The organism is Nocardioides sp. YR527 (assembly GCF_900101045.1).
GTDB lineage: Bacteria > Actinomycetota > Actinomycetes > Propionibacteriales > Nocardioidaceae > Nocardioides.
Window position 1 is genome coordinate 339,423 of sequence record NZ_FNFN01000001.1, and the last position, 114,562, is coordinate 453,984.

Below are 114,562 nucleotides of genomic sequence, written 5' to 3' on the forward strand. Positions count from 1 at the left end.
ATCCATACATATGGGGGCACCGCGTCCCTGTGGAGATGGGGACGAAGTCATGAAGAAGTCGACGAAGGGTGCAGTCGCCGCCGCGGCCGCTGCGGTCCTGCTTCTCGGTGGTGCCGGGACGCTCGCCTACTGGACCGATGAGGGCACCGCCTCGGGCGGAACGCTCACCACCGGCAACATGGCATTGAGTGACGGCACGTGCGAGGCGGGGTGGACCTACCCGGACGGCTCCGCGGTCGCGACGATCGTGCCGGGCGACTCGATCACCAAGTCCTGCTCGTTCGAGGTGACCGGAGCCGGTGATCACCTCACCGCCACCGTGTCGGCCCCTGGCGAGGTCACCTACACCACCGACCGGGCCACGACGACCATGCAGCTCACCGCAACCGCGGACTACGAGCTCGGCGGCGAGCCGGTGGGCGACGGCGACTCGTTCGCTATCGACGGCCCGACCACGCTGGTCGCCCAGGTCGAGGTGGTCTTCCCGTACGGGGACGCGACCACGATCAACGCCAACGACACCCAGGACATCACCGCGACCCTGGACGCGATCACGATCACGCTGACCCAGGACCAGAGCTCGGGCCAGAACCCGAACCCCTGATCCGCGTGTCAGCCACAACCGTGAGCCGGCGTCCATGACGGGCGCAGGCACGGTGTCGACCCGGCGGCCCTCGTCATCGGGTGAGCGACGCCTGCCCGTCCCCGGGCCCCGAGCCCTGCTCGGGTTCGTCGGGCAGTTCGTGGTCTGGTTCGTGATCATCGCCGCCGGAGCCGTGATCGTCCTCGGTGTCGCCGCGCCGCGGATCGTCGGAGGAGAGGCGTTCACGGTGCTCAGCGGCTCGATGCGGCCCGGGATGCCACCAGGGTCCCTGGTGGTCGTACGTCCGGTCGACCCGGCCACCCTCCGGATCGGCGACGTGATCACCTTCCAGCTGAGGTCGGGGGAGCCGGCGGTCGCGACGCACCGCATCACCGGCATCGGCACCGACACCACGGGCGAACGCGTCTTCACCACCCGCGGTGACGCCAACGACGCCGACGACGTGAAGCCGGTGCGGATGGTGCAGGTGCGCGGCGAGCGCTGGTACTGGCTGCCCTACGTCGGCCATCTCAACTCGCTGCTGACCGGTGAGCAGCGAGCCATCACCAGGCTCGTCGGCGCCGGGCTGCTCGGTGGCTACGCGCTGGTGATGTTCGGTGGCTCCATCCGTGACCGCCGCCGGGAGCGGGCCGGGGAAGCGGCGGCGAAGCCATGACGGCCGTACGCCTCCTGCTCGCGCTCCTGGTGATCTCGACCCTTGCCGCGGCCGCGCCGTCGGCGGCCGCGACCGAGCCTGTGCAGCTGAGCAACGACGGCCGCACCTGGGCCGCGGACCTGCCCGAGCCGCTGTTCGATCCGGAGACGCGCTGGGTGCCCGGCGACTCACGGGCGGCGACGTTCTGGGTGCGCGACGCCGGGGAGAGCCGCGGTGCGCTCTCGGTGAGCGCCGACATCCGCGACACCGACCGCCTGGTGGCCGAGGGTGCGATGAACCTGCGGCTGCGCCGCGGATCGGGCGAATGGCAGGAGGTGCGGCCGGGCTCCAGCATCTCGCTGGGCCGGCTGGAGCGGGGCGGTCGGGAACGGATCGGTGTGGTCGCGACGTACGCGCCGGGCTCGGGCAACGACACGATGGACTCCGCGTTCACCTTCAGTCTCGACGTACGTCTGACCGGGGACGACGCCACTGGTGACGACGGGACCGGGCCCGTCGGTGACGTGCCCGAGGCCCAGGCTCCGGCCGGCGGTGGCCTGCTGCCCGACACCGGCAGCCCGGTGAGGTGGTGGCTGATCGCCCTGGCCTCACTCTCGATCGGCGGGGGCACGGCCCTCGTCCTGCGCAGCAAGCGAAAGGGAAGACCATGACCAGTCCGCGACGGCGCCTGGGCGCCGCGTTCAAGAGGGCGGTGAGGTCCGCGCGGGTACGCGCGCTGCTCGCTCTCGGAGCGGTCGTCTCGATCGGTGCGACCGGGACGCTGGCCTATTGGACCGACACGGTCGAGGTCAGCGGCGCGACCCTGACCACGGGCACGCTCGACCTCCAGGTCAACGGTGCCGACCCCTACACCGGTTTCACGGCGCTGAGCCTCACCGGCATGTACCCGGGCACGTCCTCGGCGGGCATCCTGACCGTGCAGAACGTCGGGTCCATCCCGCTGAGCTACACGATGACGAGCGGATCCTCGACCACCACGCTGTCCCCGCTGACCCTCAAGGTCACCGCCGACACGAGCGTGACCAACGACGGCACGCTGAACCAGACCTGTCCGGGCACGGCGCTCGCCGGCACCGGCGGCCCACTGCCGCCCTCCGGCATCGCGACCGCGCGTACGCTCCAGCCCGGCACGTCACAGACCCTCTGCCTGCAGGTGACGCTCGGCACCGACTCTCCCGACACCGCCCAGGGCCGCTCGAGCAACATCACCTTCACGCTCACCGGGACCCAGCTCCCGTGACGGGTCTTCGGCGCCTCGTCACCGTCACTACCCGGCGGGCGGGCGATCTCGCGCTCACCCTGGCCGCGGTGGCCGGTGTGGTGTGCCTGCTGACGCTGCTCGCGGGGGTCGTGTTCGACGTACGGCCGCTCGTCTTCCGGTCCGGATCGATGTCGCCGGCGATCCCCACCGGCTCCCTGGCGCTGGCGGTGCCGGTCGACCACCGCGAGATCGCGGTGGGTGATGTGATCTCGGTGCCGTACGAACGTACGCGGGTCACCCACCGGGTCGTCTCGATCGACCACACCGAGGCGAGCTCCCTGCTGCGGATGCAGGGTGACGCCAACGACGCCGCCGACCTGCGTCCCTACCAGGTGACCGCCGCCGACCGGGTCGTCTACTCGGTACCCCATCTCGGCGCGGTGATCGCCTGGCTCTCGCATCCGCCGGGGATCTTCGTGCTCGCCGGCTACGCAGCGCTGCTGCTCACGATCCTGATGCGCCGCCGGGCGAACCCGTCCGCTCCGAGCGCCCCCGCCGTCCCCGAGCCGCCAGAACCTCCGCGACCCCGCCGGAGAGGGCGGCTCGCGTTCGCTGTCCTCGTGCTCGCGTTCCTGATCGGCACGGCGATGCCGCCGACCTGGGCGGCGTGGGCGGACCCGGTCGTGGTCACGGGCGGCACGCTCGGCACGACCAGCCTGGTCTCGCCGACCGCGACGCCGTCCTCCGGCGGAGGCAACGGCACCGGGACCGGCAACTGCCAGGCGCAGAACCAGGCGCTCGGCAGCACGATCACGCTGCGGTGGGAGGGAGTCGTACCGGCCTCCGCGCCGCCGCTGGCGAGCTACGACTACCAGCTGCAGTTCTTCAACCGGGACACCAACCAGAACCAGGGTGCCGCCCTGACCGTCGCCCATTCCGGGGCCGCCGGTTCGAGGCAGGCCTACCAGCAGAACGCGACGACGCTGGGCAACCTGATCGGCCTCAACCTGCTCTCCAACACCCGGCTGCAGGTGCGGGTGCGCTCCCACCTCACCGGGACCGGCTGGTACGGCGCGACGACCGTCCAGGTGAACTTCTCCAGCAGTGCCGTGCTCGCCTTCGCCTCCTTCGAGTGCAACACCGCCTGAGCCGAGTTCCGCGCGGCGGTCGCCGCGAACTACGCTTCCGAGGTGACTGCACCGACCATCGGCGTACTCGCTCTCCAAGGCGATGTCCGCGAGCACCTGGCCACGTTGACCCGGCTGGGGGTCAAGACCCTTCCCGTACGCCGCCAGGCCGAGCTGGACACCTGTGACGGGCTCGTCCTCCCCGGTGGGGAGTCGACCACGATGTGGCGTCTGGCCAGGACCTTCGAGCTGCTCGAGCCGCTGCGGGCACGGGTCGCGGACAAGATGCCGGTCTTCGGTACGTGTGCCGGGATGGTGCTGCTCGCCGAGCGCCTGCTCGACGGTGCCGAGGGCCAGGAGACGATCGGCGGCCTGGACATCACGGTGCGGCGCAACGCGTTCGGCCGCCAGACGGAGTCCTTCGAGACCGACCTGAGCGTGGCCGGGGTGGAGGACACGGTCCGGGCGGTCTTCATCCGGGCTCCCTGGGTCGAGGCGACCGGCACGGAGGTGGAGGTCCTGGCGAGCGTGTCGGGTCACCCCGTCGCCGTACGCCACGGGCACCTGCTGGCGACCTCCTTCCACCCCGAGGTCAACGGTGAGGACCGGCTGCACCGGCTCTTCCTCGACACCTGCTGGTGACCGTGACCGGGGCCACGTAGTTAGAATGGGTGTCTGCTGCCCTGTGGCGACTCCGGAGGCGGCTCGACAAGCACAGCGACGCGGGGCAAAGGACGGTTTTCAGATGAGCGGCCACTCCAAGTGGGCAACGACCAAGCACAAGAAGGCGGCGATCGACGCCAAGCGCGGCAAGCTCTTCGCCAAGCTCATCAAGACGATCGAGATCGCGGCCAAGACCGGCGGTCCCGATCCCTCGGGCAACCCGACGCTCTACGACGCGATCCAGAAGGCCAAGAAGCAGTCGGTCCCCAACGACAACATCGACCGCGCGGTCAAGCGCGGTGGCGGGCTCGACGGCGGCGGCGTCAGCTACGACACGATCATGTACGAGGTCTACGGCCCCCAGGGCGTCGCGCTCCTCATCGAGTGTCTGACCGACAACCGCAACCGGGCGGCCATGGAGGTCCGCACCGCGGTGACTCGCAACGGCGGCACCATGGCCGACCCGGGCTCGGTCTCGCGCCTCTTCGACCGTAAGGGCGTCGTCGTGGTGGCCAAGGCGCAGGAGGGCAAGGAGGTCTCCGAGGACGACCTGCTCGAGGCCACCCTCGACGCCGGCGCCGAGGACGTCAACGACCTCGGTGAGACCTTCGAGGTCGTCTCCGACCCCTCCGACGTCGTCGCGGTCCGCACCGCGCTGCAGGAGGCCGGCATCGACTACGACTCCGCCGAGGTCCAGTTCGTCGCGAGCATGGACATCCCGGTCGCCGACGCGCCGTCGGCCGAGAAGGTCTTCAGGCTCATCGACGCCGTCGACGACCTCGACGACGTGCAGAACGTCTTCTCCAACGCCGACATCCCCGACGAGGTCATGGAGACCGTCGACGCCTGAGCACCCCGCTGGTCGAGCCGGATTCGTGAGGAACGAGCGAATCCGTGTCGAGACCAACACGGTCCGGTCGAGCGCGACAGGGGACTGTGTTGGTCTCGACACGCCTCCGCCCAGAGGCTCCGGCGGCTCGACCAGCGATGCCGGTACGCTACGAACAGACGTTCGATGGAGGTGCTGATGCGGGTGCTTGGGATCGACCCCGGCCTGACCCGGTGCGGGATGGGCGTGGTCGACGGATCGCTCGGCCGGCCGCTGTCGATGGTGGACGTCGGCGTGATCCGTACGTCCTCCGACCTTCCCGTCTGGGAGCGACTGGTGAGCATCGAGAAGGGTATCGACGCCTGGATCGAGGAGCATCGGCCCGACGCGGTCGCGATCGAGCGGATCTTCGCGCGCTCGAACGTCTCCACGATCATGGGTACGGCCCAGGCCAGCGGCCTCGCCATGGTCTGCGCCGCCCGGCGCGGTCTGCCGGTCGCCCTGCACACGCCCTCGGAGGTCAAGGCGGCAGTCTCCGGCAACGGCCGAGCCGACAAGGCTCAGGTGACCGCGATGGTGACCCGCATCCTTCGGCTCCCGACGCCGCCGAAGCCCGCCGACGCCGCCGACGCGCTCGCGCTGGCCATCACCCACCAGTGGCGCGGAGGCGCCCAGAACCGCATCGAAGCCGCGCTCGCGGCTGCTGGAAGGCACCCAATGAAAGGGCACCAGAAGTGATCGCGTCCGTGCGCGGCAAGGTCGCCGCCGTCAGTCTCTCCACCGCCATCGTCGAGGTCGGCGGCATCGGGATCGAGCTGCTCTGCACGCCCAACACGCTGGCCACGCTGCGCACCGGCGAGGAGGCCCACCTGCCGACCAGCCTGGTCGTGCGCGAGGACTCGCTGACCCTGTTCGGTTTCACCGATACCGACGAGCGCACCCTCTTCGAGCTGCTCCAGACCGCCTCCGGCGTCGGCCCGAAGCTCGCCCAGGCGATGCTCGCCGTCCTCTCGCCCGACGGCATCCGTCTGGCCATCGCGGGCGAGGACGCCAAGACCCTCACCAAGGTCCCCGGCATCGGCCAGAAGGGCGCCCAGCGGATCATCTTGGAGCTCAAGGACAGGATCGGCGCACCGACCGGCACCGCCTCCGCCCCGGCGCCCACCGCCGCAGCGGCCCCGTGGCGCGACCAGGTCACCGAGGCCCTCGTCGGCCTGGGCTACAACGCCCGCGACGCCGACAAGGCGGTCACCGCCATCGAGCCCGAGGCCGGCGACCAGGCCAACATCTCGATGCTGCTCCGGGCGGCTCTGCGGACTCTTTCTAAGGCATAAGGAACCATGCACGAGGACGACCTGGACCGGGCCGAGGAGGACTACTTCTCCTCGCTCACCATCGCCGAGGCCGACGGTGACGACCGTGCCGTCGAGGCAGCGCTGCGCCCCAAGACCCTCGACGAGCTGATCGGCCAGCAGCGCGTCCGCGAGCAGCTCGGCCTCGTCCTGGAGGCGGCGCGGCAGCGTGAGCGGGCCCCCGACCACGTACTCCTGTCCGGGCCGCCCGGGCTCGGCAAGACCACCCTCGCGATGATCATCGCCGCCGAGATGTCGGCGCCCCTGCGGATCACGTCGGGCCCGGCGATCACCCACGCCGGCGACCTCGCCGCGATCCTGAGCGGGCTCAACGAGGGCGAGGTGCTCTTCGTCGACGAGATCCACCGGATGAGCCGACCCGCCGAGGAGATGCTCTACCTCGCGATGGAGGACTTCCGGGTCGACGTGGTCATCGGCAAGGGCCCGGGCGCGACCGCGATCCCGATCGACCTGCCGCCGTTCACGCTGGTCGGCGCGACCACGCGGGCCGGCCTTCTCCCGGGCCCGCTCCGGGACAGGTTCGGCTTCACCGGACACCTCGAGCTCTACGACCCGGCCGACCTCGAGCTGATCGTGCGCCGTTCCGCGGGCCTGCTCGACGTCACCCTCAAGGACGACGGAGCCGCCGAGATCGCCGGCCGCTCCCGAGGCACCCCGCGGATCGCGAACCGGCTGCTGCGCCGCGTACGCGACTATGCCCAGGTCAAGGCCGACGGCACGGTCACCCAGCAGATCGCGGAGAAGGCGCTCGATCTCTACGAGGTCGACCCGCTCGGCCTGGACCGCCTCGACCTGGCCGTCCTCGACGCCCTGTGCCGGAGGTTCGGCGGTGGCCCGGTGGGCATCTCCACCCTCGCCGTGGCGGTGGGGGAGGAGCGCGAGACGGTCGAGGAGGTGGCCGAGCCGTTCCTGGTGCGCACCGGATTCCTGGCACGTACGCCGCGGGGCCGGGTCGCGACTCCGGCCGCGTGGGAGCATCTCGGGCTGCCGGTACCGGCCAACGCCGAGGCTGCGGCCTGGTCCAGGGACACGCTTTGGGATGAGGCCTGATTCACAGTCTCAACCAGGTGCCTGGTTAGACTTGCACGTCGCCGTGCGCCTGCCGGCGACCACTCAGACTGTCGGAGCCGAACCCCCGTGGAATTCCTTCCTTTTATCGTCATCATCGTCCTGTTCTACTTCCTGTTGATCAGGCCGCAGCAGAAGCGCGCGAAGCAGGCGCGTGAGCTCCAGCTCAACCTCCAGCCGGGCGACCGGGTGATGCTGACCGCCGGGCTCTTCGGCACGGTGACGGAGGTCGAGGAGTCCACGACGAACATCAAGGTCGAGATCTCCGACGGCGTCGTCATCCAGGTCGTGCGCCAGGCCGTGGCCCAGAAGGTCACCGAGGCGCCCGCGGAGGAGTCCGACGAAGAGTCCGACGAGGAGACCGGCGAGGAGCGCGAGGTCGAGGCTGCGGCCGAGGAGACCTCCGCCGACGCCGAGAACGTCATCGTGGACCTCGACAAGAAGGACTGACCAACACATGGCACGCAAGACAGCGCGCCCCGGCCGGACACTCGCACTGCTCTTCTTGGCCATTGCGATCATGTTCGGCGGCATCGCGTTCGCCGGCACCTGGAAGCCTGAGCTGGGCCTCGACCTGCGCGGCGGCACCGAGATCTCGATGACCGCGGAGAACTCCGAGGGCGGATCGGTCCCGAGGGAGAGCCTCGACGAGGCCAAGTCGATCATCGACCAGCGGGTCAACGGCTCCGGCATCACCGGCGGCCGAGTGACCACCGAGGGCAACGACGTCATCAAGGTCTCCATCCCCGGCACCGGCAAGGTGCAGCAGGAGACCGCAGAGCGCGTACGCCAGACCGCGAAGCTCCGCTTCCGCCTGGTCGCCTGCAGCCCGCAGAAGCCATGTGGCGCCGCGGACTCGAGCGGCTCGATGGTCGAGGATCCCTCGACGAGCACCGTCCCGGGCACCTCCCCGCGCGCGGCGTTCGGCAGCGAGACCGCCAGCGCATCCGAGACCGCGAGCGCTTCCGAGAAGGCCTCGGAGAAGGCGTCCGAGAGCGCCGACCCGAGCGCCAGCCCCTCGGCCTCGGCGGGCGCCGACGCCGAGAAGCGGAGCAAGAACTCGGTCGTCCCGGTCGACGAAGCGGTCGAGTTCATGCGCAACGTCCCGCAGGAGTGGGCGACCGCCTACAACTCCTTCACCTGCCCGGCCCCGGGCGCCGAACCGGCCGAGGACATCGCAGGTGAGCCGCTGCTGACCTGCGATGAGGACGGCGTCCCCTACCTGCTGACTCCGGCAGTGATCGAGGGCACCGAGATCAGCGAGGCCTCCTACGGCATCCCGCAGCAGCAGGCCAACTACGTGGTGACCCTGGACTTCAAGTCCGACGGCAACAAGGTCTTCGCCGACACCACCGGCGCCATCGCCGGCACCGGCGAGCAGTTCGCGATCGTCCTGGACACCCAGGTGATCTCGGCCCCGACCGCCGACTCCCGGATCAGCGGAGGCGCCCAGATCAGCGGCGACTTCACCCAGGAGTCCGCCGCCGCCCTGGCCAACAACCTGAAGTACGGCTCGCTGCCGCTCGACTTCCCCGAGGACGGCATTCAGACCCGGGTGATCGGCCCGACCCTGGCCGGCAACCAGCTCACCGCCGGACTCTGGGCCGGCCTGATCGGTCTGATCCTGGTGGTGATCTTCTCGATCCTCTACTACCGTGCGATGAGCATCGTGGTGATCGGCTCGCTGCTCGTGGCGGGTGCTCTGACGTACGGGATGATCCTGCTGCTCAGCGAGACCGCCGGCGTCACTCTGGACCTTCCGGGCGTGGCCGGTCTGATCGTCGGTATCGGTATCACCGCCGACTCCTTCATCATCCTCTACGAGAGGATGCGTGACGACATGCGTGATGGTCGCTCGATGCGGGTGGCCGTCGACACCGCCTGGGTCCGGGCTCGCAACACGTGTCTGGCCTCCGACGGCGTCTCGTTCCTGGCCGCGTTCGTGCTCTACGTCTTCGCGACCAACGAGGTCAAGGGCTTCGCGTTCATGCTCGGCCTGACCACGATCATCGACGTGCTGGTGTTCTTCTGGTTCACCCACCCGATGACCAAGCTGATGGCCGGCTGGGGCTTCTTCAACAAGGGCCACGTGCTCTCCGGCATGGACAAGCGCGCTATCGGCACCGTCGACGCCCCCACGGGCACCACTCTGGTCGGAGGCAAGGCCTGATGAGCAAGTTCTCCTTCTCCCGGCTCGGCAAGGAGCTCTACACCGGCGAGAAGTCCTTCGACTTCGTCGGTCGCCGGATGCTCTGGTACTCCGTGTCCGCGGTCGTGCTCGTGGCTGTCGTCCTCGGGGTCTGGCTCCAGGGCATCAACCTCGGCATCGACTTCACCGGCGGCACGCGCTACACCGTGACCGTCGCGCAGGCCGACCAGGAGCTCGCCGACGACCTGCGTACGGCGGTCGGTGACACGGCGGTCGAGGCCGCCGACGGTGCCACGGTGCGCACGGCCGGTGGCAAGTCGATCGTCATCGAGACCAAGGCGATCGCCGACAACTCCGAGGCCGACGACTCGATCATGGCGGCGATCACCAAGACCGCCGACGTGGCCGAGGAAGACATCAGCCGCACTGGCATCGGCCCCAGCTGGGGCCAGCGGGTCGCCACCAAGGCGGCCCTCGCGCTGGGCATCTTCCTCGTCGGCGTGGTCCTGTTCATCTGGATCTACTTCAGGGAATGGAAGATGTCGGTCGCGGCCGTCGTCGCGCTGCTCCATGACGTGGTGATCACGGTCGGCGTCTACGCGATCGTCGGTTTCGAGGTGACTCCGGCAACGGTCACCGGCTTCTTGACGATCCTCGGTTATTCGCTCTACGACACCGTGGTGGTCTTCGACAAGGTCAAGGAGAACACCCGCAACCTGTCGCAGAAGAAGCAGACCTACGCCTACGCGGCCAACCTGGCGATCAACCAGACCCTGGTCCGTTCGGTGAACACCTCGATCATCGGTCTGCTGCCGGTCGTCGCGATCCTCTACGTCAGCACCGTCCAGCTCGGCACCTCTTCGCTGAAGGACATCTCCCTGGTCCTCTTCATCGGTATGGCCGTCGGCACCTACTCCTCGATCTTCATCGCCACCCCGCTGCTGGTGCACCTGAAGTCGAAGGAGAAGGACGTCGTCGACGCCGAGAAGCGTGCCGCCGCGCGGATGAAGGAAGCCGACAAGTACGCCGCGGTCCCGGTCTTCGACGAAGGCATGCCGGTCGCGGAGAGCGACGAGCCGGACGAGCTGCGTGAGTCCGAGGACCTTCACGAGGCCGGCGTGAGCCGGGGCACCAGCCCCAACCGCTCCGCGACCGGTCGGGGCCGCAACGTACCCGACCAGCACCGCGAGGTCTCCGACAGCGGCGCCGCCGGGCGTCCGCAGCCGAAGCGCGAGTCGAGGTCGAAGCGCAAGTGACTGTCTCCGAGACGGCCGCTGGTGGCCGGTCGCTCGAGGAAACCCTCGAGCGGCTGGTCGCCGACGTTCCTGACTTCCCGGAGCCGGGCGTCGGGTTCAAGGACATCACCCCGCTGCTGGCCGACCACGCGGGCTTCAGCCAGGTGGTCGAGGCGCTCGCCGCTCCGGGGCGCGACGCCGACGGCAACGTGAGCGTCACCAAGGTGCTCGGCATGGAGTCGCGAGGCTTCATCCTCGGTGCCCCCGCGGCCCTGCACCTCGGCGTGGGCTTCGTGCCCGTACGCAAGGCCGGCAAGCTGCCCCGCGAGACCCATGCGGTCTCCTACTCGCTGGAGTACGGCGAGGCCACCCTGGAGATCCACACCGACGCGGTCGCGCCGGGGGAACGGGTGCTGGTCATCGACGACGTCCTCGCGACCGGCGGCACCGCGGCGGCCACGATCGAGCTCGTCGAGCGCTGCGGGGGCGTCGTCGTGGGCGTCTCGGTGCTGCTCGAGCTCGGCTTCCTCGACCCGCGCAGCAAGCTGCCCGACACGCCGGTGCACGCGCTGCTGGTCAGTTGACAGGTCCATTCTGCAGGTGCCGTCCTAGCCAACGATCCGGGTGCGGCCGGTAGACTCGGGACATGGCAGAGGATCGCATCGTCGCGCAGCCTCGTGCGCACAACATCGAGGCGCGGGAGAGCAGTGGCCCGGCCCCGTCGGGCCGCAGCGTCCGTGCGCGCCTGGCCCGGATCGGCGGACGCGGCACGCCGGGCAATCCTGTGCTGGAGCCGCTGTTCCGGGCGGTGAGGTCCAACCACCCGAAGGCCGACCTGGCCCTGCTGGAGCGGGCCTACGTCACCGCCGAGCGCCTCCACGGCACGCAGATGCGCAAGAGCGGCGACCCCTACATCACCCACCCGCTCGCGGTGACCACGATCCTCGCCGAGCTCGGCATGACCGAGCCGACCCTGGTGGCGGCGCTGCTCCACGACACCGTCGAGGACACGCCCTACACGCTCAAGGAGCTCACCCGGGACTTCGGTGAGGAGGTCGCCCATCTGGTCGACGGTGTCACCAAGCTCGACAAGGTCACCTACGGCGACTCCGCGCAGGCCGAGACGATCCGCAAGATGGTCGTGGCGATGTCGCGCGACATCAGGGTGCTGGTGATCAAGCTCGCCGACCGGCTGCACAACATGCGTACGCTGCGCTACGTCCCGCAGAAGAGCCAGGAGCGCAGCGCTCGCGAGACCCTCGACATCTATGCGCCGCTAGCCCACCGGCTCGGCATGAACACCATCAAGTTCGAGCTCGAGGACCTCGCCTTCGCGACCCTCTACCCGAAGATGTACGACGAGCTCGTCCGCCTCGTCGCCGACCGCAACCCGTCACGGGAGAAGTTCCTGGCCCAGGTCATCGACCAGGTCGAGCGCGACCTGCACGAGGCCCGGATCAAGGCGACCGTCACCGGCCGACCGAAGCACTACTACTCGATCTACCAGAAGATGATCGTCGGCGGTAAGGACTTCTCCGACATCAACGACCTGGTCGGCATCCGGATCCTGGTCGAGGACGAGCGCGACTGCTACTCCGTCCTCGGCATCCTGCACTCGCGGTGGAACCCAGTCCTGGGGCGCTTCAAGGACTACATCGCGATGCCGAAGTTCAACATGTACCAGTCGCTGCACACCACCGTGATCGGCCCTCAGGGCAAGCCGGTCGAGCTGCAGATCCGCACCTTCGCGATGCACCGCCGCGCCGAGTTCGGCGTCGCCGCCCACTGGAAGTACAAGGAGGACGGCCGCGCCGGTGTCGACACCGACCGGCCGATGGACAACGACATGAGCTGGGTCAAGCAGCTCATGGACTGGCAGTCGGAGGTCAACGACCCCGGCGAGTTCCTGGAGTCGCTGCGCTTCGAGATGAAGCGCACCGAGGTCTACGTCTTCACGCCCAAGGGTGACGTGATCGCGCTGCCCGCCGACGCGACCCCGGTCGACTTCGCGTACGCCGTCCACACCGAGGTCGGCAACAAGACGATCGGCGCCCGGGTCAACGGCCGTCTGGTGCCGTTGGAGTCGACCCTGGAGAGCGGCGACGTCGTGGAGGTCTTCACCTCCAAGTCGCCCAACGCCGGTCCGTCGCGCGACTGGGCCTCCTTCGTCAAGTCCAACCGGGCCAAGGCGAAGATCCGGCAGTGGCACACCCGCGAGCGCCGCGACGAGGCCATCGAGAAGGGCCAGGACGCGATCGCCCGGCTGATGCGCAAGGAGGGCCTGCCCCTCAAGCGGCTGATGTCACGCGAGTCCCTCATGCTCGCCGCCGACCACTTCGACCTCGCCGACGTCGACGCGCTCTACGCCGCGGTCGGGGAGAGCCACCTCTCCGCCCAGGCGGTCGTACGCCGCGTCATCGAGGACCACGGCGGCGACGAAGGTGCCGCCGAGGACCTCGCCGAGGCCATCAACGTGGGCCGTAGGCGCCACGGCAAGGTCTCCACCGCCAACTCCGACGCCGGCGTGATCGTCAAGGGTTCCCCCGACGTCTGGGTCAAGCTCGCCAAGTGCTGCACACCGGTGCCCGGCGACGACATCCTCGGCTTCGTGACCAAGGGTGGGGGAGTCTCCGTCCACCGCACCGACTGCACCAACGCCGCCGAGCTCCGCTCCCACCCCGAGCGCCTGCTCGAGGTCGAGTGGGGCTCCACCTCCAACTCGGTCTTCCTGGTCAACATCCAGGTCGAGGCGCTGGACCGGGCCCGGCTCCTGTCCGACATCACGATGGCGCTCTCCGATGCCCACGTGAACATCCTGAGCGCCCAGCTCACCACCACCCGCGACCGCGTCGCGAAGTCCCGGTTCTCCTTCGAGATGGCCGACTCCAAGCACCTCGACACCGTCTTGAAGCAGGTACGCACCGTCCCCGGCGTCTTCGACGCCTACCGCGTCACCCAATAGAAGTCACCCAGTGAAAGTGAGCATCTCGCGGATCCGTTCACCTGGGTTCTGATCGCTGGAGGCGTCGTCCTCATCGGCGCGATCGTGTGGGTGGTGCTGAGAAGGCCGACAGGAGAGGACAGGCCCTGGGCGAGGCCGAATACCAGGGTCGACCACCCCACAGCGGTTCCGACGGCGGCATCTCCGGCGTCTTGTGACCCCATGCCGAGTCGGCGCAAACTGACGAAGTAGCACGCCGAGTCGGCTCGTTGTAACGAGCCGACTCGGCTGGATTTCTGGTCAGAACGCGCCGACTCGGCACGCCTGAGCGGGACAGACGCGCCGAGTCGAGGGGTGGGTCAGGAGAAGTCGGCGCTGGCGCGCTTGGCCATCTCCAGGAACTGGCGGCGCGACTCGAGGTTCTCCTCGAGGCTCTTGATCTTGCGGGCGTCACCCGAGGCCTGGGCCTTGGCGAGGTCGCTCTCGACCTGGGCGATGGCCTCCTCGAGCTTGGCGATCATGTCGTCGGCTCGGGCGGACTTCTCCGGGTCGGACTTGCGCCACTGGTCGTCCTCGGCGGACTTGATGGCCTGCTCGACCTTGCGCATCGCGCCCTCGAGCTCCTTGATGCGGTCGCGCGGGACCTTGCCGGCCTCGTCCCAGCGGTCGGCGATGTCACGGAAGGAGCGCTTGACGCTGTCGAGGTCGTCGCCCTTCTCCACGAGCGGGAGAAGCTCCTGCGCCTCGACGAGCAGCCCTTCCTTGACCACGGCGTTCTGCGCGAACTCGGCGTCGAGCGCCGCGTTGGCATCGTCACGGGCCCCGAAGAAGACGTCCTGGGCGGCCCGGAACTGCTTCCAGAGCTTGTCGTCGACGTCCTTGGGCGCCGGGCCGGCGGCCTTCCAGTCGCGCATGAGGTCGCGGTAGCGCCCGGCGGTGGGGCCCCAGTCGGTGGAGGCGGAGAGCTGCTCGGCCTCGACGATGATCCGCTCCTTGATCACCTTGGCGTCCTCGCGCCGGGCGTTGAGCTCGGCGAAGTGGGCCTTGCGGCGCCGCGTGTAGGCGGTGCGTGCGGTCGAGAAGCGTCGCCACAGCGCGTCGTCGGACCCGCGGTCGATGCGGGGGAGCGCCTTCCACTGGTCGAGCAGCTCACGCAGCCGGTTGGCACCATTGCGCCAGTCGTTGCTCTGGGCCAGCTTCTCGGCCTCGGCGACGAGAGCCTCCTTGGCGACCTTCGCCTCGGCCGCCTTCGCGGCCCGCTCTGCCTTGCGGGCCTCGCGCTGGGTGGCGATGACCGGAGCGAGAGCCTCCAGCCGGGCCACCAGCGAGGCCAGATCACCGACCGCGTTGGCGTCGGTCACCTTCTCCACGACGGTCTTGACCGCCGCGGTCGCCTCGTCGGGCGACGTCTTCCCCGCATGCACGCGCCGCTCGAGCTGCTCGACCTCGAAGGCGAGCTGGTCGAACCGGTTGGTGAAGAAGGCAAGCGCCTCCTCTGGCGTGCCTTCCGGGTATTGCCCCACGGAACGTTCGCCCTCAGCGGTCTTCACGTAGACCGTTCCGTCTTCCTCGACCCGACCCCACTGCTCGCTGGTCACAATGTCCCTACTCTTCGCATGAGGCGCTAACCTCTTATGAAATCTCCCCCGCCGGACACCGTGCTCGTCACAGTCCCGGTCGGCTCAACTTGCAGGTCCCCGCGGTGTCCCGGCACACCTCGGGATGCCCATCGTAGTCAGACGCCACGATGCGGCGCTGCACTGTACCGCTGGATAGGGTGTTTCTCGTGTTGATCGCAGGCTTTCCCGCCGGTCCGTGGGGCACCAACTGCTACGTCGCCGCCACCGGTCCGGGCACCGAGTGTGTCGTGATCGACCCCGGGAAGGATGCGGCGAAGGGCATCGAGGAGATCGTCCGGGAGCAGCGCCTCAAGCCGGTCGCCGTGCTCCTCACCCACGGCCACGTCGACCACATGTGGTCCGTGACCCCGGTGAGCAGGACGTACGACTCCACGGCCTGGATCCACCCCAGCGACCGTCACCTCCTCGCCGATCCGCTCCAGGGGATCTCGCCGGAGTCGGCGCAGATGCTGCTGGGCATGCCGCAGGGGACCTACGACTTCGTGGAGCCCGACGACGTCCGAGAGCTCACCGACGGTCAGGCCATCGATCTGGCCGGGATGAGCTTCCTGATCGACCATACGCCCGGGCATACCGAGGGGTCGGTCACCTTCCGGACTCCTTACCCCGACCACGCCGAGGTCAGTGACGTGATGTTCTCCGGCGACCTGCTCTTCGCGGGCAGCATCGGGCGTACGGACCTCCCCGGCGGTGACCACGCCACGATGCTGCAGTCCCTGACCACCAAGGTGCTGCCCCTCGCCGACGACATCGTGGTGCTCCCCGGCCATGGCGAACAGACCTCGATCGGGCGCGAGCGCGCCACCAACCCGTTTCTTCAGGACCTGATCACCACACCATGAACAAGCCAACACCGCTCTCCGGGTTCCCGGAGTTCCTGCCGAGCCAGCGCACCGTCGAGCGCGAGGTCATCGCGACCCTGAGCCACACCTTCGAGCTGCACGGCTTCGGCAACATCGAGACCCGCGCCGTCGAGCCGATGGACCAGCTGCTGCGCAAGGGCGACACCAGCAAAGAGGTGTACGTCCTCAAGCGGCTCCAAGAGCAGGACGAGTCTCGTGACAAGGGCATGGGGCTCCACTTCGACCTCACCGTCCCCTTCGCCCGCTACGTGCTCGAGAACGCCGGCAAGCTGGAGTTCCCCTTCCGTCGCTACCAGATCCAGAAGGTCTGGCGAGGTGAGCGCCCGCAGGAGGGCCGCTTCCGCGAGTTCGCGCAGGCCGACATCGACATCGTCGGACGCGACACGCTCCCGTTCCACCACGACGTCGAGGTCGCCCGGGTCATGCTCGAGGCGCTCGGCAGGCTGACCTTCCTGCCCGGGTTCACGCTCCAGGTCAACAACCGCAAGCTGATCCAGGGCTTCTACGCCGGCCTCGGCGCCCCCGACGTCGAGGAGACCATGCGGCTCATCGACAAGCTCGACAAGATGCCGGCCGACGAGGTGGGCAAGCTGCTGGTCTCCGAGGCGGGGCTGAGCGACGAGCAGGCCGCCAAGTGCCTCGAGCTCGCCACGATCACCGCCACCGACGACTCCTTCGTGGAGAAGGTCCGTGCGCTCGGCGTCGAGAGCGAACTGCTCGAGGAGGGCCTGACCGAGCTGGCCACGCTGATCACCGCCACCGCGCCGCTCAACACCGAGTCCGTACGCGTCGTGGCCGACCTGAGCATCGCCAGGGGCCTGGACTACTACACCGGCACCGTCTTCGAGACCCGCCTCGACGGCTATGAGTCCCTGGGCAGCATCTGCTCGGGTGGCCGCTACGACGCGCTCGCCAGCGATGGCAAGACGACCTATCCGGGGGTCGGGATCTCGCTCGGCGTGAGCCGCGTCCTGGTGCCTCTCGTGGCCAAGGGCGTGCTCGACGGGGACCGCAAGGTCCCGAGCACCGTGCTGGTCGCCGTCGCCGACGAGGAGAGCAGGGCGGAGGCCGATTCGGCGGCCCAGCAGCTGCGCGCCCACAATGTTGCCTGCGAGGTCTCGCCCAACGCCGCCAAGTTCGGCAAGCAGATCCGCTTCGCGGAGCGCCGCGGCATCCCGTACGTCCTCTTCGCGACCGAAGGCGGCTACGAGATCAAGGACATCCGCACCGGCGACCAGGTCCCGGCCGACCCGGCCACCTGGACGCCGCAGAACGAGAGCGACCTGAAGCCCCAGGTCGTCGCGAACAACGAGGAGAAGAAGTGATCCGCACCCACGACGCCGGCACCCTGCGTGCCGAGCACGTCGGCCAGACCGTGACCCTCGCCGGCTGGGTAGGCCGTCGACGCGATCACGGCGGGGTCGCGTTCCTCGATCTGCGTGAGTCCAGCGGCGTGGTCCAGGTCGTCGTACGCGACGAGGAGATCGCTCACGCGCTCCGCAACGAATACTGCATCAAGGTCACCGGCGAGGTCGTCGCGCGCACCGAGGAGAACCGCAACCCCAACCTCGCCACCGGCGAGATCGAGATCGTCGCCAAGGACCTCGAGGTCCTCAGCGCGGCCGCGGCCCTCCCGTTCCCGATCGACGACCACGTAGAGGTCGGCGAGGACGTACGTTTCAAGCACCGCTACCTCGACCTGCGCCGCACCGCGCCCGGCAACGCCATCCGCCTGCGCTCGAAGGCCAACAAGGCCGCTCGCGACGTGCTGGCCGGTCACGACTTCGTCGAGATCGAGACCCCGACGCTGACCCGCAGCACGCCCGAGGGTGCCCGTGACTTCCTGGTCCCGGCCCGCCTGCAGCCGGGCTCGTGGTACGCGCTGCCGCAGTCCCCGCAGCTGTTCAAGCAGCTGCTCATGGTCGGTGGCATGGAGCGCTACTACCAGCTGGCTCGCGCCTACCGCGACGAGGACTTCCGCGCCGACCGGCAGCCGGAGTTCACCCAGCTCGACATCGAGATGAGCTTCGTCGAGCAGGACGACGTGATCGCGCTGGGCGAGGAGATCGTCGCGGCGCTGTGGAAGCTGATCGGCTACGACGTACCGCTTCCGCTGCCGCGGATGACCTACGCCGACGCGATGGCCAAGTACGGCTCGGACAAGCCCGACCTGCGCTTCGGCATCGAGATCACCGAGTGCACCGACTACTTCTCCGAGACGACGTTCCGTGTCTTCCAGGCGCCCTACGTCGGCGCCGTGGTGATGCCGGGCGGCGCGAGCCAGCCGCGGCGTCAGCTCGACGGGTGGCAGGACTGGGCCAAGCAGCGTGGCGCCAGGGGCCTGGCGTACGTCCTGGTCCAGGAGGACGGCTCGCTGACCGGTCCGGTCGCCAAGAACCTCTCCGAGACCGAGGCCGCCGGACTGGCTGCTCACGTCGGTGCCAACCCCGGCGACTGCATCTTCTTCGCCGCCGGCGCGCCCAAGTCGAGCCGCTCCCTGCTGGGTGCCGCCCGACTGGAGATCGGCAACCGTCTCGACCTTCGCAAGGACGGCGAGTGGAGCTTCCTGTGGGTCGTCGACGCGCCGCTGCTCGAGCCGGCCTCCGAGGCCGTCGAGTCCGGTGACGTCGCGGTCGGCGCGGGGGAGTGGACCGCGGTCCACCACGCCTTCACCAGCCCGCAGGACGTCGAGAGCTTCGACAAGGACCCCGGCAACGCCATCGCCTGGGCCTACGACATCGTCTGCAACGGCAACGAGATCGGCGGTGGCTCGATCCGTATCCACCGCGAGGACGTGCAGAAGCGGGTCTTCGACCTGATGGGGATCGGCGAGGAGGCGGCCGAGGAGAAGTTCGGCTTCCTGCTCGACGCGTTCAAGTTCGGTGCCCCGCCGCACGGCGGCATCGCCTTCGGCTGGGACCGCGTCGTCGCTCTCCTCGCCGGCACCGACTCGATCCGCGACGTCATCGCCTTCCCGAAGACGGGTGCCGGCTACGACCCGCTCACCGCCGCTCCGGCGCCGATCACCCCCGAGCAGCGCAAGGAGGCGGGCGTCGACGCCAAGCCTGCCGCCGAGGGCGAATCGGCGAACTGAGCCCACCTCGGCTAAATCCAACAGAGTCTCCGGGACCGGTCCGCCGGTCCCGGAGACTCTTGGCATTCTCTAAGGAATTGCGAGAAGGCATCCCGATCTGCCGTATCACTGGTTGAAATCGGATCGTTACCGGTCCGGGCTCCATCCGGGCAAAGGGATCACATAGAGTTCCATCCGTCGACCTCGTGGGTCGGACGCTGCCGTGCGACGGCGGCACCCACAAATACGACTAGACAGAGGAACCATGAGCGAATCGGCCACCGTGTTCGAAGGTGAAGAACTCTCGGGTGGATCGACACCTTCTGCTTCGCCTGAGGAGGCGAAGAAGATCGCCGGCAAGTCCCCGATGAAGCTGGCATGGATGCGGCTTCGTAAGGACAAGCTGTCGATGGTGTCGCTGACGGTGGTCATCCTTGTGGTGCTGGCTGCGGTCCTGGCCCCCTTCCTCGTCAGGATGGGCGTGCTGGACCCGTTCAGCTACAACCAGGACCTGCTCGACGCCAACACCATCCCCGAGGGCAGGTTCAGCGGCGCGAGCGCCGCACACCCGCTCGGTGTGGAGCCCGGCACCGGCCGCGACGCGTTGTCCCGGTTCTGGTACGGCATCACGTTCTCGCTGATCATCGCCCTCACCGCCGCCATCTTGTCGGTGGTCATCGGCGCGATCATCGGCATCATCTCCGGCTTCAGCGGTGGCTGGGTCGACGCAGGCCTGAGCCGCTTCACCGACCTGACGCTCTCGTTCCCCTCGACGATGATGCTGCTGGCGCTCTCGGCGCTCGGCCTCGAGCTCATCCAGATGGTGACGGGACTACCCAACGGCCCACTTGCCCAGGGGATTTACTGCACCGTGGTGCTCGCGATCTTCGGCTGGACCAGTACCGCCCGCGTGGTCCGAGGACAGGTCCTCTCGATCAAGCAACGAGAGTTCGTCGAGGCGGCGATCGTCCTGGGTGCCTCGAAGTCGCGGATCTACTTCAAGGAGATCCTGCCGAACCTGTGGGCCCCGCTGCTGGTCCTGGTCACCCTGATGATGCCGGCCTACATCTCGGCCGAGGCGGCACTGAGCTACCTCCAGGTCGGTGTGAAGCCGCCGACGCCCACGCTCGGCAACGTGCTCACCGACTCGTTGAAGTACGCGCAGGTGGACCCGTTCTACTTCTTCATGCCCGCGATCATCATCGCGACGATCGTGATCTCGTTCAACCTTCTCGGGGACGGGTTGCGAGACGCCCTTGACCCCAAGGGTGACAGGTGAGCCTCGGGGCTCCGTCCACACACAGGTGACCCGCCCGGGACACCGTTACGGCGTCAGTTGTCAGAGGCTGACGGCGACCACACCAAGGAGAAACGAATGCTCAAGAAGCGAGCTAAGTACGTAGCGGTCAGTGCCGCTGGCGTGCTCGGTCTTTCGCTGGGCCTGGCTGCCTGTGGCGGCGGGGACGGCGGCGGCTCGAGCTCGGCAAGCACGCTGACCATCGTCGCTGAGGACCCGATCGACCACCTGGACCCGCAGCGTATCTACGTCGGTGAGACCATCTCGCACACCACGCGTCTGGTCTACCGCAAGCTGCTCTCGAACCCGGCGTCGACCGACCCCAAGGTCTCGAGCAAGCCGATCCCCGACCTGGCGACCGACGAGGGCACCTCGACCGAGGGCGCCAAGACCTGGTCGTTCACGATCAAGGACGGCGTGAAGTGGGAGGACGGCTCCGACATCACGTGTGAGGACTTCGCCTACGGCGCCTCGCGCAACTTCGCCGCCGACGAGCTCACCGGTGGACCGGGCTTCTACCTGACCGCGAAGCTCGCGCTCAAGGGTGAGTACCCCGGCCCCTACACCGCGACGCCGGAGCAGCAGGCCGACTTCGACCAGGCGGTGACTTGCGACGGCAAGACCATCACCTACAAGTTCAAGTCGCCGTGGCCGGACTTCCCGCTGGCGATCTCGTCGCTGCACATGATGGACCCCTACAAGGAGTCCGAGGACAAGGGCGCCAAGAACGACGACGTCATCTTCTCCAACGGCCCCTACAAGGTCGACACCTGGAACGCCCAGAAGGGCGGCACCCTGGTGCGCAACGACGAGTACGACCCGGAGACCGACGACAAGTCGCTCCGTGAGGCGAAGCCGGACAAGGTCGTCTTCAAGTTCGGTGAGAAGGCCACGACCACTTACGAGAAGCTCTTCTCCGACAGCCCCGACTCGCAGGCGACCATCGTCAGCGGCTCGCGCGTCCCGCCGGAGTTCTACCCGCGTCTGACCGAGGCCGGCGTCAAGGACCGCTACACCCAGGTCCAGTCGCCCTACGTCGACTACCTGGTGCCGAACCAGAACCAGATGAAGGACCCGAACGTCCGCAAGGCGCTCGCCCAGGCGACCGACGTCGAGTCCTGGATCGCCGCCGGCGGTGGCGAGAAGGCCTACACCCCGGCCGACTCGATCGTGAACCCGGCCGTTCCGGGCTACGTCGCCAACCCGGCGTACAAGGACCGCAACCTCAAGGGTGACCCGGCCGCGGCGAAGAAGACCCTGGCCGACGCCGGTGTCAAGACGCCGTACCCGATCACCTTCACCTACCCGCAGAGCGACACCGCTGACAAGCAGGCCGCCGCGCTGGTCGAGGGCTGGGAGGCCGCCGGCTTCAAGGTCACCCTGGACCCGCTGGGCGACGTCTACTACTCCAACATCCAGAAGCCTTCCAACAAGGCCGACGTGATGTGGGGCGGTTGGGGTGCCGACTGGGGCTCCGCGATGACCGTTACCGCGGCGCTGTTCGACAGCCGTCAGATCGAGAAGTCGACCAACGGCCAGAACTACGGCAACTACAACAACCCGGCGGTCGACAAGCTGTTCGACCAGGCCGCCAACTCCGCCACCATCGAGGAGCAGAACAAGTTCCTCCAGGAGGCAGACGCGGTCATGGGTGAGGACGTCGCCTACATCCCGCTGGAGATCGCGACCTTTAACTGGGTCAACGGCTCCAAGGTGAAGGACTTCATCACGACCGATGCCTCCTCGTCCTACCCGGACCTGGGGCCCATCGACGTCGAGGACTGATCCTTCAGCTCCGCAACACCGTTCGGACGGCCCTGAGCCGTTCCGACCTTGGAGGCGGGGCTCGCCAGAGCCCCGCCTCCCTCCATGTACCTGGACACGATTCCCCCCGGACGACACCCCACGACGGTGGTCCGGCCGATCCCAACGAAGGTGAGACCCACCGATGGTCGCCTACATCATCCGGCGCGTGATCGTCGGCTTGCTCATGCTGGTGGCGATGAGCTTCATCGTCTTCGCACTGTTCATGAAGAACCCGGTCGACCCGGCACAGTTCTCCTGCGGCAAGAACTGCCCCCCCGAGCGCATCGAGGAGACCCGCCAGGCCCTCGGCTACGACCAGCCCCTGCTGGTCCAGTGGGGCGCCTTCGCCAAGGGCGTCGTCGTCGGCCGCGAGTACCCCGCCGACGAGGCGATGCGCGAGGCCAACCCCGAGCTGGTCACCGAGTGCGCGGCACCCTGCCTGGGCTACTCCCAGCAGCTGCAGATGACGGTCAACGACGAGATCGCCGAGGCAGCCCCGGTCTCGATCTCGATCGCCCTGGTCGCGGTCACCATCTGGGTCGTCTTCGGTGTTCTGTTCGGAGTGCTCGCAGCGGTCTTCAAGGGGACCCTCGTGGACCGCGGAGTCGTCGGAGCCACGCTGTCCCTCTATGCGTTTCCCACCTTCTTCGTGGGTGCCTTGCTGATCAACTTCGTAGCCATCAAATGGGGGATCTTCCCCGCGCCGGGTTACGTGACGATCGCCGAGGGTGGCGTCGGAGAGTGGCTGCTCCAGCTCATGCTCCCCGGGTTCACTCTCGCGGCGGTCTACATGGCGGGCTACGTACGCATGACCCGGGCGTTCGTACTCGAGTCGATGAGCGAGGACTACATCCGCACCGCGAAGTCCAAGGGCCTCAAGGGTGGCAAGGTGCTGTTCAAGCACGCGCTGCGCGCCGCGCTGACCCCGCTGGTGACGATGTTCGGTCTCGACGTCGCTGCCGTCCTCGGCGGCGCGATCATCACCGAGGACGTCTTCAACTACTACGGTCTCGGAAAGCTCGCGGTGACCGCGAACGAGACCTACGACCTTCCCACCATCGTGGGCCTGGTGCTGCTTCTCGGCGCTCTGGTGATCATCGCCAACATCGTCGTCGACGTCCTGTACGCCTTCATCGACCCGCGCGTGCGCGTCGCCTGACCCGGGAGTTGATCCATGACTGACCTCTCCAAGACCCCCGAGACGACGCTGGCCAAGGATGGCGCGTTCCTCTCGGTGCGGGACCTGAAGGTTCACTTCTCCACCTCCGACGGCATCGTCAAGGCGACCGACGGCCTCTCCTTCGACCTCGAGCGTGGCAAGACGCTCGGCATCGTGGGCGAGTCCGGCTCCGGCAAGTCCGTCTCCAGCTCGGCGATCATGGGGCTGCACCGCGGCACCAACGCCATCCTCAGCGGCGAGATCATGCTCGACGGCGTCGACCTGCTCAAGGTGAGCAACGAGGACATGCGCAAGCGTCGCGGCCGCGACGTGGCGATGATCTTCCAGGACCCGCTCTCCGCGATGCACCCGTACTACTCGGTGGGCAACCAGATCATGGAGGCCTACCAGGTCCACAACGACGTGACCAAGAGGGAGGCGCGCAAGCGCGCCATCGAGATGCTCGACCGTGTCGGCATCCCGCAGCCCGACCGTCGCGTGGACGACTACCCGCACCAGTTCTCCGGCGGTATGCGCCAGCGCGCGATGATCGCGATGGGGCTGATCAACAACCCGAGCCTGCTCATCGCCGACGAGCCGACCACGGCTCTCGACGTGACCGTCCAGGCGCAGATCCTCGACCTGCTCCAGGACCTGCAGCGCGACTTCGACGCAGCGGTCATCATCATCACCCACGACCTCGGTGTCGTGGCGGAGATGGCAGATGACGTACTCGTGATGTACGCCGGCCGCGCGGTCGAGTACGGCCCGTGCAAGGAGATCCTCACCAACCCGGAGATGCCCTATACCTGGGGTCTCCTCTCCAGCGTGCCGGATCTGACCGCCTCGACCGAGGCCAAGCTGATCCCGATCCGGGGCAACCCGCCCTCGCTGCTCAACCCGCCGCCGGGATGTGCCTTCGAGCCGCGCTGCGACCACGTGGCGAAGGTGGGTGGCGACCTGTGCAGGACGGTGCTGCCCGAGCTCACCCCTGCCAAGAGCGGTGGCAACCACATCAGGCGCTGCCACATCAAGAATGCCGACGAGGTCTACGAGGCAGAGATCCTGCCCGAGATCGCCCCTGACCTGGTGGAGGACTGATGAGCGACACCACGACTGCCACTGCGGCCTCGGTCGCGCCGGCGAGCACCGAGACGGTGCTCTCGGTCGAGAACCTGAAGATGCACTTCCCGGTCAAGGGCAGCGGCGTGATCCGGCGTACGGTCGGGCACGTCAAGGCCGTCGACGGGGTCTCCTTCGAGGTGGCCAAGGGCACCGCGCTGGGCCTCGTCGGTGAGTCGGGTTGTGGCAAGTCCACCACCGGGCGGATGGTGACGCGGCTCTACAAGCCCACCGAAGGCAAGATCAACTTCGAGGGCATCGACATCGCCGGCTACTCCGGCCGGCAGCTGCACCCGATGCGCCGGGAGATCCAGATGATCTTCCAGGACCCGTCGACCTCGCTGAACCCGCGTCACACCGTCGGCTCGATCATCGGCGCACCGCTCCGGATCCACAACATGGTGCCGAAGAACAAGGTGCTCAGCCGGGTCCAGGAGCTGCTCGAGGTCGTCGGCCTCAACCCGGAGCACTACAACCGATACCCGCACGAGTTCTCCGGCGGTCAGCGCCAGCGCATCGGCATCGCCCGGGCGCTGACCCTGCAGCCGAAGCTGCTCGTCGCCGACGAGCCCGTCTCCGCGCTCGACGTCTCGATCCAGGCCCAGGTGATCAACCTTCTGCAGGACCTGCAGAAGGAGTTCGACATCTCCTTCCTGTTCATCGCGCACGACCTCGCCATCGTCCGCCACTTCTGCCCTGAGGTCGCGGTGATGTACCTCGGCAAGATCGTGGAGATCGGTGACCGCGAGTCGATCTACGAGCGGGCTCACCACCCCTACACCCAGGCGCTGCTCTCGGCCGTGCCCGACGTGAAGCAGGCCGCCGTCGGCGGCCGTCGTGAGCGGATCCGGCTGGAGGGCGACGTACCTTCGCCGATCAACCCGCCATCGGGCTGCCACTTCCGCACCCGCTGCGCCATCGCCAAGGACATCTGCTCCGTGGTCGAGCCGCCGCTGCTGCAGATCGGCAAGAAGCACAAGGTCGCCTGCCACTTCCCGGGTGAGATCCACCAGCACCCGGAGAAGCCGATCACCGCGCCGCTCCTGGGCGTCGACGAGTTCGGTGCACCGGACCCGGGCGCCAGCCCGGCCGAGGTCCCTGGCGACGGTCCCGGTTACGCCGACACCTGGTACGACCTGGCGAACAACTCGCGGGGTCGCGCCTGAGGATCTCCCGCGTCTCGGCGAGATTACGAAAGACGGTCCGCAGCCTATGGCTGCGGGCCGTCTTTGTTTCGTGTGTGTCACACGTCACCGTCGGTATCGAACCGTTACCTGTAGTCCCGCCCGAACCGTTGCAACTTGGCATAACTTGATCAGCGCGCCGGCTCGGGACCGCGCGAAGTGGTCTTTTCTTGGGCGTACCGAGCCTTGGCATCGAACGGAGATCCGAGCGTATGACTGTGTCCGAAGTGTTGATCCAGGGTCCTGACCCCGAGATCGATCCGGAACCGAGGACGGGCGAGGTCGCCGGCCGTTCGCCGATGCGGATCGCCATGGACCGTCTCCTCTCGGACAAGGTCGCGATGATCTGTGCCGGCATCGTGCTGCTCTTCGTCCTGATCGCCATCTTCGCGCCGCTGCTGTGCAAGCTGTTCGGCGTCGAGCTGCGCGCCGGTGACCCGGTGACCGACACCGACTCGTTCAACTACCCCGTCATCGGCCCGCCCAACTACGGGTTCACCTGGGAGGCCCCGCTCGGCCTGGAGCCCAACTCCGGCAACGACCTGCTCGCGGAGTGGTTCTACGGCGCGCGTACGTCCCTGCTGGTGGCCACGATCGCCACGGTCGTCTCGACCGTCGTCGGTGTGGTGCTCGGCCTGATCGCGGGCTACAGCCGCGGCTGGGGTGACCGGGTGATCACGTTCATGATCGACCTCTTCCTCACGCTGCCGTTCCTGCTGGTCGCGATCGCGATCTCGCCGATGCTGGTGGAGCGCTGGCGGGAGAACCCGACGATGCTCGACAACGCCTCGCTGATCGCGCTCATCGTGATCCTCTCGATCTTCGGGTGGATGGGCCTGGCCCGGCTGATCCGCGGTGAGGTGATCTCGCTGCGTGAGCGCGAGTTCATCGAGGCCGCGCACGTCCTCGGGATGCCGACCCACCGGATCCTGTTCAAGGAGCTGCTGCCCAACCTGGTGGCGCCGATCGTCGTCTCGTTCTCGCTGAGCCTGCCGGCCACGATCGCCGCGGAGGCGACGCTGGCCTACCTCGGCGTCGGTGTCACCGGACGCCCGTCTTGGGGGCAGACGATCCTGCGCGCCCAGAGCTGGTTCGACGAATACCCCCTGTACCTCTACGCGCCGATCGTCGGGATCGTGGTCCTGGTCTTCGCGCTCAACCTGCTCGGAGACGCCATCCGCGACGCCTTCGACCCCAAGTCTTTCCGGTGAGCACGTCGTCGGAGAGAGGCATCAACCATGGAAGGTGGAGACCTACGATGCGATTGAAGAGAACAGTGATCGCCGCCAGTGCGATCGCTGCGCTGACGCTCACCGCTGCTTGTGGTGGCGGGGACGGCGGTGGCGAGGACCCGGCCGGCGAGTTCAAGGCCGGCGGCGGTGCCGGCGCCGGCAAGGACGCCACGGCCGAGGGCCCGCTGGAGATCCCGTCCGACGCCAAGATGGGTGGCACCATCTCGGTCGTCACCAACAACGCGCCCGCCACGCTCGACCCGACCCGGACCTACTACACCGACTCGGGAGCGATCATGTCCGGGTTGGTGACCCGGTCGCTGACGCAGTACGTCTACGACGAGAAGAGCGGCGATTCCATCCTGGTCCCCGACCTCGCCACCGACCTCGGCCAGGTCTCCGAGGACGGCCTGACCTGGACCTTCACGCTCAAGGACGGGATCAAGTACGAGGACGGCACCGACGTCACCGCCGAGGACGTCGTCTACGGCATCAAGCGCTCGTTCGCGACCGACACCCTGACCGACGGCCCGACGTACCAGACGACGTTCTTCAAGGACGGCCAGAAGTACAAGGGCCCGTTCGCGGACACCGACGCCGAGCTCCAGAAGCTCCCCGACTACGACGCCAGCGCCGGCTGGTACGGCGGTGAGGACTACGACGGCGTCGAGGCCGACGGCAACAAGGTGATCATCCACCTGGCCCAGGCGTTCCCCGAGCTCGACTACTACGCCTCGTTCCCGGTCTTCTCACCGATCCCGAAGGCCAAGGACAAGGACCCGCTGGCCTACGAGAGCCACCCGATGGCGACCGGCCCCTACAAGTTCGAGTCCTACAAGCCGGGCACCTCGCTGAAGCTGGTCAAGAACGACCAGTGGGCCGCCGACACCGACCCCGGCCGGTTCCAGGCCGTCGACGCCTTCGACTTCAAGTTCGCCCAGGACACCGCGAAGATCGAGAACCAGATCCTCGGCGACAAGGGCGCGGCCCAGTCGATGATCGGATACGACGACGTCACGCCGCCGACGTACAAGTCGATCAAGGAGAAGGCGCCGGAGAACCTCATCGAGGGCACCTCGCCGTGCACCTACATGTACCGTCCGGACCAGACCAAGATCACGGACAAGAAGGTCCGCGAGGCGATCAGCTGGGCCTACCCCTACCAGGCGGCCTGGAAGGCCTCCGGCGAGATCGTCGGCGTCACCATTCAGCCCGGCACCTCGCTGCTTCCCCCGGGCACCGCGGGTCGCGTCGAGTACCAGTACCCGAAGGGTCAGGACGGCCAGACCACCGACCCGGAGAAGGCCAAGGCGCTGCTCAAGGAGGCCGGGGCCGAGGGCTTCGAGATCAAGTGGTACTACGAGCGCGACGATGAGCAGTCGGTCGCCAAGAAGGACCAGATGGTCAAGGGCTTCGAGGCCGCCGGCTTCAAGGCGACCCCGGTGGCCTCGACCGACGAGACCTACCGCGACGACCAGAGCAACCTCGACGCTCCGATCAACCTCCGCTACGGCGGCTGGTGCTCCGACTGGCCCTCCGGCGGCTCGTGGTTCCCGGCTCAGTGGATCGGCTCGAACGCCAACAAGCCGGGCATGCCGAACCCGACCAACTTCAAGGAGGCCGACGCCGACGCGAAGCAGGCCGAGATCCTGAAGATGGACGCCGACAAGGTTCCCGCGGCCTGGGGCGAGTTCGACAAGTGGATGCAGGAGACCTACATGGTCGAGATCAACGCCGGCTACGACGCGAACGCCTTCATCAAGGGCTCGCTGGTCGGCGGGGTCGTCAACGACCCGGTCAAGGGCATGCCGAGCTTCTCCATCATGTACCTCAAGTGAGCTGATCCGGCCGGCGTGGGCGCACCCCACGCCGGCCGGACCCACACATAGGACACCGCAACGCCGGGCAAGCGCCCGTGGACAACTTCTAGGAAGCGAGACCTCCGTCCCATGATCGGTTTTGTCGTACGCCGGTTGATCTCGGCAGTGCTCGTGCTGTTCGTGATCTCGGTGGCGGTCGTCGCGCTCTTCACCTATGGCCCGAGCGACCCGGCGGACGCGATGTGCCCGGAGCCCAAGTGCACCGCCGAGCGTCAGGACGCGATCACGGAGGCGCTCAACCTGGATGCGCCGCTCCATGTTCAGTACACCGAGTACATGACCGGCATCTTCAAGGGTCGCGAGATCGCCTTCGGCTCCGAGTCGTACGACTGTGAGGCCCCGTGCTTCGGGGTCAGCTTCATCTACCGGGTCAACGTCTGGGACGACATCAAGGACCGGATCGGGCCGACGGTCTCGGTCGCGGTCGGGGCCGGCGTCACGATCCTGCTCATCGGCGTGCCCATCGGGATGTTCGCGGCAAGACGCAGGGGGACCTCGGCGGACAAGACCGTGATCGGCGCGACGCTGGTGATCGAGTCGATCCCGTACTACCTGTTCGTCCTGCTCGCGTTCCTCTATCTCGCGGTCAGCGCCGGGATCTTCCCGCAGGAGGGCTATCACCCGCTGACCGACTCACCGCTGAAGTGGGCCTGGGGCCTGCTGCTGCCCTGGCTCGCCCTCGGCCTGGTCAACTCCTCCAAGTACGCCCGGTTCACCCGCGGGTCGATGATCGAGGCGTTCAACCAGGACTACGTCCGCACGGCGCGCGCCAAGGGCCTTCACGAGCGCCGGATCGTCAACAAGCACGCGCTGCGCGCGGCCGTCGTGCCGATCGTGACGATCTTCGGCATCGACTTCGGAGCGCTGCTGACGGGCACCATCTTCACCGAGCTCATCTTCGGCATCCCCGGCCTCGGTCTGCGGGCGCTCAACGCGGTCAGTCAGAGCGACCTGCCGGTCATCGAGGCGACCACGCTGATCTCCGCCCTCATCATCGTGGTCACCAACCTCCTGGTCGACCTCTTCTACAGCGTGCTCGACCCACGCGTACGCCTCACCTGACCCGCCTGCTGTCGGTGCCGGCCACTAGGGTTGGCGTGTGGATGGGTTGTTCGAGATGGGGGCGAGCGCCTCGCGTGGCGGGTCGCTGAGCCACAGTGACCATGCGGCCGCGCCGCTGGCGGTGCGGATGCGGCCGCGTACGCTCGAGGAGCTCGTGGGCCAGAGCTCGCTCAAGGCGTCCGGGTCACCGCTGCACCAGGTGGTCGAGGGCGGACAGTCGCTCTCGCTGCTGCTGTGGGGGCCGCCGGGGACCGGGAAGACCACCATCGCCTCGATCGTCAGCGGCTCCACCGACCGCCGCTTCGTCGAGGTCTCCGCGGTCTCGGCCGGTGTCAAGGAGGTCCGCGCGGCGATCGACGCGGCCCGCGCCGAGCTGGTCGCCACCGGCAAGGAGACCGTCCTCTTCGTCGACGAGGTGCACCGGTTCAGCAAGGCGCAGCAGGACGCGCTGCTTCCGGGCGTGGAGAACCGCTGGGTCACGCTGGTCGCCGCGACCACGGAGAACCCGTTCTTCTCGGTGATCTCGCCGTTGCTGTCCCGATCCCTGCTGCTGCGGTTGGAGTCGCTGACCGACGACGACATCCGTGGTGTGCTCCGCCGTGCCCTGGCGGACGAGCGCGGGCTCGGTGGCTCGGTCTCGATCACCGAGGAGGCGCTCGACCATCTCGTGCGCCTCGCCGGCGGTGACGCGCGCCGGTCGCTGACCTATCTGGAGGCGGCCGCGGGAGCGGCCACCGAGGGCGAGATCGGCCTCGAGGCCGCCGAGCGGGCCGTCGACCAGGCGGCGGTGCGCTACGACCGGCAGGGCGACCAGCACTACGACGTGGTCAGCGCGTTCATCAAGTCGGTGCGCGGGTCGGACGCCGACGCCGCCCTGCACTACCTGGCGCGGATGATCGAGGCGGGGGAGGACCCGCGCTTCATCGCCCGCCGGCTGATGATCCTGGCGTCGGAGGACATCGGCCTGGCCGACTCGACGGCGCTGCAGACCGCGGTCGCCGCCGCGCAGACGGTGCAGCTGATCGGGATGCCGGAGGCGCAGCTCACCCTGGCGCACGCGACGATCGCGCTCGCGGTCGCGCCGAAGTCGAACGCGGTCACCAACGCCATCTTCGCCGCGCGCGCCGACGTCGCGGCCGGGAAGATCGGCAACGTGCCGCCACACCTGCGCGACGCCCACTACGAGGGTGCGAAGAAGATCGGGCACGGGAAGGCGTACAAGTACGCCCACGACGAGCCGTTCGGCATCGCGACGCAGCAGTACGCGCCCGACGCGGTTGCCGAAGCTGAGTACTACCAGCCGACCACCCACGGAGCCGAGGCCGGAGTGAAGGAACGTTGGGAGCGTGTCCGGAAAATCGTGCGCGGCCAGGATGGATAGGGTAGGCGCACCATGACGAACTCGAGCATGCCCGCGTGGGCGCTGGTGGCGACGCTGACGGCGGTGGGGGTCCTGGTCCTCATCTCGCTGGCGGCCGTGCTGCTCGCGCTCGGGGCGCGCCGCCGCGCGCGGCGCCGGCTCGAGGAGGCCGAGGCCAGCGAGGCCGAGCTGCGCGAGCGGCTCGAGGCGCTGGAGAAGCGGCTGACCCCGCCCGAGCCGGTCGGCCGGCGACGGCGCCGGGACCTGGCCGAGAGGGAGTATGTGATCACCTCCCTCGGAGAGGACGGCGAGCCTACCGAGGTGGAGCAGGTGGTGCAGCGTACGTTGACCGCACCCGCCTTCGCGGACGCCGTGTTCCGGGAGACCGTGGTGCACGGTGCCGCGCTGGTCCACGGGGTGCGCCGGGCGCTCTCGCCCGAGGTGCGGTTCAAGATCCGCTACGAGATGCACCGCGAGGTCAAGCGGGCACGCAAGGACCGGAAGAGCGAGATGCGCGAGGCGCTGCGCGAATACCGTGCGCGCCAGCGCGCGGCAGTTGACGAGGACGTACGTATGGAGGACTCCCGATGAGGGGCGCGATCTGGTTCGTGGTCGGCGCGGGCGCCGGCGTGTACGCGATGGTCAAGGGGCGGCGGGCCGCCGAGGCGTTCACCGCCGACGGCCTGCGCGACCGTGCCCAGGCGCTCGGGGTCGGCGCGCGGATCTTCCGCGACGAGCTGGCCACCGGCAAGGCCGAGAAGGAGCTCGAGCTGCGCGAGTGGATCGAAGCCCGCACTGAGGCGATTGCCTCGGGCTCCGCTTCGGCCAGAGGGCCGAAACAGATTGGCGCCGACGGTGCCGGTCAGCAGAGACTTGGATTGAACGGGCCAACCGAGGACCCGAGGCAGAACATGGAAGGCAGTAACCCCTGATGGAGTGGTTGAGCACGGCGGAGATCCGCCGCCGTTTCACGGCGCATTTCGCCGAGAACACGAGTGTCGGCGAGCACACGGTGGTGCCCTCGGCATCGCTCCTGCTCGACGACCCCAACCTGCTCTTCGTCAACGCAGGCATGGTGCCGTTCAAGCCCTACTTCCTCGGCCAGGCGACGCCGCCCTACGACCGGGCGACGTCGGTGCAGAAGTGCATCCGCACGCCCGACATCGAGGAGGTCGGCAAGACCACCCGGCACGGCACGTTCTTCGAGATGTGCGGCAACTTCTCCTTCGGTGACTACTTCAAGGAGGGCGCGATCGCGCTCGCCTGGGAGCTGGTCACCAAGTCGGTCGCCGACGGTGGCTTCGGCTTCGACGAGTCGCTGCTCTACCCCTCCGTGCTCAACGGCGACGATGAGGCGGTCGCGCTCTGGAAGAAGATCTCCGGCCTGCCCGACGACCGCATCGTCCGGCTGCCCCCGAGCGAGAACTACTGGTCCATGGGCGTGCCCGGGCCCGGCGGCCCGTGCTCGGAGATCCTGATCGACCGGGGCCCGGAGTTCGGTGCGGACCGCGACTGGGACGCCGGCGACCGTTACCTGGAGTTCTGGAACCTCGTCTTCATGCAGGACAACGTCGTCGCGGCGCGGTCCAAGTACGACGTCGACATCGACGGCCCGCTCGCCCAGACCGGCATCGACACCGGGCTCGGCCTCGAGCGCGTCGCCTACCTGATGCAGGGCAAGTCGAACATGTACGAGACCGACGTGGTCTTCCCGGTCATCGAGAAGGCGATGGAGCTGACCGGGAAGAAGTACGGCGCCTCCTATGAGGACGACGTGCGCTTCCGCGTCGTCGCCGACCATGTGCGCTCCTCGCTGATGCTGATCAGCGACGGGGTGACCCCCGGCAACGAGGGCCGCGGCTACGTCCTGCGGCGGCTGATGCGCCGCGCGATCCGCAACATGCGCCTGCTGGGCTACGAGGACCCGGCGATGCCCGAGCTGCTGCCGATCTCCCGCGACAAGATGGGGGAGACCTACACCGACCTGCACACCGGCTGGGAGCGGATCAAGCGGGTCGCGGACTCCGAGGAGGAGGCCTTCCGCAAGACCCTCGCGGCCGGCACCCAGATCTTCGACCTGGCCGCGACCGAGGTGAAGTCGAGCGGATCGACCACGTTCACGGGCGCCAAGGCGTTCCAGCTCCACGACACGTACGGCTTCCCGATCGACCTGACCCTCGAGATGGCCGCCGAGGCGGGCCTCGAGGTCGACGAGCCGGGCTTCCGCGGTCTGATGACCGAGCAGCGGGAGCGGGCCAAGGCCGACGCGCGCGCCAAGAAGGGTCAGCACGCCGATGTGTCGGTCTACCGAGGCATCCTCGACAGCAACGGGCCGACCGACTGGCAGGCCTACACGACCCTCGACACCGAGTCGAAGCCGATCGCTCTCCTCAAGGAGGGCAAGCGGGTCGACGTGCTCGGCCCCGACGAGATCGGTGAGATCGTCCTCGACCGCACCCCGTTCTACGCCGAGTCCGGCGGCCAGTCCGCCGACGCGGGCATCATCGAGTTCGACGGCGGCCGGCTCGAGGTCGTCGACGTGCAGCGGCCGGTCAAGGGTCTCGTCGTGCACCAGGTCCGTGTCGTCGACGGCGAGTTCTCTGCACGTGGACCGGCTGGCGGCCTCGTGCACGCCCAGGTCGACCCCGAGTGGCGTCTCGGCGCTCGTCAGGCCCACTCCGGCACCCACGTGGTGCACGCGGCGCTGCGCGAGGTGCTCGGTCCGACCGCGCTGCAGTCGGGTTCGTACAACCGCCCCGGCTACCTGCGTCTCGACTACGGCTGGACCAAGGGCCTGACGCCCGAGCAGATGCACGAGATCGAAGAGGTCTCGAACCACGCGCTGCGGGCCGACCTGCCGGTCGCGTGGGATTACATGACCCTTCCGCAGGCCAAGGAGTGGGGCGCGATCGCGCTCTTCGGCGAGACCTACGACGACTCCAAGGTGCGGGTCGTCGAGATCGGCGGTCCCTGGTCGCGTGAGCTGTGCGGCGGCACCCACGTGGACCACTCCGCCCAGATCGGCACCGTCGTGATCACCTCGGAGGCCTCGGTCGGCTCCGGCAACCGGCGCATCGAGGCCTACACGGGCGTCGAGGGCTTCAACTACCTCGCCCGTGAGCGCGACGTGGTCTCCGAGCTCAACCTGCTGCTGAAGACGAAGTCCGACGACGTCGTCGGCCGGGTCTCCGACCTGATGGAGCGGCTCAAGGCCGCCGAGAAGGAGATCGCCCGGGCGCGTACGGCGCAGCTGCTCGCCTCCGGTGGCTCGATCGCGGCCTCCGCGGTCGACGTCAACGGCATCCAGCTCGTCGCCCAGCGGGTCCCGGGGGTGGGCGGCGGCGACGCGCGCACGCTCGCCCAGGACGTACGCTCCCGGCTCGGTGAGGCTCCGGCGGCTGTCGTGCTCGTCGGCGACGCTGAGGACAAGGTGGCGATCGTGGCCGCGGTCAACCCGGCCGGCATCGCCAAGGGCGTCAAGGCGGGTGACCTGATCAAGGAGCTCGCGCCGGTCGTCGGCGGACGTGGCGGTGGCAAGCCGGACTTCGCCCAGGGCGGTGGCAGCGACGTATCCAAGATCGACACCGCGCTCGGAATGGTCGCGACGCTGGTCGCGCAAGCCTGATGCGCCACGGCGTGCGCCTCGGTCTCGATCCTGGCGACGCCCGGATCGGCGTCGCCAGGAGTGACCCCACGGGGTTCCTGGCGACGCCGCTCGAGACGGTCAAGAAGGGTCGCGGAGACCTCGCGCGTCTGCAGGAGATCGTCGCCGAGATCGCCGAGGAGTCGACGATGCTCGAGGTGGTCGTCGGGCTGCCCCGGTCCCTCAAGGGAGGGGAGAACCCGGCGACTGCTAAGGTCCGGGACTTCGCCGCGTCCTTGGCGCGACGAGTGGCTCCGGTCCCGGTACGCCTCGTCGACGAACGACTTACAACCGTTTCCGCGGAGGCTATGCTCCGAGACCGAGGTCGCAAGGGCCAGGACCGCCGAGCCGTGGTGGACATGGCCGCGGCGGTTGTGATCCTGCAACACGCATTGGACAGTGAGCGCGCTTCGGGGACCGCGCCTGGAGAGATCGTTGAGGTCGGTCATTGAGTGAGCGCTACTACCCCCCGGACCCGCGCGACCCGCGTCGCCCTGGCCAGGGGTCATATGGTCGCGATCCGCGCGGTGGCCCCCCGCCGCGGCAGCAGCCGCCGCAGGATCCCCGAGACCCACGCCGGATGCCGCCGCAGATGCCGGGTCAGATGCCCGGCCAGGGGCAGGGTCGGATGCCCGGTCAGCTGCCTCCGCAGCAGCAGGGCCAGCCGGGTCGACGCCCGGGGCCGCGTCCGGTGCCCGGTGCCGGGACACCCCCGCCGGGCTACGGCCGGCAGGAGCCGCCGCAGCGTCCGGGTGGCTACGGCGGGCCGACCTACCAGCAGCAGCCGGCGTTCTTCGAGGATGGCCCCGCAGATCACGATCCCTACTTCGACGAGAAGCCGCCCAAGCGCAAGCGGCGCTTCGGTGGCTGTCTGGCCGTCCTGGTGGCCATGGCGGTGGTCCTCGGCGGGTTCTACTTCGTGGGGGACCGGGCGATCGACTACGTCAAGGACATGGTCGCCCCTCCGGCCGACTACGCCGGGCCCGGCACCGACCCCGTCTCCTTCGAGGTGCACGAGGGTGACTCGGTCTCGGCGGTCGGCCGCAGCCTGAAGGAGGTCGGCGTGGTGAAGTCCGTCGACGCCTTCATCGAGGCGGCCAACGCCGAGGGGCTGACCGTCCAGGTCGGCTTCTACCCGCTGAAGAAGCAGATGAAGGCCGCCGACGCCGTCGAGATCCTCGCCAACCCGGAGAACATCGACACGGTCAACGTCACCATCACCGAGGGGTCGCGTGCCAAGGCGATCTACAAGGTGCTCGCCGAGAAGACCGGGAAGAAGCCGGCCGACTTCAAGAAGGCCGCCCAGGACACCGAGGCGATCGGTCTGCCCGACTACGCCGAGGGCAACGTCGAGGGATACCTGTTCCCGGCGACGTACGCCTTCCCACCCGACGCGACGCCGACCGAGATGCTGGCGATGATGGTCGACCGGTGGGAGCAGGCGCTCGGCGACAACGACATCGAGGCCCGCGCCAAGCAGCTCAAGTGCGGTGGCGGCAAGGCATGTACACCCGAGCAGATCATGACCGTGGCCTCGCTCGTCGAGGCCGAGGGGCGCGGCGACGACATGGCCAAGATCGCCCGGGTGATCTACAACCGTGTCGAGAACCCCGGCACGGCCGGCCAGGCGGGCTTCCTGCAGATCGACGCGACGGTCAACTACGCGCTCGGGAAGTCTGGAAGCACCGAGCTCGGTGGCGTCGACGTGCAGTCCGTCGACTCGCCCTACAACACCTACACCAACAAGGGCTTGCCTCCGGGGCCGATCGGCGCGCCGGGTGACGACGCGATCCAGGCCGCGCTCAATCCGGCGGACGGTGACTGGTACTACTACGTGACCGTCAACCTGAAGACCGGTGAGACGAAGTTCGCCAAGAACTACGACCAGTTCCTGAAGTTCAAGGCCGAGTACAAGGACTACTGCGCAACCGAGTCCAAGAGCTGCTGAGGGGAAACCTGAGTGAAGTGTGCTGTCCTGGGTGATCCGATCGATCACTCGCTCTCGCCGACCCTCCACCAGGCCGCGTACGCCGAGCTGGAGATGTCCGACTGGTCCTACACCTCCACGCGGGTGGCTGCGGGCGGTCTGGCTACCTATGTTGCCGACCTCGGCGGCGACTGGCCGCCCAGCCGGTGGCGTGGGCTGTCGGTGACGATGCCGCTCAAGCGGGAGGCGTACGAGCTGGCGCGGTCGATCTCGCCGCGGGCGCGGCTCGTGGGGGCGGTCAACACCCTGGTGCGCTCCTCGCACGGCTGGGTGGGGGACAACACCGACCTGCCCGGCGCGGTCGCGGCGATCCGGGAGCGGGCCGGTGACGGGTTCTCCTGCTCGCACGGTGTCGTTCTGGGCGCTGGTGCCACGGCGGCCTCGACCGGGCTCGCGCTCGCCGAGCTGGGTGCCTCGCGGATCACGCTGCTGGCCCGGAACCCGGGTGCGGCGGGGGAGACGATCGAGATGATCTCGCGTCACCGCAGCAAGCCGGTCGTCTCGGTGCTGCCGCTGGAGGCAGCTGGCCCGGAATCGGTGACCAGTGGCGCGGACGTGGTCGTCTCCACCGTTCCCGCGAAGGCGCAGACCCCGCAGCTCGTCGACCGCTGGGCGTCGACGCCGGTCGTCTTCGACGTCGTCTACGACCCGTGGCCATCGCCGCTGCTCTCGGTCACGCCCGGCGTGGCCGTCAGCGGCCTGGACCTGCTCGTGCACCAGGCGGTGCTGCAGTTCGAGATCTTCACCGGCCGTCCGGCGCCGCTGGCTGCCATGCGGGCAGCGGGGGAGAAGGCGCTCGCCAGTAGAGAGTCCAGCGCGGAGCCCATCCCGGTATGAGCTCCGGGGCGGTCGTGCTGGTGAGTGCGGCCGTTGCCGGTCTGCTCGCTCTCGGGGTGCCGGGACTGCTTCGCCGTCTCCCCGAGCCGGTCGACGACCCACCGGCGGTCCCCTATGCCACCGTGGCCGGGTGGGCGCCGCTCCTGCCGCTGGCGGTAGCCGTCTCCGCGGCGCTCGCCGGGCTGCTCGCCTGGAGGGTGGAGCCCTCACGGCTGATGGTGGCGCTGGTGCCGCTGCTACCGCTGTGCGTGCTGCTCGCCTATGTCGACTGGCGCGTCCAACGGCTGCCGAAGGTGCCGATCCTGGTGGCCATCGCGGTCGGGCTCGGCCTGCTCGCCGCCGAGTGGCTCTGGACGCATGACACCGCGGCGGCCCTCAGCGCTCTTGCCGGGCTGGTGATCGCGCGCTCGGCGTTCTGGCTGCTGTGGCGGGTGCTGCCGCACGCGATGGGCTTCGGTGACGTACGTCTCGCGGCGCTCGTCGGCCTTGTCCTCGGTCGCCTCGGCTGGGAGCAGCTGGCGCTCGGGCTGTGGGCCGGGCTGGCGATCTTCGGCGTCTGGGGCATCGGACGCGCCGTCGCGCAGCGCTCGCGCACGGCGATGCGCGAGCCCCTGGCGTACGGGCCGTTCATGATTCTGGGCATGCTCGTCGGTGTGCTCGCCGTCTCGCTTTGAGGCCGGGTGCACGAGGTTGCGTGACGGGGATGAAACACTGGCCCCATGTTGCGTTGGCTCACTGCGGGCGAGTCCCATGGTCCGTCCTTGACGGCCGTGATGGAGGGTCTGCCCGCCCACGTCCGGATCACCTCTGACGACATCGCTGATGCCCTGGCCAGGCGGCGCCTGGGCTATGGCCGCGGTGCCCGGATGAAGTTCGAGAAGGACCAGGTGCGGATCACCGGGGGCGTACGCCACGGGGAGTCGCAGGGTGGTCCGGTCGCGATCGAGGTCGGCAACACCGAGTGGCCCAAGTGGGAGACTGTGATGGCCTCTGACCCGGTCGAACCCGAGGTGCTCGAGAAGCAGGCGCGCAACGCCCCGCTGACCCGCCCTCGGCCCGGTCACGCCGACCTGGTCGGGATGCAGAAGTACGACTTCGATGACGCCCGCCCGATCCTGGAGCGTGCCTCGGCCCGCGAGACCGCGGCCCGGGTCGCGCTCGGCGCGGTCGCCTCGGCCTTCCTCGAGCAGGCGCTCGGCGTCCGGCTGGTCTCGCACGTCCTGGAGATCGGCGGAGTCCGTACGCCGAGCCACGACGTCCCCTCGCCTGAGGATGTCTCCCGGCTCGATGAGGACCCGGTGCGCGTCCTCGACCCCGACGGCTCCAAGCAGATGGTCGCCCGAATCGACGAGGCCCACAAGGAGGGCGACACCCTCGGTGGCGTCGTCGAGGTCGTCGTCCACGGCCTGCCGCCGGGCCTGGGCTCGCATGTGCACTGGGACCGGCGCCTCGACGCGCGCCTGGCCGGTGCGCTGATGGGCATCCAGGCGATCAAGGGTGTCGAGGTCGGCGACGGCTTCGAGCTCGCCGCGACCCCGGGTTCCAAGGCCCACGACGAGATCGTTCCCTCCGCCGACGGGATCCGCCGCGCCTCCGGTCGCTCCGGCGGCACCGAGGGCGGCATGTCGACCGGCGAGATCCTGCGCGTACGCGCCGCGATGAAGCCGATCGCGACCGTGCCGCGGGCGCTGCGCACCGTCGACGTAGCCACCGGCGAGGAGGCGGTCGCGCACCACCAGCGCTCCGACGTCTGCGCCGTGCCCGCCGCCGGTGTCGTCGCCGAGGCGATGGTCGCGCTCGTGCTGGCCGAGGCGGCGCTGGAGAAGTTCGGTGGCGACTCGGTCGCCGAGACCGCGCGCAACGCCAAGGCCTACCTCGAGAACCTGAGGTACTCCTGATGCCGGCTGTCGTGCTCGTCGGCCCGATGGGTGCGGGCAAGTCGACCGTCGGGGCGCTGCTCGCCTCCCGTCTGGGCGTTGCGCTGCGTGACACCGACGAGGACATCGCCGCGGCCGCGGGCAAGAGCGTGCAGGACATCTTCGTCGACGAGGGCGAGGCTCACTTCCGCGCGGTCGAGGCCGACGCCGTCGCCGCCGCGCTCGCCGAGCACGACGGGGTCGTCTCCCTCGGTGGCGGCTCCGTCCTGGCTGAGCAGACCCAGATCCTGCTCAAGGAGCACACCGTCGTCTACCTGCGGGTCGGGGTCGCGGATGCGGTCAAGCGGGTCGGCCTCGGCTCGGGCCGTCCGATGCTGCTCGGCAACGTACGCGGCCGCATCAAGACGCTCTTGGAGGAGCGCGCACCGATCTATGAGTCGGTCGCGACCCTGGTCGTCGACACCGACGGCCGCTCGGCCGACGACGTCGCCGCCGAGCTCGCCACCGCCCTCACCGCGCTGAACACCACGGAGTAGAAGTGACTGAGCCCGCAAGCACCGTCATCAGGGTCGAGAGCGCCGCGGCGTACGACGTCGTCATCGGCTCCGGCCTCGCCGGCCGGCTCCAGGGACTCCTGGGCACCAGCGTCCAGCGGGTGGCGTTCCTCTACGCCGCCGAGCTGGCCGAGTACGCCGAGCCGGTGCTCGAGGAGCTGCTGAAGCACTACGACGTACTCGGCCTCGGGCTGCCCAGCGGCGAGGACCAGAAGACGGTCGCGGTCGCCAACGACTGCTGGGAGGCGCTGGGGGAGAGGGGCTTCACCCGCTCCGACGCCGTCGTCACCTTCGGCGGCGGTGCGACCACCGACCTCGGCGGGTTCGTCGCGGCCGGCTGGCTGCGCGGCGTACGCGTGGTGCATGTGCCCACCACCGTGCTCGCCATGGTCGACGCCGCGGTCGGCGGCAAGACCGGCGTGAACACAGGTGCCGGGAAGAATCTCGTCGGTGCGTTCCACGAGCCCGCAGGTGTGCTGTGCGACCTCGCGCTGCTCCAGACCCTGCCGGAGGCCGACCTGATCGCCGGGCTCGGCGAGGTCGTCAAGTGCGGCTTCATCGCCGACCCCGAGATCCTGCGTCTGGTCGACGAGACCGACAAGATCACCGCCGACTCGCCGGTTCTCGCCGAGCTGGTCGAGCGCGCGATCCGGGTCAAGGCCGAGGTCGTCGCCGCCGACCTGAAGGAGACCGGCGGCGCCGACGGCCACCCCGGCCGCGAGACGCTCAACTACGGCCACACGCTCGCGCACGCGCTCGAGAAGCACTCCGGCTTCTCGATCCGCCACGGTGACGCGGTCGCCGTCGGCTGCGTGTACGCCGCCGAGCTCGCCCGTCTCGCCGGCGTCCTCTCCGACGACGTCGCCGCTCGGCACGCGCCGGCCTTCGCGAAGGTCGGCCTCCCGACCACGGTCAAGGAGCTCGGTGTCGACGCCGGCTTCGACGATCTCATCGGCGCGATGCGCGTCGACAAGAAGGCCCGCGGCTCCGTCCTCCGCTTCCTCGTCCTCCACGACGTCGCCGTCCCTCGGATCCTCACCGGGCCGACCGAGGAGCAGCTGCGCGAGGCGTACGCGGTCGTCGGCGGCTGATAGCGGCTCGGCGCGGTCGGACCTGAGGAGCCGATCGGTGATCTGGCGTCATGACCGGCTCCATGCCGATAGGTTGCGGCGGTGCGGACGTTTGAGGAGCTGAGATGGCGCTGGGTGATCAACACCTACGTCCGTCCGTTCTATCTGCGGGCCGAGTGGCTCCCGCACGACTGGACTATGGCTCGCCGGGTTGCGCGTGCGGGCAAGCGAGTCAAGCTCGGTGATGTGCAACGAATGCTCCACGGCACGTGGCGGGAAAGCTCCGTCGCTGCCTGGTACTGCCTGCGACTCCCTCCCGAATCGGTGACGAGCGATCTCGAGTTCGCGCTGGGGCATGCGTACTCATCGAAGAACGCGCACACCCTTGCCGCAGCCGCCGTGGCACTCCTGGGCCCGCGGGCGTTGCCGATGCTGGAGTCGGCGCCGTGCCTGATCGACGCGGAGCCGGGGGATGACGGAGCGGGAGTGGTTGCCGCCGCGATCGAAGAGATCGGCGGCACCCCTCCCATTCGCCCCGATGACGGTTACCGTGCCTGGTTCCAAGGGCTGCTGAGGGCGGCGAGAGACCTGCAGGTGGCGTACCGAGATGTTCAGCTCACTTCCCGGACCAGCGGGCGATGTCCTCGTCGGTGACCTCGATGGGGCCGGGGACGCGCTGGGTGGCGCGGATGTGGTTGCCGAAGGGGTCGCGGAAGGCGCAGTCGATGCCGTAGGGCTGCTTGGTCGGCTTGTCGGTGAACTCGACGCCCTGGGCGGAGAGGTCGTCGTAGAGCTTCTGGCAGTCGTCGGTGTTGAAGATGACCACGGCACCCATGGCGCCCTTGGTGACCAGGTCGCGCAGCTGGGCGGCAGTCGCGTCGCTGTGCGCAGGAGAGCCGCCGGGGACCTCGAGCAGCAGCTGGTGGTCGGGGTCGCCGGGAAGGTGGATGGTGAGCCAGCGCATGAAGCCCATGTCGACGTCGCTCCCGACCTCGAGCCCGAGCTTGCCGACGTAGAAGTCGAGCGCCTCGTCCTGGTCGAGCACGTAGATTCCGGTGATGTTGATGTTGGTCAGCACGCGACCAGTCTGCGCGCGAGGAACGCCACGCGCTTCTCCGAAACTGCTCAGCTCGCCGGCCGCATCCAGGCGCGGGCCACGCACCCGGGCACTGCCGGACTGTCGGCACGCGCGCGGTAGTCGCTCGGCGAGGTGCCGACGATGTCGCGGAACGTACGGCTGAAGGTGCCGGGGCTGGAGAAGCCGACCGTGAGCGCGACGTCGGTGACCGGGGTCGCGGTGTCGCGAAGCAGCGCCATCGACCGCTCGATCCGGCGGCGTTGCAGGTACCGATGCGGCGTCTCGCCGAAGACAGCCTTGAACCGGCGGCTGAAGTGCGCGGGGGAGACGTACGCGACCCGGGCTATCGCGGCGACGTCGAGCGGCTCGGCGTAGTGCCGGTCCATGGCATCACGCGCCCGCAGCAGGCGACGGTTCTCGTCCTCGCGCGGCGTCATGTGCCCGAGCCTATGCCCGCTGGTCGAGCCGCGAGGCCGCTTGCGGTCGAGCGTGTCGAGACCAACACAGTCCTATCGAGCGCGACATCTGACCGTGTTGGTCTCGACACGCCTTCGCCTAGCGGCTCCGAGGTCTGAACGAAGTGGCCTTCGACCAGCGGGGAGCTGTCACAGACCCATGTCCTTGGCGATGATCAGCTTCATGACCTCGGAGGTGCCGCCGTAGATGCGGTTGACGCGGTTGTCGGCGTAGAGGCGGGCGATCGGGTACTCGTTCATGTAGCCGTAGCCGCCGTGGAGCTGGAGGCAGCGGTCGATGACCCGGTGGGCGACCTCGGTGCAGAACAGCTTGGCCGAAGCGGCCTCCGCAGCGGTGAGGGTGCCGGCATCCTCGGCCTCGATCGCGCGGTCGACCACGGCCTCGGCGGCGTCGACCTCGGCCTTGCACGCGGCCAGCTCGAACTTGGTGTTCTGGAAGGAGGCGACGGTGGTGCCGAAGACCTTGCGGTCGTGGACGTAGGCCTTGGCGAACTCGACGGCGGCCGCGGCCTGGGCGTAGGCGCCGACAGCGATGCCGAGCCGCTCGACGGGGAGGTTCTGGCCGAGGTAGGAGAAGCCCTTGCCGACCTCGCCGAGGACGTCCTCGACCGGTACGTGCACGTCGGTGAAGGAGAGCTCGGCGGTGTCGGAGACCTTGAGCCCGAGCTTGTCGAGCTTGCGGCCGACCTCATAGCCCGGCAGCGAGGTGTCGACGGCGAGCAGGGTGATCCCGCCACGCCGGTCGTCGGCGGAGGCCGGCGCGGTGCGGGCACAGACGATCACCCGGTCGGCGTTGACGCCGCCGGTGATGAAGGTCTTGGCGCCGTTGAGGACGTAGTGCTTGCCGTCCTCGGTGAGCTTCGCCGAGGTGAGCATGCCGGCGAGGTCGGAGCCGGTGCCCGGCTCGGTCATCGCGATCGCCCACATCTCCTCGCCGGCGACGAAGCCGGGCATCCAACGCTCCATCTGCTCCTTCGTGCCGAGCTTGAGCAGGTAGGGCAGGCAGAGGCCGACGTGGGTGCTCGAGCCGCCGAAGGAGACACCGGCGCGGGCGAGCTCCTCGGTGATGACGGCGGAGTACTTGAACGACTCGATCCCGGCGCCGCCGTACTCCTCGGGCACCTGGATGCCCCACACCCCGAGCTCGCCGAGCTTCAGGTAGAAGTCGTGGGGGACGATCCCGGCCGAGTACCACTCCTCGTAGACGGGGGTGACCTCCTTCTCGATGAACGAGCGGATGGTCTCGCGGAAGGACTGGTGGTCCTCGGTGTAGATGGTGCGGCGCATGTCAGTGCTATCTCCTCGAGTGCAACTTGTAGGGGTCAGGGGCGGACGCCGACGACGCGGAGCGCCAGGTCGGCATAGAAGTCGGCGAGGGCATCGGGGGTCCAGGAGCCGTCGTCGCGGTACCACCGGGCCAGGTCGATGCCGAGGGAGAGCAGGGCGGTCGCGGCCTTGGCGGGGTCGGGGGTGTCGAAGTCGCCGCTGCGTACGCCTTCCTCGACGACCTCACGCATGACGGTGTCGATGGCGCGGCGCAGTCCGGCGATCTCGCGGAAGTGCTCCTCGGTCAACGCGGCGAGCTCGTAGTTGATGACCCGGGCCGTCGTGTGGGAGCGCGCGTGGAAGAGGACATAGGTCCGTACGGCGGCCGCGACCCGTTCGGCGGGCGTGGCGTCGGTGCAGGTCGCTTCGGTGACCGCCTCGAGGATCACCTCGTGGCCGCGCACCGCGATCGCGTGCAGGAGCTCCTCCTTGGAGCGGTGGTGGACGTAGACCGCGGCCGGGCTCAGCCCGGCCGCCGTGGCGATGTCGCGGGTGCTGGTGCCGTGGAACCCCTTGGCGGAGAAGGCCTGGACCGCCGCATCGAGCAGACGGGCACGGCTACGGTCGCCGCGCGCCTGGGTGCTGGTGCGGAGCTCGTTCATCAGGCATCCTCGTGTCGGAGTCGTGGCTGTCGGATCCAGTGTCGCACAATATAAGTGACCGCTTAGATTTGGTTCGTGACAGGATGACCCGGTGAGCAAGAAGCTGCAGCCGGTCCTGGTCCTCAACGGCCCCAACCTCGGACGACTCGGGAAGCGTCAGCCCGAGATCTACGGGCACACCACCCACGACGAGCTCGCCGCGATGTGCGTCGGCTGGGGTCATGCGCTCGGCTTCGCCGTGGACGTACGTCAGACCAACCACGAGGGCGACATGGTCGACTGGCTCAACGCCGCGGCCGACAAGGGCGTCCCGGTCGTGCTCAACGCGGCCGCCTGGACCCACTACTCCTACGCCATCTACGACGCCTGCGCGCAGCTGACCGCCCCGCTCGTCGAGGTGCACATCTCCGAGCCGCTCGAGCGGCCCGAGGTCTTCCGGCACACCAGCGTCATCACCCCGCACGCGGTCGCGGTCGTCGCGGGCAAGGGCATCGACGGCTACCACGAGGCGCTCTCGGTGATCGCCGAGAAGCTCGTCGACGCCTGACCTGACCCATATTGGCGATCGCCGCCGCCTGACTCCTGGCCGGCCGACTTCCGGGGCCACGGTGAGCACATGGGTCGGCTGCTGGCAGGTCTCGCGCGGGTCCTCGCCGTGCTGCTCGCCGGCGGGGTGCTCGGCGCGCTGATCGGTGGCGTCGGCGGGCGGGTCGTGATGTACCTGCTGATCCGGCTCAGTCCGGAGGCCGACGGCGTCACCAGCGACGACGGGTTCGAGATGGGCCGGTTCACTCTGGACGGCTCGCTGAACCTCGTCGTGGTCGGCACGGTGCTCGGCGTCGTCGGCGCGGTGGTCTACCTGGCCATCCGGTGGCTGCTGTTCGGGCCGTGGTGGTTCCGCGTCCTCAGCGTCACCCTCGCCGCCGGCGTCGGCGTGGGCAACATCATCGTCCACACCGACGGCGTCGACTTCAGCCTGCTCCAGCCCGCCTTGGTCTCGGTGATGGCGTGCGTGGCGATCCCGGCGGCGTACGGTGCCGCCCTGACCGTCGTCGCGGAGCGATGGATCCTGGCTGCCTGGCCCGTTCCGCCGGAGACCGGGGCAGTGGGGCGCGCCACGCTGTGGGTGTTGCGCGCGGTGGCGCTGGCCGTCGGCGTACTGTCGCTGGTGGATCTCGCCGGGAAGACCGCGGTCGTTGCTTGATTCGGCCCTGTGCGGACTCGCGGATAGGATTCTCCGAGGCCCTTCGGGGCCCTACGAACCTTGACGGACATTGACAATTGAAGCCTGCATCGGTGCAGGTCAAAGAGACGAAGGCTGACGGACGGTTATGGCGACGACGAACGACCTCAAGAACGGCATGGTGCTGAAGATCGAGGGCCAGCTCTGGCAGGTGGTCGAGTTCCAGCACGTGAAGCCCGGCAAGGGTCCGGCTTTCGTCCGCACCAAGCTGAAGAACGTCGAGTCGGGCAAGAACGTCGACAAGACCTTCAACGCCGGCACCAAGGTCGAGACCGCCACGGTCGACCGCCGCTCGTTCCAGTACCTCTACAACGACGGCTCGAACTTCGTCTTCATGGACGTCGCCGACTTCGACCAGGTCGAGGTCGACCCGGAGATCATCGGCGACAGCGCCGGCTTCCTCCTGGAGAACCAGGAGGTCATCCTGGCCACCAACGAGGGCCGGGTGCTCTTCGTCGAGCTTCCGCCGTCGGTCGAGCTCGTCATCTCCTACACCGAGCCCGGTGTCATGGGCGACTCGGCCACCGGCCGCACCAAGCCCGCCACCCTGGAGACCGGCGCCGAGATCCAGGTGCCGCTCTTCATCGAGCAGGGCGAGAAGATCAAGGTCGACACCCGCGAGGGCGGTTCCTACCTCTCCCGCGTCAAGGGCTGACCTGTGGCTCACGTCGCCACCGCCCGCACCAAGGCCCGTAAGCGCGCGCTCGACCTGCTCTTCGCCGCTGAGGCCCGTGGACTCTCCGCCGGTGATCTGCTCGACCAGCAGATCCGCGAGGGTGAGGTGCCCAACAACCCGTTCACGGTCAAGCTCGTCCGTGGTGTGGTCGCCGAGTCCGAGCGCATCGACGTCCTGATCGCGGCCTTCGCCAAGGACTGGTCGCTGGCCCGGATGCCCGCGGTCGACCGTAACGTGCTGCGCCTCGGCGTCTGGGAGCTCATCGACGGCGACGTAGCCGCCGAGGTCGCGATCAGCGAGGCCACCGCCTTGGTGACCGAGCTGTCGACCGACGACTCGCCGTCCTTCGTCAACGGTGTGCTCGCCGCGGTCGCGAAGGACCTCGCCAAGGCCTGATCGGCATGAGACGTACGCCTGTCCGGGAGCGTTCCGGGCAGGCGTAGCGTCATTTCAGGGTGCGGCGCGACGCGTGTGTTTTCCGGTTATCGACGATTGCTTCGGTCGGGACCGTATGTTTGGACCCAAGGCTGAGATGGAGGCCGTAACCCAGCACCCGTATTCGGAGAGCGCATGACGCAGGAGAACAACCCCTACGACGAGCCGGACTCGCGCACCCGGCCGACCGGAGCACCCTCGCACTGGGTGACGCCGCCTCCGCCGCAGACGGCGGGACGGCCGCCGACGCCCCCGGCACAGCCCCGTCCCGACCCGAGTCAGGAGGCGACTCGCATCACCAACCCACAGGTCACCACGACACCCGCTCCGCCCCCTCCGGTGGCGGTGACGCCGCCGCCTCCGGGCGTCCACGGCCTCGAGGTCCCCAGCGCGACCGACTTCCTCGACCGGCGCGCTGAGTCGGCCGGATTCGGTCCCGCGACCTGGGGCTGGCGAGGCGCGATCCGCAAGATGTCCGGCGGGCTGATCAGCCCCAAGATGGGCCAGGCCGAGGTCGCCTACGAGCAGGACCGGGCGATGATCCAACGCGACTTCGACGGGCCGCGCACCATCGTCTTCATCAACCCCAAGGGCGGCGCCGCCAAGACCACCGGCGTGCTGGCGGCCGGCTACACCTTCGGCACCGTACGTGGTGGCGGGATCGTGGCCTGGGACAACAACGAGACCCGCGGCACCCTCGGCATCCGTGGCATGCGGAGCACCCACCGCAACACCACCCGCGAGCTGCTCGACAACCTGGCCGCGTTCAACAACGTGCACCAGTCCCGCATCGGCGACCTCGGTGCCTTCGTACGTTCCCAGGGTGACGCCCACTTCGACGTGCTCGCCTCCGACGAGCGCCCCGACGTCACCGGCCAGATCCACGCCGACGACTTCGGGCAGGTGCACCAGCTCCTGGAGCGTTTCTACAAGGTGATCCTGGTCGACACCGGCAACAACATGCGCGCCGAGAACTGGCTGGCCGCCGCCGACACCGCCGACCTGCTGGTGGTGACCTCGACGGTGCGCGAGGACACCGGCTACAGCGGCCTGTGGATGCTCGACGCGCTCCAGGAGTCGGGCTACGCCGACCTCAAGCTGAAGACGATCACCGTGCTCTCCGACCCGTCCCCGAAGGTCGACACCAACCTGGCTCGTGACCTCACCGAGGTCTACCAGCAGCGCACCCGAGGGGTCTACCGGGTCCCGTTCGACCCGGTGCTCGTCGCCGGGTCCACGGTCCAGTACTCCCAGCTCTCGGAGGACACCAAGATGTCGTGGCTGAAGGCCTGCGCTGGGATGGCGCACGCTCTCTAGCCATGGGCCGCTAACGTCGGAGTCATGCGCGCAGTCGTCTACTCCGAGAACGGTCCCTCCTCCGCCATGCGTCTGACCGATCGCCCGGTGCCGAAGCCCGGCCCGGGCGAGGTCCTGGTCAGGCTGGTGCGGGCCGGCGTCAACCCCACCGACTGGAAGGTACGCGCCGGCCTGAGCGCCACCCTCACGACTCCCGAGGCGACCCCGGGTCAGGACGGTGCCGGCGTGGTCGAGGAGATCGGCGCGGGCGTCACCACCCACATCGTCGGTCAGCCGGTGTGGCTCTTCATGGTCCAGCACGGGCAGGCCTGGGGCACCGCGGCGGAGTACGTCACCGTCCCGGCCCACAAGGCGGTCGAGCTGGCCGAGGGCGCCTCCTACGACCTCGGCGCCTCGCTCGGCGTCCCGGCGATGACGGCCCACCGGGCGCTCACCTCCGGCGCGGTGGAGCGGGTCGCCCCAGGGTCGTTCGACGGCCTCACCGTCCTCGTCCACGGCGGTGCCGGGGCGGTCGGCAACGCGGCGATCCAGCTCGCCGTGTGGGCAGGGGCGAGGGTGATCACCACGGTCAGCTCGGCGGAGAAGGCCGCGCTGGCGAAGACCGCCGGCGCGCACCACATCGTCAACTACCGCGAGGGCGACGCGGCCGCGGCGATCCGCGAGATCGCGCCCGACGGCGTCGATCTGATCGTCGAGGTCGCCCCGGCGGTCAACAACGACCTGGACCGCGCGGTCATCGCCAAGCGCGGCACGATCGCGATCTACGCCAACAACGGTGGCGACGAGCTCACCATGCCGCTGCGGGCGACCTTCTCGCTCAACCTGCGCTACCAGTTCATCCAGCTCTACGGCATCGAGCCGGAGCAGATCCAGGCCGCGGCCGACGACGTCGCCGCCGCCGTGGCGGCAGGGGCGCTGCGCGTGGGGCCGGAGGGCGGCGTACCTCTTCACCACTACCGACTCGAGGAGACCGCCGCCGCCCACGACGCGGTCGAGGCTGGTGCGGTCGGGAAAGTGCTGATCGACCTGGAGTGAGGATAGGGTTGGCCCGATCCTTTAACGAGCCGTCCCGTGAGGCGGAGAAGGAGACCACAACCTTGTCTGATGCTGTCCCAGCTGTTGTCTCAGAGCCGTCGACCGATGGTCGCGTCGTGCTCGATGCCCGTGACATCTCCCGGGCGCTGACCCGGATCTCCCACGAGATCCTGGAGCGCAACCGCGATGCCGAAGACCTGGTGCTGCTGGGTCTGCACACCCGTGGGGTGCCGCTGGCCAAGCGGATCGCCGCGCGGATCGAGGCCGCCGAAGGCCATCCGGTCGCGCACGGCGCGCTCGACGTGACGATGTACCGCGACGACCTGCGCACCCATCCCACCCGCGCCCCGCACCACACCGAGATCCCGCCCGGCGGCATCGACGGCAAGACCGTGGTACTGGTCGACGACGTGCTCTTCTCGGGCCGCACCGTCCGTGCCGCGCTCGACGCCCTCGCCGACTACGGCCGCCCTGCCGTCGTACGCCTGGCCGTTCTCGTCGACCGCGGCCACCGGCAGCTGCCGATCCGGGCCGACCACGTCGGCAAGAACCTCCCCACCGCCCGCTCCGAGCGGGTCGGGCTGCGCCTGGAGGAGATCGACGGCATCGACGAGGTACGCATCGTCGAGCTCGAGGGGGTGCCCGCATGACGAGGCATCTGCTGTCCATCGACGACGTGAGTGCCGAGGAGATCCAGCGGCTCTTCGCCACCGCGGCCGAGATGCACGACGTCCAGAAGCGTGAGGTCAAGAAGCTGCCGGCGCTGCGCGGGCGTACGGTGATCAACCTCTTCTTCGAGGACTCGACCCGCACCCGGTCCTCCTTCGAGATCGCGGGCAAGTGGCTCTCGGCCGACGTGATCAACCTGTCCGCGAAGGGCTCCTCGACCTCGAAGGGCGAGTCGCTGCGCGACACCGTGCTGACCGTGACCGCGATGGGAGTCGACGGCCTGGTGATGCGTCACTCGGCCTCCGGCGCGGCTCATCAGGTCGCGGGCTGGCTCGACATCCCGGTGATCAACGCCGGCGACGGGATGCACGAGCACCCGACCCAGGCCCTGCTCGACGGCTACACGCTCCAGCGCCAGCTCGGCGGACCCGGCTCCCTGGAGGGCAAGCGGATCGCGATCGTCGGCGACCTGACCCACTCGCGGGTGTTCCGGTCCAACGTGAAGTCGCTGATCAAGCTCGGCGCTTCGGTGACCGCCGTCGCCCCGCCCACGCTGATGCCCTCGGGCATCACCGAGTGGGCCAAGGCCGACGGCTTCGCCACCTCCTACTCGCTCGACGACGTGCTGCCGGAGGTCGACGCGGTGATGATGCTGCGCGTCCAGCGGGAGCGGATGAGCGGTGGCTACTTCCCGACATCGCGGGAGTACACCGTCGGCTACGGGCTCACCCGTCAGCGGCTCGGCATGCTGCGCGAGGGCGCGCCGATCCTGCACCCCGGGCCGATGAACCGCGGCCTGGAGATCTCTCCCGAGGCCGCCGACGCCGCCTCCTCGCGGATTCTCGACCAGGTCTCGGCCGGGGTCGCGATCCGGATGTCCGTCCTCTACCACCTGCTTGCCGGCGAGGAGTCCGCATGAGCCTGCTGATCAAGGGAGTCTCGGTCCTCGGGGCCGAGCCGACCGATGTCCACGTCGAGGGGGGAGTGATCCGAGAGATCGGCACGCTCTCCGCGAACGTCGACGAGGTGGTCGACGCCTCCGGCCTCGTCCTCCTCCCGGGTCTGGTCGACCTGCACACCCACCTGCGTCAGCCGGGTCGCGAGGACGCCGAGACGGTCGCCTCGGGCGCGGCGGCGGCCGCTGCCGGCGGCTACACCGCTGTGCTGGCGATGGCCAACACCTCGCCGGTCACCGACACGGCCGAGGCCGCGGTCTCGGTGTGGGACCTCGGCCGCGAGGCGGGGCTGGCCGACGTGTTCCCGGTCGGCGCGGTGACCAAGGGTCTGGCCGGCGAGGAGCTCGCCGAGCTGTCCCTGATGAACCGTTCCCGGGCAGGCGTCAAGGTCTTCTCCGACGACGGCCGCTGCGTCTCGGACCCGCGGGTGATGCGGCGGGCGCTGGAGTACGTCAAGGCGTTCGGCGGCGTGATCTCCCAGCACTCCCAGGACCCCTCGCTGGCACCTTACGGTTCGGCCTGCTGCCACGAGGGTGAGCTCTCCGGTCGGCTCGGTCTGCCCGGGTGGCCGGGAGTCGCGGAGGAGGTCATCGTCGCTCGCGACGTGATGCTCGCCCGCCACACCGGCTCGCGCGTCCACGTCGCCCACGCCTCCACCGCAGGCACCGTCGAGGTGCTGCGCTGGGCGAAGGCGCAGGCGGAGAAGGACGGCAGCTGGGCGGTCACCGCGGAGGTCACCCCGCACCACCTGCTGCTCACCACCGACCTGCTCGCCGGCTACGACCCGACCTTCAAGGTCAACCCGCCCCTGCGCCCCGCCGAGGACGTCGAGGCCCTACGGGCGGCCTTGGCCGACGGCACCATCGACGCGGTCGCCACCGACCACGCCCCGCACGCGCGCCAGGACAAGGAGCATGCCTTCGTCGACGCGGCCTTCGGGATGCTCGGGCTCGAGGAGGCGCTCTCGGTCGTCTCGACCGTCATGGTCTCCTCGGGGCTGCTGGACTGGGCCGGCGTCGCCCGGGTCATGTCCACGACCCCGGCCCGGATCGCCGGGCTCGAGGAGCACGGGCGCCCGATCGCGGTCGGTGAGCCGGCCAACCTGGCGCTGATCGACCCGGCCGCGACCTACGTCGTGGATCGTGACCGTTCGCTCTCGCTCTCCCGTAACAACCCCTGGCACGACCGCAAGCTCACCGGCCGCGTCGTCGCGACGTTCCTGCGGGGGAAGCAGACCTACGCCGGTTAGGCTCCACCGCCGTGACCGACGTCTTCTCCGAGAAGCTGGCGCAGTGGCGCGCCTACACCGCGACCCCGTGGGGCCGGATCCGCTACACCGTGGTCGAAGAGATCCTCCGACGCCAGTGCGCCGAGCTGGGTGAGGGGCTCCGGATCCTCGACGTCGGCGGCGGGGACGGAATGGACGCGTTGCCGCTGGCACTGGCCGGGCACGACGTCACGATCCTCGACCCGTCGGAGTCCTGGCTGGCCGAGGCGGAGCGGCGGGCGGTGGAGGCGGGCACGACGCTGACCACGCTCGTCGGCGGTCTCGACGACCTGCCCGAGGGGGAGTGGGATCTGGTGCTGTGCCACTTCGTGCTGCGTTATCGGCATGCTGATGCCGGGGACGTACGCCGGTTGGCGGCCGCCGTCCGCCCCGGCGGCCGGCTGTCGGTGATGGAGCCCAACCCGGCGAGCATGGTGCTGCGCCAGCTGGTCACGGGCGGTCCCGAGGCCGCGCTCACCGAGCTGCGCGCGGACACCAAGCGCACCGTGACCTTCGACCATGACGTACGCAAGGTCGCGATGGGTGACCTCGAGGCCGAGCTCGCGTCGGCGGGGCTGCGGCTCACCGGCCGCTTCGGCGCCAGGATCGCCAACGACCTGCTCACCGACGACACCGCGAAGGCTGATCCAGCCTACTTCGACCGCCTCCTCGAGCTCGAGCGCGAGCTGTGCGACCAGGAGCCGTTCGTACGCATCGCCGGGATGTACCAGCTCGTCGCGGAGCGGCCGGGCTAGGCTCGGGAGCGTGGATAACCTCGAGCGCGTCTACAAGATGCCCTTCGGCTCCGTCTACCCGCACTACGTGACGAAGGTGGAGAAGAAGGGCCGCACCACGGCCGAGCTGCACCAGGTGATCACCTGGCTGACCGGCTTCGACGACGACGCGATCGCCAAGCACATCGAGGCGGGAACGAGCTTCGAGGAGTTCTTCGCCGCCGCCGACCTCAACCCGAGCTCGGAGCTGATCACCGGCGTGGTGTGCGGCGTGCGGGTCCAGGAGATCGAAGACCCGGTGATGCGCCAGGTGCGCTACCTCGACAAGCTCGTCGACGAGCTGGCCAAGGGCAAGGCGATGGAGAAGATCCTGCGCGGTTAGCGGTTAATCGGTTGGACGGCGCAGCGGTCGCCCGCGTACTCTTTACTCATCATGAAGTTCCTGCGCTGACCTCCGACCCGCACCCGAGGCACATGCCCGGCGGGTCGTCATCGAACCCGAAGGCCAGCGCTCTGATGTCATCTTCCATCGTCTCCGGACCGATCGTCGTCCGCGACCTCTCCGTCTCCTTCCGCAGCGGCTCCGTCCTCGTCGGGATGGACCTCACCGTCTCCCCGGGCGAGCGGATCGCGCTCGTGGGGGAGAACGGTGCCGGCAAGTCCACGTTGCTCCGCGCTATCGCAGACCGGCTTCCGCGCACCGCCCAACGCACCGGCACGCTCGAGGCTCCCGCCGACCTCGTCTGGCTGCCGCAGGAGCCGCCGTTCCGCGACGCGGCGAGCATCGAGGACGTACTCGCCACCACTCTGCGCCCGCTCCGCGAGGCCGTAGCCACGGTCGAGACGCTTGCCGACCGTCTCGACGACCCCGAGGTCGCCGAGACGTACGCGAGCGCGCTCGACTTCGCGGTGGCCCACGACGCCTGGGACGCCGACCGGCGGGCCATCCTGGCCGCCGAGCGTCTCGGCCTCAGCGGCCTGGACCGGGAGCGCCCGATCAGCACGCTTTCGGGCGGGCAGCGGACCAGGCTGGCGCTGGCGACCGCGATCACCCGCCGTCCCGACGCGCTGCTGCTCGACGAGCCGACCAACCACCTCGACGACGAGGCGGTCGCGGTCCTGGGGGAGTTCCTGCGCGACCTCCCCGGCGTCGTGCTGATGGCCTCCCACGATCGCGTCTTCCTCGACGAGGTCGCCACCGGCCTCTTCGACCTCGACCCCACAGCCTTCGGCACCGACGGCGCCGGCGGCCGGCTCTTCGGTGGCGGCTGGAGCGCCTACGAGGAGGCTCGGCAGGCCGCTCGCGAACGGTGGGAGCAGACGTACGCCGAACAGCAGGACGAGCTCAAGCGTCTCCGCACCGCGACCAAGATCGGCAACGAGGCGATCGCCCACAACCGCGGCCCGACCGACAACGACAAGTTCATCTACAAGTTCAAGGGCAGCAACGTCGAGCGCACCGTCGCCCGCCGCAAGAAGGACGCGAACCGGCGCCTGGAGGAAGCCGAGGAAGCCCAGGTACGCAAGCCGCCACCGCCCCTGCGGCTCAACGCCGCGCTGTCGGCTGCGGGCACGAGCGGGAGGATGGTCGTCGTACGCGACCTGGTGGTCGAGGAGCGGGTCAGCCTGCCGGTCCTGGACATCACGGCGGGCGAGCACCTGCTGATCACCGGGCCCAACGGCAGCGGCAAGTCCACGCTGCTCGGCGTGATCTCCGGGCGGGTGAAGCCGACCTCGGGGGAGGTCCAGGTCAGCGCCCGTCACGTCGAGGAGCTCACCCAGGACCCTCAGTTCGGGGACCTGCGCCGCAGGGTCGCCGACGTCTACCTGGAGTCGGTGGGGGAGGTGCTGGCGACCCGGGTGCCGCTACGTGACCTCGGCCTGGTCCACCCGCGCGACCTCAACCGGCCCGTCGGCGCGCTGAGCGTCGGACAGCGTCGCCGGCTCGACCTGGCGATCGCCATCGCCACCGGCCCCGACCTACTGCTCCTCGACGAGCCCACCAACCACATCTCGCTCACCCTGGCCGGCGAGCTGGAGGAGGCGATCGGGGTCACCCCGGGCACCATCGTCGTCGCCTCCCATGACCGTTGGCTGCGGCGGCGCTGGTCGGGTCCAGAGCACCGTCTGGTGCCCTGAGGCGTCGTCGGCGGGCCACTTGCGGGCGAAACCCTGTGGATGAGCAGAGTTGTCCACAGGCGCCGAGATCGTCGTTGTCCTCCTCGACGGGCCATGGTGCCGTTGACCCATGACCGACAAGATTCCGTACGCTCCAGTCCTTCGCACCCAGGCCGACGTCGAGGCGGCCTGGCGACACCTGATCAACCCGCTCGGCTGGCCCGAGCCACGGCTGTGGTTCATGCTCGTCGGTGCGGACGGCGTCCCGCTCCCACAGCTGTGCCAGATCGAGGAGGTACCCGTCGAGATCGGCGACGACGGCGCTGCCCAGGTCGCCGCGATGCTCCATGACCTGGTCGATGATCTGGGCCTCGACCGGGTCGAGCTGCTGCTGTGCCGGCCGGGCGGTGGCCCACCGAGCCGGTCCGACCGGAAGAACGCCGCACATCTCTACGGAGCGTGTGCCGTGGCCGCGGTGCCGCTCGATGTCATCCACCTGGCGACCGACCACGACTTCTGGCCCGTCCCATTGGACGCGCTCGGCGAGCTCAGAACTCCAGCGTGACCTTCGTGTCGCCGAGCTCGCGCGAGACGATGCTGTCGAACTCTGCCGCGGCGGCCTCACGCTCGACGAGGTCACGCAGCGCGTGGTCGATCGCAGCCTGGTTGGTCGTCGTCCCGGCGATCTTCCTCGCTTCGGCCAACAGCTCTTCGTCGATGCTGATCGACGTCTCGGTCATGGCGTACCCCCGCACGGAAATCTGGATGAAACATCGAAACGCTAGCGGTGCACAACCATGCAACGCAACGACCTGCGACAACCGTCACATCGTGTCGCACTCACCCGGCTATGGTGCACGACCATGAGCACGGAGGACCGACTGCTGACCGACATCTCGATCATGGTGGACTCGATCGAGCCGATGGACACCGAGGAGAGCGGCCACATCGCCGATGCGTCGGCCTGGCTGTGCGTGACCGACGACGTCTTCCGACGCACCACCGATCCGACCGAACCGGCCAAGCACCTGGTCTCCTACTTCCTGCTCCTCGACCCGGTCAGTGGCCACATCCTGCTCGGCGACCACCGCAAGTCGGGCCTCTGGCTGCCCTCGGGCGGTCACGTCGAGCCGGGGGAGAGTCCCGCTGACACCGTCCGTCGGGAGTGCGTCGAGGAGCTCGGCGTCGAGGCTCGCTTCCATCCCTCCCTCGGGCCACGCCCGCTGTTCGTCACCGTCACCAGGACCCGGCCCGACCGCCCCGACGTGCACACGGACGTCAGCCTCTGGTTCGTCCTCACGCACGACCGCCACCGGCCCTTGCAGCCCGACGAACGGGAGTACGCCGGCGTGCGCTGGTGGACGCCCAGCGAGATCCGCGCCACCGATCCGCGTTCGTTCGACCCGCACATGGGCCGGATGCTCGACAAGCTGAAGACCCTCTGAGCCGGAGCGTCACTCAGGCCCGCTCAGCTCCTGCTGCAGTCGCTCGACACTCGGCAGGCTGGCCCGCAACTGGTACTCGGCGACTCCGAGCGGTTGTGTCGAACCGCGAAGGGAGTACTCGGCGACGACCTGGTTGCGGCTCTGGCACAGCAGGATCCCGATCGTCGGCGCATCCTCGGGATGAGCCATCTCTCCATCGACCGCCGCCAGATAGAAGTTGAGCTGCCCCAGATGCTCGGGCTTGAACTTCCCGGCCTTGAGCTCGATGACGACGTAACAGCGCAGCTTCAGGTGATAGAAGAGCAGGTCGATGAAGAAGTCCTCCCCGCCGACCTCGAGGGACACCTGACGCCCGACGTATGCGAACCCGACTCCGAGTTCGACCAAGAACTCGGTGACGTGGTCGACCAGGGCCTTCTCGATATCGCGCTCGATGGCTTCGCCCCCGACGCCGAGGAACTCGAAGTTGTAGGGGTCTTTGACGATCTCTCGAGCGAGATCCGAGGTCTCCGGCGGAAGCGTGCGTTCGAAGTTGCTGATCGCTCGTCCGGATCGCTCGAGGGTCTGGAGGCTGATGTGATGGACGAGCACTTGCCCTGGACCAGCCGTGTTCGACTGCCGCGGCGGCGTAGGCCAGACGTTCGTCGGTGTTCTTCAGTTTGCTGAGCAGTTCGATGTTGTGGCCCCAGGACAGATTGTCCAACGGCCGTTGGACAATTGCCTCCCGCGGCCAGGCCACCGCGAATGAGCGCATATACATCAGGTTTGCGCGCGAGAGCCCCGTCATCCCGGGAAAGGCCCGTCGCAGATCGCCTGCGAGTCGTTCGACGATCTTGCTACCCCAGCCTTCGGCTTCCTGCTTGACGATGATCTCGTGGCCGAGGTCCCAGTAGAGCAGGGTCCTGGCTGCGTTGAGTGCGACTGATGCCTGTTGCTGCGCGCTGCGGATATGAGTCTTGAGGTCGCTGAGCCAGGTGGCATAGCCGTCGGGCAGCGAGACGGAGTCGGTCACGGTCGATCTCCTTAGCGGCGTACGAATCACCGCCTGCGATTGCAGGCGGGATGTTCGCCGCTCCTGGAGGCGCCTGAGGCGCTATTACTTACCCTCGCGACTGGCGGCCCCTTCTCACAGACCTGGCTGGCCCGGTACTTCGGAGTGATCGCCTAGATTGTTCTCATTCGACCACGCGTCCTCGACTGCGCAGCCGTGCGACACGCGAGCGGGCACAACCGCCCAAGTGGGCGAACACCACGTCGCGCTCGATCGGCCACATGCCAGGATGGAGGCGAGAAGGGCCGATGTGGGTCCATAGACGTAGGGGTTAGAGATGACGGACGCGAACTGGTACCCGGACCCGACGGGTCAGGCCGAGCTTCGCTACTACGACGGGAGCCAGTGGACCGAGCACGTGTCCACGGGCGGGCAGCAGTCGACGGCACCCCTGACGCCGCCTCAGGCCACTGTGGAGCAGGAGGCGCCGACGCAGGTCGGGTCGGCGCAGGCGGTGCAGGCCGCGTACGGCGAGAGTGCTCAGGCGCAGCCGGCACAGGCTGCGTCGGCTCAGTACGCCCAGCAGGCCGCGCACGCGCAGGCCCAGCCCCAGCCCACCGGAGACCCGTTCGCCGGGATCTCGGGTGACCTGATCGACGGCCGCTTCGCCGAGATCGAGGGCAGCGGCGCGGTGCTGCAGAACAAGAAGCTCCTGCGCGTACGCGTCGGGGAGCCGTTCCAGGCGCGCCAGGGCTCGATGGTGGCGTACCAGGGCAACGTGCAGTTCAAGTACCAGGGCGGAGGCGTGGGGAAGTTCCTCAAGAAGGCCGTCACCGGTGAGGGCCTCAGCCTGATGGGAGTCGAGGGTCAGGGTGACGTCTTCCTGGCCGACGCGGCCAAGGAGGTCCACATCCTCCAGCTGAACAACTCCGGCATCTCGATCAACGGTGACCACGTGCTCGCCTTCTCCGGGAGCCTGCAGTGGAACATCGAGCGGGTCCAGGGCGCTGGGATGCTGACCGGCGGTCTCTTCAACACGACCCTGCGCGGCACCGGCTGGATCGCGGTCACCACTGAGGGCGACCCGGTGGTCCTCAACGCAGGCGAGTCGCCGACCTTCGCCGACACCAACGCGGTCGTCGGCTGGTCGCTCGGTCTGCAGACCAGTCTGCAGAAGTCGTTCACCGCCGGTGCGCTCATCGGCCGGGGTAGCGGCGAGGCGTTCCAGGTCGCCTTCCACGGCGCCGGCTTCGTCATCGTGCAGCCGTCCGAGGGCGCGGTCGTGCCGCCCCACTCGCACAGCTGACGCGTCCCGACTGGCTGAATGCCGCGTACGTCACATGGTGGCGTACGCGGCGGACGCCAACTGCCGTCAACCGGCATCGGCTTGATACTGTCACCAGCAAGTTGACCGACATCCTTTAAGCACCGTCCTGTGAGGCGGAGAAGGAGGTACGGCGTGCCGCTGCATGCCCACAAAGAAGCACTCCTCGTACTCGAGGATGGTCGATCGTTCCGGGGGGAGTCGTTCGGCGCCGAGGGTGAGACCTTCGGCGAGGCGGTCTTCTCCACCGGTATGACGGGCTATCAGGAGACGCTGACCGACCCGAGCTACCACCAGCAGGTGGTCGTGATGACCGCGCCGCACGTCGGCAACACCGGCGTGAACGACGAGGACCCCGAGTCCCGCCGGATCTGGGTCGCCGGGTACGTCGTCCGCGACCCTGCCCGGGTCTCCTCCAACTGGCGTGCCCAGCGCACCCTCGACGACGACCTGCGTGACCAGTCCGTGGTCGGCATCAGCGGGATCGACACCCGCGCCCTGACCCGCCACCTGCGCGAGCGTGGCGCGATGCGCGTCGGGATCTCGACGATCGAGACCGACCCCGAGGCCCTGCTGAAGAAGGTGCTCGCCTCCGCCGAGATGAGCGGTGCGAACCTCTCCGACGCGGTCAGCACCGCCGAGGCGTACGTCGTCCCCGCCAAGGGCGAGAAGCGGTTCACCGTCGCGGCCCTCGACCTGGGCATCAAGGAGATGACTCCGGAGCGGATGGCCGAGCGCGGCATCGAGGTCCACGTCCTCCCGGCGACCGCCTCCCTCGAGGACGTCCTCGCGACGAACCCCGACGGGCTCTTCTACTCCAACGGCCCCGGCGACCCGGCGGCGACCACCGGCCAGGTGGAGCTGCTCAAGGCGGCGCTGGCCGAGAACATCCCCTACTTCGGCATCTGCTTCGGCAACCAGCTCTTCGGCCGTGCGCTCGGCTTCGGGACGTACAAGTTGAAGTACGGCCACCGCGGGATCAACCAGCCGGTCATGGACCTCACCACCCGCAAGGTCGAGGTGACCGCCCACAACCACGGCTTCGCGGTCGATGCCCCGATCGGCGAGGAGACGACGACCGACTACGGCATCGCGACCGTCTCCCACGTCAACCTCAACGACGACTGCGTCGAAGGCCTCGAGCTCAAGGACGCCGAGACGGGGAAGCTCAAGGGCTTCTCGGTCCAGTACCACCCGGAGGCAGCGGCAGGCCCGCACGATGCCGCCTACCTCTTCGACCGGTTCATCTCTCTCATGGCGAAGGAGGTCTGAGCGATGCCCAAGCGCGAAGACATCAAGTCCGTGCTCGTGATCGGCTCCGGCCCGATCGTCATCGGCCAGGCCTGCGAGTTCGACTACTCCGGCACCCAGGCCTGTCGCGTGCTGCGCGAGGAGGGGATCCGGGTCGTCCTGGTCAACTCCAACCCGGCCACGATCATGACCGACCCGGAGTTCGCCGACGCGACCTACGTCGAGCCGATCACGCCGGAGTTCGTGGAGAAGGTCATCGCCAAGGAGCGCCCCGACGCGCTCCTGGCCACCCTCGGCGGTCAGACCGCGCTCAACTGCGCGGTGGCGCTCGACGAGCGCGGGATCCTGGAGAAGTACGACGTCGAGCTGATCGGCGCGAGCATCGAGGCGATCCAGCGCGGTGAGAACCGCGAGCAGTTCAAGGAGATCGTCGCCGAGCTGGGTGGCGAGTCGGCCAAGAGCGTGATCTGTCACTCCGTCGAGGACCTGATCGCCGGTGCCGAGGTGCTTGGCTACCCGCTGGTCATCCGACCGAGCTTCACGATGGGCGGATCGGGCTCGGGCTTCGCGTACGACGAGACCGAGCTGCGACGCCTGGGCGGGGCCGGTCTCGCGGCCAGCCCGACCACCGAGGTGCTCCTGGAGGAGTCGATCCTCGGCTGGAAGGAGTACGAGCTCGAGGTCATGCGGGACCGCAAGGACAACTCGGTCATCGTCTGCTCCATCGAGAACCTCGACCCGATGGGCGTGCACACCGGTGACTCGATCACCGTCGCCCCGGCGATGACGCTGACCGACCGTGAGTACCAGAAGCTGCGCGACCTGGCGATCGGCATCATCCGCGCCGTCGGCGTGGACACCGGCGGCTGCAACATCCAGTACGCCGTCAACCCGGCCGACGGCCGGATCATCGTCATCGAGATGAACCCGCGCGTCTCGCGCTCCTCCGCGCTGGCCTCCAAGGCGACCGGCTACCCGATCGCCAAGATCGCCGCCAAGGTCGCCATCGGCTACACCCTCGACGAGATCGAGAACGACATCACCGCCGGGCCCAACGGCTCGACCGCCGCTTCCTTCGAGCCGACGCTCGACTACGTCGTGGTCAAGGTCCCGCGCTTCGCCTTCGAGAAGTTCCCGGGCGCCGACACCAAGCTGACCACGCACATGAAGAGCGTCGGCGAGGCGATGGCGATCGGCCGCAACTTCACCGAGTCGCTCCAGAAGGCCCTGCGCTCCCTGGAGAAGCCCGAGGCGGTCTTCGACTGGACCCAGGAGGTCGTCGAGCTCGACAAGCCGGCGCTGCTCGAGGAGATCAAGACCCCGACCGACGGCCGGCTCAAGCGGGTCATGGACGCGATCCGCGCGGGTGCGACCCCGGCCGAGATCTTCGAGTCGACCAAGATCGACCCCTGGTTCGTCGACCAGCTCTATCTCATCAACGAGATCGCCCAGGAGATCATCGCGGCGCCCGAGCTGACCGCCGACGTGCTCCGCTACGCCAAGCGGCACGGCTTCTCCGACTTCCAGCTCGGCAAGATGCGCGGCATGACCGCGGACGTGGTCCGAGGCGTACGCCACGCGCTGAACATCCGCCCGGTCTACAAGACCGTCGACACCTGCGCGGCCGAGTTCGAGGCACGTACGCCGTACCACTACTCCTCCTACGACGAGGAGACCGAGGTCGCGCCCCGGGAGAAGGAGGCCGTGATCATCCTCGGCTCCGGACCCAACCGGATCGGGCAGGGGATCGAGTTCGACTACTCCTGCGTGCACGCCTCCCTCGCGCTGAGCGAGGCCGGGTACGAGACCGTCATGGTCAACTGCAACCCCGAGACGGTGAGCACCGACTACGACACCTCCGACCGGCTCTACTTCGAGCCGCTCACCCTGGAGGACGTGCTCGAGATCGTCCACGCCGAGCAGCAGGCCGGACCGGTCGTCGGGGTCATCTGCCAGCTCGGTGGCCAGACCCCGCTGGGTCTCGCCCAGGCGCTCAAGGACAACGGGGTGCCGATCGTCGGCACCAGCCCCGAGGCCATCCACCTCGCCGAGGAGCGCGGCGCGTTCGGGCGAGTGCTCCACAAGGCCGGTCTGGTCGCGCCGAAGCACGGCATGGCCACCACGTTCAACGAGGCCCGAGAGATCGCAGCCGAGATCGGCTACCCGGTCCTGGTGCGCCCGTCCTACGTGCTCGGCGGCCGCGGCATGCAGATCGTCTACGACGACGAGGCGCTGCGCTCCTACATCGAGGCTGCGACCGAGGTCACCCCGGACAAGCCGGTGATGGTCGACAAGTTCGTCGACGACGCCGTCGAGATCGACGTCGACGCCCTCTACGACGGCACCGAGCTGTTCCTGGGCGGCGTCATGGAGCACATCGAGGAGGCCGGGATCCACTCCGGCGACTCCTCCTGCGCCCTGCCGCCGATCACCCTCGGCGCCGCCGAGGTCGAGCGCATCCGCGTGGCCACCCTCGCGATTGCCGAGGGTGTGGGCGTACGCGGCCTGCTCAACATCCAGTACGCCCTCGGCTCCGACGTTCTCTACGTCATCGAGGCCAACCCGCGCGCCTCCCGCACCGTCCCGTTCGTCTCCAAGGCGACCGCGACCCCGCTGGCCAAGGCCGCGGCGCGGGTGATGCTCGGGGAGTCGATCGCGGAGCTGCGTACCGCTGGGGTCCTCCCGGCCACGGGCGACGGGGGAGCGCTGCCGCCCAACCAGCCGATCGCGGTCAAGGAAGCGGTCATGCCGTTCAACCGGTTCCGCACCCCGGAGGGCCAGCAGGTCGACACGGTGCTCGGCCCGGAGATGAAGTCGACCGGCGAGGTCATGGGGCTCGACTCCGACTTCGGCCGCGCCTTCGCCAAGAGCCAGGCCGGCGCGTTCGGCCCGCTGCCGACCTCCGGCCGGATCTTCGTGAGCATGGCCAACCGCGACAAGCGCACCATGATCTTCCCGATCAAGGTGCTCGCCGACCACGGCTTCGAGATCTTCGCCACCGAGGGCACCGCCGAGGTGCTGCGCCGCAACGGCGTCGCCTCCCGGGTGATGCGCAAGCACTCCGCGGGCACCGGTCCCGACGGTGAGAAGACCACCGTCGAGCGGATCCTCGACGGCGAGGTCGACCTGGTCATCAACACGCCCAACGGCACCTCCAACGCGAAGTCGGCCCGGATGGACGGCTACGAGATCCGCACGGCGGCGATCGTCTCCAACATCGCCTGCATCACCACGGTCCAGGGTCTGGGGGCCGCGGTGCAGGGCATCGAGGCGCTGAGCCGCGGTGAGATCGACGTACGCAGCCTGCAGGAGTGGCGCGACGTCGTCGGCCACCACGACGGTGGGGTGTCCGCCACATGAGGCCCTACCGGACCCTGTTCGACAAGGTGCTGACGAAGACGGATCCGGAGCGTGCCCACCAGCAGGCGTTCGCCGCGATCCGTGCGGCCGGCCCGGCGCTGTCCAGGACGCGTACGCCGGGTTCCCCGGTCCACGCGATGGGACTCACCTTCCCGAACGTGATCGGCCTGGCCGCCGGCTTCGACAAGAACGCGGTCGGCATCGACGCGCTGGGCGGGCTCGGCTTCGGGCACGTCGAGATCGGCACGGTCACCGGGGAGGGGCAGCCGGGCAACCCCGCGCCGCGCCTCTTCCGGCTGCCCGCCGACCGCGCCGTGATCAACCGGATGGGCTTCAACAACGACGGCGCCGAGGCGGTCGCCGCCCGGCTGGCGAGCCGTCTGGAGCGCCGGGGCACGGCAGCCGGCGGACCGGTCCTCGGCATCAACATCGGCAAGACCAAGCTCGTCCCGGAGGACGACCAGGCGGCCGTCGAGGCCGACTACGCCAAGTCGGCCCGGCTGCTGGCCCCCTACGCCGACTACCTGGTGGTCAACGTCTCCTCGCCCAACACGCCCGGCCTGCGAAGCCTGCAGTCGGTCGAGAAGCTGCAGCCGCTGCTGGAGCACGTCCGCTCCATCGCGGACCAGGTCACCAAGCACCGGGTCCCGCTGCTGGTCAAGATCGCCCCCGATCTGGCCGACTCCGACGTCGTCGAGGTCGCCGACCTGGCCGGCGCGATCGGCCTGGACGGGATCATCGCGACCAACACCACCATCGGTCGCGAGCACCTCGCCTCGGCGCCTGACGAGATCACCGCGGCCGGCGCCGGCGGACTCTCCGGCGCCCCGCTCAAGGCGCGTGCCCTCGACGTCCTGCGGCTGCTCCGTAGCCGGGTCAGCCCCGAGATGACCCTCGTCGGGGTCGGTGGCATCACCACGGCCGAGGACGCCCGCGAGCGCCTCGCCGCCGGAGCCGACCTGCTCCAGGGCTACACCGGGTTCATCTACGAAGGACCCGGCTACGCCCGCCGGATCGCGAACGGGGTGGCTCGATGACGTTCGGTGCTCGCTACGCCGCCGCCCTCGCCGAGCGGGGGAGGCTCTGTGCCGGGATCGACCCGCACGCCTCCCTGCTCCTCGACTGGGGCCTCGACGACGACGTCGCCGGCCTGGAGAGGTTCGCCCTGACCGCGGTCGAGAGCCTGGCGCCCTACGTCCCCGTCATCAAGCCGCAGAGCGCCTTCTACGAGCGCTTCGGCTCCCGTGGCGTCGCCGTGCTGGAGCGGGTCATCGCCGAGTCGAAGGCCGCCGGTGCGCTGGTGCTCCTCGACATCAAGCGCGGCGACATCGGCTCCACCAGCCAGGCGTACGCCGACGCCTACCTCGATCCGACCAGCCCGTTGGGCGCCGACGCGGTGACGGTGAGTCCTTATCTCGGGTTCGGCTCGCTGACGCCGTTCGTCGAGACCGCCACGAAGTTCGACGCCGGGCTGTTCGTCCTCGCCCTGACCTCCAACAAGGAGGGACCCGAGGTGCAGCACGCGACGGTCGAGGACGGCCGCAGCGTCGGCCGGGTCATGCTCGACCACCTGCGCCGGCTGAACGAGGCCGAGACCCCGCTGGGCTCCTTCGGTGCGGTCGTGGGGGCGACGATCGACGGCGCGGACGGTGCTGGGGTGGCGTACGACTTCGGCTTCAACGGTCCCATCCTGGCGCCGGGCTTCGGTGAGCAGGGCGGCACCCCGGCCGACCTCGCCCGGATCTTCGGTGCCGCCAACGCCCACGTGGTCGCCAGCACCAGCCGTGGACTGCTCCGCAAAGGCCCGGACGTGGCCGCGCTGCGCGACGAAGCGCTGCGGCTGCGCGACACGCTCGGCTGAGGGCTGTTCCTTCATCAAGGTACGTAGTCGAAGGGACACATCCCGTGCGGAGCTCCGCACGGGATGTGTCCCTTTCCCTGCATCCCTTGATGAAGGACCCCACCCCACCCCTGCGAGACTGGCCCGATGACCAGTCTCCGGATGGCCGCCCAGCTCCTCGTCATGCCGATCCTCGCCACGGGTCTGAGCTCGTGCGGTGATCCGATCGACGACTACTGCGAGTCCCTCACGGGCCACCAGGAGCAGCTGACGAACACCCTGGGGGAGGACGGCACCGGCGGGCTGATCGCCGCCCTGCCGATCTTCGAGGACCTCGAGCGCAACGCGCCCGACGACATCGCGAAGGACTGGAAGACCCTCACCACCGCGATCTCGGGCCTCAGCACGGCTCTGGAGAACGCCGGCGCCTCGGCCGACGACTTCGAGAACGGCGAGCCGCCCGAGGGCGTCAGCGAGGCCGAGGCGAAGAAGATCGCCGAGGCGGCCACGAAGGTGAGCAGCACGAAGACGCAGGAGGCGTCCGTACGTGTCCAGCAGCAGGCCCGGGACGTGTGTCACACGTCCTTGACTCTGTGAACCGAATGGACACCAGATAGGCGACCCCGATTGCCGCCCCGGCAACGTAATGGCTAGATTGGCGCGAGCGCTTACTTTCAGCGCTCAGCCGGGGGGCGAGATCCCTGTACCGCGCGACCCGGTTGCCCTGTCGACTACACATCTGATCGTGAAAGGGAGTCTTCGTGGCTCTGCCTCCGGACATCACCCCTGAACAGCGCGCTGCCGCGCTCGTCAAAGCCGCGGCCTCGCGCCAGGAGAGGGCTGCTGTCAAGAACAAGGTCCGCACTGGCGGCATGTCCGTCCTCGAGGTCATCGAGGAAGGGAAGAAGAACGAGGTCGTCGGCAAGATGAAGGTCATCGACCTGCTGACCTCCCACCCCGGCCTCGGTGAGGTGCGGGCAACCCAGATGATGGAGCGTCTCGGCATCGCGATGAGCCGCCGTGTGCAGGGCCTCGGCCCCAAGCAGGTGGCCGCGCTGGTCGAGGAGTTCGCTCGCCGATGAGTCTGATGACGGACGAGAAGACCCCGGCCGGCGCCGGCGAGGGCCACGAGAAGCGACTGGTCGTCCTGGCCGGTCCGACCGCGGTCGGCAAGGGCACCGTCGCAGCGGCGGTGCGCGACGACCACCCCGAGGTCTTCTTGTCCGTCTCGGCCACGACCCGCAAGCCCCGGGCGGGCGAGGTGCACGGGGTGCACTACCTGTTCGTCTCCGACGAGGAGTTCGACGCGATGATCGCCGGTGGCGAGCTGCTGGAGTGGGCCACGGTCCACAACCTGGCGCGCTACGGCACCCCTCGCGGCCCCGTCGACAAGGCGCTGGCCGAGGGGCGCCCGGCGATGCTCGAGATCGACCTGCAGGGCGCCCGGCTCGTGCGCGAGACCATGCCCGAGGCCATCTTCGTCTTCCTGGCCCCGCCGACCTGGGACGAGCTCGTACGCCGGCTGGTCGGTCGAGGCACCGAGACCGAGGCCGAGCGGGAGCGTCGCCTGGAGACCGCGAGGGTCGAGCTGGCGGCGGAGAAGGAGTTCGACGTCACGATCGTGAACCACGAAGTTCATCAGGCAGCCGATGAGTTGGTAACCTTGATGACGCTCGGGCTTCCGAGCAAGAAATCCGACCAAGCCGACAAGTGAGGCTCACGTGGCTGCCCCTCAGATCGACGCCCAGGGCGTGACCAACCCCTCGATCGACGACCTGCTGACGAAGACCGACAGCAAGTACAAGCTGGTTCTCTACAGCGCCCAGCGGGCTCGCCAGATCAACGCCTACTACTCCCAGCTCGGCGAAGGCCTCCTGGAGTACGTCGGCCCCCTGGTCGACACCCACGTTCAGGAGAAGCCCCTCTCGATCGCGCTGCGCGAGATCAACGAGGACCTGCTGACCTGCGAGGACATCGACCCGGCCGAGCTGGCCGCCCAGGCCGCGGCTCAGGCCGCTGCTGCCGAGGCGCCTGCCGCCGACGCCTGATCGTTCAGGTCTTCAGCTGTCCACCAACAGCACCACTCCGGCCGCTCCCCTCGAGGGGGAGCGGCCGCGCGTGGTCCTAGGGGTCGCCGGCGGCATCGCCGCCTACAAGGCGGCCGAGCTGCTACGCCGGTTCACCGAGTCCGGCCATGACGTGACCGTGGTCCCCACGGCCTCCGCCCTCGAGTTCGTCGGCGCCCCCACCTGGGCGGCGCTGTCGGGCAAGGAGATCGCCACCGGCGTCTTCGAGAACATCACCGAGGTCCCGCACGTGCGCATCGGCCAGCAGGCCGACCTCGTCGTGGTCGCACCCGCGACCGCCAACACGCTCGCCCGCGCGGCCCACGGCCTCGCGGACGATCTGCTCAGCAACGTACTGCTCACCGCGCGCTGCCCGGTCGTGTTCGCCCCGGCGATGCACACCGAGATGTGGGAGCACCCGGCGACCCAGGCCAACGTCGCCACTCTGCGCGAGCGCGGCAACATCGTCATCGAGCCCGCCGAGGGCCGGCTGACCGGCAAGGACACCGGCAAGGGCCGCCTGCCCGAGCCGGCCGAGATCTTCGAGCTCTCCCGTGCCGTCCTCACCCATGGCGGGCGTGCCGACCTCGTCGGTCGCCGTGTCGTCGTCTCGGCCGGCGGCACCCGGGAGTACCTGGACCCGGTCCGCTTCCTCGGCAACCGCTCCTCCGGGCTCCAGGGCTATGCCATCGCCCGTGCCGCGGCCGCCCGGGGTGCCGAGGTGACCCTGGTCGCCGCCAACGTGACCCTGCCCGACCCGGCCGGCCTGAAGGTCGTACGTGTCGGCACGACCGCCGAGCTGCGCGACGCCGTGGTCTCCGCGGCCACCGGTGCGGACGCGGTCGTCATGGCTGCCGCCCCTGCCGACTTCCGGCCGACCGGGGTGAGCGAGTCCAAGATCAAGAAGGCCGCCGACGGGTCGGCGCCGACGATCGAGCTCGTGCAGAACCCCGACATCCTGGCCGAGATCTCCCACCACCGGACCAAGCCGGGTCAGGTCGTCGTGGGGTTCGCGGCCGAGACCGGCGACGCGACCGGATCGGTGCTCGAGCTCGCCACGGCCAAGCTGAAGCGGAAGGGCTGCGACCTGCTCGTCGTCAACGACGTCAGCGGCGGCGCGGTCTTCGGCAGCGAGGTCAACAAAGCGGTCATCCTGGGCGCCGACGGAGGACACGTCGACGTGGCCGAAGGGGCGAAATCAGCCCTCGCAGAGGTGATCTTGGACCAGATCTCCTTACGCCTGGATGAACAACGTACAAACTGAACGACACGCCACGCGCCACGATGAGGACCACCCCTGTGGTCCTGGGGTTCGGGGTCTATGTTTGTCGACCAGAACGATTGACGTTTATCTGCTTGAACAACCACACGAACCTGTGAAACGGAGCTACACGTGACCGGACGTCTCTTCACGTCGGAGTCGGTGACCGAGGGGCACCCGGACAAGATCGCCGACCAGATCAGCGACACCGTGCTCGACTACCTGCTCGAGCACGACCCCAAGAGCCGGGTGGCTGTCGAGACCCTGCTCACCACCGGCCTGGTCGTCGTCGCCGGCGAGGTGACCACCGACGCCTACGCGCCGGTCGCCCAGCTCGTGCGCCAGAAGATCCTCGACATCGGCTACGACTCCTCCCTCAAGGGCTTCGACGGCCACTCCTGCGGCGTCCAGGTCGCCATCGGCGCCCAGAGCCAGGACATCGCCCAGGGCGTCGACACCGCCGAGGAGCACCGCCTGGACAGCTCGGTCGACGAGCTCGACCTCCAGGGTGCCGGTGACCAGGGCCTGATGTTCGGCTACGCCTGCGACGACACGCCCGAGCTCTTCCCGCTGCCCATCAAGATGGCGCAGACGCTGGCCGAGAAGCTGACCGAGGTCCGCAAGGACGGCACGCTGGACTACCTGCGTCCCGACGGCAAGACCCAGGTCACGATCGAGTACGACGACGAGAACAAGGCCGTCCGCGTGGACACCGTCGTCCTCTCGACCCAGCACTCCGAGGAGACCAGCCAGGAGCAGCTGCACGCCGACATCAAGAAGTACGTCATCGAGCCGGTGCTCGAGCAGTTCAAGTCGTCGGTCCCCTTCGACGGCTACAAGCTCCACATCAACCCGACCGGCCGCTTCGTCGTCGGTGGCCCGATGGGCGACGCCGGCCTGACCGGCCGCAAGATCATCGTCGACACCTACGGCGGCATGGCCCGCCACGGCGGCGGCGCCTTCTCGGGCAAGGACCCGTCGAAGGTCGACCGGTCGGCTGCGTACGCCATGCGCTGGGTGGCCAAGAACATCGTCGCCGCGGGCCTGGCCCGTCGCGCCGAGGTCCAGGTCGCCTACGCCATCGGCAAGGCCCAGCCCGTCGGTGTCTTCGTGGAGACCTTCGGCACCCACACCGTGCCCGAGGCCAACATCCAGAAGGCCGTCCTGGAGGTCTTCGACCTGCGCCCGGCCGCCATCGTGCGCGACCTCGACCTGCTGCGTCCGATCTACGCCAAGACCGCTGCGTACGGTCACTTCGGCCGCGAGCTTCCCGAGTTCACCTGGGAGCGCACCGACCGCGCCGACGCGCTCAAGGCTGCCGCCGGCGCCTGATCCACCGCACCCCCGTATTCGCCGAGTCGGCGCGTTCTGACGCGCCGACTCGGCGTGGTTTTTGGTCAGGACGAGCCGACTCGGCGCTCTGTCGGCGCGGGCTGGTAGGAATGTCGGTTGTGAGCCGGGGACCGCAGGAGGCAGCCGGGGCAGCAGAGCTGGAGCTGCCCGGGCTGGTTCGCGACCGGGTCAAGGAGGGCCGGGCGAAGGCCGCGGCGACGCGGGCGCGGAAGGCCGCGGAGGCACAGGTCGCCGACGTCGATCCGGTCGCCAAGGTCCTGGTCGACCTGCCGATGGCCCACCTGGACCGGCCCTTTGACTACGCGGTCCCGGCCTCGATGGCCGAGGAGGCCCAGCCCGGGATCCGGGTCAAGGTGCGGTTCGGTCCCAAGGACGTCGACGGGTTCGTCGTGGCGCGGGCCGAAGGCTCCGAGCACGCGAACCTGCAGCCACTCAAGCGGGTCGTCAGCTCCGAGCCGGTGCTCACGCCGCAGGTGGCGGCGCTGAGCGAGTCGGTCGCCCGGCGCTACGCGGGTGCCCGTGCCGACGTGCTCCGGCTGGCGATCCCGCCCCGGCACGCCTCGACCGAGAAGGAGCCCTCAGCGGTTGCCCCGGCCGGGCGGCCCTTCGACGCCGCCGCCGCGGCAGCGGCGTGGGCGGGTCACGAGCCGGCGGCCGCGTTCCTGCGACATCTGGCATCCGGCGGGGCGCCGCGCGCGGTGTGGCACGCCGCGGCCGGCACCGACCATGCCGACCTGATCGCTCATGCCACCGCGACGACGCTGGCCTCCGGACGCGGCGCGCTGGTCGTGGTGCCGGACTGGAAGGACCTTGCCCGCCTCGACACCGCGATGACGAAGGTGCTGGGGCAGGGGCAGCATGCCGTGCTGGCTGCCGACGCCGGGCCGGCCTCGCGCTACCGGGAGTTCCTGCGGGTCGCCCGGGGCACGGTGAAGGTGGCGATCGGCACCCGCGCGGCCGCCTTCGCTCCGGTGCACGACCTCGGGCTGGTGGTCGTCTGGGACGACGGCGACGACCTGCTCGCCGAGCAGCGCTCGCCCTACCCGCACGCGCGTGACGTGCTGCTGCTGCGGGCGGAGCAGGAGCAGGCGGCTGCCCTGGTCGGTGGCTTCGCGCGCACCGTGGAGGCAGGGTTCCTGGCCGAGACCGGCTGGGCGCAGGAGATCCGTCCCACCCGGGCGCTGGCCCGCGAGCGGGTGAGCATCGAGATCACCGGCGACACCGACTTCGACCTCGAGAAGGACCCGCTCACCCGGGCCTCCCGGGTGCCTCGCGAGGCCCACGAGATCATCCGGGCGGCACTGACCACCGGCCCTGTCCTGCTGCAGACGCCGCGGCGCGGATACGCGGCCTCGCTGGCCTGCGACCGGTGCCGTACGCCGGCCAGGTGCTCGGCCTGCCAGGGGCCGCTGCAGCTCGGCGGGCCGGCCGCGCCGCCGACGTGCGGCTGGTGCGGTCACGTCGAGGCGGCCTGGGCGTGCGGAGCCTGCGGCGGGTTCGGGCTGCGGGCGCCGATCATCGGCGAGGCGCGCACGGCCGAGGAGATGGGTCGCTCCTTCGCCGGGGTCCGGGTGGTGACCTCCTCGGCGGGGGCGGTCAAGCAGACGGTGCCGGGCACCCCGGCGATCGTGGTCGCGACCATCGGCGCCGAGCCCGTCGCCGAGGGCGGCTATGCCGGGGTGCTGCTGCTCGATACCTGGCTGCTGCTGGGGCGGCCGGATCTGCGTACGGACGAGGAGGCGCTGCGCCGCTGGAGCAACGCCGCCGGACTGGTGCGGCCCGGTGGGCGGGTGCTGGTCGTCGGTGACCCGGCGCTGTCGGTGCTGCAGGCGCTGGTGCGCTGGGACCAGCCCGGGTTCGCCCAGCGCGAGGCGGCCGCCCGGCAGGAAGCGCACCTCCCGCCGGCGTCACGGCTGGCCACCATCACCGGCACTCCCGGAGCGCTCGACGACGCGCTCACCCTGCTGGCGCTGCCGCCGGGCGCGGAGGTGCTCGGACCGGTCCCCGCCGAGCCCACGTCGAGCGGTGAGCCACGGCTGCGCGCAGTCGTACGGGTGCCGCGATCCCTCGGAGCGAGGCTCACCGAGGCGCTCGGAGAGCTGCAGCGGGTGCGCTCGGCGCGCAAGCTCGACCCGGTGCGGGTCCAGGTGGATCCGCCGACGCTCTGACCCACGCTCGGCCGACGTATTGTGGTCCCGACACGCTCGACCACCTAGGAGAACAGTGGCAGTCCAGCCCATCCGACTCTTCGGCGACCCCGTGCTGCGCAAGCCAGCGATCGAGGTCGTCGACTTCGACAAGGAGCTGCGCAAGCTCGTTGCCGACCTGACCGACACCATGCTCGAGGCGCCTGGCGCCGGACTGGCCGCTCCGCAGATCGGAGTGAGCCTGCGGGTCTTCACGTGGTACGTCGACGGCCAGGTGGGTCACCTCATCAACCCGGACCTGACCCTGTCGGAGGAGACGCAGGACGGGGGAGAGGGCTGCCTGTCGCTGCCCGACATCACCTTCGACTGCCGCCGGGCCCTGTCGGTGGTGGCGAAGGGTTTCGACATGCACGGTGAGCCGGTCACCATCGAGGGCTCCGAGCTGCTCGCCCGGGCCATCCAGCACGAGACCGACCACCTCGACGGCATCCTCTTCATCGACCGGCTCGACGAGGCCGCGCGCAAGGCGGCGATGAAGGAGATCCGGGAGTCGGAGTGGTTCGGCCTGGAGAAGCCCACGGTGAAGGTCTCGCCGCACGCGACGAACGGGTTCGGGTTCTGATGAGGGTCGTCTTCGCCGGTACGCCCGAGGTGGCCGTCCCCTCGTTGAACGCGATCGCCGCCTCCCGCCACGAGCTCGTCGGCGTCGTCACCCGGCCCGATGCCGCCCAGGGGCGCAGCAAGCGGCTGGTGCCCTCGCCGGTGGCCCAGCGGGCCGAGGAGCTGGGGGTTCCGGTGCTCAAGCCGGAGCATCCCCGTGAGCCGGAGTTCCAGGCCGAGCTGAAGGCGCTGGAGCCCGACTGCTGCCCGGTGGTCGCCTACGGCGCGATGCTGCCGCAGTCGGCGCTGGACATCCCGCGGCACGGCTGGGTCAACCTGCACTTCTCGCTCCTGCCCGCCTACCGTGGCGCCGCTCCGGTGCAGCGTGCGGTCTGGGCCGGCGAGGAGATCTCCGGGGCGACCACGTTCCGGATCGTGAAGGCGATGGACGCCGGACCTGTCTTCGGCACCATGACGCAGGCGCTGGCGCCCGACGAGACCTCCGGGTCGCTCTTCGAGAAGCTCACCGAAGGCGGGGCCAGGCTGCTGGTGTCCACGCTCGACGGGATCGAGGACGGCTCCCTGGAGGCGCGCGAGCAGCCGACCGACGGGATCACCTACGCCGACAAGATCACCGTCGAGGACGCCCAGATCGACTGGACGCAGAACGCCGTGGCCATCGACCGGCAGGTCCGCGCCTGCACCCCCGCGCCGGGAGCCTGGACCCTGCTCGACGGCGAGCGGTTCAAGGTCGGGCCGGTCACCATGGCCGAGGACACGGCGGCTCCCGGGGAGCTGGTCGTCCGCAAGAACGAGGTCCTCGTCGGCACCGGCACCACGGCGGTCCGGCTCGGCCGGGTGAAGGCCTTCGGCAAGAAGGAGATGCCGGCGGCTGACTGGGCCCGAGGCGTACGTCTGGAGTCCGGTGTCACCTTCGAATAGGGCACAGCCGGGTAGGCGTCCGGGGGCCGGCCGGCGACCGCAGGGGAAGCCGCGTGGGGCCACCAAGCCAGCCGATCCCGCTCGCCTCGCCGCGTTCGAGGTACTCAAGGCGGTCCGGGTCGATGAGGCGTACGCCAACCTGGTGCTGCCCCACGTCCTCGGCCGCCTCGGACTGGAGGGCCGCGACGCGGCCTTCGCCACCGAGCTCGCCTCGGGGACGCTGCGGCAGCAGGGGACGTACGACGCCGTGCTGGCCGCCTGCATCGACCGGCCGCTGGCCAAGGTCGAGGCGAAGGTGCTCGACGTGCTGCGGCTGGGTGCACACCAGGTGCTGTCCATGCGGGTGCCTGACCATGCCGCGATCTCGACCAGCGTCGATCTGACCCGGTCGAAGGTGGGCCAGGGGCCGGCGGGATTCGTCAACGCCGTGCTGCGCAAGGTCACCCGCAAGTCCCTCGACGAGTGGGTCGCCGAGGTGGCGCCCGCGCGCGAGAGGGACCACGACGGCTGGGCGACGGTCGCCTTCAGCCACCCGCGCTGGGTCGTCGAGCGGCTCGCCGAGGCTGTCGGTCGTGACCAGATCGACGCGCTGCTCGAGGCCGACAACGTGCCGCCGTCGGTCACGCTGGTCGCCCGCCCCGGACGGGCGAGGACCGACGAGCTCGGCGGCACGCCGACGCCGTACTCGCCCTTCGGCGTCACGCTCGACTCCGGCTCGCCGGCCGGGATCGCCGCGGTCGCGGAAGGGCGGGCCGGGGTGCAGGACGAGGGGTCTCAGCTGGTGGCCATCGCTCTGGCCGAGGCCGACCTCGACGGGCCGGACTCCGGGACCGAGTCGTGGCTGGACCTGTGCGCCGGCCCCGGCGGCAAGTCGGCGCTGCTGGCCGCCCTGGCGGCACAACAGGGCGCCGTGCTGGTCGCCAACGAGCGTCAGCCGCACCGTGCCGGACTCGTCCTCGCCAACCTGACCGACCGGTCATCCGGCACGCACGTGGACGGGTCCGCAGGGGTCGTGGCCGGCGACGGGACCCGGCCGCCGTTCAAGGACGCGACGTTCGACCGGGTTCTCGTCGATGCCCCGTGCACCGGCCTGGGAGCGCTGCGCCGCCGGCCGGAGGCACGCTGGCGGCGGGCCACGACCGACCTCGACGTACTCGTCGACCTGCAGCGCTCCCTGCTCGACCGGGCGATCGATCTGACCCGGCCGGGCGGTGTCGTGCTCTACGCCACCTGCTCGCCGGTTCTGGCCGAGACCGAGGGCGTGGTGCGCAGGGTGCTCGAGGACCGATCCGATGTCGTCCTCGAGCCGATCGGTGCCACGGTCGGCACGGTGCCTGACAGCGCCGGGCCGATGGCAGGCACCGTGCAGCTGTGGCCGCACCGCCATGGCACCGACGCGATGTTCCTGGCGCTGCTGCGGCGCACCTCCTAGCGGGTCAGTCGGTCCACCTGAGCGAGCTCGCGAGCGCCTCGAGCTCGGCGTCGGTGGTGCCCTCCCCGCTCTGGACGCTGATGAAGATGTCGCCGTGGAGCGGGGTGATGTAGGACCCCGAGCGGGGGCCGGCCTTGTCGCCGCTCTTGCTCCAGTCCGGGTAGTCCTCCGCCGGGCGGATCACCAGGCCGGCCACACCGCCGTCCTCGGACGTGCAGGATGCCTTGTCGTCGATCAGGTACCACTCGCACGTCCAACCGGGTGGCTGCGCGACGGGAACCTCGTCGACGAGCCCTACGCGCGCGCCTTGGGTGGCGATCGTGACGCCGGGATAGTCCTCGAGGAGCGTGTCGTTGCTCCATTTCTGCTCGACCGCGCCGGCCGGTCCGGACAGGACGATGGTGAAGCCGGTCCCGGCGCCCGGGCGAGCGCTGGCGGTCTGGATGGTGATGTCCATCGTCTTGGCCTCGTCGTTGGTGACGACCTGTCCGGTGACCCCGTCGCCGAGGTCGAGGCTCTGCCCTGAGGCGAGGGGTGCCGTCGAAGCCGACGCCGACGGTGCGCCGGCAGCGCCGAGGGGAGCCTGGTCGACCGCGGTGGTGGTCAGGAGCTGAGAGAGCCCCAGCCCACCTGTGGTGAATGCGCCGACGGCCGCAGCGGCGCCGACGGTCACGGTGATGCGCCGGCGGCGCCGGATGCGTGAGCCCGCGCTGATCGCGCCGGCCGAGATCCGGGCGTAGTCGGGGTGCTGGTCGGCGACACGCTCGTGCAGTGCCGTACGGAAGGTGTTCTCCGGGTCGTTCATCGGGTGGTCCTCTCCGGGAAGATGTCCGCGACCAGCGGGCGCAGCCGTTCCAGGGCACGCTTCGAGCGGGTGCGGACCGCCGTCTCGGTCAGTCCGAGATCGGCAGCGGTCTGGGACACGGATCGGTCCTCCCAATAGCGTGCGACGAGCACGGCCCGGTCGGTCGGCGACAGCCGCTGGAGGGCGGCAAGCAGGTCGATCCGGGCGCTGGGGTCGGCATCGCTGCCCGGATCGTCCGGCAGCGTGGAGGTCGGCATCTCGGCGTTGCGCCGGAGCCGTCGGTGGGAGATGAATCCGTTGAGGAGCACACGTCGCGCGTAGGCCGCCGGGTTGTCCGCCCTGCTGACTCGCCGCCAGGAGGCGAAGACCCGGGCGTACGTCGTCTGGGTCAGGTCCTCGGCCAGGTGATGGTCACCTGTCAGCAGCAGCGCGGTGCGGTAGAGGGCGCCGCCCGTCGCGTGGACGAAGTCGGCGAACTCCTCGGCGGGGGTGCTCGCGGTCGATGTGCTCACAACCTCTCGACGCCTCGGCCTGAGGTCCACGTGACACCCCCGTGCGGATTCGGATGAGCGAGTTTCGGGTCACCGCATCATCGCAGCGCCTACGCTGGCGAGCATGGCCAAGTCATCCCCGTCGGTCGAGATCGAGGTGGACAACCGCGTCGTCCGGATCTCCAACCCGGACCGGGTCTACTTCCCTGAGACCGGGGCGACGAAGCTCGACGTGGCGCAGTACTACCTCGCCGTCGGCCCCGGCATCGTCAACGCGCTGTGGGAGCGGCCGTGCATGCTGCACCGGTTCCCCAAGGGCCTGGCCGGGCCGAAGGTGCACCAGAAGCGGCTGCCGCAGGGGGCTCCCGACTGGATCGAGACCGTACGCCTCTACTTCCCGCGCTGGGGCCGCACAGCGGACGAGCTCTGCGTGACCGAGCTCGGTGCGGTGATCTGGGCAGTGCAGATGTCGACGGTCGAGTTCCACCCCTGGAACAGCCGCCGCGAGGACACCGAGAAGCCCGACGAGTGGCGTATCGACCTCGATCCCGGTCCGGCGTGCCCGTTCTCGACCGTGCAGACAGTGGCAGGAGTCGTACGCGAGCTCCTCGACGAGCTCGGCGCGGTCGGCTACCCGAAGACGAGCGGTGGCTCCGGGATGCACGTCTATGTCCGGATCCCGGCCGAGCACGGGTTCGCTGACGTACGCCGCGCCGCGCACGCGTTCGCCCGGGAGGTCGAGCGCCGGGCACCGAAGCTCGTCACCACCGCCTGGTGGCGCAAGGATCGCGACCCGGCGCAGCTCTTCGTCGACTACAACCAGAACACTCGAGATCACACGATCGCCTGTGCCTACTCGATCCGCGGCGTCGCCGACGGCCGGGTCTCCACCCCGATCACCTGGGAGGAGACCAAGGACGTCGACCCACGTGAGTTCACGATGCGTACGGTGCCGGCACGGTTCGCGGAGATCGGCGACCTGCACGCCGACATCGACGACCATCCGTTCTCGATCCAGCCGCTGCTCGAGTGGGCCGACAGGGACGAGCGCGACGGCGCCGAGACACCACCCGAGCCCGACGACGCCGGGTGAGCCTCACCAGACCTCGAGGCGCTCGCCCAGGGTGCGCCCGAGCTCCTGGGAGTAGGTCGCGGTGAGGTGGTGGCCGTCGCGATGGGTGATCGTGTCGCCCACGACGGTGGTGCAGACGCCGACGCTGTCGCAGAACATGTCGTCGAGGTCGACGGTCTCGACGCGCGCCGCCTTGGCCGCCTGCATCTGCAGGTCGGCGCCGTCCTGCTGGCTCTCGAGCGGCTTGTAGGTGCAGGGCGAGAGCGTCTTGTTGCTGCTCAGGCAGGTGGCCGGGTCGAACTCGAGCGCCGGTACGTCACGCAGCCACACCGTGCGCTCGGCGGCGGGCTTCACCTGGGCCAGCAGGCGCTGGTAGCCGCGATAGACGGCGCGGCGTACGTCCTCGCGGTCGGTGTGCCGGCCCGAGGAGTCGTGGTAGGCGGCGCTGATCGGGCGCGAGGAGATCAGCAGCAGGTCGGGGCGGAGCTTCTTGACCGAGGAGAGCATGAAGTCGTGGAAGTCGTCGCACGACGTCATCGGCTCGGTGCTGTCGATCTTGTCGGGGGTGACCAGCGAGACGGTGCACTGGGGCATCGCCAGCATGTAGGCGCGGTAGCCGGAGCGTTCGGCGATCTCCTCGACCGCGGGCGTCCAGTGGCGGGCGTGGGAGTCGCCGATGACCACGATCGTCTTCTCGGCGTCGGCGTCACCACGAGGGCACAGCTTGCGTACCTTCGTCGAGTAGTAGTTGCACTCGCCGACCGACTCCACGTCGTCGGAGAGGTTGGTGAGGCCCGGCTTCAGGTTGGTCGGGATCGCCTGGTTCTTGCGGGCCGCGAGCACCGAGGCTCTCACCAGCGCGGGGAGGGCGTCGGGCTCCTGCGGCTCGGCGGCGGGCGGTGCGGCGCTCGACGCGGGTCGGTCGGGTTGCTTGGACGGTCCCGAAGAGGCGGAGGAATCGGCCTCGGCCAGCGTGATCGCCGGCTCGTAGCCGTCGCGGGCGGTCCCGGTGGCGTAGGTGTTGGCGCCGAAGCAGGTCACCGCGACCAGGGTGATGCTCAGCGGGTAGAGCGCCACCGGGCCCAGCGTGGCGGCCCGACCGAACGCCGGGCGGCGCCAGATGATGCCGCGCCGGAACGGTTCCTCGACGAAGTGGTAGGAGAGCCCCGACAGGCCGAGCGCGAGGGCGACGAGGAGCACCTGCTCCCACCAGCGCAGCTCGCGGCCCAGCTGCAGCTCGGCGAGGACCAGCACCGGGAAGTGCCACAGGTAGAGCGAGTAGGACCAGTTGCCGACGACCTGCAGAGGCGGCACCGACAGCAGCCGGCCGACCACCGTCGGGCCGTGCCACAGCGTGCCGGCCACGATGATGAACACGCTGCCGAGCACCGGCACCAGTGCCGGGGTGCCGGGGAACGGGGTCGCGTCGTTGAACTGCAGGCAGGCGCACACGATGAAGAACATCCCGAACGCCGAGAGCACCTGCGCCCGCCAGCGCGCGGTGGCGTCCTGCGGCCCGTCGTCGCGGAACGCGATCGCCGCGATCGCGCCCAGGCCGAGCTCCCAGGCGCGGGTGAACGGCGAGAAGTACGCCGCCTCCGGGCTGGTCCGGGTCAGCACCGCCGAGGCCAGCAGCGATGCCACGATGACGGCGCCGAGAGCGATGACCAGCACGCGCCTGCGCCGACGTTGGTCGGGCTTGGCGGTGCCCTCCGTCGTGGTGCTCCGGCCGCGGCGCCTCATCGCCCACAGGCAGCCCAGGATCATCAGAGGCCAGACCAGGTAGAACTGCTCCTCGACCGCGAGGGACCAGAAGTGCTGCAGCGGCGAGGGCGGCAGCGCCGCCGAGAAGTAGTCGGTCTCCAGCGACGCGAACCGGAAGTTGGCGGCGAACGCCGCCGACCACAGCGCGTCGAGGGCGATCTCGCGGGTGCGTACGAAGCCGAGGAAGAGCGCTGCGTAGACGACGGTCGCGAGCAGCACCAGCGTGGCCGCCGGCAGGATCCGGCGGGCCCGGCGCGCGTAGAAGCCGAGCAGGCTGACCCTGCCCTCGGTGCGTACCTGCCGCATGAGCTGCTGGGTGATCAGGAAGCCCGAGATCGCGAAGAAGACGTCGACGCCGACGAAACCGCCGGTCAGCGACCCGAAGCCGACGTGCAGCGCGACGACCGCGAGCACCGCGATCGCACGGAGGCCCTGGATGTCGGGACGATGCCGAGACGGGGTGGGGCCTGTCGACTCCACGAGCAGCCGCACCTCCCTCAGCCAAGCGCACTCGTCACATTCGTCGCGACGATAACTCTCGTAACCGGCCGATCCTGGTAGACGCGCCTAGTCCAGGTCGAGGTCGTCACCTGCTGCGACGGGTCCCGGCGTCGCCGGAAGTGGGGGAGGAGTGCCACCGAAGGCGGGGCACAGCGGCTTGTGGGCGCACCATCCGCACAGCTTTCCCGGGTTCGGCTGCCACTCGCCGGTCTCCTGGGCGGTGCGGATGGCCCGCCAGATCGCCTCGGCCTTGCGCTCGGTCGCGAGCAGGTCGGCCTCGTCGGGCACGTAGCGCAGGATGTCGCCGGAGCCGAGGTAGACCAGCTGCAGCATCGCCGGCACCACGCCCCGCGTCCGCCAGATCACCAGGGCGTAGAACTTGAGCTGGAACAGCGCCTTCGCCTCGTACGCCTCGCTGGGGATCTTCGAGGTCTTGTAGTCGACCACCCGGATCCGGCCGTCGGCGGCCACGTCGACACGGTCGATGAACCCGCGCAGCAGCAGCTTGGAGTCGAGCAGCGCCTCGACGTAGTGCTCGCGCTCGGCGGGTTCCAGACGGCGCGGGTCCTCCAGGTCGAAGTAGCGCCGCAGCACCTGCCGGCACGACTCCAGCCAGCCCTCCTCCGCCTCGTCGGCCCCGTCGGCCTCGGAGGTGAACAGCGTCGCCAGGGCCGGGTCGAGGCTGCGTACGTCCTCCCATGCCTGCTCCACCATCGACCTCGCCTGCCGCGGAGTGCGCTCGGGAGCGGGCAGGTCGAAGAGGTCCTCGAGCACCTTGTGCACCACGGTCCCGCGCGCGGCCGCCTCCGAGGGTGGCTCGGGGAGTTGGTCGACGGTGCGGAACCGGTAGAGCAGCGGGCACGAGGTGAAGTCGCTCGCGCGGCTCGGGGAGAGCGACCCCAGCACGTTGACGCCGTCGACCGGGGTCGACAGCGATTCGGCGGGTGAGGTGCTCATGACCTCGACACTATTGGCAAGCACCGACATCTCGGGTCGCCACCACCTGACAACCGCTGCTCAAGTACGCTCGGAATGTGGCAGACCCTGACCCACGCCCCGGCGGCGACAAGCCGGTCGAAGAGGCGGAGCCCACCTCCCGAGTCCCGGGCACGATCAAGGTCGGCTCCGTCGCCGGTAGCGACGTCCTGGTGACGCCGTCCTGGTTCCTCATCGCGGCGCTGATCGCCTGGCTGATGGCGCCCCAGATCGATGCCGTGGAGCCCGGCCTGGGCTGGTTGAGGTACGTCGCCGGCTTCGCCTTCGCGATCGTCCTTTACGGCGCGGTGCTGCTGCACGAGGCGGCGCACGCGATCGTCGCCAAGCGGCTCGGCTACCCCGTGGGTGTGATCATGCTCCACTTCCTCGGCGGTGCCACCTCCGTGGAGAAGGAGGCGAAGCGGCCTCGGGACGAGTTCTGGATCGCGGTCGTGGGCCCGCTGGTCTCGCTGGGGGTCGCGGCGGCCGCCTTCGGCGTCTCCGTGGTCGCCTTCGGCACCCCGTTCCGCACCACGTCCGACGGCCTGATCGGCCTGATCGTCTCCGGCCTGTGGATCACCAACCTGTTCGTCGGCGTGCTCAACCTCGTCCCCGGCCTGCCCCTTGACGGGGGGCGCGTGTTCAAGGCGGCCGTGTGGGGTGTGACCGGCAACATCAACCGCGGCAACATCGTCGCCGGGTGGGCCGGCCGCGTCCTTGCGGTCGTCGTGCTGCTGTGGCCCTTCATCCAGGGTCAGATCCTCGGTGTCCAGCCCGACCTCACCGACTACGTACTCGCCGTCATCATCGGCGTCTTCCTCTGGAGCGGCGCCTCCGCGGCGATCATGTCGGGGAGGGCGCGCATGCGGCTCCCGCTCCTCGTCGCCCGCGACCTGGCCCGCCGCACCCTGGCCGTCCCCGCCGATCTACCGCTCGCCGAGGCCGTACGTCGTGCCCAGGAGGCCGAGGCCGGCAGCATCGTCACGGTGAGCAGCGGTGGCGTGCCGATCGGTCTCGTCCACGAGGGCGCGCTGCTGGCGACCCCGGAGGATCGTCGTCCCTGGATGGCCACCTCGACGGTCACCCGTCAGCTCGAGGACGGCCTCACCCTCCCGGCCGACATCGACGGGGAGTCCCTGGTCAAGGCGATCTCCAAGACCCCGGCGCCCGAATACCTCCTGGTCGAGCCCGACGGCTCGATCTACGGCGTACTGGTCACCTCCGACGTCGACGCGGCCTTCCGCGCGGGAGCCTGAGCCGCGGTTTGCCGGGTTGGCCCGGGAAACGGGTAGCCTCGGCGGGTGTCAAGCGCTGATATCCCAGACATCCCGGCCGAGGCCCGAGCGGGCGTGCACCGCGGGCCACTTCGTGAGGGCGAGTGGGTGCGGCTGACCGACACCAAGGGTCGCCGCCACAACTTCGAGCTCGTCGCCGGCAAGCGCTTCTTCTCCAACAAGGGCCACATCGATCACGACGAGCTGATCGGCCGCGAGGAGGGCTTCACGGTCACCGCCTCGACGGGCGGCGAGTACCTGGTCTTCCGCCCGCTCCTGTCGGAGTTCGTGGTCTCGATGCCGCGCGGCGCAGCGGTGGTCTACCCCAAGGACGCCGCCCAGATCGTCGCCATGGCCGACATCTTCCCGGGTGCCTCCGTGGTTGAGGCCGGGGTCGGATCCGGCGCCCTGACCTGCTCGCTGCTGCGTGCGGTGGGCCCGTTCGGCACGGTCACCTCCTTCGAGCGTCGCGAGGAGTTCGCCGAGGTCGCCCGCAAGAACGTCGACCAGTTCTTCGGTACGCCGGCGGGGGAGTCCCACCCGAGCTGGTCGCTCAACCTGGGCGATCTCCAGGAGGAGCTCCCGCGCCAGCAGATCCGCTGCGACCGGCTGATCCTCGACATGCTCGCTCCGTGGGAGTGCGTCGACGCGGCTGCCGAGGCGCTCTACCCCGGTGGCATGGTCTGCGCCTACGTCGCGACCACCACCCAGCTGTCCCGCTTCGTCGAGACGGTCCGCGCCCACGGCGGGTTCACCGAGCCGCAGGCCTGGGAGTCGCTGGTGCGCGACTGGCACGTCGAGGGTCTCGCGGTGCGTCCGGGCCACAAGATGATCGGCCACACCGCCTTCCTCGTCACGGCCAGGAAGCTGGCGCCGGGCGAGCGTGCGCCGCGCAAGACGCGTCGACCTGCCCCCGGGGCGTACGGGCCTGACTACACCGGCCCGCGCCCGGCCGACATGCCGGTTCCCGAGCCGGTCGCGGAGATCCTGCCCGAGGATGGCGCCGAGGTGGACTGAGTCCGCTCCGCAACGGCGCACATCTTCCGGTGTGCCACGGGTCGACACGAACGTGGCCGCTGTCGACGAATAGTGTCCAACACCGGTAAATCCTTCTCCTCTCCTGCCCCTCTCCCTTGTAGGGTCGAAGCAGTAGAGGAGGTGTGCTGATGTCGACATCCGACGGATTCCATTCCGAGGGGCGCAGCCCCGAGGAGCTCGAGAGTCATGTCCGTTTCCTCGAAGCTGAGGTGACCGACCTGCGGCACAGACTGACCGAGATGCCCGGATCTTCGCGTGGCCTGGAGGCGCGGCTCGCCGACGCGCAGCGCTCCCTGGCCGCCGTTACGTCGCAGAACGAGCGACTCACCGTGACGCTTCGGGATGCCCGAGACCAGATCATCAAGCTCAAGGAGGAGGTCGACCGGCTGGCACAGCCGCCAGCAGGCTTCGGCACCTTCATCGAGCGCAACGAGGACGACTCGATCGATGTCTTCACCGGCGGGCGCAAGCTCCGGGTGACCGCATCGCCCAACGTCGACCTCGACGAGCTGCGCTATGGCCAGGAGGTCATGCTCAACGAGGCGCTGAACGTCGTGGCCGCGATGGAGTTCGAGAAGGTCGGCGAGGTGGTGATGTTCAAGGAGCTGCTCGCCGACGGTGAGCGCGCCCTGGTGATCGCCAATGCCGACGAGGAACGGGTCGTACGTCTCGCCGAGCCGCTCCTGCAGGACGCCATCCGCGCCGGTGACTCGTTGCTGCTCGAACCACGGTCGGGCTATGTCTACGAGAAGGTGCCGAAGTCCGAGGTCGAGGAGCTCGTCCTGGAGGAGGTGCCCGACATCTCGTATGAGTCGATCGGTGGCCTCGCCGGCCAGATCGAGCAGATCCAGGACGCGGTCGAGCTGCCGTACCTCTACCCCGACCTCTTCATCGAGCACCAGCTCAAGCCACCCAAGGGCGTGCTGCTCTACGGTCCTCCGGGCTGTGGCAAGACCCTGATCGCGAAGGCTGTCGCCAACAGCCTCGCGAAGAAGGTCGCCGCGAAGACGGGAGCGGACGGCAAGTCCTACTTCCTCAACATCAAGGGCCCCGAGCTCCTCAACAAGTACGTCGGCGAGACCGAGCGCCACATCCGCCTGGTCTTCCAGCGGGCTCGTGAGAAGGCCGCGGCCGGCACCCCGGTGATCGTCTTCTTCGACGAGATGGACTCGCTGTTCCGCACCCGTGGCACCGGTGTCTCCTCCGACGTGGAGAACACCATCGTTCCGCAGCTCCTCTCCGAGATCGACGGCGTCGAGGCTCTGGAGAACGTGCTGGTGATCGGTGCCTCCAACCGTGAGGACATGATCGACCCGGCGATCCTGCGTCCGGGCCGTCTGGACGTGAAGATCAAGATCGAGCGTCCCGACGCCGAGGGTGCTCGTGACATCTTCTCGAAGTACCTGGTCCCCGACCTGCCGCTGCACCCGACCGACGTGGGCGAGTTCAACGGCGACAAGCAGGCCACCGTCGACGAGCTGATCCGTACGGTCGTCGAGCGGATGTACACGGAGTCCGAGGAGAACCGCTTCCTGGAGGTCACCTACGCCAACGGTGACAAGGAGATCCTCTACTTCAAGGACTTCAACTCCGGCGCGATGATCCAGAACATCGTCGACCGGGCCAAGAAGATGGCCATCAAGTCCTTCCTGGACTCCGGCGAGGACTCCGGCCAGAAGGGTCTGCGGGTGCAGCACCTGCTCCAGGCCTGCGTGGACGAGTTCAAGGAGAACGAGGACCTCCCCAACACCACCAACCCCGACGACTGGGCCCGCATCTCCGGCAAGAAGGGCGAGCGGATCGTCTTCATCCGCACGCTCATCACCGGCAAGCAGGGCACCGAGCCCGGCCGTTCGATCGAGCAGGTCTCCAACACGGGTCAGTACCTGTAGCAGAGCCTGACGACAGGGCCCGCCGCCATCGTGGTGGCGGGCCCTGCGTACGTCTGGGCGTCGGTCAGCGTGTCCGCACCGAGACGAGCGCCGCGTTGCCTCGGGAGTCGACCTTCACCACCGCGACGGCGTCGCCGCCGTTGACGTCGGCCTCCACCTCCCGGGCGCGGTCCTGCGGTACGAAGAAGCTCTCGATGCCACAGCTGAGCCGCCAGCCGTCGTCGTGACACTTCAGGAACGGGCGCTCGGCGGGCCGTTCGGCTGACACCGTGGTGGCCTTCCAGACCTTGCCGCTTCGTGCCAGCGAGACGTACACGTCCTCGGTCTTCTCGGTCGAACGACTGCTGATGTCGGGGTAGGCGAGGTCGACGTAGGCACCACGGAGCGGGTCGATCGGGTCGACCGGCTCGACGCGGAGCCGGATCTCCTCGCCGGTCACGCGCGCGGAGAGCTGGCCGGCGACGGCGAAGCCGACGAGGCCGAGGTTGAGGATGCAGGTGAGGGCGACCCACCGGGGAGCGTTCATGGCAGAGCCTCACCGAGGTTGGCGGCCACGCCTCGTCGGGCGCGGTCGAAGACGAAGCCGGTGGCCAGCAGGAGCATGCCCAGCAGCAGGAAGAGGGTCGCGCCGGACATGATCGACGCGAAGACGGCGAAGCTCTGCATGGTCGTGAAGACGACGAGCGCGCCCGTGGCGAGCACGACGAGCAGGGTTCGGTCGCGTACGGAGCCGTCGACGGCGACGGCACCGGCCACGACGACGTACACCGCGATGCTGACGAAGGCGGACAGCCACGCCTCGCCGGACACGGTGTCGAGGTCGTCGACGTGGGGGTCCCAGGCGACCAGAGCGAGCCCGATCGGCACGATGAGCGCCGCGGTCAGCACCTCCCACCGCGACAGCCCCTTCGTACGCCCCACGGTCACACCGGTGAGGAGCACGGCGGTCACCAGCGCCACGAGGAGGGCCGGGCTCCACGCCAGGTCACGGTCGCCGACCTGCGGGATGGCGGCGACGAAGAGACCACCCAGGACGAGTACGCCACCTGCCAGCCGCCACACGTCGGCGAACCTCTCCCGGCGCCGGTCGTGCAGCGCGGCCATCGCGGTCGCGACTACGCCCCCGACAAGCACCGCGAACACGCCGGCGAAGGTGGACTCGCTGCTCGCCACCACCTGCCAGTCGAACCAGATCATCGTGGTCACGATGCCGACGACCAGCGGCGCCAGGCCCGCGCTCGCGTAGGCGTACACAAGCGCCCCGAGCCCCCACAGCCCCACCAGCGAGGGCTCGTACGCCGGCACCTGGAGGCTCTGCGCGGCCTGGAAGATCACGCCACCGAAGGCGATCGCCGCGATGCCGCGAAAGGCGCCACGCAGCGGCCGGGGGAGCGGGAGCGCCTCCGCAGAAGCGGTGAACCCGAGCCAGACCAAGACGATCCCGACGAACCGCACCAGCGGAGACAGCTCATCGAGGTTGGTCGCCACGAGCCACAGCAGTCCGACTCCCAGGAACGCACCACCGAGGTAGGAGATGACCCGCGTCAGCGAGCCGGCGCGAGAGGGGACGTACTGCCTCGTGATCGTGTCGGCGGCCTCCTCTGTGAGGATGCCCTCGTCCACCCAGCGGGCGGTCTCGTCGTTCAGCCAGTCGAGCCGCCTCGGCGCGATGGGTCGTGCTCGTGTGTCCATAGGACCATTGCAGCGGCTCGCAGGGGAGCGGCGCGTGAGCACACGTACTCAACTCCGGCCGTCCATTGCCTCCGCAGGCGGCGGCCAGCGTCTATTCGGCTGCGGGTGGGCGGTTCGCGGGGCTAGTGTTTGAGCGTTCGCGGGGCGGCCCGCACGAACGGGGGAGTCGGATGGCATCGTGGTTGTTGATCATGGTCGGAGCTGTGGTGCTCGTGGCCGTGCTCGGCGTCGTGGCGCTGGTCTGGGTCCTGTCCGGACGAGCCAAGCCGGGTGGCGTGATCGACCCGAACAACGACGCCGGGGTCCAGGCTGCCCATGCTCAGGCGCAGCGAACCAACATCCAGCACAACGTCGGGGACATGGGCCCCAGCATCTGAATCGCTAAGGTTGACTGACGTGGCAGACGAGATGGCGCGCAAGGACATCGAGGCAGGGTTGGAGACCCGCCATGAGTTGGGCGATGCGTTCGACGCGGAGCTGGTGGCCGGCTTCGCCGACCGGATCGAGAAGACCGTTCAGGATCGGGTCGGCGCCACCGCTGCCGCCCGAACCCTCGCCGAGCGCAACGAGTCGCGCACCTCGGTCTTCCAGTTCGTTCTGGGCGCCGGCTCGGCCGTGGCCGGCATCCCGATCAGCATCACCCTCGGCGTCACCGACAACCTCGGCGCCCTGGTGATCTCCTGGGTCGGCCTCGTCGGCGTCAACGTCGCCCACGCGCTGCGTACTCGTAAGCGCTGAGGGCGCGGGGGCGTCCCTTCGTCAAGGTATGCAGCCGAGGTAATACATCCCGTGCGGAACTCTGCTGGGGATGTGCGCCTTGAACTGCATACCTTGATGAAGGAACATGACGTACGCCGTGCCGATTGCCGTCCACACCCTGGTTCGATCGTGAGTTATCCACAGGGCGGCTGAACAGGGTTTCCCGGCGCGGGCCGCAGCGTGAGGGTTGCGGACATGGACGCACTTGAGTACTTCCTCGAGCGAGACGGCTTCTTCACGACCCGGATGGCCTTGGAGGTGGGGTACGCGAAGCGGGACATCACTCGCTTGACGCGCTCGGGCGAGTGGCACCGCATCCGCCGCGGTGCGTACGCGCCGGGATCCACCTGGCTCGAGCTCGACGAGGTCGCGCGGCATCAGGTCAGATCTCGAGCGGTGATGCGGTCGCTGGGCGATGCCGTGGCGTTGAGCCACACGTCCGCCGTCGTCGCCCATGGCATCGACATCTGGAACCTGCCGCTGGACCGGGTGCATGTGACTCGTCTCGATGGCGGAGCCGGCCGGATCGAAGGTGACGTCGTGCACCACGAAGGCTTCAGCCTGGATCACGAAGTGGTGGCAGCCGACGGGATGAAGGCGGTGCTCCCCGAGCGATGCGTGCTCGAAGCGGCGTCACGTGTCGACATCGAGACCGCCTGGTGCCTGCTGGACGCCGGCCTGCGGAGCAGGACGTTCGATCGAGACCGCCTGAAGGCGGCGTACGAGGTCGTCGAGCACTGGCCGTTCATGCACCGGGTGGGAGGCCTGGTTCCGTTCGCCGACGGACGGTCGGGGTCGATCGGGGAGTCTCGCGGAAAGCACCTGTTCCGTTCCTTCGGCCTCCCACAGCCGGAGCTCCAGTACGAGGTGCGTCGAGCTGACGGCTCGATCGCGGGAGTGACCGACTGGGCGTGGCCCGAGTTCGGTCTGCTGGGCGAGTTCGACGGGCGGACCAAGTACGGCCGCCTGCTCAAGCCGGGCCAGGATCCCGGTGATGTTGTCTTCGAGGAGAAGAAGCGCGAGGACGAGCTGCGCGAGCTGACCGGCTTCTGGATGATCCGTCTGATCTGGAGCGACTTCGCCAATCCCGCTGCCACCGCTGCCCGCATACGACGCGCGCTTCGCCGGGCCAGCTGAGCCGGCGAAAGGACCCGTCGCCCAAAGCGTTGGCGTGTTCCTTCGTCAAGGCGGTGTCCTGAGCCTGTCGAAGGGTATGCAGACGAAGCAACACATCCCGTGCGGAACTCCGCTAGGGATGTGTGCCCTCGGCTGCATACCTTGACGAAGGAGCCGCCCGCCCGACCGAGAGATACCCCCACGGCCGCGAGAACGACGGCCCGGGCAGATACGACCGCTCCAGAGCGTCGATGGTGAAGCCGGCGGCCTCGATCAGGCCCGCGATGTCGCGGGCGAGGTGGCAGCCGCCGAAGAGGCGCTGCTGGAGACCGTCGAGGCGGTGCTGCCAGCGGGCGACGCCGGGATCGGGGGCCCGGCCGTGCTCGAGGAAACCGAGGGTGCCGCCGGGGCGTAGGACGCGGCGCAGCTCGGCCAGGGCGCCGGCGACGTCGGGGATCGTGCACAGCGAGAAGGTGACCAGCGCGGTGTCGACCGAGGCGTCGGCGAGCGGGAGCTGGGCGCCGTCGAGCCCGACGCGGCTCACCGGGACCGATGAGCCCGTACGGCGCGGGGCCGAGAGCTGCCAGGCCACGTCGGAGGGCTCGACGGCGATGATCTCGGTGACCGCGGACGGATAGAGGCCGATGTTGCTCCCGCTGCCGAAGCCGATCTCGACGACCTGGCCGCGGAGACCGTCACAGGCCTGCTCGCGCAGCGGCTCGAGCTGCGCGATGCCGCAGGTGCGGTCCACGATGTGTGGCACCACCCGCGCTTCCCAGAGCCCCATGGGAGCTCACTCTTCCATCTCGCCGGTCCATTGGACACCGAGAAGCATCGAGTCCTCGCCCTCGACGAGCGTGGTGAAGCCGACGCGCTGGTAGAACCCGATCGCGCGGGTGTTGGCGGAGCTGACGCCGAGGTGCGCGCCACGTACGCCGGCGACGTGGAAGGAGCCGAGCATCATCCCGATCAGCTCCTTGCCGACGCCTTGGCCCTGGGCACGGGGGAGCAGGTTGATGTGCAGGTGTGCCGGGAACTCGCTGAGGATCTCGCCCAGCATCCGCGGCGGGCGGTGGATCTGGGACCGCAGACGGGCGTTCCAGTCGGTGCGGTCGTGGTCGGGCCCCGGGTCGGGGTTGACGACGCGGAGCGCGGGCCACCAGTCCTCCTCGCACTCCTTCTCGAAGGCACGGGTGAACGGGGTGCCGACGACGTAGCCCACGACGCCCTCGGAGTCGACCGCCACGAACCCGAGCCCCAGACGCAGCACGATGTAGGGGGCGGCGTAGATGTTCCCCGGCAGCCGCGGGTCGTCGTAGAACTCGGTGGCGTCCTCGCCCGATGCCCCGGTCAGCAGACAGATCGAGAAGAGATCGTCGAGGTCGTCGGCGGTAGCCCGCCGGATCTCAGGAGTGCCCATGGGCCAACCTCACCATGACCGCTGCCACGCTCCCCTCACCAGGTCTCCTCTCGGTGCCGCCCAGCCGAACAACCTCGGGCAACCTCAGCGTGGCGTGTGGATGCTCACGTGCCTTCGTGCACGTGGCCGGTAGCCTTGCAGGCATGAGCGAGCGTCAGCGAGCGACAGTCGGCCTCATGCCGCCACGTCCGTATTCTTGCGCTTGCGCTACGGAGGTGGCGGGATGAGCGTACGACGGGTGATGGGCACGGAGGTCGAATACGGAATTTCCGTGGCCGGGCAGCCCCAGGCGAACCCGATGGTCGCCTCGAGCCAGGTCGTCAACGCGTACGCATCCTCGACCCTGAAGGCGAGGAGAGCGCGCTGGGACTTCGAGGAGGAGTCGCCGCTGCGCGACGCGCGCGGCTTCGACATGTCGCGGCAGGTGGCCGATCCCAGCCAGCTCACCGACGAGGACCTGGGGCTGGCCAACGTCATCCTCACCAACGGCGCCCGGCTCTACGTCGACCACGCCCACCCGGAGTTCTCCTGTCCCGAGGTGACCAACCCGCTCGACGTGGTGCGCTGGGACAAGGCGGGTGAGCAGGTCATGCTCGACGCCTCCCGCGCGGCCGCGCGGCTGCCGGGCAACCCGCAGATCCACCTCTACAAGAACAACACCGACAACAAGGGTGTCTCCTACGGCGCGCACGAGAACTTCCTCATGCGCCGCTCGACCGCGTTCGCCGACATCGTCAAGCACCTGACCCCGTTCTTCGTCTCGCGGCAGGTCTTCGCCGGCGCCGGGCGGGTCGGGATCGGCCAGGAGCGTCCCAAGCACGGCTTCCAGATCTCCCAGCGCGCCGACTTCTTCGAGGTCGAGGTCGGGCTGGAGACCACGCTCAAGCGGCCGATCATCAACACCCGCGACGAGCCCCACGCCGACCCGGAGAAGTACCGCCGCCTCCATGTGATCCTCGGCGACGCCAACCTCGCCGAGATCTCGACCTACCTCAAGGTCGGGAGTACGTCGCTGGTGCTGGCCATGATCGAGGACGGCTACATCACCCGTGATCTCAGCGTCGACGGCCCGGTCTCGTCGCTGCGCGCGGTCTCTCACGACCCGTCGCTGAAGACGCTGATCACGCTCAAGGACGGTCGCAAGCTGACCGGTGTCCAGCTGCAGATGGAGTATCTGGACCTGGCCAAGAAGTTTGTCGAGGAGCGCTACGGCTCCGACGCGGACTACCAGACCAAGGACGTCCTGGAGCGCTGGGAGTCGGTGCTCGACCGCCTCGAGCGCGACCCGATGGAGTGCGCCGGCGAGCTCGACTGGGTGGCCAAGTACAAGCTCCTCCTCGGCTACCGCGACCGAGACGGTCTGGAGTGGGACGACCCGAAGCTCCATCTGATCGACCTGCAGTACGCCGACATCCGCCCCGAGAAGGGTCTCTACCACCGACTCGTCCGCGCCGGGCGGATCCAGCGCCTGATGACCGACGACCTGGTGGAGAAGGCGATGCACGAGCCGCCGAGCGACACCCGGGCCTACTTCCGCGGCCGCTGCCTGGAGAAGTACTCCGAGAACGTCGCTGCCGCCAGCTGGGACTCGGTCATCTTCGACCTGCCCGGCCGCGAGTCGTTGCAGCGGGTGCCGACCATCGACCCGCTGCGCGGCACGAAGAAGCACGTCGGAGGCCTGCTCGACTCCTCCGACACCGCCGTCGACCTCTTCAACCGGCTGACCGGTTCCTGAGCGTCGATCGCGACTCGTGCCACATCTCGGTCCAACGTTCGACTTCTGCTTCCTCCCGTAGCGAAATCGGGCATTGTTTCCTCAGGTTTGTCGGTGCTAGTGGATAGGTTGAAGACATGGCACAGGAGCAGAAGCAGCCGAAGAAGTCCTCCGAGACGGAGGAGTCCGTCGAGACCGCGCCCGAGACCGATGTGAATGAGCGCAAGGAAGCGCTTGACTCCGACGTCGACGACATCCTGGACGAGATCGACGACGTCCTGGAGACCAACGCCGAGGACTTCGTGAAGTCCTTCATCCAGAAGGGCGGGCAGTAGGAGATGTCCGAGTCCCGTATCCCGGCCGCCTACATGACGCCGGGCACCTCGTCCTTTGCCGATTTCCTGACCGCGCAGTCCCCAGAGCTGCTCCCGGGTCATCACCCGGTCCCGGCCAACCTGGGCGACATCGCGCCGCACGGCACCACGATCGTCGCGGCCACCTTCCCCGGTGGCGTGATCATCGCCGGTGACCGGCGGGCCACGCAGGGCAACCTGATCGCCGAGCGCGACATGCGCAAGGTCTTCCCGTCCGACGAATACTCCGCGGTCGGTATCGCCGGCTCCGCGGGGCTCGCGGTCGAGCTGGTCAAGCTCTTCCAGACCGAGCTGGAGCACTACGAGAAGATCGAGGGCACCACGCTCTCGATCGAGGGCAAGGCCAGTCGGCTCTCCGCCCTCGTCCGGGGCAACCTCCCGATGGCGATGCAGGGCCTGGTCGTGGTGCCGCTCTTCGTCGGGTTCGACCCTGATTCCGGCACGGGGAAGATCTACGGCTACGACCCGACCGGCGGCCGTTACGAGCAGACCGGATACTCCGGTGTCGGGTCCGGCTCGCTGTTCGCCAAGGGTGCCCTGAAGAAGCTCTACCGGCCCGACCTCGACGAGGCCACGCTGGTCGCGGTCCTGGTCCAGGCGCTCTACGACGCGGCCGACGACGACTCGGCCACCGGCGGCCCGGACCTGACCCGCAAGCTGTTCCCGCTGGTCCACGTGATCACCGCCGACGGCGGGCGGACGCTGCCCGACGCCGAGGTCGCGGCCGTAGCCGAGGCCGTCATCACCGGGAGGCTGCAGCGGCCCGACGGTCCCATCGCCGAGCTGGAGGGTGGCCGATGAGCACTCCGTTCTATGTCTCTCCTGAGCAGCTGATGCGCGACCGCGCGGACTTCGCGCGCAAGGGCATCTCCCGAGGTCGGGCGCTGGTCTCGCTGCAGTACGCCGACGGCATCGTGTTCGCCTCCGAGAACCCCTCGGCGGCGCTGCACAAGGTGAGCGAGATCTACGACCGGATCGCCTTCGCCGCGGTCGGGCGCTACAACGAGTTCGAGAACCTCCGCATCGCCGGCGTGCGACTGGCCGACATGCGCGGTTACGCCTACGACCGGCGAGACGTCACCGGCCGCGGCCTGGCCAACGCCTACGCCCAGACCCTCGGCACGATCTTCTCCTCGGGCGGGGAGAAGCCCTACGAGGTCGAGCTGTTCGTCGGCGAGATCGGCGACACCGCGGAGGCGGACCAGCTCTACCGGCTCACCTACGACGGCCAGGTCGTCGACGAGCACGGCTTCGCCGCCATCGGCGGTGCCGCCGAGGCCGTCGGTGGCTACCTCAAGGAGCGCTACACCGAGGGCGCCTCGCTCGAGGACGCCATCAAGCTGGCGGTCGCCGCGCTCGGTCACACCGAGACCGAGGACCGGGAGATCGAGGCGAAGAACCTCGAGGTCGCGGTCCTCGACCGCAACCGCACCCAGCCGCGCAAGTTCCGCAGGATCCGGCCGGCGACGCTGGTCGAGATCCTCGGCTCGGCCGCCCCGACCGCAGAGGTCGAGGCAGCCAAGCCGGCGGAGAAGCCGGCCGAGAAGCCGGTCGACGAGGCCCCGCTGGCCCCGCCGGCAGAAGACGACGGCGAGCCGCCGATCGCCCCGCCGATAAGCTGATCTCGGCGACGTGGGAGTGCTGAGGCGGTGGCCTCAGCACTCCCACGCCACATCTCAGGCGTCAGCCGATCTGGTCCGAGAGCGAGACGACGATGCCTTCGGGCCCGCGCACGTACGCCATCCGCACGACGTCCTCGTAGACGCCGACTCCGCCGACCAGCCCGTAGCCCTTCTCCGCCAGGGCCGCGAGAACCGCGTCGAGGTCGTCGACCTGGAAGCAGACGTTGCGCAGACCCAGGACGTTGGCCATCGCCTCGGGCGTGCCGGGCACATGGTCGGGACGTACGAACCGGGCGAGCTCGAGGGTGGTGTCGCCACCCGGCGGGCGCAGCATCACGACCTCGCAGCGTGATCCCGGGAGTCCGCAGACGGTGTCGATGAACTCGCCCTCGACGAACGTGCGTCCCTCGATCTCCAGGCCCAGGTCGACGAAGAACTCCGTGGCCAGGTCGATGTCGGCGACGGTGATGCCGACGTGGTCGAACTTCAACAGGTGTGTCATGACTGCCATCCTCGTGTTCGTCGGGTGTCTCTGCCCGGTGAACGAGGCCGACCGGCCGTTCTCTACACGTCAGGGTGGTTGGTTAGGGTCGCTTCTGTGGACGTCGAGGCGGAGAACGGCGCGCGCTCGGCGCCGGCGGGGTCGACGTGGCGACGCGGAAGGCCGCTGGTGCTCATCGCGGTGCTGCTCGCGCTGGTGATCGCGCTGCACGAGCTGGTGCCGAACCGCTGGGGCAACCTGGGTTCGCTGGTCGCGACGTTCCTGCCGTGGTTCGTCCTGGCGGTCCCGCTGCTGCTCCTCGGCGCGGCCCTACGTCGCTCGGCCCTCGCCGCGCTGCTCGCGCTGGCCCCGCTCGCCGCCTGGGTGGGCGTGTTCGGCCCACAGCTGATGCCCGTCGAGGCGGCGGCGTACGACCTCACGGTCGTCCAGCACAACGTCGCCGATGACAACGACGATGTCGCGCGGACCGTCGAGCTCCTGCTGGCCGAGGATCCCGACATCGTGGCGCTCGAGGAGCTCACCTCCGAGAATCTCCCGCAGTACGAAGCCGCGCTGGAGCCGACCTTCGAGCATCACACGACTCAGGGGACCGTCGGGCTCTGGTCGCGTCACCCGATCTCGGAGCGTACGCGGGTCGACATCCGCCCCGCGGGCATCGACGCGTCCTGGGACCGGTGCCTGCGAGCCGTCGTCCAGACCCCGGAGGGCGAGGTGACGGTCTACGTGGCGCACCTTCCCTCCGTCCGGGTGGGCCCGCGTGGGCTCGCGGCCTACAGCCGCAACCGGAGCGCGGAGCTGCTGGGGGAGGCGATCGCCGCGGATCCGGCGCCGGCGGTGGTGCTGGCCGGCGACCTCAACGGCAACCTCCTCGACCCCGGCCTCGCACCTCTGACCGAGGAGGTCTCGCGCGAGGAGCACGGGTTCCGGTTCACCTTCCCCTCCGCGCTCCCCGTCGTCCAGCTCGACCACGTGCTCGCACGCGGTGCCGAGGTGAGGGATCTGCGGGTGCTGCCGCGCTCCGGCAGCGACCATCTGCCGGTGGTGTCGCGCGTGTCGCTGGGTCAGTGACCGCTGAGCTGACCGGTCAGCCGCTCGTGCCGGTCGGCGCTGGACCGGTTCAGGCCGACGATGCGTACGGACTTGTTCTTGGCCTCGTACTTGTGGGTGATCGCGTCGAGGGTCGCGACCGTGGAGGCGTCCCAGATGTGGGAGTCGGAGAGGTCGATGACGATCTCGTCGGGGTCCTCGGCGTACTCGAACTGGGTGTAGAGGTCGTTGCTCGAGGCGAAGAAGAGCTCGCCGGCGACCCGGTAGACGGCCCGCACGCTCCCGTCGGCGTCCTCGACGAGCTCCCGGTGCGTCTGGGTCAGGTGCGCGACACGGCGCGCGAAGAGGGTCATCGCGACCAGGACCCCGACGATGACACCGATCGCGAGGTTGTGGGTCGCGACGGTGAACGCGACGGTCGTGAGCATCACCGCGGTCTCCGAGAGCGGCATCCGCCGCAGGGTGGCGGGCCGGATCGAGTGCCAGTCGAAGGCGCTGACCGAGACCATGATCATCACCGCGACCAGGGCGGCCATCGGGATCAGCGCCACGGTGTCGCCGAACCCGACGACCAGGACGAGCAGGAAGAGGCCGGCGAGGAAGGTGGACAGGCGCGTACGGGCGCCGGAGACCTTGACGTTGATCATCGTCTGACCGACGACCGCGCAGCCGCCCATGCCGCCGAAGAGGCCGGTGATCAGGTTCGCGAGGCCCTGAGCGCCGGCCTCGCGGGTCTTGTCGGAGTGGGTGTCGGTGATGTCGTCGACCAGCTTGGCGGTCATCAACGACTCGAGCAGGCCGACCAGCGCCATCCCCAGTGCGTAGGGGGCGATGATCTGCAGCGTGTCGAGGGTGAGAGGTACGTCGGGGAGGAACCAGGTCGGCAGGCTGTCGGGCAGCTTGCCCTGGTCGCCGACGTTCGGCACGTCGACCGCGCCGATGACGGTGAAGGCGGTGAGCGCGACGATCGCGACCAGCGGCGCCGGGATCACCTTGTTGATCCGCGGGAAGCCCACGATGACGGCGATACCGACGGCGATCATCGGGTAGACGGCCCAGGGCACGTCGACCATGTGGACGATCTGTGCCTGGAGGACGAGGATCGCGAGCGCGTTCACGAAGCCGACCATCACCGAGCGCGGGAGGAAGCGCGTCAGCCGGGCCACCCCTGCCAGCGCCAGGGCGACCTGGATCAGACCGCCCAGGAGCACCGTCGCGATCAGGTAGTCATAGCCGTGGTGCCGCATCACCGGCGCGATCACCAGCGCGACCGCGCCGGTGGCCGCCGAGATCATCGCCGGTCTCCCGCCCAGGAACGAGATCGCCACCGCCATCGTGAACGAGGCGAACAGCCCGACCCGCGGGTCGACCCCGGCGATGATCGAGAACGAGATCGCCTCGGGGATCAGCGCGAGCGCGACCACGAGACCCGCCAGCACCTCCGTACGCAGCAGCCGCGGTGAGCGCAGCGCGGCGAGCACGGTCGGCTCGGCCGGCCCGGAGGTGGCCAGGGGTGAAGGCACGGAAGTCGGTCCGATCGGTCGCGGCTGGCAGGATGAGCAGGACGAGAGAACGGTACTCTCACGTAACGTAAGGGTTGGCCTCGTCGACCGTGTGAGAAGGGACACCATGACGCGCAGTGCTGCCCCCGAAAGGGCGATGCGGATCGGCGAGGTGGCGGCGCGCACCGAGCTGTCGCTGCGCAGCCTCCGGCACTGGGAGGAGGTCGGCCTGCTGAGTCCCTCGGGGCGCAGCGAGGGCGGCTTCCGGCTCTACACCGAGGATGACGTCGACAAGATCCTGGTGATCCGCCGGATGAAGCCCCTCGGCTTCAGCCTCGAGGAGATGAAGGCGGTCATGGTCGACATCGAGATCCTGCGTGGGTCCGCGCCCGACCCTGCCGACGCCACCGCGGCTCGCGAGCGCCTCGCCGCGGTCCGGGCAGAGGCCGGCGTACGCCGCGAGAAGCTGGAACGACAGCTGGGGATGGCGGACGAGTTCATCGCGATTCTCAGGCGCGAGCTGCACTGACGTTCCGGAGGGTGGTCCGCCCCGCCGTGTCGTACCTCTGAACGCCTCCGGAGTGACCGCCGACCGTCTAGGGTTTCAAGTATGGACAGGCGCATCTTCGGCATCGAGAACGAGTACGGCGTGACCTGCACGTTCCGCGGCCAGCGGCGGCTGAGCCCGGACGAGGTGGCCCGCTATCTCTTCCGCAAGGTGGTGAGCTGGGGCCGCAGCTCGAACGTGTTCCTCCGCAACGGCGCGAGGCTCTACCTCGACGTCGGCTCCCACCCCGAGTACGCCACGCCCGAGTGTGACGACGTCATCTCGGTCGTCACCCACGACAAGGCGGGGGAGCGGATCCTGGAGGGGCTGCTCCTCGACGCCGAGCAGCGGCTGCACGACGAGGGCATCGCCGGCGACATCTACCTGTTCAAGAACAACACCGACTCGGCCGGCAACTCCTACGGCTGCCACGAGAACTACATGGTCAGCCGCGCCGGGGAGTTCTCCAAGCTCGCCGACGTGCTCATCCCGTTCCTGGTCACCCGTCAGCTCATCGTCGGCGCCGGCAAGGTCACCCACACCCCGCGGGGTGCCGGGTTCGCGGTCTCTCAGCGTGCCGAGCACATCTGGGAGGGCGTGTCCTCGGCGACGACACGGTCCCGGCCGATCATCAACACCCGCGACGAGCCGCACGCGGACGCCGAGAAGTACCGGCGGCTCCACGTCATCGTCGGTGACTCGAACATGTCCGAGACCACCACGATGCTCAAGATCGCGAGCTGCCACCTGGTGCTGCGGATGATCGAGGAGGGCGTCGTCCTGCGGGACATGACGATGGAGAACCCGATCCGCGCCATCCGCGAGATCGCCCACGACCTCACCGGCCGCCGCAAGGTGCGGCTGGCCAACGGCCGTGAGGCCAGCGCGCTGGACATCCAGAACGAATACCTGTCCAAGGCCCGCGAGTTCGTCGACCGCCGCGAGATCACCGACCCGACCATGATCGCCGCCCTCGACCTGTGGGAGCGCGGTCTGAAGGCGATCGAGTCCGACGATCTCTCCCTGGTCGACCGCGAGATCGACTGGGTGATCAAGTGGAAGCTGATCGACCGCTACCGCGCCAAGCACGGCCTTCCGCTGGGCCACGCCCGCGTCGCCCAGCTCGACCTCGCCTACCACGACATCCACCGCAACCGCGGCCTCTACTACCTGCTGGAGAAGAAGGGCGCGGTCAAGCGGGCGACCACCGACCTGAAGATCTTCGAGGCCAAGTCGGTGCCGCCGCAGACCACCCGCGCCCGGCTCCGTGGCGAGTTCATCAAGAAGGCGCAGGAGCGCCGCCGTGACTTCACCGTCGACTGGGTCCACCTCAAGCTCAACGACCAGGCCCAGCGCACCGTGCTGTGCAAGGACCCGCTCAAGGCGTACGACGAGCGCGTCCAGCGGCTCATCGACGGCATGTGACAACCCCTGCCGGGGTGGCTTCGCTGCGGGGTAACCACCGGGCGGATATGGTGTGCTCCGCTGTCGTCTCTCTCTATTTCACGTCACGAAGGTTTGCACTGTGCCCACTGCTCCTCGGCCTCGACTGCGCCACGCGCTGAGCGCGCTGGCCGTCACCCTGCTCATCCCGGCTCTGGTCGCCTGCGGCGGCGAGGAGAAGACGGGGTACGGCGACGAGACCGTCTCCGGCTTCGACGGCGTCACGGTCTCGGCTGCGGTCGACAAGGCGCCCACGCTGAAGTGGGAGTCCGCGATCGCCTACCCCAAGGACCCCAAGGTCAAGACGCTGACCGAGGGCGAGGGTGAGGAGATCCCGGAGGGTCGCGGCGTGTTCGCCAAGATCTACATCGGCAACGCCACCACCCTGGACAAGGACTGGGCCTACGAGAGCCAGGCCGCCGAGGGTGAGGAGCTCCCGGCGGACAAGCCGTGGAGCACCATCTTGAAGGGCGCCAAGGTCGGCGACCGGATCGAGGCCATCGTCGGCTCGGCCGACCTGCTCGGCGAGGGCGGCAACCCGCAGATGGGCATCGGCAACCACGACACGCTGCTCGTCGTCGTCGACGTGGTCAAGCCCGCCGCCGACAAGACGCCGAAGGACGTCGACGCCTCCGAGCTTCCGAAGGTCGTCGAGAAGAACGGCAAGCCGACCGGCTTCGACTTCACCGGCATCCCGAAGCCGAAGGCCGACGACGGGCTCAAGCGAGTCATCGTCACCGAGGGCGACGGCGAGGAGATCACCACCGACCAGACGGTCACCGCCAACTACCTCGGTATGACCTACGGCGCCAAGAAGCCCTTCGACGAGAGCTTCAGCAAGGAGGCCGTCCCGTTCGCCCTCAACCAGGTGGTCGCCGGCTGGACCAACGGCCTGGAGGGCGTCAAGGTCGGCAGCCGTGTTCTGCTGCAGATCCCGCCGGAGCTGGGCTACGGTGCTGAGGAGAAGCCGGGCCAGGGCGGCACGCCGGGGATCCCGGCCAACAGCACGCTCTACTTCGTCATCGACGTCGTCAAGGCCGAAGCCACCTCGGCGACGCCGTAGCAGAGTCTCTAGGGGGAGAAACACACCGTGGCGGCGGGTAAGACCGAGCGGTTGATGAACCTGCTCATCATGCTGCTCGTGCAGCGTGACAACGTGTCGAAGGAGCGGATCCGCGAGGTCCTCTACCCGTCGTCCCACGGTGAGGCGTTCGAGAAGATGTTCGAGCGCGACAAGGAAGAGCTGCGCAGCCTCGGGGTGCCGATCGAGACCGGCGTGATCGACTCCTTCTTCGAGGACGAGATCGGCTACCGGGTCAGCCCCGAGCAGTTCGCGCTGCCGCCGATCACCCTCGAGGCCGACGAGCTCGCGGTCGTCGCCCTGGCCACCAAGGTCTGGGAGAACGCCTCGATGGCGGAGGCGACCACGGAGGCCGTACGCAAGCTCAACGCCGCCGGGCTCGAGACCGACGTCTCGGCGCTGGAGATCGTCCAGCCGCGGTTGGCCGCGGAGGAGGGCTCCTTCGACGTCTTCGTGGCCGCGACCCAGGACCGGCAGGTCGTCGAGTTCGACTACCGCGGGTCGCGGGCGGCCGAGCCGTCCCATCGGCGGCTGCAGCCGTGGGGCGTGGTGCGCTACTCGGGCCGTTGGTACGCCGTCGGCCACGACGTCGACCGCGACGACACCCGAATCTTCCGGCTCTCCCGCGTCCTGGGGGAGGCTCGGGCGGTCGGCGAGTTCGATGCCTTCGAGGTCCCGGCCGAGGTGGACGTACGCGATATCGCACGAACCCTGGCACCGGCGCCGCCCACGGGGAAGGCCGTCCTGCTGCTGCGGCAGGGGAGCGGCTACACGCTGCGAAGGGCCGCCGACTCCACCGAGCCCGGGGTGACCGGTCCCGATGGCCGTGACGACTGGGACCGGGTGGTGCTGACCCGGGTGCCCGCCGACCTGGTCGGGGCGGTGCTGGGGCACGGCCCCGACGCCTACGTCGAGGAGCCCGAGGACCTGCGCCGCGAGGTCGGGGCCCGACTCGAGCGGCTGGTCGCGCGCCTGGACGGAGCCGGCCGATGAGCGCCGCCGGAGCGAACGCGACGGGTGCCAAGGGGCAGGTGGGACGGCTGCTGACGCTGGTGCCCTACCTCTACTCCCAGATCGAGGACGTACGCCTCGACAAGGCCGCCGCTGACCTCGGCGTCGAGGAGAAGCAGCTGGTCAAGGACCTGCAGGTGCTCTTCATGTGCGGCCTGCCCGGCGGCTATCCCGATGACCTGATCGACGTCGACATCGACGCCTTGACGGAGCCCGACGGCGACCGGGTCATCCGGATCTCCAACGCCGACTACCTCGACCGCCAGCTGCGGCTCACCCCGATCGAGGCCACCGCCGTGATCGTCGCGCTGCGTGCGCTGCGGGGCGGAGCGGTGAGCGTGGAGACCAAGGAGGTCGTCGACCGGACCCTGGCCAAGCTCGAGCAGGCCGCCGCCGAGGGGGCTGCGGGCAGCGTAGACCCCGGCGAGGAGCCGGTCGACACCTCGCTCGTCCAGATCCATGCCGCGATCGCGACCGCGATCGACCAGGGCCGCCAGGTACGCATCGACTACTGGGTCCCGGCGCGCGACGAGGAGTCGTCCCGCGTCATCGACCCCCGCGCCCTGGTCTCGATCCGTGACATCGAGTACCTCGACGCCTGGTGCCACACCGCCGAGGCGCCGCGCAGCTTCCGTCTCGACCGGATCAGGGGCGCCGAGGTGCTCGACACCCCGATCGTGGCCGCTCCGGAGACGGGTGAAGGGGCGGGCCTCGACGACGAGAGCGGGTCGGTGCTGCGTACGGACTCGGGCACGGTGGTCCGGGTGCGACTGTCTCCGGAGGCTCGCTGGGTCGGTGAGTACTATGCGGTGCTCGACCCGGTGGAGCTGCCGGGCGGCGGGCTCGAGGTGGGGCTGCGGGTCTACGACGAGCGCTGGCTCACCCGGCTGCTGCTTCGACTGGCCCCCTATGCTGAGGTCCTCGACGAGCAATCGTTCACCGAATCGTTTGCCGCGACTGCACGACAGGCTCTCGGCCTGTACCGTTCGGACGCGTAGACTTCTGACGTTCCCCCTAAGACGTAGATGAGGTAGTTCATGTTCACTCCATTGATCGGTATGCCGCAGGGAGCCGAGTGGCTCATCATCTTGGCGATCGTGATCCTCGTCTTCGGTGCCGCCAAGCTTCCTGAGCTCGCCCGCGGCACCGGCCAGGCGCTGCGCATCTTCAAGACCGAGACCAAGGGCCTTCGCGACGAGGACGAGAAGGAGAAGGGCGAGAAGGCCGAGAAGCCGGCCGAGCTGACCGCCTCCGAGCAGGAGCGGATCGCCGAGCTCGAGCGTCGTGAGGCCGAGATCAAGGCCGAGCGCGAGCGCCTCTCCGGCAACTGAGGTCGACCTTGTCCATCGCCGGTGTTGTCGCGATTCTTCGCGGCACCCCCAAGCACGCCATCGGCGACGACGGCCGGATGGCTCTCTCCGACCACCTGCGCGAGCTCCGCGGGCGGGTGATCAAGGCAACCCTGGCCCTGGTCGTCGGGTTCGTCGTCGCGCTGTTCTTCTTCGAGCAGCTCTTCGATCTGGTCATGGACCCCTACCTCAAGGCCGTCAAGATGATGGACCGAGAGGGCGGCGCTGCCTCACTGAGCTCGGTCAACGGCGCCGCGGGCGGCTTCATGCTCTACCTGAAGCTGTGCGGCCTGGCCGCGCTCATCGGCACCGCGCCGATCTGGCTCTACCAGATCTGGGCGTTCCTGATGCCGGGCCTGCACGCCCACGAGAAGAAGATGTCGAGGGTCTTCGTGGCCGTCGCCGGTCCGCTCTTCCTCGCCGGTGTCGTGCTGGGCTACGTCACCATGCCCAAGGGCCTGGAGATCCTGTTCGCCTTCGTCCCCGACGGCCTGACCAACATCGTCGAGTTCAGCGAATACCTCAGCTTCCTGAGCCGTACGCTGCTCGTCTTCGGCATCGCCTTCGAGATCCCGGTCTTCGTGATCCTGCTCAACCGGATCGGGGTCCTGCCCGGTGCTGCCCTGGGCAAGTACCGCGCCTGGATCATCGTCGGCTCCTTCGTCTTCGCCGCCGTCGCGACCCCGTCGGGTGACCCGTTCACGATGACGATCATGGCCGGCCCTATGGTCGTCCTCTTCGGGATCTCCGAGGTCATCGCCCGGGCCCACGACAGACGGAAGGCCAGCAAGCGCAAGGACATGATCGGGGATCCTGACGTCCCGTCGGTGATCTGACCACTAGTGTTCACCGGGTGACGCGCCAGATCGCCCTGCTCGCCAACCCCACCGCCGGCCGTGGCCACGCCGACCAGATCCTCGATGCGGTCACCGCGAGGCTGGCGGCCTCGGGGGCCGTGGTCGAGCACCTGATCGGTGACGACGCCGAGCACGCTCTCGAGCTGGCCCGGAAGGCGGCCGCTGAGGGAGTCGACACCGTCGTGACACTCGGGGGTGACGGCATGGTCCATGTCGCGGTCCAGGCTCTGGCCGAGACCGAGGTCGATCTCGGAGTGATCCCGCTCGGCACCGGCAACGACTTCGCGCGGGCCCTCGGGATTCCCACCGGCGACCCGTTGGCTGCCGCCGACGTCGTCGTGGGCAACGAGCCCCGCCGCATCGACCTGGGGCACAGTGACGACACCTGGTTCGCCACCGTCCTGGCCGCCGGGTTCGACGCAGCGGTCAACGAGCGGGCCAACGCGATGAGGTGGCCCCACGGCGACCTTCGCTACACGCTCGCCGCGCTGTCGGTGATCCGCAGCTGGAGGCCGGTGCCCTACCGGCTCGAGATCGAGGACGCGACCGGCGCGACGACGGTCCGCGAGCAGGAGGCGATGCTGCTCGCGATCGCCAACACCGAGTCGTACGGGGGAGGTCTGCGGATCGCGGCGGAGTGCGATCCCGCCGACGGGCTGCTGGACGCCATCCTCATCAAGCCGGTCTCGCGGCTGGAGTTCCTGCGCGTCTTCCCTGGCGTACGCCAGGCCAAGCACCTCACCCATCCTGCCTTCGAGCGCATCCGTGCCCGCCGGATCCAGGCCTCCGCTCCAGGCGTGATCGCCTACAGCGACGGGGAGCGCCTCGGGCCGCTGCCGGTCGATGTCGAGTGCGTGCCGTCCGCTCTCGGCGTACTCGTGCCGCCGCCGTCCTGATTGTCGGTGTCGGTCGATAGGCTCGGGGCCATGGACGCCTCGCCAGCGGAGAAGTACGCCGCGTATCAGCGTGACAAGGGCTACCCCGTCTTCCGGGACTTCGCCTCGCTCTACGACTTCGGGCTCGACGACTTCCAGATCGAGGCGTGCAAGGAGATCGAGGAAGGCAAGGGCGTCCTGGTCGCCGCGCCGACCGGGTCGGGCAAGACGATCGTCGGTGAGTTCGCCATCCACCTGGCGCTCGCGACCGGTCGCAAGGCGTTCTACACGACGCCGATCAAGGCGCTCTCCAACCAGAAGTACAACGACCTGGTCAAGCGCTACGGCCCCGACCAGGTCGGCCTGCTGACCGGTGACAACGTCGTCAACGGCGAGGCGCCGGTCGTGGTGATGACCACCGAGGTGCTGCGCAACATGCTCTACGCGGGCTCGCAGACCCTGATGGGCCTCGGGTTCGTGGTGATGGACGAGGTCCACTACCTCGCCGACCGTTCCCGCGGCGCGGTCTGGGAAGAGGTCATCATCCATCTGCCCGAGTCGGTCTCGGTCGTCTCGCTGAGCGCCACCGTCTCCAACGCCGAGGAGTTCGGCGAGTGGCTCACCACGGTGCGTGGCGAGACCACCACGATCATCGAGGAGAAGCGGCCGGTGCCGCTCTACCAGCACGTGATGGCCGGCCGCCGGATCATGGACCTGTTCGCCTCCTCCGACGTCGACGCGGCGGCCGGGTTCGTCAAGGAGGGCGCCCCGGTCAACGGCGAGCTGATGAGGCTGGCGCGCGACGACTGGGCAGCCGGACGGATGACCGACCGGCGTACGCCCAAGGACAAGCGCAAGGGCAACGGCAACCGGCGGGTGGGCAACGGGCGCCGCGTCTGGATCCCGAGCCGCGTCGAGGTGATCACCGCCCTGCAGCGTGACAACCTGCTGCCGGCGATCAACTTCGTCTTCTCCCGGGTCGGCTGCGATGCCGCGGTGGGACAGTGCATCCAGGCCAACCTGCGGCTGACCACGCCCGACGAGCGCGACGAGATCTTCGCCTACGTCGAGGAGGCCTGCGCCGACCTGCCCGACGAGGACCGCCACGTCCTGGGCTACCACGACTGGATCGACGGCCTGACCCGCGGGGTCGCCGCCCACCACGCCGGGCTGCTGCCGGCGTTCAAGCAGGTCGTCGAGGAGCTGTTCCTGCGCGGCCTGGTGAAGGCCGTCTTCGCCACCGAGACGCTCGCTCTGGGCATCAACATGCCCGCCCGCACAGTGGTCATCGAGAAGCTCTCGAAGTGGAACGGCGAGGCCCACGTCAACCTCTCGCCGGGTGAGTACACCCAGCTCGTCGGCCGCGCCGGCCGTCGTGGCCTGGATGTGGAGGGCCACGGAGTCGTGCTCTGGCAGCAGGGGCTCAACCCGCGTGAGCTCGCCGGCCTCGCCTCGACGCGTACGTACCCGCTCCGCTCGAGCTTCAGGCCGTCCTACAACATGGCGGTCAACCTGGTGCACCAATTCGGCCGGGCACGCTCGCGCGAGCTGCTGGAGCAGTCGTTCGCGCAGTTCCAGGCCGACAAGGCGGTCGTCGGGCTGGCGCGTCAGGTGCGCAAGGCCGAGGACGCCATGGAGGGCTACCAGGAGGCGGCGACCTGCGAGAAGGGCGACTTCATGGCGTACGCCGCGATCCGCCGCAAGATCTCCGACGTCGAGAAGTCCTCCTCCCGCGAGCGGCGTGCCGACCGCCGCGAGGAGATCATCGAGTCGCTCTCGAAGCTGAAGATCGGTGACGTGATCGACGTGCCGACCGGCAAGTTCGCCGGCTACGCCGTGATCGTCGACCCGGGCTTCGACCCGGACGGACCGCGTCCCTACGTCATCACCCAGGACCGGCAGGCCCGCCGCCTGGCGATGATGGACTTCAACGTGCCGATCGCCGCCCAGACCCGGCTGCGGGTGCCGAAGTCGTTCAACGGCCGCAACCCGCAGATGCGCCGCGACATGGCCTCCCGGCTGCGGGAGAAGACCCAGGACCTGCGTCCGGTGCCCTACGAGGGGTCGCCGACCGCCCGCAAGGAGCGGAAGAGCTCGGCGGAGACCCTGATCTCCGAGCTGCGGCGCGAGCTGAAGATGCACCCCTGCCACGACTGCCCCGACCGCGAGGACCACGCCCGCTGGGCGGAGCGCTGGTTCAAGCTCTCGCGCGACACCGACACCCTGCGCCGGCGCGTCGAGGCGCGCACCAATACGGTCGCGCGCACCTTCGACCGGGTCTGTGAGGTGCTGGTCGCCCTCGACTACCTCGAGGGCGAGACGGTCACCGAGCGCGGGACCCACCTGATGCGGCTCTACTCCGAGATGGACCTGGTCGCCGCCGAGGCGCTCCGCGAGGGGCTGTGGGACGACCTGACCCCCTCCGAGCTCGCCGCCGCCCTCTCGGTGCTGGTCTACGAGGCCCGCCGCGCCGACGACGCCACCCCGCCCCGCCTCCCCGGCGGCCGGGTCAAGGACGTCATCGCCGACACCGTGCGGCTGTGGGGCCAGCTCGACGCCCTGGAGCGCGACCACAAGCTCGACTTCCTCCGCCAGCCCGACCTCGGCTTCGCCTGGGCCGCCTACCGCTGGGCCGAGGGCGACGACCTCGACGACGTCCTCGAGGTCGTCGAGCTCGCCGCCGGCGACTTCGTACGCTGGATGAAGCAGCTCATCGACATGTGCGGCCAGGTCGCCGACGCCGCCGGCGACGTGCCTCTGCGGCGTACGGCCCGGCAGACCATGGATCTCCTCAAGCGCGGCGTCGTGGCGTACTCCTCCGTGGTCGAGTAGTCAGTTTCCGGCCCGCGAAAGGACACAAGCCCGCGCCGAGGCGTCAGGCGCGTCGGCCGAGACGGCACATCCGTGACAACTCGGCCTGCGCACGTGACGCTTCGGCCAGCGGGCTGACTTTTCGGCGCGAGATTTCGACTCTGCGCAGCGTGAGCAAATATCATGGGCGGGTGGATGTCTCTCCTTACGATGCTCTGCTGTTCGTCTCTTTCGGGGGGCCGGAGAAGACCGAGGACGTGGTGCCGTTCCTGGAGAACGTGACCCGGGGACGGGGGATCCCGCGGGAGCGGCTGGTCGAGGTCGGGCAGCACTACTTCGACCGTGGCGGGAAGTCGCCGATCAACGACCAGAACCGGGCCTTCCTGGCGGCTCTGCGCAGCGACCTGGCCGAGCACGGGATCGAGATTCCGGTCTACTGGGGCAACCGCAACTGGGACCCCTACCTGAGCGACACGCTCGCGCAGATGCGGGCCGACGGCATCGAGCGGGCGGCGGTCTTCGCGACCAGCGCCTACTCGTCCTACTCCTCGTGCCGGCAGTACCGCGAGAACCTCTTCGAGGCGTGCGACAAGAGCGGCGACGTCGAGTCCGGCCCCGTGCTCGACAAGCTTCGGCGCTACTACAACCATCCCGGCTTCGTGGCGCCGGTCGTCGACGGCGTGCTCGCCTCGCTCGAGGACCTGCCCGAGGAGGAGCGCGATGGCGCGCGGATCCTCTTCGTGACCCACTCGATCCCGACCTCGATGAACGACAACGCCGGCCCCGAGGGCAATGCGTACGTCGCCCAGCACCTCGACGTCGCCACGGTGATCGCCGAGCAGGTCGCGCAGCGGCGCGGGGTCACCCACGAGTGGGATCTCGTCTACTGCAGCCGCTCCGGGGCCCCGCACATCCCGTGGCTCGAGCCGGACGTGAACGACCACCTCGAGGCGTTGGCGGCGAAGGGCACCAAGGCCGTGGTGATGTGCCCGGTCGGCTTCGTCTCCGACCACATGGAGGTCGTCTACGACCTCGACACCGAGGCGATGGACACCGCCGAGAAGCTGGGGATCCACGCCCGCCGCAGCGCGACAGCGGGGGAGGACCCGCGCTTCGTGGCGGCCGTACGCGAACTGCTCCTCGAGCGCGCCGCTGCGGAGCGTGGTGAGGCCCCTGAGCGGCCTACCGTCGGTGACCTGGGCCCCGGGCCCGACCGCTGTCCCGCGGGCTGCTGCTTCAACCAGCGCTCGCAGCTGCCGACGCTGTCGGGAGAGGACTCGCCCCAGTACTCCGAGTGATCAGCCGCGGCATAGGGTCGGCTTCATGACAGAGCATCCAGCGCCGGCTCAGCCCGCACCCAAGCCCGGAGACCTGCTCGCGCTCGCGGTGGCGACCGCCCGTGCGGCCGCGGATCTCGTCCGCGAGCGGGCCGCCGGCGTGGTCGAGGTGGCGGCCACAAAGTCCACCGCGACCGATGTGGTCACCGAGGCCGACCGAGACACCGAGACGCTGATCCGGCGGCTGATCTCCCAGGAGCGTCCGGAGGACGCCTTCTTCGGTGAAGAGGGCGAGGAGACGATGGGCACCAGCGGCGTACGCTGGATCGTCGACCCGATCGACGGCACCGTCAACTTCCTCTACGGTCTTGCGAGCTACGCGGTCTCGATCGCGGCCGAGTACGCCGGCGAGGTCGTCGCCGGAGCGGTCGTGGACGTGCCCCGCGGCACGCTCTACGCCGCCTTCCGACAGCCGGACGGATCGGTCGCCGCGGTGAAGAACGGCGAGCCCATCGGCGTACGTCAGCCCGCCGAGCTGGGGCAGCGGCTGATCGCCACCGGATTCTCCTACGACGCCGAGCTCCGCCGGGTCCAGGCCGAAGCGCTGGTCCGACTGCTGCCGGTCGTACGTGACGTTCGTCGCATCGGCTCGGCGGCCCTGGACATCTGCGGGGTGGCCGAGGGGACCCTCGACGGTTACCTCGAGGAGGGGCTGCATCTGTGGGACCATGCCGCTGCCGGTCTGGTGGCGGAGGCCGCCGGTGCTCGTTGGGAGGCGACGACCGGCATCAGCGGTCGCCGGTTCGTGATCGTCGCACCGGCCCATGGCTACGATGAACTACGGAAAGCGGCTGTTCAGGCTGGTTTTCTGCCAGTTGACTCGCTCCCGGGTGTCGTACCCGACTGAAAGCCGCTGGTTGATGTAGATCTATGACCGGCTGGCGGCCGGGAAGGTCCCGGAGACCCGTCGGCCGCAGCCGCGTTCACCCACCCGAAACTCGCTGCTCATCTATACCCGTGATAGGGAATACCGGCAGATGACAGAACGTTTCGGCGACGCGGATCCGGTTGAGTGTGCGAAATGCACGTTGATGGTGCACAATCACGGGCCGTGCCGCTGCCCTCGGGGGCGCGCGGGGGGAATGAAGATGAGTGAGAAGGGGAGTGGCGCATATGGCGACGGACTACGACGCACCGCGTAAAAATGAAGAGGACCAGTCCGAGGAGAGCATCGAAGAGCTCAAGGCTCGTCGTCACGACAAGAACTCGGGCAAGGTTGACGAGGACGAGGCCGAGGCGGCCGAGTCGTTCGAGCTCCCGGGAGCCGACCTCAGCCACGAGGAGCTCGCGGTCGAGGTCAAGCCGAAGCAGGAGGACGAGTTCACCTGTATGAGCTGCTTCCTGGTCCACCACCGCAGCCAGCTGGCTGACGAAAAGAAGATGATCTGCTTTGACTGTGCGTAGCACAGTCAAAAACGCCGAGTCGGCGCGTTTGTATAGCTTGCGCTAGCAAGCGCTCTGTACAAACGCGCCGACTCGGCGAAAGCCCGGCGTAAGCCGGACTGACAAGCAAAAGGCCGCACGGAGTCCGTGCGGCCTTGCTGCTATCTCAGGCGATCAGGATCCGTCCTTCTCCAGCTGCTTCGGCAACCTACCGACCGACTTCACGTAGTAGTTGGCCGCACGGCGCTGGGCGAACATCCGCGCGAGCGCGACGGTGGCGCCGGTCGCAGCCGACCAGAGCACGGCCTCCACGAGGCGTACGTCGGGGTCGGCGGGGTTGGCCGGTGGCTTGCGTCCGGTGGACGCCTTCCAGCCGGTGGAGAGGACCTTGTTGGTGACCTTGGCGGCCCCGATTCCGCTGACGAGGGCCATGATCGCCCAGACCTTGTCAGCCTTGTCGGCTTTGTCAGCCTTGGTGGACTTGGACATGCCTCGAGCCTAGGCCATGGCCGCGGGGTTGCCGCTCAGAGACTCGCTCGCAGGGCGTTGACGGTCTTCGCGAGCGCGACCGGGTGGCGGGTGAAGAGCAGCCAGTAGGGCGCCGGGTCGGCAGGGTCGTCGATGGTGACCCGCACCGCGCGCTTGAGGTAGGGACGAAGAAGCAGGTACGCCCTGGCGTCGGCGTCTCGCCCCGCCAGGTGATGCGCCTCGGTCTCGTCGAGCGCGACCGCCTCGCCGAGGAAGCGCGCCTCGATCCGGGCAGGCCCGGCGCGCAGGACGCCGTCGGCGATCGTGATCCTGGCGTTGCCGAAGACGATCATGGCCAGCGCGAACAGGCCGCCGATCGCCGCGGTGATGCCCCAGGCGAGCGCGGCCGGTACCCACAGGATGACCGCGATCCACAGGGTCGCCAGGAACATGACGCCCTGGACCCACCACCGCAGCGGCACGGTCAGTCGCTCGTCGTACGCCGGGGTGCTCACGATTCGTGAGTTTTTCACGTCGATCAAGCCAGTCACGAATCGGGTGAGTCTCTCAGCATCTAAGGTGCGGGTTGTGTCTGATCTCGAAGTGGCCCTGGTCCGTCTCGACGCCGAGCTGCCGCCGCCTGCGTACGCCCACCCGGGCGATGCCGGCGCCGACCTGCGAACGACCGTGGACGTGACCCTGAAGCCGGGGGAGCGCGCCCTGGTGCCGACCGGCATCGCGATGGCGCTGCCGCAGGGCTACGTCGGCCTGGTGCACCCGCGCTCCGGCCTGGCCGCCAAGCACGGGCTGTCCATCGTCAACGCTCCCGGCACCGTCGACGCCGGCTATCGCGGCGAGGTGAAGGTGGCGCTGATCAACCTCGACCCCGTCGAGGCGATCGAGCTGCGCCGCGGCGACCGGGTCGCCCAGCTGGTGATCCAGCGTGTCGAGCAGGCTCGTTTCATCGAGGTCCCCGAATTGCCCGACTCCGTTCGTGGAGATGGGGGATACGGTTCTACAGGGGGCTTCTCCAACCGCTGAGGGATCAGTGTTAGATAAGTCTCCTCAGAGAATCACCGCAACCTGAAAGCAGATGGTCGTGAAGTTCCGTCGCAAGTCCACGCCCTCCCACCGGGGAGAGCCATCTGCATCGGTCGAGAACGGGCCGATGGCCCCCGAGCGGCCGGTGCCGGCGGCTCCCGAGGTCGGGCCGTTCGACATCGACTCCGTCCCCGACGGGCTGATCACCGGGGACTGGGTCGACCTCGGCTCGATGATGCTCGCCCCCGCGCCGGGCAAGGAGCTGCGCCTGCAGGTGGATGAGAAGTCCGGACAGATCGCGGCCGTGATGCTGACCGCCGAGGACGGCGCCATGGAGCTGCGCGCCTTCGCCGCGCCCCGCAACGGCGACCTGTGGACCGAGTCGCTGCCGATGCTGCGCGACGACGTCCAGCAGCGCGGCGGCGCGACCGCCGACCTGACGGGCCCGTGGGGCACCGAGCTGATCACCCAGATGAAGGTCAAGCTGCCCGACGGCCAGCCGGCCGTCCAGCAGACTCGCATCATCGGCGTCAACGGCCCGCGCTGGATGCTCCGCGCGACCATGATGGGCCGCCCTGCGATGGAGCCGACCGCCGGCAAGGAATGGGAGAAGCTCCTCGAGCGGGTCGTCGTGCGCCGCGGTGAGGGGGCCAAGCCCAAGGGCGAGGCGCTCGAGGTGAAGCTTCCGCCCAACGCGCGTCGCGTGGAGAAGTGAGCCGGTAGTGTCCAAGGGCCGGCTGCGCGCGAAGCTCAGCGAGTGGGCGAACACCGCCTCGATCGACGCGAGCGAGATCCGGGCGGCGCACGTCGCCAAGGATGTCGCCTCGATCGCCGACGCGCCCGACCGTGAGCCGGTGCGACTGCGGGGGACGTTGCGTACGATCACGCTGCGGCCCCGCGGCGGTGTCCCGGCCCTGGAGGCCGAGCTGTTCGACGGCTCCGGCACCCTGACACTCATCTGGCTGGGACGCCGGCGCATCGCCGGGATCAGCCCGGGCCGGTCCCTGCAGGTGCAGGGACGGATCGGCCGCACCAATGGCCAACGCATCATGTTCAACCCACGCTACGAGCTGATACCGGACCCCAACGAGTGAGCCAACCACACGTGAGCCCCACCTCTGAGACCCCTGCCGACGACGGCCAGGGCGGCGAGCACGACCACAACCATCCGACGGTCGACACCGTCGAGGCGGTCGTACGCCGCCAGATGTCCGCCGGGCTGGGCGGTGTGCGCGGGATGCTCGAGGCCGGCGTCCCGGGCCTCGTCTTCACCATCGCCTGGCTGGTGTTCAAGGACCTCAAGGTCGCGCTGATCGCCTCGGCCGCGACCGCGGCGGTCTTCTTGCTGGTCCGGCTCGTGCAGCGCTCGAGTCTGCAGTACGTCGGCAACGCCATCTTCGGCATCCTCATCGGCTTCGCGGTGGTGCGGCTGGCCCAGTCCATGGGCGGCTCGGCCGAGGAGCAGGCGCTGGCCTACTTCCTGCCCGGCATCCTGATCAGCCTCGGCTACACCGTCGTGGTCGGCGGTCTGTGCCTGATCGGCTGGCCGATCTTCGGCTTCTTCATCGGCGTCGCCAGCGGCGATCCGCTCGAGTGGCACCAGGACAAGCAGATCGTGAAGCTGTGCTCGCGGCTGACCTGGCTGTTCCTGGCTCCCGGGGCGATCGGCGCCGCCATTCAGGGCCCGATCTGGTTCCTCGCCTGGAGCGGCGCGATCGACCGCGACTGGGCGATCCTCGCCCTCGGCATCCTCCGCACCGGGCTCGGCTGGGTGCTGCGGATCGCCTGCTACGGCACCATGATCTGGCTGCTCGCCCGCAACCACACGCCAGTCCAGCAGTCTCGGTGAACCTGCGCGGGGTGGTCGCCGGTGCGCTCGCGCTCGCGTTGACCGGATGCGGCACCGCGACCATGGGGGGCAAGGAGCCCTTCTCCCTGCCCGTGGGACCGACCGAGTGGGACGCCACCGCCCCGGCCTGGTATGCCGATGGCACCTTGCACGTGGGGCAGCGCACCGTCGAGCTCGGTGACCGGGTCGACCACTTCGTGCTGGGCCCGACCGGCGTCTACTGGATGCGTGGTGGGACGCTGATGTTCACCAGCGCCGAGGGCACGACGGAGACGGTCGAGAAGGTGGTCTGGGACAACCTGGCGGTCTCGGCGGACCGGTCGGTGTTCGCGACCGTGGACCAGTCGCGAGGCCCGACCGACGAACACGACACCCATGTGCTCCAGGTGGCGGCGTTCGACACCCGCACGGGCGAGCAGCTCTACCGGACCCCCGACCAGGAGCCCGAGGACGGTGCCGACCTGGCCGATCTCTATGGCGAGATCATGCCCCTGCTGAAAGGGGTGAGCAACGAGCGCCTCTTCTTCGGCAGCGCCACCATCGATCTCGCCGACGGGTCCACGACGCCGTCGACCGAGGACGGGGACGGGATCGAGGTCTACGAAGGCTTGGCCGAGACTCTGTTCCCCGAGGGCTTCCATGTCTACATCAGCGGTACGGGCAGCCGCCGGGTGCTGAGCGAGACCTGGATCGACGGCCTGGGGTTGCTCTCGCCGGACCGGAGCACGATCTTCGACACCTCGCAGTGGCCGACCGAGGCGGTCGCGTACGACGCGAAGACCGGGCGCCAGCGTCAGATCGACGCACCCTGGGGTCACTTCAACCTGGTTGCCTGGAGCGATGAGGACACGTTCTTCGGCGTCGCGCAGCGCATCGACGACAAGGCTGAGAACGTGCTGCGCGAGCAGCAGGTCGTCACCTGCGAGGTGCGGACCCTGGCGTGCACGCCGGTGAGCCCGGTGATCGCGACCGACGACGAGGACCAGGGTCAGGACGCGTCCTTCCTGGTCGAGGGCACCAGCACCATGCTCTGATCCAGGTTCGGGATACGGTGCTGCGCGTGGAGCTACGAGTGGTGAGGCCGACGCGCGGAAGCGTGTGGCTCTCCCTGCTCGCCACGCTCGAGATCATGACCGGTGCGGCCCTGGCCCACCTGGCTGCGGGCGGCACGCTGCCGAGCGCGGGATGGCTGGCCGCGGCGGCCCTGGCCGTCTTCGGCACCGGCGTCGTGGTGCTGCAGCGCCGGGTCGGTCTGGTGGTCGGTGCCGTCTTGGCCGGCTTGTCTCAGCTGGGTCTGCACGAGGTGTTCGCGGCGTTCGCCGCGGCCCCCGGCACCGAGCACCACCACGCTGTCAGCAGCTCGCTCGGCTCCACCGACGGCGCGGCGATGCTCCTGGCCCATGCCTGTGCCGCGGTGCTCTCCGTCGTCGTCTGGGTGCTGCACCGCAGAGCCCTCGCCGTGGCCGTACGCAGCGTCCCGATCCCACGGTTCGCGCCCGCCGGCCGCCTCCTCGC

Annotated in this window: 116 protein-coding genes and 1 pseudogene (1 of these 117 running past the window's edge); 97 read left to right on the top strand and 20 right to left on the bottom strand. The window is 69.1% G+C overall.

The annotated features are described in order from the left end of the window. The first annotated feature begins 49 nt into the window (after positions 1–49). From BLT25_RS01580 to BLT25_RS01645, 15 genes are all read left to right on the top strand, one after another. Complete coding sequence (locus tag BLT25_RS01580) at positions 50–604, top strand: alternate-type signal peptide domain-containing protein (RefSeq protein WP_176883530.1); 555 nt, start codon at positions 50–52, stop codon at positions 602–604. A 34-nt stretch (positions 605–638) separates the two neighbouring features. Beyond that, positions 639–1,259 (top strand): signal peptidase I, encoded by a 621-nt coding sequence (locus BLT25_RS01585; RefSeq protein ID WP_091041234.1) that lies wholly within the window; start codon positions 639–641, stop codon positions 1,257–1,259. After that, the gene (locus BLT25_RS01590; protein ID WP_091041236.1) at positions 1,256–1,909 is read left to right on the top strand and encodes a hypothetical protein; all 654 of its coding nucleotides are present in this window, start codon (positions 1,256–1,258) and stop codon (positions 1,907–1,909) included. The genes BLT25_RS01585 and BLT25_RS01590 overlap by 4 nt, the downstream gene beginning before the upstream one ends. Then, positions 1,906–2,499 (top strand): SipW-dependent-type signal peptide-containing protein, encoded by a 594-nt coding sequence (locus BLT25_RS29665; protein WP_176883532.1) that lies wholly within the window; start codon positions 1,906–1,908, stop codon positions 2,497–2,499. Before BLT25_RS01590 ends, BLT25_RS29665 begins: the two co-directional genes overlap by 4 nt. After that, a complete protein-coding gene (locus BLT25_RS01595; protein ID WP_176883534.1) occupies positions 2,496–3,608 on the top strand; it encodes a signal peptidase I in 1,113 nt (370 codons plus the stop codon). The genes BLT25_RS29665 and BLT25_RS01595 overlap by 4 nt, the downstream gene beginning before the upstream one ends. A 42-nt stretch (positions 3,609–3,650) precedes the next feature. Next, complete coding sequence (gene pdxT / locus BLT25_RS01600) at positions 3,651–4,229, top strand: pyridoxal 5'-phosphate synthase glutaminase subunit PdxT (protein WP_091041239.1); 579 nt, start codon at positions 3,651–3,653, stop codon at positions 4,227–4,229. Positions 4,230–4,332: 103 nt separating this feature from the next. Further along, the gene (locus BLT25_RS01605; protein WP_091041241.1) at positions 4,333–5,100 is read left to right on the top strand and encodes a YebC/PmpR family DNA-binding transcriptional regulator; all 768 of its coding nucleotides are present in this window, start codon (positions 4,333–4,335) and stop codon (positions 5,098–5,100) included. A 177-nt stretch (positions 5,101–5,277) separates the two neighbouring features. Continuing rightward, on the top strand, positions 5,278–5,817 hold the full coding sequence (gene ruvC / locus BLT25_RS01610) for a crossover junction endodeoxyribonuclease RuvC (RefSeq protein ID WP_091042380.1): 540 nt from the start codon (positions 5,278–5,280) through the stop codon (positions 5,815–5,817). After that, the gene (gene ruvA / locus BLT25_RS01615; RefSeq protein ID WP_091041242.1) at positions 5,814–6,413 is read left to right on the top strand and encodes a Holliday junction branch migration protein RuvA; all 600 of its coding nucleotides are present in this window, start codon (positions 5,814–5,816) and stop codon (positions 6,411–6,413) included. Before ruvC ends, ruvA begins: the two co-directional genes overlap by 4 nt. Positions 6,414–6,419: 6 nt before the next feature. Further along, the gene (gene ruvB, locus BLT25_RS01620) at positions 6,420–7,502 is read left to right on the top strand and encodes a Holliday junction branch migration DNA helicase RuvB (protein WP_091041244.1); all 1,083 of its coding nucleotides are present in this window, start codon (positions 6,420–6,422) and stop codon (positions 7,500–7,502) included. Between the two features lie 87 nt (positions 7,503–7,589). Beyond that, the gene (yajC, locus tag BLT25_RS01625; protein ID WP_176883536.1) at positions 7,590–7,970 is read left to right on the top strand and encodes a preprotein translocase subunit YajC; all 381 of its coding nucleotides are present in this window, start codon (positions 7,590–7,592) and stop codon (positions 7,968–7,970) included. A gap of 7 nt (positions 7,971–7,977) precedes the next feature. Continuing rightward, complete coding sequence (secD, locus tag BLT25_RS01630; RefSeq protein ID WP_091041247.1) at positions 7,978–9,690, top strand: protein translocase subunit SecD; 1,713 nt, start codon at positions 7,978–7,980, stop codon at positions 9,688–9,690. After that, entirely contained in the window at positions 9,690–10,925 is a 1,236-nt protein-coding gene (gene secF, locus BLT25_RS01635) for a protein translocase subunit SecF (RefSeq protein WP_091041249.1), read from the top strand. The genes secD and secF overlap by 1 nt, the downstream gene beginning before the upstream one ends. After that, entirely contained in the window at positions 10,922–11,488 is a 567-nt protein-coding gene (locus BLT25_RS01640; RefSeq protein ID WP_091041250.1) for an adenine phosphoribosyltransferase, read from the top strand. Before secF ends, BLT25_RS01640 begins: the two co-directional genes overlap by 4 nt. 62 nt (positions 11,489–11,550) lie before the next feature. Continuing rightward, positions 11,551–13,866 (top strand): RelA/SpoT family protein, encoded by a 2,316-nt coding sequence (locus BLT25_RS01645; protein ID WP_091041252.1) that lies wholly within the window; start codon positions 11,551–11,553, stop codon positions 13,864–13,866. A 338-nt stretch (positions 13,867–14,204) separates the two neighbouring features. Here the strand turns inward: BLT25_RS01645 and BLT25_RS01650 are convergent, their stop codons facing one another. Further along, complete coding sequence (locus tag BLT25_RS01650; RefSeq protein WP_091041254.1) at positions 14,205–15,443, bottom strand: DUF349 domain-containing protein; 1,239 nt, start codon at positions 15,441–15,443, stop codon at positions 14,205–14,207. Positions 15,444–15,631: 188 nt separating this feature from the next. On the opposite strand from BLT25_RS01650, the gene BLT25_RS01655 reads away from it, so the two are divergent. The 23 genes from BLT25_RS01655 (at position 15,632) to BLT25_RS01765 (ending at position 42,145) form a co-directional block, all read left to right on the top strand. Further along, positions 15,632–16,327, top strand: coding sequence for an MBL fold metallo-hydrolase (locus tag BLT25_RS01655; RefSeq protein ID WP_091041255.1), 696 nt, complete (start codon positions 15,632–15,634; stop codon positions 16,325–16,327). Then, positions 16,324–17,673, top strand: coding sequence for a histidine--tRNA ligase (gene hisS, locus BLT25_RS01660; protein WP_091041257.1), 1,350 nt, complete (start codon positions 16,324–16,326; stop codon positions 17,671–17,673). The genes BLT25_RS01655 and hisS overlap by 4 nt, the downstream gene beginning before the upstream one ends. After that, the gene (aspS, locus tag BLT25_RS01665) at positions 17,670–19,442 is read left to right on the top strand and encodes an aspartate--tRNA ligase (protein WP_091041259.1); all 1,773 of its coding nucleotides are present in this window, start codon (positions 17,670–17,672) and stop codon (positions 19,440–19,442) included. Before hisS ends, aspS begins: the two co-directional genes overlap by 4 nt. A gap of 244 nt (positions 19,443–19,686) precedes the next feature. Continuing rightward, positions 19,687–20,700: an ABC transporter permease gene (locus BLT25_RS01670; RefSeq protein ID WP_091041260.1), complete on the top strand. Its 1,014-nt coding sequence runs from the start codon at positions 19,687–19,689 to the stop codon at positions 20,698–20,700. Between the two features lie 96 nt (positions 20,701–20,796). Further along, positions 20,797–22,503 carry an ABC transporter substrate-binding protein gene (locus tag BLT25_RS01675; protein ID WP_091041262.1) on the top strand — a complete coding sequence of 569 codons (1,707 nt, stop codon included), beginning with the start codon at positions 20,797–20,799 and terminating at the stop codon, positions 22,501–22,503. A 163-nt stretch (positions 22,504–22,666) separates the two neighbouring features. After that, complete coding sequence (locus tag BLT25_RS01680; RefSeq protein WP_091041263.1) at positions 22,667–23,683, top strand: ABC transporter permease; 1,017 nt, start codon at positions 22,667–22,669, stop codon at positions 23,681–23,683. Between the two features lie 15 nt (positions 23,684–23,698). Next, entirely contained in the window at positions 23,699–24,784 is a 1,086-nt protein-coding gene (locus BLT25_RS01685; protein WP_091041265.1) for an ABC transporter ATP-binding protein, read from the top strand. Then, positions 24,784–25,971 (top strand): ABC transporter ATP-binding protein, encoded by a 1,188-nt coding sequence (locus BLT25_RS01690; RefSeq protein WP_091041266.1) that lies wholly within the window; start codon positions 24,784–24,786, stop codon positions 25,969–25,971. Before BLT25_RS01685 ends, BLT25_RS01690 begins: the two co-directional genes overlap by 1 nt. 230 nt (positions 25,972–26,201) lie before the next feature. Next, the gene (locus tag BLT25_RS01695; protein WP_091041268.1) at positions 26,202–27,200 is read left to right on the top strand and encodes an ABC transporter permease; all 999 of its coding nucleotides are present in this window, start codon (positions 26,202–26,204) and stop codon (positions 27,198–27,200) included. Positions 27,201–27,247: 47 nt separating this feature from the next. Continuing rightward, positions 27,248–29,059 (top strand): ABC transporter substrate-binding protein, encoded by a 1,812-nt coding sequence (locus BLT25_RS01700; protein WP_091041270.1) that lies wholly within the window; start codon positions 27,248–27,250, stop codon positions 29,057–29,059. 111 nt (positions 29,060–29,170) lie between these two features. Beyond that, on the top strand, positions 29,171–30,163 hold the full coding sequence (locus tag BLT25_RS01705; protein ID WP_091041272.1) for an ABC transporter permease: 993 nt from the start codon (positions 29,171–29,173) through the stop codon (positions 30,161–30,163). A gap of 55 nt (positions 30,164–30,218) precedes the next feature. Continuing rightward, complete coding sequence (locus BLT25_RS01710) at positions 30,219–31,544, top strand: replication-associated recombination protein A (protein WP_091042382.1); 1,326 nt, start codon at positions 30,219–30,221, stop codon at positions 31,542–31,544. 12 nt (positions 31,545–31,556) lie between these two features. Beyond that, the gene (locus BLT25_RS01715; RefSeq protein ID WP_091041273.1) at positions 31,557–32,114 is read left to right on the top strand and encodes a hypothetical protein; all 558 of its coding nucleotides are present in this window, start codon (positions 31,557–31,559) and stop codon (positions 32,112–32,114) included. Then, the gene (locus BLT25_RS01720; RefSeq protein WP_091041275.1) at positions 32,111–32,455 is read left to right on the top strand and encodes a DUF6167 family protein; all 345 of its coding nucleotides are present in this window, start codon (positions 32,111–32,113) and stop codon (positions 32,453–32,455) included. Before BLT25_RS01715 ends, BLT25_RS01720 begins: the two co-directional genes overlap by 4 nt. An 8-nt stretch (positions 32,456–32,463) precedes the next feature. Further along, the gene (gene alaS / locus BLT25_RS01725; protein WP_176883599.1) at positions 32,464–35,148 is read left to right on the top strand and encodes an alanine--tRNA ligase; all 2,685 of its coding nucleotides are present in this window, start codon (positions 32,464–32,466) and stop codon (positions 35,146–35,148) included. Further along, positions 35,148–35,618: a Holliday junction resolvase RuvX gene (gene ruvX, locus BLT25_RS01730; protein ID WP_091041278.1), complete on the top strand. Its 471-nt coding sequence runs from the start codon at positions 35,148–35,150 to the stop codon at positions 35,616–35,618. The genes alaS and ruvX overlap by 1 nt, the downstream gene beginning before the upstream one ends. 128 nt (positions 35,619–35,746) lie before the next feature. After that, positions 35,747–37,114 (top strand): endolytic transglycosylase MltG, encoded by a 1,368-nt coding sequence (mltG, locus tag BLT25_RS01735; RefSeq protein WP_256328403.1) that lies wholly within the window; start codon positions 35,747–35,749, stop codon positions 37,112–37,114. 12 nt (positions 37,115–37,126) lie between these two features. Beyond that, positions 37,127–37,990, top strand: a complete 864-nt coding sequence (locus tag BLT25_RS01740) for a shikimate dehydrogenase (RefSeq protein WP_091041279.1) — start codon at positions 37,127–37,129, stop codon at positions 37,988–37,990. Next, on the top strand, positions 37,987–38,664 hold the full coding sequence (locus BLT25_RS01745; RefSeq protein WP_091041281.1) for a prepilin peptidase: 678 nt from the start codon (positions 37,987–37,989) through the stop codon (positions 38,662–38,664). Before BLT25_RS01740 ends, BLT25_RS01745 begins: the two co-directional genes overlap by 4 nt. Positions 38,665–38,709: 45 nt before the next feature. Continuing rightward, on the top strand, positions 38,710–39,888 hold the full coding sequence (gene aroC / locus BLT25_RS01750) for a chorismate synthase (protein WP_091041282.1): 1,179 nt from the start codon (positions 38,710–38,712) through the stop codon (positions 39,886–39,888). Next, a complete protein-coding gene (locus BLT25_RS01755; protein WP_091041284.1) occupies positions 39,888–40,403 on the top strand; it encodes a shikimate kinase in 516 nt (171 codons plus the stop codon). The genes aroC and BLT25_RS01755 overlap by 1 nt, the downstream gene beginning before the upstream one ends. A 2-nt stretch (positions 40,404–40,405) precedes the next feature. Next, positions 40,406–41,512, top strand: a complete 1,107-nt coding sequence (aroB, locus tag BLT25_RS01760) for a 3-dehydroquinate synthase (protein WP_091041285.1) — start codon at positions 40,406–40,408, stop codon at positions 41,510–41,512. A 114-nt stretch (positions 41,513–41,626) separates the two neighbouring features. Then, positions 41,627–42,145, top strand: a complete 519-nt coding sequence (locus BLT25_RS01765) for a hypothetical protein (RefSeq protein WP_143033612.1) — start codon at positions 41,627–41,629, stop codon at positions 42,143–42,145. On the opposite strand, the gene BLT25_RS01770 is transcribed toward BLT25_RS01765, so the two are convergent. From BLT25_RS01770 to BLT25_RS01785, 4 genes are all read right to left on the bottom strand, one after another. Continuing rightward, positions 42,108–42,569, bottom strand: a complete 462-nt coding sequence (locus BLT25_RS01770) for a VOC family protein (protein ID WP_091041289.1) — start codon at positions 42,567–42,569, stop codon at positions 42,108–42,110. The genes BLT25_RS01765 and BLT25_RS01770 overlap by 38 nt on opposite strands. A gap of 47 nt (positions 42,570–42,616) precedes the next feature. Beyond that, positions 42,617–43,006 (bottom strand): helix-turn-helix domain-containing protein, encoded by a 390-nt coding sequence (locus BLT25_RS01775; RefSeq protein ID WP_091041290.1) that lies wholly within the window; start codon positions 43,004–43,006, stop codon positions 42,617–42,619. Positions 43,007–43,174: 168 nt separating this feature from the next. Further along, positions 43,175–44,332, bottom strand: coding sequence for an acyl-CoA dehydrogenase family protein (locus BLT25_RS01780; protein ID WP_091041292.1), 1,158 nt, complete (start codon positions 44,330–44,332; stop codon positions 43,175–43,177). 35 nt (positions 44,333–44,367) lie between these two features. Next, the gene (locus BLT25_RS01785) at positions 44,368–44,973 is read right to left on the bottom strand and encodes a TetR/AcrR family transcriptional regulator (RefSeq protein WP_091041293.1); all 606 of its coding nucleotides are present in this window, start codon (positions 44,971–44,973) and stop codon (positions 44,368–44,370) included. Positions 44,974–45,064: 91 nt separating this feature from the next. On the opposite strand from BLT25_RS01785, the gene BLT25_RS01790 reads away from it, so the two are divergent. The 13 genes from BLT25_RS01790 to BLT25_RS01850 all read left to right on the top strand — a co-directional run bounded on the left by BLT25_RS01790 (position 45,065) and on the right by BLT25_RS01850 (position 55,988). Next, positions 45,065–45,520 (top strand): type II 3-dehydroquinate dehydratase, encoded by a 456-nt coding sequence (locus BLT25_RS01790; RefSeq protein WP_091041295.1) that lies wholly within the window; start codon positions 45,065–45,067, stop codon positions 45,518–45,520. Positions 45,521–45,589: 69 nt separating this feature from the next. Further along, complete coding sequence (locus tag BLT25_RS01795) at positions 45,590–46,177, top strand: hypothetical protein (protein ID WP_091041296.1); 588 nt, start codon at positions 45,590–45,592, stop codon at positions 46,175–46,177. A 127-nt stretch (positions 46,178–46,304) separates the two neighbouring features. Continuing rightward, a complete protein-coding gene (gene efp, locus BLT25_RS01800; protein ID WP_091041298.1) occupies positions 46,305–46,871 on the top strand; it encodes an elongation factor P in 567 nt (188 codons plus the stop codon). Between the two features lie 3 nt (positions 46,872–46,874). Further along, positions 46,875–47,288 carry a transcription antitermination factor NusB gene (nusB, locus tag BLT25_RS01805; RefSeq protein ID WP_091041299.1) on the top strand — a complete coding sequence of 138 codons (414 nt, stop codon included), beginning with the start codon at positions 46,875–46,877 and terminating at the stop codon, positions 47,286–47,288. Positions 47,289–47,462: 174 nt separating this feature from the next. Further along, on the top strand, positions 47,463–48,644 hold the full coding sequence (locus tag BLT25_RS01810; RefSeq protein ID WP_176883538.1) for a MinD/ParA family ATP-binding protein: 1,182 nt from the start codon (positions 47,463–47,465) through the stop codon (positions 48,642–48,644). Positions 48,645–48,668: 24 nt separating this feature from the next. After that, positions 48,669–49,679, top strand: coding sequence for an NADPH:quinone reductase (locus BLT25_RS01815; protein WP_091041301.1), 1,011 nt, complete (start codon positions 48,669–48,671; stop codon positions 49,677–49,679). 62 nt (positions 49,680–49,741) lie between these two features. Continuing rightward, complete coding sequence (pyrR, locus tag BLT25_RS01820) at positions 49,742–50,329, top strand: bifunctional pyr operon transcriptional regulator/uracil phosphoribosyltransferase PyrR (protein ID WP_091041302.1); 588 nt, start codon at positions 49,742–49,744, stop codon at positions 50,327–50,329. Next, positions 50,326–51,267 (top strand): aspartate carbamoyltransferase catalytic subunit, encoded by a 942-nt coding sequence (locus BLT25_RS01825; RefSeq protein ID WP_091041304.1) that lies wholly within the window; start codon positions 50,326–50,328, stop codon positions 51,265–51,267. Before pyrR ends, BLT25_RS01825 begins: the two co-directional genes overlap by 4 nt. Beyond that, positions 51,264–52,553 carry a dihydroorotase gene (locus BLT25_RS01830; RefSeq protein WP_091041305.1) on the top strand — a complete coding sequence of 430 codons (1,290 nt, stop codon included), beginning with the start codon at positions 51,264–51,266 and terminating at the stop codon, positions 52,551–52,553. The genes BLT25_RS01825 and BLT25_RS01830 overlap by 4 nt, the downstream gene beginning before the upstream one ends. An 11-nt stretch (positions 52,554–52,564) precedes the next feature. Next, positions 52,565–53,326: a methyltransferase domain-containing protein gene (locus tag BLT25_RS01835; RefSeq protein ID WP_176883540.1), complete on the top strand. Its 762-nt coding sequence runs from the start codon at positions 52,565–52,567 to the stop codon at positions 53,324–53,326. Positions 53,327–53,336: 10 nt separating this feature from the next. Further along, the gene (locus tag BLT25_RS01840; RefSeq protein ID WP_256328404.1) at positions 53,337–53,687 is read left to right on the top strand and encodes a DUF2200 domain-containing protein; all 351 of its coding nucleotides are present in this window, start codon (positions 53,337–53,339) and stop codon (positions 53,685–53,687) included. Between the two features lie 134 nt (positions 53,688–53,821). Next, positions 53,822–55,444, top strand: coding sequence for an ABC-F family ATP-binding cassette domain-containing protein (locus BLT25_RS01845; RefSeq protein WP_091041308.1), 1,623 nt, complete (start codon positions 53,822–53,824; stop codon positions 55,442–55,444). 109 nt (positions 55,445–55,553) lie between these two features. Then, positions 55,554–55,988 carry a hypothetical protein gene (locus tag BLT25_RS01850; protein ID WP_091041310.1) on the top strand — a complete coding sequence of 145 codons (435 nt, stop codon included), beginning with the start codon at positions 55,554–55,556 and terminating at the stop codon, positions 55,986–55,988. On the opposite strand, the gene BLT25_RS01855 is transcribed toward BLT25_RS01850, so the two are convergent. Next, a complete protein-coding gene (locus BLT25_RS01855) occupies positions 55,972–56,163 on the bottom strand; it encodes a type II toxin-antitoxin system VapB family antitoxin (protein ID WP_091041311.1) in 192 nt (63 codons plus the stop codon). The genes BLT25_RS01850 and BLT25_RS01855 overlap by 17 nt on opposite strands. 123 nt (positions 56,164–56,286) lie before the next feature. Here BLT25_RS01855 and BLT25_RS01860 point away from each other — a divergent pair, with 123 nt between their 5' ends. Then, the gene (locus BLT25_RS01860; RefSeq protein WP_218131208.1) at positions 56,287–56,868 is read left to right on the top strand and encodes an NUDIX hydrolase; all 582 of its coding nucleotides are present in this window, start codon (positions 56,287–56,289) and stop codon (positions 56,866–56,868) included. Positions 56,869–56,877: 9 nt separating this feature from the next. On the opposite strand, the gene BLT25_RS30120 is transcribed toward BLT25_RS01860, so the two are convergent. Both BLT25_RS30120 and BLT25_RS30645 read right to left on the bottom strand, forming a co-directional pair. Next, the gene (locus tag BLT25_RS30120) at positions 56,878–57,459 is read right to left on the bottom strand and encodes a PDDEXK nuclease domain-containing protein (protein ID WP_218131209.1); all 582 of its coding nucleotides are present in this window, start codon (positions 57,457–57,459) and stop codon (positions 56,878–56,880) included. Between the two features lie 61 nt (positions 57,460–57,520). Next, positions 57,521–57,910 (bottom strand): annotated as a pseudogene (locus tag BLT25_RS30645) (DUF1016 N-terminal domain-containing protein); the annotation flags it as partial. 286 nt (positions 57,911–58,196) lie between these two features. Between BLT25_RS30645 and BLT25_RS01870 the strand changes: the two are divergent. The 15 genes from BLT25_RS01870 (at position 58,197) to BLT25_RS01935 (ending at position 75,435) form a co-directional block, all read left to right on the top strand. Further along, entirely contained in the window at positions 58,197–59,165 is a 969-nt protein-coding gene (locus BLT25_RS01870; protein WP_091041313.1) for an AIM24 family protein, read from the top strand. Positions 59,166–59,318: 153 nt separating this feature from the next. Next, entirely contained in the window at positions 59,319–60,455 is a 1,137-nt protein-coding gene (gene carA, locus BLT25_RS01875; protein WP_091041314.1) for a glutamine-hydrolyzing carbamoyl-phosphate synthase small subunit, read from the top strand. Between the two features lie 3 nt (positions 60,456–60,458). Then, positions 60,459–63,794 (top strand): carbamoyl-phosphate synthase large subunit, encoded by a 3,336-nt coding sequence (gene carB, locus BLT25_RS01880; protein ID WP_091041316.1) that lies wholly within the window; start codon positions 60,459–60,461, stop codon positions 63,792–63,794. Then, the gene (locus BLT25_RS01885) at positions 63,791–64,831 is read left to right on the top strand and encodes a quinone-dependent dihydroorotate dehydrogenase (protein WP_091041318.1); all 1,041 of its coding nucleotides are present in this window, start codon (positions 63,791–63,793) and stop codon (positions 64,829–64,831) included. Before carB ends, BLT25_RS01885 begins: the two co-directional genes overlap by 4 nt. Next, on the top strand, positions 64,828–65,655 hold the full coding sequence (pyrF, locus tag BLT25_RS01890; RefSeq protein ID WP_091041319.1) for an orotidine-5'-phosphate decarboxylase: 828 nt from the start codon (positions 64,828–64,830) through the stop codon (positions 65,653–65,655). The genes BLT25_RS01885 and pyrF overlap by 4 nt, the downstream gene beginning before the upstream one ends. Positions 65,656–65,781: 126 nt before the next feature. Then, entirely contained in the window at positions 65,782–66,231 is a 450-nt protein-coding gene (locus BLT25_RS01895) for a hypothetical protein (RefSeq protein WP_091041321.1), read from the top strand. Between the two features lie 164 nt (positions 66,232–66,395). After that, a complete protein-coding gene (mihF, locus tag BLT25_RS29670) occupies positions 66,396–66,716 on the top strand; it encodes an integration host factor, actinobacterial type (protein WP_168381123.1) in 321 nt (106 codons plus the stop codon). Next, positions 66,713–67,348 carry a guanylate kinase gene (gene gmk / locus BLT25_RS01900; RefSeq protein ID WP_256328405.1) on the top strand — a complete coding sequence of 212 codons (636 nt, stop codon included), beginning with the start codon at positions 66,713–66,715 and terminating at the stop codon, positions 67,346–67,348. The genes mihF and gmk overlap by 4 nt, the downstream gene beginning before the upstream one ends. A gap of 7 nt (positions 67,349–67,355) precedes the next feature. Continuing rightward, positions 67,356–67,682: a DNA-directed RNA polymerase subunit omega gene (gene rpoZ, locus BLT25_RS01905; RefSeq protein WP_091041322.1), complete on the top strand. Its 327-nt coding sequence runs from the start codon at positions 67,356–67,358 to the stop codon at positions 67,680–67,682. Between the two features lie 70 nt (positions 67,683–67,752). Beyond that, positions 67,753–68,964 carry a bifunctional phosphopantothenoylcysteine decarboxylase/phosphopantothenate--cysteine ligase CoaBC gene (coaBC, locus tag BLT25_RS01910; RefSeq protein WP_091041324.1) on the top strand — a complete coding sequence of 404 codons (1,212 nt, stop codon included), beginning with the start codon at positions 67,753–67,755 and terminating at the stop codon, positions 68,962–68,964. 129 nt (positions 68,965–69,093) lie between these two features. After that, positions 69,094–70,293, top strand: a complete 1,200-nt coding sequence (gene metK / locus BLT25_RS01915; RefSeq protein WP_091041325.1) for a methionine adenosyltransferase — start codon at positions 69,094–69,096, stop codon at positions 70,291–70,293. 119 nt (positions 70,294–70,412) lie between these two features. Next, positions 70,413–72,482 (top strand): primosomal protein N', encoded by a 2,070-nt coding sequence (locus BLT25_RS01920; protein WP_256328406.1) that lies wholly within the window; start codon positions 70,413–70,415, stop codon positions 72,480–72,482. A 55-nt stretch (positions 72,483–72,537) separates the two neighbouring features. Beyond that, positions 72,538–73,083 carry a peptide deformylase gene (gene def / locus BLT25_RS01925; protein WP_091041329.1) on the top strand — a complete coding sequence of 182 codons (546 nt, stop codon included), beginning with the start codon at positions 72,538–72,540 and terminating at the stop codon, positions 73,081–73,083. Further along, complete coding sequence (gene fmt / locus BLT25_RS01930) at positions 73,083–74,003, top strand: methionyl-tRNA formyltransferase (RefSeq protein WP_091041330.1); 921 nt, start codon at positions 73,083–73,085, stop codon at positions 74,001–74,003. Before def ends, fmt begins: the two co-directional genes overlap by 1 nt. After that, positions 73,987–75,435 carry an RsmB/NOP family class I SAM-dependent RNA methyltransferase gene (locus tag BLT25_RS01935; protein WP_091041331.1) on the top strand — a complete coding sequence of 483 codons (1,449 nt, stop codon included), beginning with the start codon at positions 73,987–73,989 and terminating at the stop codon, positions 75,433–75,435. The genes fmt and BLT25_RS01935 overlap by 17 nt, the downstream gene beginning before the upstream one ends. Before the next feature lie 4 nt (positions 75,436–75,439). Here the strand turns inward: BLT25_RS01935 and BLT25_RS01940 are convergent, their stop codons facing one another. Together BLT25_RS01940 and BLT25_RS01945 are read right to left on the bottom strand one after the other, a co-directional pair. Beyond that, complete coding sequence (locus tag BLT25_RS01940; protein ID WP_091041333.1) at positions 75,440–76,240, bottom strand: hypothetical protein; 801 nt, start codon at positions 76,238–76,240, stop codon at positions 75,440–75,442. Then, positions 76,237–76,752 carry a SigE family RNA polymerase sigma factor gene (locus BLT25_RS01945; RefSeq protein ID WP_091041334.1) on the bottom strand — a complete coding sequence of 172 codons (516 nt, stop codon included), beginning with the start codon at positions 76,750–76,752 and terminating at the stop codon, positions 76,237–76,239. Before BLT25_RS01945 ends, BLT25_RS01940 begins: the two co-directional genes overlap by 4 nt. 103 nt (positions 76,753–76,855) lie before the next feature. Between BLT25_RS01945 and ligD the strand changes: the two genes are divergently transcribed. Then, positions 76,856–77,824, top strand: a complete 969-nt coding sequence (gene ligD, locus BLT25_RS01950; RefSeq protein WP_091041336.1) for a non-homologous end-joining DNA ligase — start codon at positions 76,856–76,858, stop codon at positions 77,822–77,824. 3 nt (positions 77,825–77,827) lie between these two features. On the opposite strand, the gene BLT25_RS01955 is transcribed toward ligD, so the two are convergent. Together BLT25_RS01955 and BLT25_RS01960 are read right to left on the bottom strand one after the other, a co-directional pair. Then, on the bottom strand, positions 77,828–80,059 hold the full coding sequence (locus BLT25_RS01955) for an acyltransferase family protein (RefSeq protein WP_176883542.1): 2,232 nt from the start codon (positions 80,057–80,059) through the stop codon (positions 77,828–77,830). A gap of 75 nt (positions 80,060–80,134) precedes the next feature. Next, positions 80,135–81,025 carry a RecB family exonuclease gene (locus tag BLT25_RS01960; protein ID WP_091041338.1) on the bottom strand — a complete coding sequence of 297 codons (891 nt, stop codon included), beginning with the start codon at positions 81,023–81,025 and terminating at the stop codon, positions 80,135–80,137. A gap of 77 nt (positions 81,026–81,102) precedes the next feature. Between BLT25_RS01960 and BLT25_RS29675 the strand changes: the two genes are divergently transcribed. The 3 genes from BLT25_RS29675 to arc all read left to right on the top strand — a co-directional run bounded on the left by BLT25_RS29675 (position 81,103) and on the right by arc (position 85,247). Beyond that, positions 81,103–82,299, top strand: a complete 1,197-nt coding sequence (locus BLT25_RS29675; protein ID WP_091041340.1) for a site-2 protease family protein — start codon at positions 81,103–81,105, stop codon at positions 82,297–82,299. Between the two features lie 45 nt (positions 82,300–82,344). Further along, positions 82,345–83,334, top strand: a complete 990-nt coding sequence (locus BLT25_RS01970) for a tRNA (adenine-N1)-methyltransferase (protein ID WP_305367615.1) — start codon at positions 82,345–82,347, stop codon at positions 83,332–83,334. Between the two features lie 149 nt (positions 83,335–83,483). Beyond that, positions 83,484–85,247, top strand: coding sequence for a proteasome ATPase (arc, locus tag BLT25_RS01975; RefSeq protein ID WP_091041342.1), 1,764 nt, complete (start codon positions 83,484–83,486; stop codon positions 85,245–85,247). Positions 85,248–85,311: 64 nt separating this feature from the next. Here the strand turns inward: arc and BLT25_RS01980 are convergent, their stop codons facing one another. After that, positions 85,312–85,773, bottom strand: a complete 462-nt coding sequence (locus BLT25_RS01980) for a GDYXXLXY domain-containing protein (RefSeq protein WP_091041344.1) — start codon at positions 85,771–85,773, stop codon at positions 85,312–85,314. Further along, positions 85,770–86,939 carry a DUF2157 domain-containing protein gene (locus BLT25_RS01985; RefSeq protein ID WP_091041346.1) on the bottom strand — a complete coding sequence of 390 codons (1,170 nt, stop codon included), beginning with the start codon at positions 86,937–86,939 and terminating at the stop codon, positions 85,770–85,772. Before BLT25_RS01985 ends, BLT25_RS01980 begins: the two co-directional genes overlap by 4 nt. A gap of 191 nt (positions 86,940–87,130) precedes the next feature. Here BLT25_RS01985 and BLT25_RS01990 point away from each other — a divergent pair, with 191 nt between their 5' ends. From BLT25_RS01990 to BLT25_RS02000, 3 genes are all read left to right on the top strand, one after another. Continuing rightward, positions 87,131–87,316 (top strand): hypothetical protein, encoded by a 186-nt coding sequence (locus BLT25_RS01990; RefSeq protein WP_143033614.1) that lies wholly within the window; start codon positions 87,131–87,133, stop codon positions 87,314–87,316. A gap of 19 nt (positions 87,317–87,335) precedes the next feature. After that, on the top strand, positions 87,336–87,677 hold the full coding sequence (locus tag BLT25_RS01995; RefSeq protein ID WP_091041348.1) for a hypothetical protein: 342 nt from the start codon (positions 87,336–87,338) through the stop codon (positions 87,675–87,677). 216 nt (positions 87,678–87,893) lie between these two features. After that, positions 87,894–88,835 carry a type IV toxin-antitoxin system AbiEi family antitoxin domain-containing protein gene (locus BLT25_RS02000; protein ID WP_091041350.1) on the top strand — a complete coding sequence of 314 codons (942 nt, stop codon included), beginning with the start codon at positions 87,894–87,896 and terminating at the stop codon, positions 88,833–88,835. A gap of 112 nt (positions 88,836–88,947) precedes the next feature. Here the strand turns inward: BLT25_RS02000 and BLT25_RS02005 are convergent, their stop codons facing one another. Then, positions 88,948–89,601, bottom strand: a complete 654-nt coding sequence (locus BLT25_RS02005) for a class I SAM-dependent methyltransferase (RefSeq protein ID WP_091041351.1) — start codon at positions 89,599–89,601, stop codon at positions 88,948–88,950. Positions 89,602–89,607: 6 nt separating this feature from the next. Beyond that, complete coding sequence (locus BLT25_RS02010; RefSeq protein WP_091041353.1) at positions 89,608–90,234, bottom strand: GNAT family N-acetyltransferase; 627 nt, start codon at positions 90,232–90,234, stop codon at positions 89,608–89,610. A 223-nt stretch (positions 90,235–90,457) separates the two neighbouring features. Here BLT25_RS02010 and dop point away from each other — a divergent pair, with 223 nt between their 5' ends. From dop to prcA, 4 genes are all read left to right on the top strand, one after another. Beyond that, positions 90,458–91,969: a depupylase/deamidase Dop gene (gene dop / locus BLT25_RS02015; RefSeq protein WP_091041354.1), complete on the top strand. Its 1,512-nt coding sequence runs from the start codon at positions 90,458–90,460 to the stop codon at positions 91,967–91,969. 116 nt (positions 91,970–92,085) lie between these two features. Continuing rightward, a complete protein-coding gene (locus BLT25_RS02020) occupies positions 92,086–92,283 on the top strand; it encodes a ubiquitin-like protein Pup (RefSeq protein ID WP_008356645.1) in 198 nt (65 codons plus the stop codon). A gap of 3 nt (positions 92,284–92,286) precedes the next feature. Further along, complete coding sequence (gene prcB / locus BLT25_RS02025; RefSeq protein ID WP_091041355.1) at positions 92,287–93,123, top strand: proteasome subunit beta; 837 nt, start codon at positions 92,287–92,289, stop codon at positions 93,121–93,123. After that, positions 93,120–93,944 carry a proteasome subunit alpha gene (prcA, locus tag BLT25_RS02030; RefSeq protein ID WP_091041356.1) on the top strand — a complete coding sequence of 275 codons (825 nt, stop codon included), beginning with the start codon at positions 93,120–93,122 and terminating at the stop codon, positions 93,942–93,944. The genes prcB and prcA overlap by 4 nt, the downstream gene beginning before the upstream one ends. 61 nt (positions 93,945–94,005) lie before the next feature. Here prcA and BLT25_RS02035 read toward each other — a convergent pair whose 3' ends face one another. Further along, on the bottom strand, positions 94,006–94,446 hold the full coding sequence (locus tag BLT25_RS02035; RefSeq protein ID WP_091041357.1) for a VOC family protein: 441 nt from the start codon (positions 94,444–94,446) through the stop codon (positions 94,006–94,008). A 96-nt stretch (positions 94,447–94,542) separates the two neighbouring features. On the opposite strand from BLT25_RS02035, the gene BLT25_RS02040 reads away from it, so the two are divergent. Further along, positions 94,543–95,514 (top strand): endonuclease/exonuclease/phosphatase family protein, encoded by a 972-nt coding sequence (locus BLT25_RS02040; RefSeq protein ID WP_218131210.1) that lies wholly within the window; start codon positions 94,543–94,545, stop codon positions 95,512–95,514. On the opposite strand, the gene BLT25_RS02045 is transcribed toward BLT25_RS02040, so the two are convergent. After that, positions 95,508–96,974 (bottom strand): SulP family inorganic anion transporter, encoded by a 1,467-nt coding sequence (locus tag BLT25_RS02045; protein ID WP_371113319.1) that lies wholly within the window; start codon positions 96,972–96,974, stop codon positions 95,508–95,510. The two genes, BLT25_RS02040 and BLT25_RS02045, sit on opposite strands and share 7 nt — an antisense overlap. A 148-nt stretch (positions 96,975–97,122) precedes the next feature. Here BLT25_RS02045 and BLT25_RS02050 point away from each other — a divergent pair, with 148 nt between their 5' ends. The 12 genes from BLT25_RS02050 (at position 97,123) to BLT25_RS02105 (ending at position 109,710) form a co-directional block, all read left to right on the top strand. Continuing rightward, a complete protein-coding gene (locus tag BLT25_RS02050) occupies positions 97,123–97,524 on the top strand; it encodes a MerR family transcriptional regulator (protein ID WP_091041359.1) in 402 nt (133 codons plus the stop codon). An 81-nt stretch (positions 97,525–97,605) separates the two neighbouring features. Next, positions 97,606–98,967 carry a Pup--protein ligase gene (gene pafA, locus BLT25_RS02055; protein ID WP_091041360.1) on the top strand — a complete coding sequence of 454 codons (1,362 nt, stop codon included), beginning with the start codon at positions 97,606–97,608 and terminating at the stop codon, positions 98,965–98,967. Positions 98,968–99,067: 100 nt separating this feature from the next. Further along, on the top strand, positions 99,068–100,048 hold the full coding sequence (locus BLT25_RS02060) for an FKBP-type peptidyl-prolyl cis-trans isomerase (protein ID WP_091041361.1): 981 nt from the start codon (positions 99,068–99,070) through the stop codon (positions 100,046–100,048). Positions 100,049–100,075: 27 nt separating this feature from the next. Beyond that, positions 100,076–101,059, top strand: coding sequence for a helix-turn-helix transcriptional regulator (locus BLT25_RS02065; protein WP_091041363.1), 984 nt, complete (start codon positions 100,076–100,078; stop codon positions 101,057–101,059). Continuing rightward, positions 101,056–102,075, top strand: a complete 1,020-nt coding sequence (locus BLT25_RS02070; RefSeq protein WP_091041364.1) for a helix-turn-helix transcriptional regulator — start codon at positions 101,056–101,058, stop codon at positions 102,073–102,075. The genes BLT25_RS02065 and BLT25_RS02070 overlap by 4 nt, the downstream gene beginning before the upstream one ends. A gap of 39 nt (positions 102,076–102,114) precedes the next feature. Continuing rightward, entirely contained in the window at positions 102,115–102,408 is a 294-nt protein-coding gene (gene tatA, locus BLT25_RS02075) for a twin-arginine translocase TatA/TatE family subunit (RefSeq protein WP_091041366.1), read from the top strand. Positions 102,409–102,416: 8 nt separating this feature from the next. After that, the gene (tatC, locus tag BLT25_RS02080) at positions 102,417–103,262 is read left to right on the top strand and encodes a twin-arginine translocase subunit TatC (protein WP_091041368.1); all 846 of its coding nucleotides are present in this window, start codon (positions 102,417–102,419) and stop codon (positions 103,260–103,262) included. Positions 103,263–103,279: 17 nt separating this feature from the next. Next, the gene (locus BLT25_RS02085; protein ID WP_091041369.1) at positions 103,280–104,179 is read left to right on the top strand and encodes a diacylglycerol/lipid kinase family protein; all 900 of its coding nucleotides are present in this window, start codon (positions 103,280–103,282) and stop codon (positions 104,177–104,179) included. A gap of 30 nt (positions 104,180–104,209) precedes the next feature. Beyond that, positions 104,210–106,990, top strand: a complete 2,781-nt coding sequence (locus BLT25_RS02090; protein ID WP_091041371.1) for a DEAD/DEAH box helicase — start codon at positions 104,210–104,212, stop codon at positions 106,988–106,990. 170 nt (positions 106,991–107,160) lie between these two features. Then, positions 107,161–108,267, top strand: a complete 1,107-nt coding sequence (locus BLT25_RS02095) for a ferrochelatase (protein WP_091041373.1) — start codon at positions 107,161–107,163, stop codon at positions 108,265–108,267. A gap of 25 nt (positions 108,268–108,292) precedes the next feature. Then, positions 108,293–109,153, top strand: coding sequence for an inositol monophosphatase family protein (locus tag BLT25_RS02100; RefSeq protein ID WP_091041374.1), 861 nt, complete (start codon positions 108,293–108,295; stop codon positions 109,151–109,153). Between the two features lie 266 nt (positions 109,154–109,419). Continuing rightward, on the top strand, positions 109,420–109,710 hold the full coding sequence (locus tag BLT25_RS02105) for a DUF4193 domain-containing protein (RefSeq protein WP_040755057.1): 291 nt from the start codon (positions 109,420–109,422) through the stop codon (positions 109,708–109,710). A 153-nt stretch (positions 109,711–109,863) separates the two neighbouring features. On the opposite strand, the gene BLT25_RS02110 is transcribed toward BLT25_RS02105, so the two are convergent. After that, complete coding sequence (locus tag BLT25_RS02110; protein WP_091041376.1) at positions 109,864–110,178, bottom strand: DUF4235 domain-containing protein; 315 nt, start codon at positions 110,176–110,178, stop codon at positions 109,864–109,866. A gap of 35 nt (positions 110,179–110,213) precedes the next feature. Next, positions 110,214–110,672, bottom strand: coding sequence for a DUF3093 domain-containing protein (locus BLT25_RS02115; RefSeq protein WP_091041378.1), 459 nt, complete (start codon positions 110,670–110,672; stop codon positions 110,214–110,216). 73 nt (positions 110,673–110,745) lie between these two features. On the opposite strand from BLT25_RS02115, the gene dut reads away from it, so the two are divergent. The 6 genes in view from dut to BLT25_RS02145 are tightly spaced (at most 52 nt apart) and all read left to right on the top strand, a layout consistent with a single transcriptional unit that may run on beyond the window. Beyond that, positions 110,746–111,198, top strand: coding sequence for a dUTP diphosphatase (dut, locus tag BLT25_RS02120; RefSeq protein ID WP_091041379.1), 453 nt, complete (start codon positions 110,746–110,748; stop codon positions 111,196–111,198). 52 nt (positions 111,199–111,250) lie between these two features. Next, complete coding sequence (locus BLT25_RS02125; RefSeq protein WP_091041381.1) at positions 111,251–111,913, top strand: DUF3710 domain-containing protein; 663 nt, start codon at positions 111,251–111,253, stop codon at positions 111,911–111,913. Positions 111,914–111,920: 7 nt separating this feature from the next. After that, entirely contained in the window at positions 111,921–112,292 is a 372-nt protein-coding gene (locus BLT25_RS02130; protein ID WP_091041383.1) for an OB-fold nucleic acid binding domain-containing protein, read from the top strand. An 11-nt stretch (positions 112,293–112,303) separates the two neighbouring features. Beyond that, the gene (locus BLT25_RS02135; protein WP_091041384.1) at positions 112,304–113,047 is read left to right on the top strand and encodes a DUF3159 domain-containing protein; all 744 of its coding nucleotides are present in this window, start codon (positions 112,304–112,306) and stop codon (positions 113,045–113,047) included. Next, positions 113,044–114,081, top strand: coding sequence for a hypothetical protein (locus BLT25_RS02140; protein WP_091041386.1), 1,038 nt, complete (start codon positions 113,044–113,046; stop codon positions 114,079–114,081). The genes BLT25_RS02135 and BLT25_RS02140 overlap by 4 nt, the downstream gene beginning before the upstream one ends. Positions 114,082–114,107: 26 nt before the next feature. Then, on the top strand, positions 114,108–114,562 hold the 5' portion of the coding sequence (locus tag BLT25_RS02145; RefSeq protein WP_091042394.1) for a cell division protein FtsQ. 85 nt of this gene lie beyond the right edge of the window; 455 of the gene's 540 nt are visible here — the first part of the coding sequence; it begins with the start codon at positions 114,108–114,110; its stop codon lies beyond the right edge, outside the window.

Coding starts and splice junctions, on each gene's coding strand:
- BLT25_RS01580 (WP_176883530.1), top strand. CDS start 50: ATGAAGAAGTCGACGAAGGGTGCAGTCGCCGCCGCGGCCGCTGCGGTC.
- BLT25_RS01585 (WP_091041234.1), top strand. CDS start 639: ATGACGGGCGCAGGCACGGTGTCGACCCGGCGGCCCTCGTCATCGGGT.
- BLT25_RS01590 (WP_091041236.1), top strand. CDS start 1,256: ATGACGGCCGTACGCCTCCTGCTCGCGCTCCTGGTGATCTCGACCCTT.
- BLT25_RS29665 (WP_176883532.1), top strand. CDS start 1,906: ATGACCAGTCCGCGACGGCGCCTGGGCGCCGCGTTCAAGAGGGCGGTG.
- BLT25_RS01605 (WP_091041241.1), top strand. CDS start 4,333: ATGAGCGGCCACTCCAAGTGGGCAACGACCAAGCACAAGAAGGCGGCG.
- ruvC (WP_091042380.1), top strand. CDS start 5,278: ATGCGGGTGCTTGGGATCGACCCCGGCCTGACCCGGTGCGGGATGGGC.
- ruvB (WP_091041244.1), top strand. CDS start 6,420: ATGCACGAGGACGACCTGGACCGGGCCGAGGAGGACTACTTCTCCTCG.
- secD (WP_091041247.1), top strand. CDS start 7,978: ATGGCACGCAAGACAGCGCGCCCCGGCCGGACACTCGCACTGCTCTTC.
- secF (WP_091041249.1), top strand. CDS start 9,690: ATGAGCAAGTTCTCCTTCTCCCGGCTCGGCAAGGAGCTCTACACCGGC.
- BLT25_RS01645 (WP_091041252.1), top strand. CDS start 11,551: ATGGCAGAGGATCGCATCGTCGCGCAGCCTCGTGCGCACAACATCGAG.
- hisS (WP_091041257.1), top strand. CDS start 16,324: ATGAACAAGCCAACACCGCTCTCCGGGTTCCCGGAGTTCCTGCCGAGC.
- BLT25_RS01670 (WP_091041260.1), top strand. CDS start 19,687: ATGAGCGAATCGGCCACCGTGTTCGAAGGTGAAGAACTCTCGGGTGGA.
- BLT25_RS01675 (WP_091041262.1), top strand. CDS start 20,797: ATGCTCAAGAAGCGAGCTAAGTACGTAGCGGTCAGTGCCGCTGGCGTG.
- BLT25_RS01680 (WP_091041263.1), top strand. CDS start 22,667: ATGGTCGCCTACATCATCCGGCGCGTGATCGTCGGCTTGCTCATGCTG.
- BLT25_RS01685 (WP_091041265.1), top strand. CDS start 23,699: ATGACTGACCTCTCCAAGACCCCCGAGACGACGCTGGCCAAGGATGGC.
- BLT25_RS01690 (WP_091041266.1), top strand. CDS start 24,784: ATGAGCGACACCACGACTGCCACTGCGGCCTCGGTCGCGCCGGCGAGC.
- BLT25_RS01695 (WP_091041268.1), top strand. CDS start 26,202: ATGACTGTGTCCGAAGTGTTGATCCAGGGTCCTGACCCCGAGATCGAT.
- BLT25_RS01700 (WP_091041270.1), top strand. CDS start 27,248: ATGCGATTGAAGAGAACAGTGATCGCCGCCAGTGCGATCGCTGCGCTG.
- BLT25_RS01705 (WP_091041272.1), top strand. CDS start 29,171: ATGATCGGTTTTGTCGTACGCCGGTTGATCTCGGCAGTGCTCGTGCTG.
- BLT25_RS01710 (WP_091042382.1), top strand. CDS start 30,219: ATGGGGGCGAGCGCCTCGCGTGGCGGGTCGCTGAGCCACAGTGACCAT.
- BLT25_RS01715 (WP_091041273.1), top strand. CDS start 31,557: ATGACGAACTCGAGCATGCCCGCGTGGGCGCTGGTGGCGACGCTGACG.
- BLT25_RS01720 (WP_091041275.1), top strand. CDS start 32,111: ATGAGGGGCGCGATCTGGTTCGTGGTCGGCGCGGGCGCCGGCGTGTAC.
- ruvX (WP_091041278.1), top strand. CDS start 35,148: ATGCGCCACGGCGTGCGCCTCGGTCTCGATCCTGGCGACGCCCGGATC.
- mltG (WP_256328403.1), top strand. CDS start 35,747: ATGCCGCCGCAGATGCCGGGTCAGATGCCCGGCCAGGGGCAGGGTCGG.
- BLT25_RS01745 (WP_091041281.1), top strand. CDS start 37,987: ATGAGCTCCGGGGCGGTCGTGCTGGTGAGTGCGGCCGTTGCCGGTCTG.
- aroC (WP_091041282.1), top strand. CDS start 38,710: ATGTTGCGTTGGCTCACTGCGGGCGAGTCCCATGGTCCGTCCTTGACG.
- BLT25_RS01755 (WP_091041284.1), top strand. CDS start 39,888: ATGCCGGCTGTCGTGCTCGTCGGCCCGATGGGTGCGGGCAAGTCGACC.
- BLT25_RS01775 (WP_091041290.1), bottom strand. CDS start 43,006: ATGACGCCGCGCGAGGACGAGAACCGTCGCCTGCTGCGGGCGCGTGAT.
- BLT25_RS01780 (WP_091041292.1), bottom strand. CDS start 44,332: ATGCGCCGCACCATCTACACCGAGGACCACCAGTCCTTCCGCGAGACC.
- BLT25_RS01785 (WP_091041293.1), bottom strand. CDS start 44,973: ATGAACGAGCTCCGCACCAGCACCCAGGCGCGCGGCGACCGTAGCCGT.
- BLT25_RS01795 (WP_091041296.1), top strand. CDS start 45,590: ATGGGTCGGCTGCTGGCAGGTCTCGCGCGGGTCCTCGCCGTGCTGCTC.
- efp (WP_091041298.1), top strand. CDS start 46,305: ATGGCGACGACGAACGACCTCAAGAACGGCATGGTGCTGAAGATCGAG.
- BLT25_RS01810 (WP_176883538.1), top strand. CDS start 47,463: ATGACGCAGGAGAACAACCCCTACGACGAGCCGGACTCGCGCACCCGG.
- BLT25_RS01815 (WP_091041301.1), top strand. CDS start 48,669: ATGCGCGCAGTCGTCTACTCCGAGAACGGTCCCTCCTCCGCCATGCGT.
- BLT25_RS01825 (WP_091041304.1), top strand. CDS start 50,326: ATGACGAGGCATCTGCTGTCCATCGACGACGTGAGTGCCGAGGAGATC.
- BLT25_RS01830 (WP_091041305.1), top strand. CDS start 51,264: ATGAGCCTGCTGATCAAGGGAGTCTCGGTCCTCGGGGCCGAGCCGACC.
- BLT25_RS01845 (WP_091041308.1), top strand. CDS start 53,822: ATGTCATCTTCCATCGTCTCCGGACCGATCGTCGTCCGCGACCTCTCC.
- BLT25_RS01850 (WP_091041310.1), top strand. CDS start 55,554: ATGACCGACAAGATTCCGTACGCTCCAGTCCTTCGCACCCAGGCCGAC.
- BLT25_RS01855 (WP_091041311.1), bottom strand. CDS start 56,163: ATGACCGAGACGTCGATCAGCATCGACGAAGAGCTGTTGGCCGAAGCG.
- BLT25_RS01860 (WP_218131208.1), top strand. CDS start 56,287: ATGAGCACGGAGGACCGACTGCTGACCGACATCTCGATCATGGTGGAC.
- BLT25_RS01870 (WP_091041313.1), top strand. CDS start 58,197: ATGACGGACGCGAACTGGTACCCGGACCCGACGGGTCAGGCCGAGCTT.
- carB (WP_091041316.1), top strand. CDS start 60,459: ATGCCCAAGCGCGAAGACATCAAGTCCGTGCTCGTGATCGGCTCCGGC.
- BLT25_RS01885 (WP_091041318.1), top strand. CDS start 63,791: ATGAGGCCCTACCGGACCCTGTTCGACAAGGTGCTGACGAAGACGGAT.
- pyrF (WP_091041319.1), top strand. CDS start 64,828: ATGACGTTCGGTGCTCGCTACGCCGCCGCCCTCGCCGAGCGGGGGAGG.
- BLT25_RS01895 (WP_091041321.1), top strand. CDS start 65,782: ATGACCAGTCTCCGGATGGCCGCCCAGCTCCTCGTCATGCCGATCCTC.
- gmk (WP_256328405.1), top strand. CDS start 66,713: ATGAGTCTGATGACGGACGAGAAGACCCCGGCCGGCGCCGGCGAGGGC.
- fmt (WP_091041330.1), top strand. CDS start 73,083: ATGAGGGTCGTCTTCGCCGGTACGCCCGAGGTGGCCGTCCCCTCGTTG.
- BLT25_RS01940 (WP_091041333.1), bottom strand. CDS start 76,240: ATGAACGACCCGGAGAACACCTTCCGTACGGCACTGCACGAGCGTGTC.
- ligD (WP_091041336.1), top strand. CDS start 76,856: ATGGCCAAGTCATCCCCGTCGGTCGAGATCGAGGTGGACAACCGCGTC.
- BLT25_RS01960 (WP_091041338.1), bottom strand. CDS start 81,025: ATGAGCACCTCACCCGCCGAATCGCTGTCGACCCCGGTCGACGGCGTC.
- arc (WP_091041342.1), top strand. CDS start 83,484: ATGTCGACATCCGACGGATTCCATTCCGAGGGGCGCAGCCCCGAGGAG.
- BLT25_RS01980 (WP_091041344.1), bottom strand. CDS start 85,773: ATGAACGCTCCCCGGTGGGTCGCCCTCACCTGCATCCTCAACCTCGGC.
- BLT25_RS01985 (WP_091041346.1), bottom strand. CDS start 86,939: ATGGACACACGAGCACGACCCATCGCGCCGAGGCGGCTCGACTGGCTG.
- BLT25_RS01990 (WP_143033614.1), top strand. CDS start 87,131: ATGGTCGGAGCTGTGGTGCTCGTGGCCGTGCTCGGCGTCGTGGCGCTG.
- BLT25_RS02000 (WP_091041350.1), top strand. CDS start 87,894: ATGGACGCACTTGAGTACTTCCTCGAGCGAGACGGCTTCTTCACGACC.
- BLT25_RS02005 (WP_091041351.1), bottom strand. CDS start 89,601: ATGGGGCTCTGGGAAGCGCGGGTGGTGCCACACATCGTGGACCGCACC.
- BLT25_RS02010 (WP_091041353.1), bottom strand. CDS start 90,234: ATGGGCACTCCTGAGATCCGGCGGGCTACCGCCGACGACCTCGACGAT.
- dop (WP_091041354.1), top strand. CDS start 90,458: ATGAGCGTACGACGGGTGATGGGCACGGAGGTCGAATACGGAATTTCC.
- BLT25_RS02020 (WP_008356645.1), top strand. CDS start 92,086: ATGGCACAGGAGCAGAAGCAGCCGAAGAAGTCCTCCGAGACGGAGGAG.
- prcB (WP_091041355.1), top strand. CDS start 92,287: ATGTCCGAGTCCCGTATCCCGGCCGCCTACATGACGCCGGGCACCTCG.
- prcA (WP_091041356.1), top strand. CDS start 93,120: ATGAGCACTCCGTTCTATGTCTCTCCTGAGCAGCTGATGCGCGACCGC.
- BLT25_RS02035 (WP_091041357.1), bottom strand. CDS start 94,446: ATGACACACCTGTTGAAGTTCGACCACGTCGGCATCACCGTCGCCGAC.
- BLT25_RS02050 (WP_091041359.1), top strand. CDS start 97,123: ATGACGCGCAGTGCTGCCCCCGAAAGGGCGATGCGGATCGGCGAGGTG.
- pafA (WP_091041360.1), top strand. CDS start 97,606: ATGGACAGGCGCATCTTCGGCATCGAGAACGAGTACGGCGTGACCTGC.
- BLT25_RS02070 (WP_091041364.1), top strand. CDS start 101,056: ATGAGCGCCGCCGGAGCGAACGCGACGGGTGCCAAGGGGCAGGTGGGA.
- tatA (WP_091041366.1), top strand. CDS start 102,115: ATGTTCACTCCATTGATCGGTATGCCGCAGGGAGCCGAGTGGCTCATC.
- BLT25_RS02090 (WP_091041371.1), top strand. CDS start 104,210: ATGGACGCCTCGCCAGCGGAGAAGTACGCCGCGTATCAGCGTGACAAG.
- BLT25_RS02100 (WP_091041374.1), top strand. CDS start 108,293: ATGACAGAGCATCCAGCGCCGGCTCAGCCCGCACCCAAGCCCGGAGAC.
- BLT25_RS02105 (WP_040755057.1), top strand. CDS start 109,420: ATGGCGACGGACTACGACGCACCGCGTAAAAATGAAGAGGACCAGTCC.
- BLT25_RS02110 (WP_091041376.1), bottom strand. CDS start 110,178: ATGTCCAAGTCCACCAAGGCTGACAAAGCCGACAAGGCTGACAAGGTC.
- BLT25_RS02125 (WP_091041381.1), top strand. CDS start 111,251: ATGGTCGTGAAGTTCCGTCGCAAGTCCACGCCCTCCCACCGGGGAGAG.